Source organism: Leptospira stimsonii, from assembly GCF_003545885.1.
Classification (GTDB): Bacteria; Spirochaetota; Leptospiria; order Leptospirales; family Leptospiraceae; genus Leptospira; species Leptospira stimsonii.
Genome location: NZ_QHCT01000001.1, coordinates 1515515 through 1618927, shown reverse-complemented (window position 1 = coordinate 1618927; position 103413 = coordinate 1515515). Strand labels below are relative to the sequence as shown.

Below are 103413 nucleotides of genomic sequence, written 5' to 3'. Positions count from 1 at the left end.
TTTCCTCCTTTGCCAGCATTTTGAGTGTTACCTATGTTCCCGGTCTATTTTGTTACCCATGTCTCCGGTTTGTACCTTTGGGTGGAGGGGAGCGGTGGCGGGAAAAATCGGCAGACTTTCCTCTATCACAAAATTCTAATTTTGCAAGCGCAAATCCCCGTGTAGGAACTCCTAAAAACCTTTCTTTGCTGGACGATTCTCATTCAAATTCTTTTCCACCCTCGAGCAAAGGTTACGCGAAAGAATCGAATTCGGCAATCTTTCAAAAATAGACGGAAATATTTGGATTTGCACTTCGAATTTTGTGTTGACAAAAAATGAATTTATTTCGACATCGAAATAGATGAAACAAGAATTCGCAATCCATCTCTTATCCAGAACGAGAGACCGAATCCAGAAATTCTTAGCCAAAGAATTCGAAAAGGAAGGAATTAAGGATCTTGTCCCCGCCCACGGAGGAGTTCTCTACGCACTCGGAACTTCCGGGGAAATGACGATGAGTGAACTCGCAAAGGTGTTGGATCGAACCAACTCGACGATCACGGCACTTTTGGATAAAATGGAAGAATTGAAATATATAAAAAGAATTCAATCCAGCGACGACGAACGTGTGTTTACCGCAGTATTGACCGCTAAGGGAAAAACCGCGAGAGAAGCCGTGATCCGCGCTTCCCAGACGACGACACAAAGATTATACAAGGGATTCGGTCCTGATGAAAAAGAAACCTTTGTCCGTCTACTGGATAGGATGTATTCTAATTTTGAAAAATAAGAGAGATTCATTTTTTAAGTACCATTTATTTCGACATCGAAATAAATAAACGGAGGAGTTTATGTTTTCAGGAAAAACAATCGTAGTCACGGGTTCTGCAAGAGGGATCGGAAAAGTAACGGCAAGAAATTTTTTAACGAAAAACGGCAACGTCGTCGTATCCGATGTGGATCCGATTCTTCTGGAAAAAACGATCGAAGAATTCAAATCCTTAAAAACGGGGAAGGTCCTCGGAAAACTCTGCGACGTAAAAGAGAAAAACCAGATCAAAGAACTTGCGGATTTTGCGTTCAAAGAAACCGGAAGTCTGGATATTTGGATCAACAACGCGGGAATCATCAAGGACGATCTTCTTTTGAGAATGAGCGAAGAAAAATGGGACCAGGTTTTTGACGTAAATCTGAAGGGGGCGTTTTTAGGCACACAAGCCGCCGCGAAATATATGATCAAAAAGGAATGGGGACGAATCATCAATATCGGTTCTGTTTCCGGTTTTTATGGAAACGGAGGGCAAGCCAATTACTCTTCCGCAAAGGCCGGTCTTATGGCGCTTACAAAATCTTCCGCGAGAGAACTCGCTTCCAGAAACGTAACCGTGAACTGCGTGGCCTCGGGTTTTATCGCAAACGACTTCGCACCGAATCTTCCCGAAGAAGTAAAAGAAGGCATCTTAAAAACGATTCCTCTCAAAATCGAAAGAAATCCGGAAGAATCCATCTCTTCGGCGATTCATTTTTTCGCTTCGAACGAAGCGGATTGGATCACGGGAGCGACCCTTCGAGTCGACGGCGGAATGATGATCGGATTCTAAACCCTAAAATCGGAAAAGAATATTAGAGAGTTTTAATTCCGATTTCGGAGAATCGGTTTCGATCGCATACGAACTGAGCGATATCGATCTGTTTATGATGATCAAAGAGAAAAGTAGTCATCCTTCCGACGAATCTTCCTTTGTATTCTTCTTCCAGAAATCGAATCCAAGCTAAGATATCGATCAATTCGTGTGCGAGAAATTCATAATTCTTCCCTTCGTGAGCGAACTTCTCTCTCGGGTTGAAAATTTTCTCTTCGTTTAACAAAATCACGTTTTCCAAAGTAAATGGATAATCCTTCAACCCACCCGCGAGGCCGATCTGATAGAATTTTTCAGCCTCTTCTCCGGGACGAAACGCGGTCGTTCTTGCCGAGGCGATAAAAGAGAAGATCTCAGGAGTCATTTCGGTTCTGATTCTGGAATTTCCGACCGTCGAACCGGGATAACTCACCTGATGATCCAGGATCAACTTTCGATCTCCTTCGTCTGGTTCTAAAATACAATATCCTTTTTCCCAGCTCATCGCGAATGATCTTGCGACGGTAATCAAAGGAACTTCCCCGATTTTTTGGAGATTGTTCTCCAATCCGTCCAAATAAACCTGATCGCAAAAATCAAACGTGGGGAAACTCGACTTCTCCAATTCAAAATCCAGATAAAGACCGAAAGCCGATTGCAACGCGATCGGATGTTCTATGATCTTTACTTCACCCAGTTGTATATTATGATTTCCTTTTATACAATATTCAGGCCTGAGTTCGAGAGTCTTTTGAGAATAAGAGAATTTGGAAAACGATCCGGAGGAAGGTTTTACTCGAATCTTCGAGGATTGATTCTCCAAAGTGGAAACTCCTTTTACGGAGAATTCTTTTTGGATGGTATAAGAATTTTGGACGTCGATAGGAAATCGATCGTCGACAAAGTGTTTTGGGAATTGATCAATTTCCGGGAATCGTTTATTTTTGAGTTCGGAGATCGTTTGGAGCGCTGTGTGGATTTGCATTCTAAAACGACTATAGACGTCGTTTTTTCAAAAGAAGGCAATTCTTAATTCGCAGAGAAAGTCCGGGTGAAACGTCGTCACCCGGAAAATGGAATTACGCTCCGTAAAAAAGAAAAGAAGCTACGATGGTCCAGATTCCCACTGCAATTCCAAAAATTCCCAACTTACCTTGGATGGGAGCCAATTTCGCAAGAAGTTCTGCTCCTTTCTTTTTGGCTTCTTCGTTTTTAGAGAGAACATAGGTAGAGATGGTTCCGAATCCGAGAATGAATCCGAGAACAGCCTGCACGATGTTTCCTGCAAGAGCGGTTACCCAATAGATTGGCCAATTTGGTAGCCAGCCGAGTCCGAGAAGGCCTTGGAAAACGATTCCATAAATTCCCCAGAAGCAAAAAACGAGTCCGATCCATCCTTGATACGGTGCAATCTTAGCGAGCAATTCCTTTGCATCCGGTTTTTTTGCCAAAAGCAAAGAAGGCACAGCAAGGATGCTGAGCACGATGAGTGTTATTCCTGATACCATTTAGTATCTCCTGTTTGTTTAAGATGGACTCAACATTCTTTCTCTTCTTTGAGAAGTAAAAAGAATGTAAAATCTCTGATGCATTAACTATTTGAGTAATGCTTTTTTGCATTCTTTTTCGTTTTTGATTCTCCATTTATAAGAAAATACGAATAACACTTGTTCGTAGATTTTTGAATATTCTTTCAGAGCTTTTCTCTTTTCTTCTTGAGAATGGATAAAACAAAACGTCTTTTGGCTTCCGTCCGTTCCCGCAAGATACGTTAATTTATAATTTAACAAATATTATATAATTCGAAAATTGTAATATTGTCCGTTGACTTTACAAGAAATAAGACGTATTTACGATGGACAATATCTCCTAAGAATCAAAGCCGCTTTGATAAGAGAAAAGATTCGCCGTTAGATTCTTCTTTTTTTAAAAATTTGGTTCTATAAAATGAGATACAATTTGATACAAACTTGGGATCGAATTTTTCGTTCAGGAATACATCCAAGAAGATCTTCCAATGTTTCCCCATAAGAAGCTTGAAGAATCGATTGAGGCAAGGAGTTGTGAATGGAAGAAGTTCGTGTTTCGACTTTTCAATGTTTGAGAGCGAGTTGATTGTTCGAAGATTCCTTAGAAAAGACCCGGAAACGTTCCAAGAATCCTTTCGGTCCATCTTCTGAAAAAGAGGAGTTCCTACTTTTATTTCCATAAATCGGCATGTGCTTTTGCGAGATCGGATTCTCCCCGATCCAAGGAAAACCGATCCGGAGTTCCGTCCACGATCCGAATGGATTCTTCTTTGTCATAATTTAGCAGAGAAAAATGGAGAGGCCCCTTCGACTTTTTCGTCTTTTTTTTTCAAAACACCGTTTTCCGGAATCTGCTCGCCGAACTCGATTCCCCAGAAAGGTCATTTGGAAATCCACCTACTTCACGGGTAGAATAAGGAACTTACCAGGTCAGACATTCTTTGGAAAATGTGTGAGTTCCTACTTTTTTAGAAAATTCGGTACGATTTCCGGTTCGAAGCCGAAATTCTCCCCAAGGGACAAATTCGATCTTCGAAGAACGGTCCATTTTTGACCGAGGTCGGAACTCACCCCGGGCGTACAAGCGTTTTTCCTTTTTCCCCTTGACCGGAGGGGAACGTCGACCAGATTGGTTGAAAACGACTTAAAACAGGCCGGATCGATATGTACGCTATTATTTCAGTTGGAAACAGACAATTCAAAGTAACCCAAGATCAGGAATTCCTGACCGAAAAAACCGGTAAAAACGCGGGCGAATCCTTTGACGCGAAGGTTCTTCTCTTCGCAGAATCCAGCAATAAAGTTCATATCGGACAACCCGAGCTCAAAACGGCTCGTGTTTCCCTGAAAGTTTTGGAAGACGTAAAAGGTGATAAGATTCACGCTTACGTTTACAAAAGACGTAAGAACTATCAAAAAGCTTGGGGTCACAGACAACAGCTTCAGAAAGTTAAGGTCGTTTCTCTTTCTGCGGTTTGATCCGGATACGGATAACTCGCAAAGAAGAGTTGTATTCTTCCTTAGAAAGTGAGGGACATTCCCCGACTTCCTTGGGAAAAAAGGGTGAGAATCTTCTCTGCTCTGCCGTTTCGGTCCTGGTTCAGACACTTTATCTGCACCTCCTCCAAACCGGTAACGCAAACCCCGCTGAGATCCGTGATGGATATCTTCGGTTCGAAGTTCTCCCCAAAGACAATGTTTTAATTCATAATAGTTTTGAATTGGTTCTCTCCGGACTTAAAAATCTGAAGAATCAATACCCGAAAGAAATGGAACTGATAGGAGTACCAGAAGATGGCACATAAGAAAGGTGGTGGATCCTCAAAGAACGGCCGGGATTCGAATTCCCAGAGACTCGGAGTAAAACGTTTTGGCGGAGAATCCGTTCTCGCCGGAAACATTCTCGTTCGCCAAAGAGGAACAAAGTTCCGCCCTGGCAATAACGTAGGACTTGGTAAAGATCATACCCTCTTTGCTCTCGTTCACGGAAAAGTAAAGTTCGAGATGGTTTCCAAGTTGAAAATGCAGGTTTCCGTTTACCCGGAATAACCCCTCATATTCAAACTCAAACCGGATGAACCGCAGTCTCCTGCCCGTTTCTGGGTCCGGACTCTGCGGTTTTTTGTTTTTTAGACTCATTTAAGAATTTTAGAATATTCAAATAACATGGAATCCTTTGTAGACGAAGTCGCAATAGAAGTTTACGCCGGACACGGCGGCCCCGGTTCTGTACATTTTCGAAGGGAAAAGTACGTCGAGTTCGGAGGGCCGGACGGAGGCGACGGTGGAATCGGCGGAAACGTCATCATTCGTCCGAATCTTTCCATGTACACCCTAGACAAATATCTTTCCAAAAGAAAGTTCAAAGCCGAGGCGGGATTTCCCGGAGTCGGGGACAATTGCTCCGGTAAAAAGGGAGAAGACTTAGTTCTTTTCGTTCCTCTCGGAACTCAGATCTACGACGAAGAAACCGGAGACCTTCTCTTCGACTTCGTCACCGATACGCAAGAATACGTCGTGGTTCGCGGCGGGCGCGGCGGTAAAGGGAATACTCATTTTAAATCTTCCACCAATCAAACTCCACGTTTCGCACAACCCGGAGAAGACGGAGAATATAAGTTCCTTCGACTTTCTCTCAAACTTTTAGCGGATGTGGGAATCGTCGGTCTTCCAAACGCAGGTAAGTCCACGTTGATCTCAAAGATCACCGACGCGCATCCAAAGATCGCGGGTTATGCGTTCACCACTCTTTCTCCGAACCTCGGCGTTGTTAAGCGAAGAGGAGATATCTTTCGTTTTACGATCGCGGATATCCCCGGAATCATAGAAGGCGCGAGTATGGGAATCGGACTCGGTCTTTCTTTTCTTCGTCACATCGAACGTGTAAAAGGGATTCTTTATCTCTTCGATTCTTCTTCCTTGGATATCGAAGAGGATTTGAAGATGCTTCGAAACGAACTTTCGACTTACAATCCGGAACTTCTCAAACGTCCTTATCTGATCGTCCTCAATAAAATCGATATTTGGGATGATCCAGAATTCACAAAGGATCTGATCTCCAAGGTTTCTCATTTAGGAAAGGTCGTCGCGATCTCCGCGGACCAAGAAACCAACCTGGAAGAACTCCTTGAAACGATGGATGAAACTTTTTTTAAGGATGAGATCGAAAAGGTCTTAAATCCGAAAGAATCAAAAACGAATTCTTCTCTTGAAAACGACTCTTCGCTTCCTAAGGAAAGCGTCTTGGATGAAACAGAATAGGATCTTCGAACATGGAACGTTCTTCTCTCTCTGAAAAAATCCGCTCTTCGGAAATGATCGTAATCAAAGTCGGCTCCGCGAGACTTTCCGGTCCCGAGTCGGAAGTGAACGACTTCCTCTTTCAGTTGGTAAGCGATATCCGCCATCTCAGAGATCTTGGTAAAAAAGTGATTCTCGTTTCCTCCGGTGCGATCGCAAGAGGAAGACTTTTGTTAAGCGAACTCCCCTCGTCGATCTCTTCGGGAGATTCCCTTTCCGAAAAACAGGCGTTAGCCGCAATGGGTCAGAATCGGCTCGTCAACCTCTACGACAGTTTTTTTTCGAAGGTAAACCTTAGTATCGCTCAGATTCTTTTTGGGGTTTTGGATCTCGAGTCTAAAGAAGGATACAAGAATCTTAAGAACACATTCACCCAACTACTGGAATGGGGGATTCTTCCCGTCGTAAACGAAAACGATTCCGTCGCGACGGAAGAGGTGAAATTCGGGGACAACGACATGCTTTCCGCGCTTGTAAGCCTGATCGTCGGCGCGGATCTCTTGATCATTCTTACGGGTGTGGACGGTTTTTTAAAAGAAGAGAAAGTCGTTCCTTTTTTAGAAAAAATCGGGAAAGAAAATCTGGACTTAGCGGGAGGGCCGAGCGGTCCCGGAACCGGAGGAATGTTTACAAAACTCAAATCCGCCGGTTTACTTTCGGAAGCAGGAGTTCCCACGGCGATTTTAAACGGCAAAAGAATGCACGTCATTCGGGAATTCTTAGATCAAAATTCGATTGGAACGTTAGTCGCTCCTTCCGGGAATCGTGTTTTTTCCGAAGAAGACGTAAAGGAAATCATTCGAAAAAATCGGAACGGAAATGGAAACGGAGGAAATCATCTATGAAAGAATTGGAATATGTGGAAGATCTCTGCGCTCGCGCTAAAAAATCTTCTCGAACTCTTAAATCGCTTCCGTCCTCACTTAAGAATAAAGTCCTTCTTGATCTCGCAGATATATTAGAAAAACGGAAAGAAGAAATTCTAACCGCAAACGAGTTGGATCTAAAAGACGGAAAAGAAAAAAATCTTTCTTCCGCTCTTATGGATCGACTTCTTCTCAACGAGAAACGAATCGCCGGAATGGCGTCCGCACTTCGAGAAATCGTCGCACTTCCCGATCCAGTCGGCGAAGTCACGAGAGGTTTGACTCTTCCCAACGGACTCGAACTCGTCACGAGAAGAGTTCCCCTGGGTGTTGTCATGGTGATCTACGAATCGCGACCGAACGTTACGATCGATGTCGGCGCGCTTTCTTTTAAATCCGGAAACGCTTGTATCCTTCGCGGAGGAAGCGAAGCGTTTCACTCGAACGCGGCTTTGGTGAAACTTTTTCACGAGGTTTTGCAAAAAGAAGGAATCGACGTCGGTGCGGTTACTTTTGTAGACAAGACCGATCGCGCCTATATGCTTCCTTTCTTTCAACAAACTTCGAAGATCGATATCGTAGTTCCGAGAGGCGGAGAAGGACTGATTCAGTTTGTCTCGGAACATTCTAAAATTCCGGTCGTAAAACACGACAAAGGCGTTTGTAATCTTTTTATCGATGAGGACGCGGATCCTGAAAAAGTGATTCCCATCGTAATCAACTCAAAGGTGCAAAGACCCGGAGTTTGTAACGCGACGGAGAATTTAATTCTTCATACGGGATATCCGTTTCGAAAAGAACTCTTAGAAGCGCTCGCAAAAGAAGGCGTTGAACTTTTACTCGATCCTCCATCACTCTCTCTTTACCCAAAAGGAAAACCGGTAAAGGAAGAAGACTATCTGGAAGAATTTTTGGATCTCAGACTTTCCGTCAAAACGGTATCCTCTTTGGAGGAAGCGTTAGCTTTCATTGAAAGAACCTCTTCCGGTCACACGGAAGCGATCGTGACGGAAGATTTGAGCACCGCGAAACGGTTTACGAATTCTTTGGATTCCGCCGCACTTTTTATCAACTGCTCCACTCGTTTTCACGATGGAGGAGAATTCGGCTTGGGCGCCGAAGTCGGGATTTCCACCGGAAAACTTCATGTAAGAGGACCGATGGGATTGGTTCATCTAACAACGACCACAACATACGTTACCGGCAACGGACAAATCCGAGGATAAATATGTCCGAGGAAAAAAAAATCCTCACTGGTATTTTTGGAGGGAGTTTCGATCCTCCACACGAAGGACATTCCGGGATTCTTAAGTCTTTCTTTGCAGGATTTCCGGATTGCGAAGAAGTGTTTCTTATCCCGAATCGCCAAAACCCGCTCAAGGGAATCAAAGAAACTTCACCGAAAGATATATTAGAAATGTTGAATCTATTTATTCAAGAATTCAAATACCCGATCCGAATACTTGACATAGAACTCAAAAAAAAAGGGCCCAGTTATACGGTTGATACACTTCGAGAATTAAAAACTTCTTATCCAGATCGGGAATTTTTACTTTTGATCGGAGAGGACAACTACGACCACTTTCACCATTGGAAAGACTGGAGAGTTATATTAGAAAACGTTAAATCGGTCTGCGTATTCCGAAGAGTCTCCGAAATAATTCCTATCAATCCAAACCTGCAGGAAGTCTCGGAAAAATTCTTTTTTTTAAAAAATCCACTCATCCCTGTTAGTTCCACGGAATTAAGGCGAGAATTCCGATCCTCCTGGGAAACTTCGAAAATTCCAGCGAACCTGAGGGATTACATAGAAAAAAAAGAGCTCTATTAGTATTAAAGCAAATCCAAAATTAGAATCAACAATCTCTTTTTAACGGTTTGTTTTCTTCGTTTGTTTTCTCTGGTTCTTTACATTTTTCTTATATAACGATTTTTCCAGAGGCTTAGACATGTGGACGTTTCTCGGAAACGTTCCATTTTTTTCGAGCACTTTGTTGATTCTTCCGGCTAATCTTCTTGGATTTACACAATGATCCACGATCAAAAAGGACTGACGTCCGCCATCTACGGCCGGTATATCGAGATAGAAGCCGATTCCTTTTAAAAAGCTGTCTTTCATCGCTCGAAAGCGAAAATCCGAAGAGAGAGGAATTCGGAGCCAACCCCCAGTGTAAAGCCTTTTTCCGGAGGAAAGAAATTGGTTTGCGATGAAGTAAATAAATTCTTGATCCACAAGAATCCGCTCTATTCTTATCAAACGTCTGAACCCTATAGTTAGCGAAATCCAAGAAACCCAAAGGAAAAAGAGCTCAAGAAAGCCGTTAGGAAAAAAGTCAGGATAAGGTTCGAAACAAGATTGCGTAGAATTTTCAACCTCTCTTTTTACGGGGGAAATGACCATATAAAAGAACAAACTTCCGAATGAGATCGAAAGCGAATGCCAAAAAAAAGAACGAGGCGACGGTCGGTTGTATAGGAGTATCTGATCCATGAATTTCCTTGACGTTTGCCTTTTCTAACAATTCCGGTTCTACTGATTTTCACCCAAGTGGGGCTTTTCAGTAACAGCGAAATCAAATCGGTCTTCCCAAGATTTAGTAAGAATCCCTGCAGAGATGGCGAGTGGAGGAGAGTTTGATCAACGCGTTTACGCAAACTTCGAATAGCACCGAAGCGGGAGTCTATTTGTTGAAGATATCTGTAAGAGTTCTGACAACTGCCAATCTTTGATCGAGTGGAGAGAATAGAGAATAAAGATCCCTTTGCGATTATACGAACTTCGTAGAAACAAAATACTACTCTCAACACAAATCCCTCGGTGCGTTTATATGAACTTCGTAGAAACGTGATATTCTATATCTTGAAAGTTTCCGTCGGAGTTCCGACAAAGCGGGTAAAACAAAGTCGAGTGAAAGCGCGCTTTGGTCACCGCGCGTTTAGGCGAACTTCGTAGAAATGTGATATTCTATGTCATTGAGATTTCTGTCGGAGTTCCGACAGAGTAGGTAAAAACAAGTCGAGTGAAAGTATGTTAGGCCCATTGTGCAATTAGGCGAACTTCGTAGAAACAAAATACTACTCTCAACGCAAATCCCTCGGTGCGTTTATACGAACTTCGTATAAGGGTGAAACGGGTCTTTTTTTTTGAAGATATTTATAAGAGTTCTGACTACTGCTGGCGAAGCAAAGTTGGTTGAAAGCGCACGAGAACCACCGTGCGATTAGGCGAACGGCATATAAACGCAACAATGGAATTTTTTTTTTAAAGTTCCGTAGGACTTCCGAGAACGACCCCATGGCTTCGGTTATGTGAATTGTTATGAAGTTCGGATCGCCTTGCGTTTATGCGAATTACTTAGAAATTCAGAGATGATATTCTAAATCTTCAAGTTTCTGTCGGAGTTCCGACAGAACAGATAATTTAATTTCAACGAAAGTATGTCATGGTCGCCCCGCGTTTATGCGAACTTCGCAAAAACGCAGAATCAGAGGCAGTACGTTCGTCTGTAAACTCCCACCAATTTCTAAATTGGATTTGTATATTGGTAAAAGTGAAAGGCAATCCTAAGCGATATTATTGCGAAGAGGCGAAAAGTTATCGATCGTTGTTCCCACAAAATAAAGCGCTTTCATCAAAGAACGAAGCGAGCAAATAGGAACAGATAGAGCGGGATGGTGATTCAAAGGAATTTGCAACGCCTTTGAATTCTTCCTGTAACCGAATTTCGTAAAAGTCGAAAATCTACTTTTGACTTAAGAACTCGTCCGTTTATGCAAACTTCGTAGATTCGAAAAATATCCAAACTTACCAACTTATTTGCGTTTAGGCGAACTTCGTAGAAACGAGAAATTCTATATCTTGAAAGTTTCCGTCGGAGTTCCGACAACGACCAAGTCTCGTCGTTTGGAGTTATTTTAAGTAGAGCCCTGGGCGTTTAGGCGAACTTCGTAGAAACTAAAAATCTACATTTTGCCGCAAAAATTTTTACCAATTCAACGAGCTTATAAAATTTGCTCAGAATCACAGCATTCTGGCAGAAAATACAAAACTTTTTAGAGAAGGGAATTTCCCGATAAACCTTCCCATTCCGAATAGGATGCACAGCGATGGAACTATTTATGCTCTCAATTTCTCCTCTCCAAGATGAGAATTCACAATCTTGAGAAGAAAGACGTCGGAGTTACGACAAGGAACAAATTCTTAAAAAAGAATTGAATCTTCGGAGAGTTTTCTTCCTCGAGATTCCTCGAAGGTTTGAAAACCAGATATCCAAAAAGGAGCCACTTGCAATATGGAATACAGTTTCCGTTAACGAATCCAAGCCTAAATCTCGCTCATTTGTAAAATCAAAGTTCACTTTGAAAAAAAATAGAATTTTCAATTCATTCTCTCCCTACAGCCTGGACTCATGAAGGCAGACTTCTTTTACGATCCGGAAACGATCCGCCGAGTCTTAGAAACACCCCAAAAAACTTGGTTCAAAGAAGGTTCCCGAATCACCAACATTACGACCTCTTCCAGTGAAGCGGAAATCGGCTCCCTTTTTGTTCCTCTTAGAGGAAATCGTGACGGACACGAATTCATCAGAGACGCAATTTCTCGAGGTGCATCCTATTTTTTAATCGAAGCGGATCATCCTCTTCGCAAAAGTTTATCTTCGGAGGAAGAGAAAAAAGCGATTCCGGTCAATGACACGTTATCCGCTCTTGGAAAGCTCGCGGCCTTTCATCGTTCTCGATTCCGTCCGATTCTCATCGCGGTAACGGGTTCGAGCGGGAAAACGACGACAAAAGAACTTCTCGGAAATTGTCTCCGACCAATCGGAGAATCTGCGTTAGTCGTCACTGAAAAAAATTATAATAACGAAATCGGACTTCCCTTCACTCTTTTTAGAATCACAGATATGACAAGAATCGTGGTTTGCGAAATGGGAATGAATCATAGAGGAGAAATTTCGAGACTTTCCACGATCGCAAAACCGGATCTTGCAATCATAACCACTATCGGAACAGCACACATAGAATTTTTAGGAAGCCAAAAGAATATCGCGAAAGCGAAAGCGGAAGTGGTCGAAGGATTCCAAAACGGAGGAAAACTTTTTTTCCCAAGCACCGGAGAACATTTAAAAATTCTTAAAAAGAAACTAAAAAAATACGGGGGAAAACTGATTCTCAGCGAACCGGAAAAGACATTCACTATTATTGAAAGAAAGCCCTTGGGCTTCACTCTTGAATATAAAGGAAATAGAATAAACTGGAATCTTCCCGGAGAAAAACTCCTCGAAAATCTCGCCCTTTCCGTCGCGCTCTTAGAAACGATCGAAACACCAAAGGAATGGATCTTAGAAGGAATTTCGAGTTTTCGATCCGGCAATAAACGCCTCGATTTACAAACCGGAAAATACTCCATTATCAACGATACATACAACGCAAATTACGAATCCATGATATCCTCTCTCGAAGTGGCAAATCAGTTAGCCGATGGGAAAGATTTTTACGCGGTCTTAGGCGATATGAAAGAATTGGGAAAACATTCTTCTACCTTTCACAAAAAGTTGGGCACTCAGTGCGCTGAATTTAAAAACTTGAAAGGACTCTTTACATTCGGTAAAGATGCAGAATGGATCCAAAAAGAATTTAATAAGCGCGCGAGTTCACCCAGATTTTCTTTTCATTTTGACGGAACCACGGAAGGTCTCAACGAACTCTTAAAAACTTTTGTCGAAAAAGTGCCGGAATCTTCGGTCGTCTTAGCAAAAGCGTCCAGAGGAATTCAACTGGAGCGCTTCGTCGAAGGTCTTCCGGTTTAGTACTTGCAAACCGAAGATTGAAAAGAATTATCTAACGCAGGAGAAAGAACTTGGGCGCAAAAGTTGCAATCATTATGGGAAGTCATTCCGATTGGGAAACGATGAAAGAAGCCGAGCTCATTCTAAACGAGTTCGGCGTTTCCGTTCATAAGGAAATCGTTTCCGCACACAGATCTCCCGAACTTATGTTAGAATTTTCTAAATCCGCAAGAGACGCAGGTTTTTCCGTCATCATCGCCGGTGCCGGCGGTGCGGCCCATCTTCCGGGAATGGTAGCCTCTCTGACGACGCTTCCCGTTCTCGGAGTTCCGATCCAAAGTAAAGCACTGAACGGACTGGACAGCCTTCTTTCCATCGTTCAAATGCCGGGCGGAGTTCCGGTTGGAACTCTGGCGATCGGGGTCGCCGGTGCAAAAAACGCAGGTCTACTTGCGATTCGAATTCTTTCTCTCCAAGATTCTAAACTCTCTGAGAAACTTTCCAAATATAGGGATCAAATCCGCGAAGACGCACTTTCTAAGAATAAGGATCTTCTGTGACACAAAATAAAATTCTTCTTCCGGGAGCAAAGCTCGGAGTCATGGGCTCCGGTCAGTTAGCAAGAATGTTTGCACTGGAAGCGATACCGAACGGCTATGAAGTTTTCGTTTATTCTCCGGAACAGAATTCTCCTGCGGGAGGTGTGGGCGCAAAAGAATTCGTCTTTGATTACGAAGACAAAGATGCGATCCTCTCTTTTTTAAAATCGATCGACGCACTCACATTCGAATTTGAGAATATTCCAGATTTGGCACTTTCCATAATTGAGGATTTTGAAAGGAATTCGGACCTGATCGTCCGTCCGTCGGCAAGCTGTATTCGAATTGCACAGAACCGCTGGAAAGAAAAGTCCGCGTTTCGGGAAGCAGGAATCCCAACCGTGAACTTTTTTCCGGTCTTTACCGAACAGGATAAAAACGAGGTCCCTAAAAAAGTCGGATATCCCTGTATTCTAAAAACCAATACGATGGGTTATGACGGGAAAGGGCAAGTAAAGTGTAAGTCAGAGGACGAACTGATCACCGCACTCTCCTCTCTCAGAGAACTCAATCATATCGTGGAGGAATTTTTTCCATTCACATCCGAAGCCTCCGTCATTTTTGCAAGATTTCAAGACGGAACGATTTCGCACTATCGTCCTTCATTAAACATCCATAAGAATCATATCCTGGATCTAACCTTTCATCCCGGTGACTTCCCTTCGATGATAGAAACCAAGCTCGTCGATTATGCGAAGAAACTTGCCGAGAAAATTGACTACATCGGAGTTTTTGGAATCGAGTTTTTTATCAAAGAAGATCGAATCCTCTGCAATGAATTCGCACCAAGACCGCACAACTCGGGACATTTTAGTCAGGACGGCGGTTCTCTCTCCCAATTCTCCCTTCAGCTGAGAACGCTCTGTAATCTTCCGGCTCCAACGGAAATTCCAGTGAGGCCCGTGACGATGAAGAATATTCTTGGCGAAGACTACAAACCGGAATCGAAGCTCTGGATGGAAACATTAAAGAATCCTCATTTTCATCTCCATCTCTATGGAAAAACGGAAGCCCGAAAGGGAAGAAAAATGGGTCATTGGAATTACTCGGGACCGAAGCCCGAGTCAGCTTTCGAACATTGGGAATAATTTAAGAAAGTGATTTTTCACGGGCGGGATTCTTTCGATTCTAATCGATTTGCTGAAAGATTAAACGAAGTCTGAAATTCTTATCGAAAGGAAACGCGCGTTCGATGTGATTTTCGTTTTGATGCTATTATTTTTTTATAAAACCCTTTTTTTTCTTTCCTCAACCTCCGAAATAGAGGCCAGTTGTTTCTTAGGAAGAAGAAAAGTGAAACGATATAACTTATTTCGGTTTAGGATTTTTTCCTCTCTACTTCCTTTTTTAGTTTCAATTCTGATAAGCTCTTCTCTCCTCTATTGTTGGTCCAATCCCTTTTACAAACCGCCGATCGAATGTGTAAGCAATATTAACAATTCGCTTTGTCCGAAGGAAAATTCGTTCGGATTGATCTTAACCGGAATCCTTGCCGGTTTCCTTTATGCCGAAAACGCAGTCACAGTATCGAATGTAGCAAATTATTCTATTCTTCAGTCTGGTTTTTTAACAGGTAAAGCGCAGACCCCGGCGGTGTATGTTTCTCTGGACGGTCAACCCGGAAGTATCGTTCCAGTGGATAGTCTTTCCTCATGGAGATATCAACTTCCCGCGCCTTCCGTTACGGGAACCTTTTGGAAATTAGGAACGAGACACAAGATTTCCATCAGTGCAGTCGATTCGTTTGGGAATATCTTCGGAAGTAAGTCAATCAATGTGATCAAGGGACCGAATCGTGATACCAACGGAGACGGGTTTGCAGATGCCCTTCTTTCTGTTTCTCCGAGTAACGCGGTTGTAGGGTACGGGCTTGTTTTTTTAGGACACGGAGATACGGGAAATCCATCTCCAACTCCGGACTCTATTCTCACGGACGGTCAAGCGGGAGGAACCTATTTCGGAGATCGGATCGGTTCCGGTGATTTCAACGGAGACGGTTATGCGGATATGGTCATCGGCGCTCAGGCCTCACCCGCATTCGGTACGATCGGAGCCGCTTTTATCTTTCACAGTTCCGGCCCGAACGGAATTCAAAGTCAAAATTTACTTTCCGGTGGTTCGTACAATACTTTGATCCAAGGTCAGAACAGCGGGGAAAGACTCGGCTCAATGGTGTTAGGCGGAGACGTAAATAACGACGGCTATGATGATGCGATTCTAACCTCTCCATGGCTTAACGGCGTAAGTTATATTTTTTATAGCCAGGGATCGTCCGGAGTTCCGTCCAAAAATTTAGGAGCGGGCGGATTGGCCGACATTAAGTATTTAGGGGCCGCGGATAACTTCGGTTCGAGTTCCAGCGTCGGGGATATCAATGCAGACGGATACATGGATTTAGTCGTAGGCGCTCCCACGTTCAATACAAACCAGGGAAGAGTTTATATCTTTATATCAAATGCGGGAGTTCTTCCTCTAACGCCGCAATATCTGATTTCGCCTAACGCGCAATGCCCTCCGGGGGGAGGATGCAATTACGCTTCGTCTATGGTTCAACTCGCCGATTTCAACGGAGATTCTTGCGCCGATCTCGCGGTAACGGCACAGGGATACAACACGAACAGAGGACTCGTCTTCGTCTATCATTCTAACTGCGGCGCGACAAATCCTTTTTCGAATACGCCGAATACGACTTTGTTCGGTCCGTCTCTTTCCACTTGCAACGGAGGAACCAACTGCTCCTTCGGCGTGTCTATGTCCTCCGGTGATATAAATGGGGACGGTTTTGCCGACCTCCTCGTCGGCGCCAATCAGACTTCGAATAATTTCGGGAACGCTTACATATTTCAAAGTGCGGGTTCGACCGGCATCCCGAACGTAGATTTGAGCTCCGGAGGCTCCGCAGTAGCTGTGTTAGGCGGGGAATCCGCAGGTTTACATTTCGGAATTTTTACCGTTCTCCAGGATATGAACGGAGACGGATTGTCTGATGTCCTCGTTTCCGCACCGGATCCGATCGCAACAGGAGCTTCCCAAGTTGGGAAAGGTAAGGTTCATTTTTTTAAGACCGACCCTTCCACTGGGATGGGGAATCAGAATCTGAACGCAGGCGGAAAGGCAACGGCCACTCTCACATATTCAAACGGACTTTCTTTTGGAAATTCAGTTGCCTCTGATCAAATCGATTTATTGGAATCGAAGATTTCCTTTCTTTTCCGTTAAACGTTCCACAAAAAAAGGTCGGAGGAACGTTCCGCTGTTTTTGAAGATCCATCCGATTCTTTTGAAAAAACTCCCGAGAATGGCTTGGAATCACAAACCGATTTTTCGATATTAGGGGAAAAACGCTAAGAACGGATTCCAAAATCAAAAAGGAAATTTGGAGGAAGGACTGAAAAAAGTTTTCACCCTCTTTTCATTTTCGCGAGATGGGCTCTACACGATTCAAAACGGAGGAGTTCCCGCATTTTTTTTTAGATCTCGAGGCAAACTGATAAAACAGAGATCGATCACTCACAGAACACTCGGCTTTCCCATCTTCTTGTTTTCACATACCGTCGCCAAAGGAAAAGAAATCTGTAACTGGATCAAAGTTCGAATCCGATCGTATGGGGGAAAATCCATACATTAGAATATTCTAATTTTTGTATTCATTTTCTCCACGAAAATGAATACAAAATCAATTTCAAAAAAAGGAAACCGCATCGAAGGATAAAATTCCAAAATCTTCCCTTTCGAAAGCTGAATCTTACCCACTAGTTCTACGGATCTTCAGAAAATCCGTCGGAACTACGACAATTCTTCCGTAAAAGTCGCGCGCCCCACCCTGATCTTGGGTGGAGGGGCGTGGAGGCGGAAAAATCCTCGGAAACATTCCTCTATCATAAAATCAAACTTCTCGCAAGAAAATATTCTCTTGTAGGAATTCCTACAAAACCCTTGTCTCGGGACGATTCTTGTCGTATCTCCTCTCAACTTGCGGACAAGGCTAAGCAATTTCGGGTGGCGGGAAAATTCCGGTCAAATCCCTCTTATCAGAAAAACATACTTTTTGCAAGTACAATCTTCCCTGTAGGAACTACTAAAATAGCCTTTTCTTGAAGTAAGATTCTCTTCACGGGTTCCTCACACATGCGGGAAAGGTCATACTGAAATCGGAAAATCAGACGTTCGGCTTACCGATCGAAAAGTATTGAAAGCCCTCTTTTTTCATCAGCTCGGGAGAATACTGATTTCTACCGTCGAAAATCACATTCGATTTCAATAATGTTTTAATTTTTCCGAAGTCGGGTTCCCTAAATTCTCTCCATTCCGTAAGGAGAAGAAGCGCGTCAGCTCCCTTAAGAGCCGAATACGCGTCCGCAGAATATTCTACTTTTCCTTGAAAATAAACCGCCGAGGTTTCCTTAGAAACTGGATCGTAGACTTGCAACTTTACGTTTTTCTCATGAAGTTGCAAAAGAAGAGGAATGGAAGGAGCCTCTCTCATGTCGTCGGTTCCGGGTTTGAAGGAAAGACCCCAGACCGCGAGGGTTTTTCCGGAAAGATTCGATTCTCCATAAAACTTTACGATTTTCTCATAGAGTCTGAGTTTCTGGGCTTCGTTGACTTCTTCCACTTTGCGAATGATCTGCAGAGGAGCGCCTTCATCTTCGGAAGTTTTGATCAGAGCGCGAACGTCCTTTGGAAAACAAGAACCACCGTAACCGATTCCCGCGTAGAGGAATTGTCTTCCGATCCGAGAGTCGGTTCCCATTCCTTTGCGAACGTCTTCGTAGTTCGCTCCTACGACTTCACAGAGATTCGCGATCTCGTTCGAAAAAGAGATCTTTGTCGCGAGAAATGCGTTACACGCGTATTTCGTAAGTTCCGCGGAGACGACGCCCATTCTTAAAATCGGATTTCCGTTTAATACAAAGGGAGCGTAGAGTTGTGCGACCAAGTCCCCTGCTCTCTGCGTGTCGGAACCGATCACAACTCTTTCCGGGCGCATAAAGTCGTCGATCGCCGCCCCTTCTTTTAAGAATTCAGGATTGGAAACGACGTCGAATTCTTCTTTTGTCTCGTTTGCGATTATCGCTTTGACCTGGGCCGCAGTTCCGACCGGAACCGTGGATTTGTCCACGATGACCTTGTAGCCGTTGATCGATTTTCCGATCTCTCTCGCGACCGCAAAGACGGCGGAAAGGTCGGAGGAACCGTCGGGAAGTGTGGGAGTCCCCACAGCGATAAAAATGAGGTCGGTCTTTTCCACTCCTTCTTTCAGAGAAGTGGTAAACTCCAGTCTCTTTTCTTTGGCGTTGTTCAAAACGAGTTCGGAAAGACCGGGTTCATAGATAGGAATGATTCCTTTTTTGAGATTTGAGATCTTCGTTTCGTCCTTATCGACGCAGATCACTTGATTTCCGTATTCTGCAAAACAAGCGCCCGCAACGAGGCCGACATAACCGCTTCCAATCACGCAAACTTTCATATTGAGAACCAGGATTCCGGACTTTCCGGACTTAGAAAGAAAAATAAATCGGGATCAAACGTCTTTTTTGAGACTGCTTTTTACCGGCAACCACGCGGCGCCTTCGAATTTCGGAAGATCCAGACGTTCCAATTCAAAGGAAAGAATTCCGTCCTTCCAGAGATAACTTTGTCCTACGTGATTGTCCCCTTCGTGCAAAGCGAGACCGAGAGAATATTTCCCGGCCGAAAAGTTGAGTGGAAGTCGGAAGTTCGCCGTAATCGATTCTCCCGCGAGAATGTTTTTCAAAGAATTGCCGAGGTGAAACGTATTTGTTCCGAACGCACGGATTCCTCTCGCGTCGTCGATATGAAAACCCACGGTCAAATCCGGAATATCTTTCTGAAACTTCGCTCCGACCTCGATCTCGATCTCCGCTCCGACGGGAAGAATCTTAGGATTGATCTGACCCTTGTATTTCAAACTCAGAGAAAGGTTTTCCAAGGGAGAATCCTTTTGTAAGGGAAGAATCGATTCTTCTCCCGATCCGGAGTCCGCGATGATCTGCATGTATTCCCGAAATCCTTCCACAGGATCTCCGTCGAACACGAGTTTGCCTTTTTCTAAAATCAAAACCCTCGAACAGACGGATTTGAGAAGTTCCAGATCGTGGCTCACGATCAAGGTCATGGTTCCTTTTTCTTGGAAGGAACGAAAACGGTGCAGACATTTTTGTTGAAAGCTCGCATCCCCCACCGCGAGGGCCTCGTCCACGATGAGAATATCCGGCCTTGAAAACGTCGCCAATGCAAAACCGAGACGCATCACCATCCCGGAAGAATATTGCTTAATTGGAATATTCTTAAATTCTTTTAAACCCGAGAATTCGAAAATTTCGTCCATCGAAGAAGATATTTCCTTCGGACTGAGTCCCCAGACAAGACCGTTGTAGTAGAGATTTTCCTCCCCCGAAAGTTCGGGATTGAACCCGACCCCCAATTCCAATATGGAACGAAGCGTTCCGTTCTTTGTGATCTTTCCGGACGCGTAAGACGAAACCCCGGTCAAAACTTTCAAGAGCGTCGACTTACCCGCGCCGTTTCTTCCGATCAAACCTACGATTTCTCCCGGCTCGACCTGAAAGCTGATATCTTTGAGAGCGTCATAACGTACGTCGTTCCCAAAAAACCCGAGAGTAAGAACGTTGAGAATTCTTTTGGAAGGTCCGCTAAATCCGTTGTAGACCTTATGAAGATTTTCTACTTTCAGGCTCAAAGATGGTCCAGGATCACCGAATGAAATTTAGAACGGGAGAAAATTCCGATCGAAGGAAATAGAATCAGATAAGGAAGGAATTCCTTCCAATGAAAAACCGGAACGAAGTCGTTTAACAAAACGGAACGAAAAACTTCCAGGGGAAAGTTGAGAGGATTCCAGACGTTGACCGAATGTAAAAAACCGGAAGACAAATAAAGGATCGGCAAAGACCAAAAGAAGAATTGGGAAATCAGTCGAATCAAAGGAGTAATGTCCCGAAGAATCACGTTCGCTCGCGCCAAATAACCCTGCACAAAAGACAAAAGAATTCCGACCGTGGAAATCACAAGAATCGAAAGAGGAAACAAAAATACATTCAATTTTCCGAATATACCGAGAACGACCAGAACCGGAATCGCCGTCACCAAAAAATGAATGAGCATCTGAACAAAGGGAATCCAGAGAAATATCTCCGGACCCAAAGGGGATCTTTTGATCAACTGCCGATTTTCGGTAAGAATGGAGGTTCCTCGGATCATATATTCCTGAAGAGGAACCCAAAAAAGAAGTCCGCTAAACGCGTAGCCGATAAAATCAACCGCGGATTCCGGATTCCCCTTGAGATGTAAGAATAAGAATACGATCGTATAAATGAGAATGATGCTGAGATTCTGGACGAGCATCCAGGAAATTCCGAGAGCGCTTCCGGCAAATTGTAAGGCGTAATCTCTCCTCACTAATATCCAAAGAATCGGTAAATTTTTCAACACTTCGTTTCAGCCTGAAGAACCTTACCTTCCTTACAGGAATAGATCCCGTCAATTCCAAAAATCCATTGGTCAATGAGTTCCAATCCGAGCGATTCCAAAAGTTTTTTGAAATTCTTATAGATCCAAAGATCGTCCTTACTCGGTTTCGAACTCGACTCGGGATGATTGTGTGCGATGATCACGGAAGAAGCCGCGTCGTTTAAGATGATCTTCAGAAGATCCCGGCTCTGCACTCCCACTTCTTCCAAACTTCCCACCGCAACGATCTCGGCTCGTAAAACAGCACCTTCGGGAGAAAGTGTAATCAGAACAAAACATTCTCTGTTTTTGGGAATGAGACTGGTGGAAAGATAATTGATGAGATGCTCCGGTGAATAACGTTTCCCCTTGAGAGCCTCCCATTTGAGACGCCTTGCGAATTCTACGGCCGCAAGCAAGGTTGTTGCCTTTGCCGGACCGACGCCTGGGATTTGTATTAGATCCGAAACCTTCTTCTGAAGAAGGCCACCCAAGCCCCGGCTATGATGGAGAATACTCCGACTCAGTTCGTCGATCGGTTGAGCCCGATTTCCCCTTCCCAGAAGTACCGCCAAAAGTTCCCAATCTTGCAAGGACTCGGCTTCATACGCTATGCGCGCTCTGGGATCCGGGAAAGGGCTCAACCTTTCCGAGAGTTTTCCGCCAGACTTCAAATCCGCTTCAGGTTGTTTTTACTGAGCTCAGACAGAGAATCTGCAAACCAGGTCCCCTGTTGAACTACTTCCCCTTCGAACGCTTCTTCCAGATAATCCGCGAAGGATTTCAGATTGGATTCTCCCGCACGAGTTCTTTCCCTCCAATTAGGGCCAGCACCTGCGAGACCACCACGTTTTCTCTGGTAATTTGCTGATTCTTGCAGAGATCGAATGATCATAGTCTTCTCTCCATTCTTATTAAATTAGACGACATAAAACGATAAAACCACAAATAATTCCACTTAACGGATATGTATATACTACTCAAAACATTAGTAAATGTCAACTAAAAACGCTCAAAATTTTAAAATCCTTCGATTTTCGAGTCCAGAGCGATCTTGGGTAATAAAACCTGTGGTTTTCCTCCGTTTCTGTTCTTTATCTTACCTTTCCCCCCGGACAAAACGGTTTCCTTTCGATTTTTTTTTCGTACGTTTTGCGTTTTTTTTAGAATTTCCACCCTTCGAAAGCGGATCGAAGAACCGTTTTCGATGTGGGGAAAACGCTAAGCATACCTCTTGGAAAGGAGAAGAATCGACTTCGGTTCCTCCTTTCCTTTCTTTTTCTTCTCCTTTCTCACTCGAGTCGGGCTGAAACGCATTCGAAGGAAGGTTCACCAAGGGATCTGAATCCGTTTCTCTTTTCCGCGAGATCGAATTCTTCTTTTGCTCTGGGGTTTTGGACGGAGGCGAAAAAGGAAACGCTTCCTTCCTACGGATTCAAACTTTCTCTTCCCATTCTTCCGGAAAATCCAAGACATCTCTGGAAGTGGAATCTTCTTTCGGAGAAGGAAAGAAATCCGGAACAAGAGAATCGTTGGTTTTACCGGACTTTCTCCGGACTGGAATATTCTTATCTTCCGCCGGAGAATCGATTTCGTCTTTCTTTCTTTGCCGGTTGGGAAAGAGCTGAAATCGATCTGTTCGTTTTCGGAACACGTCTGGAATTTTTCGAAAAACAAGGGATTCAAGTTTTCGGAAAACGAGGCGGGAATTTCGAAAGTGTTTCTATCTTACTCCATTCTCCGAGGGAAAAGGAGTTCACTCTTTTTTTAGGAGCCTCTCGGAGCTGGAACGGAGCACAGACGGAGGATCGTTTTTCTCTCGGTGTCGATTTTTCCTGGGAGAATTTGCAGCTTTCCGCTTTTGGAAACGAAACGAAAGACAAACAACATTCTATTTCTAGTATATTCGAATTTCGGAATATTTTTGCTCAGCGGAAAGTTCTCCCCAAAAAAGAGACGGGTTTCAAAAACGTCCAAAATCGGAATCAATATCATTCCTTATCCAAGATTTCCCTCGGGGTACAGGAACTCTTATCCGCAGGTTTTTCTCTCGATTCTTCCCTGAGAATCTCCAGAGAAAGCTATCTTTCCAGAGAAGCATTTTTCGAATTCGTGGAATCTCTTCCCGAAAAGGAAAAAAACCGCGTCCTTGCGATTTTGAGGAAGAGAAATCCCAGTGAAAAGAAGGAGAAACGTTGATGTTTTCCTTTTTTTCTTCCTCTAAAATCCGAGGTGGCTTCGATTTCCATTCTTCGTATCTTTATTTCCTCGTTTCCGACGTATCCTTCTTTTTGTCTTGGAATCGATGTTTCCGTTCGATTTCGGATCTTGCAAATCGAGTTGTTCTTTTTCGAACTGTTTCGCCGGTACGAACACGTTCCTTCGTAGAAATATTTTTGACTCGCGAAAAAATCGAAAGCGGTTTCATAAATAAGTTTCGTTTTTTTGAATATTCTAGATTCTTACTTTGTTTTAAAATTTTTTCCGCTTCGTTTGTGTTGTTTTTTCCGTTTGTCCCCCGTCTTTTTTCCGAAAATTCCAGGGTCGGTGCGACCTTCGAAACGTATAACTCTCGTTATACCCGAGAAGAAAAGGAAAACTGGTTTTTGAAAACGTCCAATTGTCCGTTGAAACTTAAAAACCCAAGCAAAGAATTCCCTTCGTGTTGGACCGGATTTTTGGAAACGAGACGTGCGAAACCGCTTTTTTCCGGCAAATGGGAAAACGAATTTGTAAGAGTCAGCGTTGGTCATCGGTTTCGACCTCTGGAGAATTTTTATTTTTTACGGGACGACAATTTTTATACGGCTCTTCCCGAGATAGAACAGCCAATCCATCGATCCGCATTCGTGAATGGGAAGTGGGCGGACTGGAATTTCGGTTCCTATTTTTCCGAAGTCGAAGCGCGGAAACGCGGCGGTTATTTTTTGGTTTCTCCCAAAAGAATATTCGAATTTGCTTATGCACCGGAGTCAAAAACGCACTACGCCTCCGTAGATTTTCGATCCAAAAATTTTCGGCTTCCCGGTCCGAAAGTCCTTTCTCGAATCCAGACGTTTGGAATCAAAAAAGAATGGGACGGAACCTTCTACACTTCGATCTTTGTGGAACCTTTGGATACGGAATTTCGGGTCACCGGGTATCGTGGAAAAAGTCGGGAACTCTTCGCGATCGATCCGAATCGAACGGAACTCGACGGAAAAGCCTCTCTGGCTCGTTTGGGAATCGTTTCCCATTCTTATTTTTCTTTGGAATGGGTTCGCGCTTGGAAGCGGCCCCTTCCTTTGGAAAACGAGGGTTCTGCGTTTTTGGAAAATTCTGTGGAACCTTCCGTTACGACGGATTCTCAACGTTGGCAAATCGTAGGTGGAAAAGCGCCCTTGTATTTTGGAGAGGCGGGAGGAATTCTCCTTTCTCTTCGTAATTATTCGCAGGATCATTCTTCGGAAACTTTAGGAAGAGGTCTTTCTTATTCCTTTCAGAAGAAGAATGTTTCGATCGAGGCCGGTCAGGAATGGAGGACCAACGGGGATTTGATCACGGAAGGCAAATGGTCCTTCCGTCTGGACGATTCTTGGAACTTGGAAGGCGCTTTTTTATTTCAAAAAGAAGGAAACCGAACGGATTCCCTTTTCGAAGCGAGGACCGCGAGAGACGAGACGAGCTTTGTATTTACGGATCGGAATTCTTCATTTCGTCTCAGACTTCTTTCGCCTTACGTCGCTTTTACGGTGAGCCATTCTCGAAAGAAGGAAAACAAAAGCGACGGAATCTGGATCAACCTTCAGGTGCAATTCCCGTTTTAGTCCTTATCTTAAAACGAGAGAGTGAACGGGAGCGAGAGTCCAGGTTTTTTTGCAGAAGTAGGAACTCCTATGTGAGTTTCAGAAAATATTCTTTTTAAAATTCGGGGAGGATTCTGCGGGAACTCCTCTGTTTTCGGTTTCTTAAACTTTGATTTACGTCGGCGCTTTGAATCAAAGAAAATACGTTAGAAAATTCCTTCGGAACAAACAATACCTTTCTTAAAAAAGTCGCGTCCCCTACTTCCGTAGAATCGATCCGCACGTTGCATTTTTGGATTTAGCGAAAAGTTTCGTGGGAAACACGCCGTGTCTTTGATCTTTCAGAAAGCTCGATCCGTTTCAGATTCCATTCTCTCTCCGTATTTTAGTGAAAAGTTCGAATACAAATTCCCCGTTGGGTTCGTGTCAAACCTCGACGGCTTTCGAACTTGCGGGCTCTGGTGAGGTTCAAAGCGAACGGACCTTGATCGATCTATTTTTACGGCCTTTGGATCTGTGTAAGTTTCTTTTTGCGGAAACCCCTTTTAGAAAGACGGAAGTTTCCGCGTCAGAATACGCTAAAGAATGAAGAAATTCTAATATTCTAAATAATCGGATAGAATTTTCGTTTTCTTAATCGAGCTTCACTCTGAATTCTTGAATCAGATGGATGAGAAAGGTCATAATCCCGGAAAAGATATAAAAGAAAATCAATCCGTAGATAAGCCATGGCCAGCGATTTACTCCGATCGATACAAGAAGAAGGGTCACTCCCCCGATAAGAAGGAAGATCCTCGTGGGATTGAGTTTGGATTTGATGGCCGCTTGCGGTTTCGAATAACGTATGTTGGAGACCATGAGAATCGCGATCAAAACAAATCCGATGATCGTGAGCCAATGAGGCGCCGAGTTTGCGTTTAAAAAAATCGGAAAAAATCCGACGGTCACTCCTGCGACAGGCGAAGGAAGTCCGGTAAAGGATTTCGGATCGTGAGCCACATTGAATCTCGCGAGTCGATACGCCGCGCAGATCGGAAAGATCGCCGCGACGAGCATCCCGATCGGGAAAAGATCCTCTTTTCCGAAGACATCGATCTTATATTCGGAAAGGACCATCTGATACATTAAATATCCGGGAGCGATTCCGAATGCAGTGAGATCGGCAAGACTATCCAAATCCGCCCCTAATTCCGAGGTCGCATTTAGGGCACGAGCGACCATTCCGTCCAGTCCGTCAAAAAGAGCCGCGAGCAATATAAAGAATCCTGCAAGTGTATAAGCCTGCAATTCGCTTCCACCTCTGGATCCGGCTTCGGAAGCGACGAGCATCGCACTAAATCCCATCGTGAGATTTCCAAGAGTGATTGTATTAGGAACCCAGCTGAGTTTGAGTTTCATGAAAAGATCTCCTGTCTAGAAGGACTTACGGTAAAATCGATATCTCTTTTGTAACCTTTCCGGAACAAATAGTACCCCAACGTAGCTACCATTGCCCCGTTGTCCGTACAATAAATTTTTTTCTTCGGGCTAAAAAGTTCCACAGAATTCTTTTCGGCCCAGGTCTGCAATCGTTTCTGAAGAGTGGAATTGGCGAGAACTCCTCCGCCTGCAAAAACCCTCCGAATCCCGGTTTTCTGAACTGCGCGTTTGAGATTTCTTTCCACGAGATCAAAAGCGGAATTCTGGAAATTCCAGCAGATTTGTTCTTGGGAAATATCTTTTTGCTTCTCGAGGAGAACCATCACGGCGGTTTTGAGCCCGCTGAAAGAAAAGGAAACTTGGTCTTGGGGAAGATTTCGTAAGAGAGGAGGAAGAATCGGTCTTTCGTCGGGGGTGGGTTTGTATTCCCGAGCCTTGGCTTCGATAAAAGGACCTCCGGGATAAGGAAGATTCAAGAGTCCCGCCACCTTATCGAAGGCTTCTCCCAAGGCGTCGTCCATCGTGTCTCCGACAAGTTCCATTCTCCCGAATTCTTTCAGATTGTAAATTGCGGAATTACCCCCGGACAAAAGAAGGCCGAGGACCGGGAATTCTATGGGAACTCCCTCCAGGTGAAGGACTGCAAAGTGAGACTGAAGATGACAGACCGGTAAGATCGGAGTTCCATAGACCATGTGGATACAACGGGCCATCTGAGCTCCGACCATCAAGGATCCGGTCAATCCGGGGGAAGAAGTCACCGCAACGTAGGAAAGTTCTTCGAAGGAGACCTTGGCTTCTTCCATCGCTTCTTCCAAGAGGAGATTGATCTTTTCCAAGTGAGCGCGCGAAGCGATCTCAGGCACGATTCCCCCATAGGGTTTGTGAAGGTCGATTTGACTAAAAATCCGGAGACTGAGGAGTTCCTTCCCATCGCGGACGATTCCGATCGAGGTCTCGTCACAACTGGTTTCGATTCCCATCCCGATCATGAGAGAACCCGATCCACAAAGAAATTGAATCTCTTGAAAGACCGTCGTAACAACGACAAACCTCCGTGAAAGCCGCGCGCCCCCACCCTCATTGGGTGGAGGAGGCGGGCCCGTGGGAAAAAATCGGAAGACTTTTCTCTATCAGAAAAACCGAATCTTTGCAAGAATAAAGTATCCTCTCTCTTCCGTCGGAACTCCGACAAGAGTTCAAATTGAAATCTCCTTGATTCCAAATGATTTCCTAATTTGCGGGAAAAGACTTTAGACTTCGAGAACTCGGACTCACGCGCTTTCTCTTTTTTGTAGCGGGGAAAACTCAGGTGATTTTGCTCTTTCATAAAATCATTTTTTGCAGGCGCAGAGCCGATCCTTGTCGGAATTCTCCGACAAAAATTCCTCTTGAAGCGTTCGCCTCTCGATCCTTTCGGACTTCCCGAGAATTCCGACCGAGATCAGGAAATCGGCGTTTTCTTTTCTCCCTATTTCGGAGAGGTAAGAATCTCTACGGCCTTTCTCATCTGCGGATCCAATTCTAAATCCAAGATTCCATTCTGCCCGTCTTGGGTGCTCCTGGTTTTGTATAAGAATTTGGCGACGTCCGTTGAAAGTTTGATTCCCTTTTCCGCCAGGTATTTTTCAAAAAGAAGAAAGTTGGCTTCGGAATAATTCGGATTCTTTGCAAGAAAGGTTTCGAGCATTTTTTTCTCGGCCATCTTGCGGATGTAGAATCGATCGTCTTCGGTAGGTTCCACCGATTTTACGACTACGTCCGGTTGAATTCCCTTTCCATGAATCGACTTCCCACTCGGAGTATAATACTTTTGAATCGTAAGCGCCACACCGGTGTTATGCGAAAGCGGATAGATATTCTGCACGGATCCTTTCCCGAAGGAAACGGTCCCGAGAATTTTTCCTCTCCCATGATCCTGCATCGCTCCCGCAAAAATTTCGGAAGCGCTCGCAGACCCTTCGTTGATTAGAACGACGAGCGGTAGATTTGTAAATTTGTCGTTTGCAGTCGTGGATCGAAAAACTCGCACGAGTTCTCCTCCCCTTCCTCTTACCGACACGATATCCATTTCCGGTTTTAAGAAAAGATCGGAAAGAGAAATGGCGAGATCCAGAAGTCCGCCCGGATTCATTCGTAAATCCACGATCAGTCCTTCGGCCCCTTTTTCTTTGAGGGAGTTCAGTTCTTTTTTAAATTCGGAAAGTGTACTGTCCTTTCCCATGAACTGATTGAGCTTGATATATCCGAGTTTTTCCTTTTCCAAATACGAAGATCTGACATATCGAATTTTGATCATCTCCCGAGTTAAGGTGAGATTGATCGGTTCTTTCTGATTCTTTCTTTCGATCTTGATATTTACGGAAGTCCCTACTTTTCCTCTCATCAGTTTGATGGAATCGGAAAGGGAAAGGTCGTTTGTTTTTTTACCGTCAATCTCTACGATTCGATCTTGAGGAAGAACTCCCGCTTTCATCGCCGGGGTGTCTTCAATCGGAGATATGACCACGATCGCCCCGTCGGCAAAGGAAACTTCCATTCCGAGGCCGCCAAAACTTCCTCTCGTTTCTTCTTGGAGTTGGGAAAAATCGTCCTTATCCATAAAGCGAGAATGGGGATCTCCCAAAGAAGAGATGAGTCCTCGAATAGCTCCCACGTAGAGTTTTTCTTCGTCAACGGATTCTACATAGTCGGTTTGTATGTAAGATAATACTTCGTGGAAAATCTGGAGATAGGATTCTCCATTTTTAGAAATCCCTTTTACGGTTCCCGTGGGGAGAATGAGTGCGAAGCTGAGAAAGGAGACAAGTCCGATCCAGATCATTCTTTCTTTATTTTTCATATTCTTTGTTTAAAGCCTCAAACAAGGCGGGACTTTTTTCTTTTAGGCGTTCGAGTACCTTATCGGGATCCAATCGATAGACTGAACAGGCCTCGAGAAAAAAGGTCAGATCGTTCGGTGCCGATTTGCCCGCCGTCGCTTTGAGGTTCGCGTTGATTCTCGCGATACTAACTCTTTCCAAAACCCGTTTTACGTCACCGTCGGTGATTGTTGTCTTCTGGGAACTGCATTGGAATATGAGGAAAAGGAGAATGGAGAGGAAGAATTTTCTTTGAAACACTCTGTCCGAAGTTTCAGTCGAGTTTCTTCCTCTGTCAATCAGTAAATTCTATAGAGTCCGACGAGCTTTCCCATCACAACCGCCTTCTTGGTTCGAATCGGTTTGTATTTTGGATTTCTCGCTTCGAGACGGATCTGATCCTGTTCTTTGTAATACACTTTTAGAGTGGCTTCGTCTTCGATCAGGGCGACGACAATTTCTCCGTTTCGAGCAATGTCCCTTTTTTCGATGATCGCGATGTCTCCGTCATTGATCCCCGCGTCGACCATGGAATCTCCCTGAACCCGAAGTGCGTATGTCGGAACATTCGAACCCACCATTTCGTCCGGAACGGGAATGTAGGATTCGATATTTTCCTCCGCAAAAATCGGAAGGCCGGCCGCAACTCGACCGATCACAGGAATACTCGTAGCCTGAACGGGAAGAGATTCCAGAGGACTCTGACGAATGAGTTCAATCGCCCTGGATTGATTCTTCGCGGTTTTGAGATACCCTTTCTTTTCGATCGCCTTGAGATGATCGTAGGCGCCTTTTGCGGTAATTCCGAATTCGTCTCCGATTTCTCGAATCGTAGGCGGAAAACCGCGCTCTTTGATGATGGCAGTAATGAATGTAAGAACAGCCTGTTGCTTGTCCGTCAGGTCTTTCATACTAAACAACTTAGTAGTGAATAAATGCTAAGTCAACACAAAAATAGTAAAAACGGAGGGGTAGAATTTTCACTTCCGTTCGAAAGGTCTGGCTGCGTCCTGATTGATTTCAACGTTCAATTTTTCAAAGTCATCGATGAGTTCCGTAATCGAAGCTCGAAAGGATTCCGGGACCCTTGTCAACGGAATCGCAGGCACAAAACTTTCGTTAAACGGTTCCAATTCCCGATCGGGGGCCGGGGAAAGAGATTCCAATTCGACAGCTTCGTACAATTCGATCAATTCCAATCCGCAAAGAGAATTGACAACTATATACGGACCAAAACGGGGAAGCGAAATAGATCGAGAATAGCTTGAGCTGGTTGAAATATAAGGAGCGCTATAGTATTTAACTTTGGCATGAATGAGTATCGCTTTTTTGAATCTGCGTAACTCATAGTTCCGCTCCGGACCGAAATAAGTCAAAAGATTCAACGACCATTTTGATGTAGGATCCTCATAAGCGTGGCAGTACCACACGGGCAAAATCACAAATGTAGGTTCCTCGACTTTCGTGCCCATCTTGATTGCACACCGAATCGCCGCGTTCAAAAAAGGTCGAAAAATCAAATTGAACCAGGACGTTTTTTTTCCGAAGGCTCTTTGATAGCAGGCCTCATCGAACCAACGGTTTTCCTTAAACTCCCTAAGTTCGTTCGGATCACAGTAAAAACCTTTCGAAAGAATCTTACTCACCTGTTTTTCGGTCAGCTGTTTTGCGTTCATAAAAGGCTCCGTGTTCCGCTCCGAAAAATCGGAGTTTGGCGCTTATAAGATTCTAATTTATCTTTTCATAAATTAGAATCTTATAACTTCAAATATTCACTTTTTAGAATAAAGGATCCTCTGGAAACGACCTGGGCTCCTTCTCTGAGTCCGGACTTGATGATCACTTCGTCTCCTACGGTTTCTCCCGTGAGAACTTCCGTGGCCTCAAAACTTCCGTCGTCGTTCTGAATAAAGACGACTGATTTTCCTTCGATCTCGTGCACGGCTTCGAGGGGAAGAGTCTTTCTCGCTTCGGAACCTGTATTCGCTACGATTCCTTTTACTTTTGCCGTCACCGACTGGCCGGGTTTGAGTTTTCCGTTCCGGTTGGAAACCATGATTCGAAGTTTTGCGGTCCTCTTGACGTTATCCAAAACCGTTCCTACATACGCGACTTCCCCTTTGATTCCGGGAGATTTTTCGTCGCCTAAAGGATAGATCATCGCATCGGCCCCTTCGGAAATGGAGCCGATATCCTTTTCGTAAACTTCCAATAAGACCATCAAATTGGTAAGATTCGCGATCGTAAAAAGATCTTCGTTGCGAGTGACTTGTTGTCCTTGGATCGCCTTTCTTTCGGTCACTTCCCCGTTGATCGGACTCCGAAGAACCAGATTGGAGGAAACATAAACCCCTCTTTCGATTCCTGCGATTTCTCCGGGAGTGAGCCCGTAGTTTTCGAGTTTGATCCGGGTCGTTTCGACTTCGGTCTTCGCGGTTTTGTATTGCATGTTTGCGAACTCATAGTCTTTCGCGGAGGTCACTTTCATATCGAAGAGTTCTTTCGCACGATCGGCTTGCAATTTAAGAGCTTCTAAACTCGCCCTTGCTTTCACATAGGAAGCTTCCACTTCTCCGAGCATCACGGAGGAGAGAATCGCAAGAGGAGAACCTTGACTCACGTGATCCCCTTCTCTCACGAGAACCTTTTTGATTCTTGCTTCGACTGTGGATCCCGCTCTCGCCATACTTTCCGGATCGTAGGAAATTCTTCCGGGGAGCGCGACCTCGTCCACGGAAGCGACTTCTCTCAGAGAAACCACGCTCAGCGGATGTCGTTTTAGAATTTCTTCGGAAACCGTGAATCTACTCTTACTCACGGCGACCGGCTTTTTCTCGTCCGCTTTCTTCGAGACGAATTTTTTGTAACCGAAATAACCCGCTCCTAAAACTGCGAGCAGGACGATCGTAGTTTTATAGCGACTCAAGAAATTGATCATACAAATCTCCGGGATGGATTTCTTAATCCCTCTCTGTTTTTTTACCGACCGCGGCCTTATAGAGTTCTACGGCGTTGTAATAGAGATACAACACTTCGTAGTAATCCCTCAGAACCGTAAGATAATTCTTTTCGGCCTGAAGAAAGGTCACTTGATCGGACGCACCACGGACATAAGCTATCCTGGATTTTTGTTCTAACTGCTTGTTTTTTTGTAAAAGATTGATTCTTTCGTATTTTGCGAGAAGGTCTTCCCTCGCAAGGAGCTCTTTCTTAGAGGCTTCGATCTCTTCGTTGACTTCTCTTTTTTTGGCTTCCAAGGCGAGTTCGAACTTCTTGTGTTCTTCTCTCGCGGATAAAACCTTTCCCTGACCGCGGTCGTTGATCGGAAGTGGAATCGTAGCGAAAACACCGGCGTAGTGTTCGTTTCCCTTGATTCTCCATTCTCCCCCGACTTGGAGATAACCGAGACTTTCCCTTCTCTGAAGATCGATATTGAGTTTTTTCTCTTTGACCCTTTCTTCGAGGGCCGCGATGTCCGGACGATGAATGGCCGCGACCGTGGAATCTTTCAGACGCAATCCAAGATCTTCCAAGGATTTGAATTTCATCTCCGACTTAAATGCGAAGACGCCTTCCGATTCTCGAATCCCGGAAAGAATTCGGAGTTCCTTCTCCACGATCTGTCTTCGAACCAGAGCGTCCCTATAAAACTTTTCCACCTGGATTCTTTCGAGTTCGAGTCTTTCAAATTCAAGAGGAGAGATGTCCCCTTTTTCCACCCGAAACTTCGTGAGTTCAAGAAGATCGCTGTAGTTTTCGTAAAATTCTTTATTATAATCTACTAAATTAGTTAGGAAGAGATACGCCCAGTAGTTCTGTCTGAGACGGAGACGAAAGAGACGGTCGAAGTTTTCGAATTCTCCCAAGACGGCTTCGAAGGATTTTTTCGCAACCTTGGAACGTAAGGAGATCACTCCGTAGACGTCCAAGTCCTGATACATCGCGGGAGCGATTTCCGTACTTCCGCCTTGCGATCCGTTTTGTCCGAGAATGTTCGGCCCCGAAGTTCCGCCCGGCATTCCGATGAACTGTTGTTGGAATTGAATGATCGGGTTTCTGGAAAGAGAAGCAGTGATCACCTTTCCTCTTTCGATCCCCATGTTTTGTCTTTCGGATAAATAGAGCGGGTTGTTTGAAACCGCGTATTCGGTCAACCTCTCCACGTCCCAGTCGATGATCTTTCCCGAGAACGTTACCGGAATCGAAGAAGTCGGTGCGGTTGGTTTTTCCGCAGTCGCATCGAGAGGAGATGAAAGCGATTTTACGTTTTCCGAAGTTCCGGATTTCTTTTTTTCCTCTTCCGTTGTCGAAGTCGATTCCAAAGGAATAACCTCCGCTTGCACCGGAGAAAAGATCAGAGAAAAAAAACTCAAAAAACCTAAGACCAAAAAGGTTTTGAGAAATTGAAACGGACGAAAGCTCGAAGAAAAAGAATTCTCTCTTTCCTTGTCTTTGGAAAAAACTTTGCCCGCGACAAAGAATTCTCCCATGTGATTGGTTAAAACATTCTGTGAAGATACCATTTTCCCTGCACTTTCTTAAAGTATGGATTGAGAAGTTCCTTCTCCAGTTCTATGTTATCTTTAAATCTAAGTTTCAATTCGCATTCCGTCAAACTTTCGTAATAAAATTCGGCTTCGATTCCGCCCGAAAGTAAAAACAAATCCCGAACGGTTCGAACATTCTCCGAGTTCTTTTGTTTTTTGAGAAGTTCCCGATCGAAAAAGTACGTCTGAAAATAATTCTCTTTTTTGAGAAGTTCCTTTGTGATCTGTTCCCGGGTCCAAGTTCCCTTTAGATCCAAGAGCAATCCGTCCTTCGGAGCCACTCGTTCCGGCAATTTGGAAAAATCCTTACTTATAGTATCGTCGATTAAAGATTTCATTAAAAGAAGAATTTCAGGAGTGTCCTTGCTGTGATCTCCGGTATGACCCGCGAGAAAAATCTTTCCCGCACGGATCTCCGGAGCCTTGAGATCTCCTCGGGAAAGAAACATTTCCTGTTCGGAAGTAGTATGACAAGAAAAAGCCAAGAGAAGCCCGAACCAGAGAAGAAATCCTCGGGCGATTTTTCGAATCGAATGTGAGCAAAAGGGCGTCATAACGGAATTAAACTCGAACGAAATAGGGAACGAGTCCAGTCTTTGAAATTCGTCCTGAAAGTCGAACGAAAGTTTTCTTTTTTATCGACTGAAAGGACTCTTCGATAAGTTGAAATCCTCTCCAAAAGGAAACTCCTGTTTTCTAAGAATCTGAAAATAAGAAATGGATAAACAAAAAAAGGAAACCGGTCTCGAACAATCCGGGTCTCCAAGACGCACTTATTCTGCGTTTATGAGAACCCGTTCTCGTGAACGATCAATCCTTCGTTTGTCAGTTCCAGCCATTCGTTCGTGGAGAATTCCTTCAGCATCGCAGGTAAGAATTGTTCGAAGAGGAAAAACAAAAAAACAATTTCACGAGCGTGAAAGGAAGCTTAAGCGTCGATCAAGAACTTCATGCAGAAGCTTTGTAGATGGATTTAACCTTAACGAGATGAGATGCGTATTCCAAGGAAGCCAAGATATCTTCTTTTTCCAAGGAAGGAAAATCGGCTAAGATCTCATCCTCGTTCATCCCTGAAGATAAAAGATCCAAAATTAATTCTACAGTATAACGTTGATTTCGAATGGTGGGTTTTCCATGACAAACGTCCGGATTCAACGTAATACGATGTAATAAATGGGAACTCACAGTATCGATTGGAACGTAGATTCGGAAGTATGTCAATCAAGATATCTTCTTACGCTCCCTTGGCTTCGAGACGAAGGGCCTTCTTTAAAAGTTCTTCCAGATCTTTTCCATAGATGACCGTGAGAAGACTCGGATTGTCCGTGAGAAAACGTTTGGCTCCTTCCGTAAATTCCGCGTCTCCAAGAATAAATGCTTTGTCCACGCCCAACTCCTTCAACTGAGCGATCGTATCCCGTAAAAAAATGTCGGAGATCTTTGCATCCTTCCACTTTCTAAATTTAAAAAGCGCCCTGGTCTCTTTATCGGTTTTGTTTAAGCCCGTAAGATTGAGACCGTCTCCTTCTTTGTTGGGAACTTCTCGGCTTACGGTATAATTCAAGGCCATCACGATTCGAACGCAGAGATTCTTAAATTCTACCCCTTTGAGTTGTCGATAGTGATCCAGAACTCCGACTCCGATTTTAGAAACGTCCGCGAGGAGTTTGTTTCCTTGATCGTCTATGATTCCTTTGATATGAAACGACTTGGAAGACTTGAGTCCCGAGAGTTCGTAGAATCGTTCCATCGGAAAGAGTTCTCCGAAAATTCTTCCGATCTCTTCGTCCAAAGAGAATCCGCTCTGAGCCGCTTTGTTCGCGTCGGCGCGTTTTGTTTCCATTTGGAATTTATAATTGGCGAGATCGATGATTCGTTTGTCGTCGATCCTTTCGGATTCCGCTTCGATGAGATACTCGCTCGCTTCTTCGAGCTTTCCAAGTTTTACAGCAAGAAGAGAAAAGTGAACGTCGGAATCGATCATCTCCTGTTTCCAACCGCTGTTTCTCGCCATCTCCATACAAAGCCTCGCGTGTTTCAAGGCCTCGCCCAAATTCTTCTGAAGAATATAATTGCACATTAGGAATTGAAAGATCGTATAACGTACGTAATCGTCTTCGATCAGATCCGCGACGGAGTTGGCTACCTTTGTCGCCTCTTCGTATTTCCCGTCCCGGGTGAGACTCAGCGCGTAAAGAAATCCCCCCACCGGAGAAGCGGGATCGAGCTCATAGGCTTTCGCAAAGAATTCCACGGGATTTCCTTTTCGAAGCGCCGCGGAGACAACACCTTTCCCGATAAAGATCGAAGCCACCTTGATCTTTTCATTCGGAATCTTACTCAGGAATCGATCGGCGATTCCGAATTCTTTCTGACCTAATGCCATAAAGGCGATCCGAACATTGGCCTCCGCATTTTCCGTATCGATCTGAACCGTATCCAAATAATGAAATAGGGCTTCTTCGAAGAGATCTTGTTGATAGTAGATATCCGCGATCCGATTGGAAACCGCTACTTCGTTGATCCCTTTCTCATACGTTCCGATTTTTTTGATTTTTTCAAGATGACGGGCTTCGTTGGTCGTATCCCCTTCCATCGCGTAGATTTTTGCGATTACGTAGTGCGCCCGGACGTTTGAGGGAGAATTGTCTAGGATATCGCGAATGATAACTCGGGCATCGACATAATTGCCCATAGCGGCCAGTGCGAGGGCTTTTTCAAAAGCGTCTTTCTTGGTCTGGATCAGAAAAGATCCAAACGCAACGATCAGAATGATTCCAATGGCGACAAGAATGACGAAGATCATTTTTTTTGTTTTTCTTTCAGGTTCCGGTTAGTAAATGGATAAAATCCCGGGAGCCGAACCGGGTATTGCCCAATCTTGGGATAAAATCAAATCATTTGTAGAAACTAAAACCAGATGGGAAAACTTACCTACCTCAGATTTGCGTATTCTATCGTGAAACGCGATATTACAATCAGTATTCTTCATATAGGATTTTCCGTACTCTTTTGTTTTTTCCTGATTTTCGGGATCTTTCTACTGAGAATGGACAAAGTCCCCTCTAACCCTTCTAGTATCGAACTCTTCCGGAATTATCCACAGTTGGTTTTATTGCTCAGTAGCGCCGGATTGGTTTTTATGGCGCTTTCTCGAACCCTCCTTCGAACCGCGGACGCCGGAATTATGATGGCCGTCGGAGGCAATCGAATCGGAACGATTCGCCTTTTGGTTGCGGAACTCTGGATTTTACACGGGACCGGATTCTTCCTGAGCGTTTTCGCCACGATTGTCTTTCCACCCTGGTTTGGCGAAAGTTCCAGCCTTTTAGATTACGGAAAGGCATTTCTTATCTGTATTTCTTTGATTTCGGGAACCGGGGGAATCGTTTCCGTGATTCTTACATTCTTAGATCCGTATCGGTCGATCCGGAGGGGCAAATGATTCTTCGCATCAACGATCTTTCCAGAGAATACGGAAAGTCCAAGGCCGTGAACGGCGTATCTTTCGACATGAACCAATCCGATTACGTGGCGATCGTAGGACCTTCCGGTTCTGGAAAGACCACACTTCTTTCGATGATCACAGGAATGCTTTCCAGTTCTTCGGGAGAAGTTTACTTCGATACGACCAAGGTGAGCGACATGGGTCACGGAACCTTGGCGAACTTTCGCGCGAGAAACATCGGACTGATCTTTCAGTTTTCAGAACTCCTTCCTCATCTCGACGTGGAGGAGAATATTCTACTTCCGGCTCTTCTTGTGGGAAAGTTTAGTCAAAAAGAATATTTGGAAAAATGCGAATACCTCATTCAGAGCCTTCACCTCGAATCGATTCGTAAGAGTTATCCGAGTAAACTTTCTGGCGGACAGATTCAGATGACCGCGATCGCAAGATCCTTGATCAACGAACCCGAACTCCTTCTCGCGGACGAACCCTCCGGAGATTTGGATCCGGAGAACAGCGAACTCGTGAGAAATCTTTTATACGATTTTAACACGAGAGGACTTACGATTCTACTCGTGACTCATGATATGAACCTGGCATTCGACGCGAAGACGATCTATGAAATGAGAGAGGGAGCGTTTACCCGGGTGGTAAAATGAAATCCTATCTCGGAATCGATATCGGAGCCGGGAGCATCAAAGCGAGTCTGGTCGATACGAACGGAACCATTCTCAAACAAACTTCGAGAAACACGGGAATCGAAACGACCGAAAAAGAATTTTTGGATTCTCTCGTAAATATCGTGAACGAACTCGAAGATTCTTCGCTCGTCGCGGTCGGGATCGGAAGCCCGGGTCCGATCGACACGGAAAACGGAATTCTCATCGAATCCGCGAACCTTCCCCTCTTAAAAGAGGTTGCGTTAGTCGCTCATCTCAAGAAGAATTTTAAACTTCCCGTATATTACAATAACGACGCAAACCTGGCGGCTCTCGGAGAATATCGTTTCGGTCTCGGAAAAGGATCTTCCAATCTGATGATCCTAACGTTAGGAACGGGGCTCGGCGGAGGTTGGGTGTATCAGGGAAAACTGTTCAACGGATATCGGGGAAGCGGGATGGAAGCAGGACACGTAACCTATCTTCCCGGAGGCGCGCTCTGCGGTTGTGGACAAAGAGGATGTACGGAAGCCTATTTTAGCGCAAGCGGATTTTTACACCGTTATCATGAAGCCTGCGGAGTTCCTCTTTCCAGTGCGGAAGAATTTTTCGAAAACGTAAGAAAGGGAGACAAGCTCGCAGTAACTCTGTTAAACGAAGGAATCGACGCGCTTTCTCAGCTCTGTAGAACCTTGATCCACACGGTCAATCCGGAGAAGATCGTTTTTACGGGAGGTCTCGTCAAATCCTGGGATCTCTACGGAAACGTCTTGAAAGAAAAAATTCACGGCCTGATCTTCCCTATTTTTAGAACTTATACTCAAATTCTACCCGGTGGAAACGTAGCGGGAGCGCTCGGCGCGGCCGCGCTTTGTATGGAGAATCACGAATGAAAGATCCGAATTGTATCTTCTGCAAGATCATCGCAAAAGAAATTCCCTCCAAGATCGCCTTTGAAAACGAAGAAATATTAGCATTTCATGATATTTCTCCGCAGGCTCCGGTTCATATCGTATTCATCCCCAAAAAACACATCGTTTCCCTCGCGGACGTAAAAAACGAGGATTCCGTTCTTCTCGGGAACATACTCGTTCAAATCCGCGACGTCGCAAAGAATTTAGGAATTGCAGAAAACGGATATCGAGTCGTAAACAATACCGGCAAAAACGGCGGACAAACCGTTTTTCACATTCATTTTCATCTATTAGCCGAACGCCAATTGCAATGGCCTCCGGGATAACTCAAGGAACTAACATTGAAACGAATTCTATTTGGAACCGTAATCAGCGTCGTCGCGCTCGGATTTTTATTCTCGAAACTGGATCTTAGCGAATTCTCGAGAATCCAAGAACGATGGGAACCGATCTATCTGATTCCGTTTTGTATTTCTTCCGCTTGGGGACTTCTTTTATTTTCCTGGAGATGGCACCTTCTGATGGGAAAACAAATCTCCTTCCGTTATGCGCTCTTTTCCTCATTTATCGGAGTCGGTGCCAATATGTTTCTCCCCGCGAGAGGAGGAGACATTTTCCGTTTGTATTTTTGTAAAAAAGAATCCGATCTCCAATATCCGACCTTGGTGACCGCGCTTTTTATCGAAAAAGTATTAGATTTTTCTTTTATATTCTCCGCGGGAATCTGCGCGCTCATGTTTTTGGGAATCAAAGACGAAAGTAGCGACTCTTTCTTTATCATCTCTTCGCTTGTGATCGTCGGAATTTTTCTCGGATTGATCGCGGTTCGTTTCTTGAACGAAACGATCGTTTCCGTTCTTGCTTGGGCGGCCGGACTCTTAGGAAAGAAAGAATGGTTCTTACAAAAACTCGCCCACTACGTTCGAGACCTCGGAAAGTTTTTGGTATTAAAAAGATTTCTGCTTCCGGCGATATTGACCGCGTTCACTTGGCTGATCGGATACGCGCTGAGTTACGGAATCTTACTCAAGTTAGTCGGAATCGAAATGAGCTACGCAGGAATCGTCTTGATCATGTTCGCAGGAGCGGTCGGAGTGATGGTCCCCTCCGCACCTTCAGGTGCCGGAGTGTTTCACGCGTCCGTCACCTCCGCGTTTGTTCTTATGGGAAGAAAGGCATCCGAAGGTTTGTTTTACGCGACCACGGTTCACCTCGCGCAATTCATTCTACAGAGCATTTTTGCAATCCTCTTCTACTTATATTGGATCGTAGACAGAAGAAAACGCGGTTTAGGAAAGGCGGAATTTTCCCTCAAGGAATCGGAAGTCATCGAAGAGAATTCCTTATAGACGTTCTGACTTTTGTTAAGCGAAGCGTAAAAGAAGGACCGATTTGATCGGGAATACTTTGCGAAAAAAATCCATTCTGAAACGAGTAAATTCAAAATAGTAGAATCGTCCGATTTTAACTGAAGCGAAGGTTGGCGTCCGCTTCAGATTTGTTTCGATCGAATTTTGAACCCGACTTTGATTCAATCCATCATTTGTTTTTCGATTCTTTGGAAAGGAATTCCAGAATCGCCTTCGCGGTTTTTTCCGGGATTTCCTCCTGAGGAATGTGTCCACAGTTTTCAAAAACGATCATTTGAGAATTGGAAATGTCTTTGTGAAATTGTTCACCGATCGTAAGAGGAATCCATCCGTCGTCCTTTCCCCAGAGAATCAGAGTCGGCTGTTTGATGGTCGGGACGAGCCCGAGATATCCTTTTGCAAAGCCGTCCTCTAAAGTTCTCGAAAATGAAACCGTAGATTCAATTCCGCCTAACGTTCTAAGACGATCGAAATACGCGCCGATTCGTTCTTCCGTAATCACCTTCGGATCGAAGACGACTTCTTTGAGGTTCCAGTGAAAAAGCCATTTTCCGTAAAAGGTTTTCATCATTTCTGCGGCAAAGGGGAGATTGGACATCCGAATGATCAGAGGTTTTTTCATCGGATACGGACCGACTGCGTCTATCAAAATCAACTTCCCGACGAGGTCCGGATCTTTTGCCGAAGTCAAAGCGGCGATCGCCCCACCCAAAGAATTTCCGATGAAAACTACATTCCGTAACTTTAATGCTTTTAAGAAACTCGCGACTTCGATTTGTAACCTTTCCACGCGGTAATCTCCTTCCAGAGGTTTATCCGACCAACCGAAACCTTTCATGTCCAAAGATACGATTCTATAACCGGATTTTCTCAAATAAGGAATCGTTTCCGTCCAAGTATAAGTCGAAGATCCAAAACCGTGCAAAAGAAAGATATCTCCTTTCGTTCCGGGGAAATCCTGGTAGTGATAATTGACATCACCTAACTTTAAAAAACGATCGAATTCACCCTCGTCCAAAATTTTCCCCGGCGGGATCGTTTCGACAAACAATCCACAGTGAAGGATAAAAATGGAAAAAAGAATCAGACAGATTTTTTTTAAACTATCGAATGGGAACATAGATGTTGACCTCTTGATCAGTTTTGCAAAGGCGAACTCAATTCTTTTCATAAAACTTCTCGGATAATCAAGAAAATAGCTTCCAACAAAGAAAGTGTTCCTTTGTCCTCCATCGTTTTTTTTTGAATCCTTTCGCCCTTTCAAGATCAAAGGAAAGACGTGTTGCTATCCGTTTTTGTGACAAGGTGGAATCCACTCTCGGCGCAAACGAAAAAAAGTTAGATTTATGTTCGTAAAATGAAACCGGTGAACGCGAAACATAGACCGCTTCGAAAGCGCAAGATTTCTTGTGGAAGAATTCGGAGAATTCTTAGATTACGCTTGATTTGAGATGAAAAAAACTTGGTCGAGATCACTCGCAAACAACAATTTCGTTTTTCATTCTTGCTTCTTTTTTATATTATTAGAATAGCATAAATTACTAATTTATTCGAAGGGAACAAGCCTACTTTAGTCATTTTTTGTTAGAATCTAAAAGGAGAAATTTACAGGGATTTTTTGATTCGGATTCTATTTCCGATTCAGAGAAACTTTGAGGCGGGTTGTATCGAGAAATTCCGCCGGAAAGTAAATGAAATCCAATTCCGACGGAGGTTCTAAAGAGAATTTTTATTTTTTAGATAAAAACTGACAGGCTTCCGATTTTTGGATCGGACTGTTAGGCGACATCATTTCGGAACAACTTGTTTTCTCGATCAAGGCCATACATTCTTTGGCCGCTTGTACTTTCTCGGGAGTTGCGTCCTTCCATTCGTCGGCTTCGGTTTTACCGGTTTTCGCTCTCTGAGCCGCGGCATTTTGTTCGATCGATTCCAAACAAGCTTCCTTGGATTGAAGCATCGGAGGAAGAAATTTTCTCTGAGCTTCCGGCAATTTGCTGAATTGTTCCTTCGCACATTCTACGGTCTTGGAACAAGTGATATCCTTGGACTTCTTCGCAAGCTCTTGCATTTCTGCGGCCGGATTTCCAGCACCTTTACAATTGAAGATAAAAAGCGCCAAAGAGACGAAAACTAACAAACTCGTTTTTTTGTAATTCATAACCCTTTCCTATTAAAAAACAAAAGGATCGTTTTTTGTATCTTTTTGAAAATAAATTTTTTCTAATTCGTCTTCGGATTTCCCCGAAGACGAATCCGGTTCTCAAACGCCGACCAATTCACTCCGTTCTTCGAATCTGTAGAGTTTGTGAACCGTTGCCTTCTGACCGACTCCCTTCAAGGAAGCTTCGTGTTTTTCGGAATCGTATCCCCTAAGGCTCAATTCTTCCTGAATTCCGGGACTGGAAAGAATCGGCTCGGTCACCCAGATTTCTCCGGCGGAAGCGAGCGATTGGACCCGAGCGGCGATGTTCACACTTTGCCCGAAATAATCGAGTCTTTCGTCGTTGATTACGGCTAACGCAGGTCCTTCGTTGAGTCCGACTTTCAAACCGATCTCATGACCATGCTCCTTAAATTCTTCATTCATCTCGTCGATTCGAGTCATCATCTCGAGAGCGGCAAACATTCCGTCCAGAGGACTTGAAAAGGTAGCCATGATCGCATCCCCCATCGTTTTGACGATCGCTCCGTGGAACTTCTTCACGGTTTCGGTAAGAAGACGAAAGTGTTCCTGAACCAATCGATAGGCGAGAATATCCCCTGCCTTATCATACATTTCCGTGGACCCTCTTAGGTCCGTAAAAAGAATCGTAAGACTTTTTACGTTCAGATTTAATTTACTGCTCAGTTGTTGGATCCGAAAGAGTTCTCGGAATGTCTGATTGTTCAAAAGCATCTTCGCGGTCAGGAACGGCTCAATCACAGTGGGATGTTCTTTCACGATTTCTAATATTCTCGGAAGATCCGGTTTTATGATGATAAAGCCGGCCTTTGCGATCGTCCGATTGGAAACTTTGAGTTCGTATTTTCCCGGAGACAAATGAAGTTCGTTCGGAGTAAAACCGCTCGTGAGTAAACTTAAGTCGATGACCCGATCATCCGGCGTTTCTTCCCCGTCAAAATACAGATAGACCGCCGAATTGTTCTCGACCGAACTGAGCTGATAAGCGGGAACATTGATGGCGTCTAACGTGATATTGCGGGTGATTCCCGGTTCCAATACGATCAAGCCGTTTATATTCTTACCAAGAAAGTCCAAAAGTTCTTTGGACTTGTGAAAGTTCGCCGAGATATGATATCTGAGATAGGTTTCCGCATCGACCAAAGGATCCAGATTCTGTTTTTTGATCGACGGGTTGATCGAAAAACTCACTTCCACTTGATCGTCCAGAGTCGCGGGAACATCCAGATTACAAATATAACAATGAAAACTTTTTTCTTCGATCTGATCCAAGGAAGTATGAGAAGACGCGACGCCGCCACAGGCCGGACAAATCATATTGTATGCAAAATCGATCAATCCGATCTTTCCGGAATGTAGAAAGAGATCGATCGCCTCCCCCGTTTCAAAATCGTTTTCCCTTGCAAACCGAATCGGGTTGATCCTATGCAATTTCCAATCGTCTTGAGACCGCAAATTCTCGATAAAACGAGAGATCGATTTCTTAGATAAAACTCCAAATCCTTCCAAGGCTTTTTTCTTTTGCACCAAAAGAGTTTCATTCCACATAACATTCCTCCTAGGAATCATAACCAGAACGACTCCATCTTTTCCGTCTCATTTTTTATGGCAAGCATTTTGTAACTATTTTTGTTACATTCATCATAGCCTTCTCCGTTCACTTCGTTTTCCGAACCAAAAGCCATTCCGCGAAAAAATCAGCGAACCCCGCCAAACGTCGGTCTTACGACCGATTCCCAAACAATTCTTAAAAAGGATCCCCCGAACTTCCTTTGACGCGGACTTAAAGTCCGTTGCAAGCCGATTTTTCGATTGAAAATTTGTCGGATCAAAGCTTACGCAGACCGGAAGGAACGAGGCGTTTCCAAAAGAAAGAATTCGTTCCGGTTCTTCACTCAAATCTATATTTTAGTTTTTTTGAATTGATTTTTAGCGTCCAATGACATATTTAAAATCCCTTTTCTAAAAATTCGGAAGAATCGGGTTTTTCAAAGGAAATATATTTCCAAAAAGATCGAAGAGGAAGAGCGTTATCTGCGTTTGAACGACAAACCGCATACGATCGAACCAATATGGATAAAACGAAAATAAGCAAAAACTCCAGGGTCGTAATCACGGGAATCGGAGTTATACTTCCGAATACATTCTCAGTGGAGACATTCTGGAAAAACCTTTCTGAAGGAAATTCTCAGATCGATACCATCACACGATTCAAAACCCACGATATGCCCGTTAAGGTCGCGGCGGAGATGAACGATTTCGATTGGAAAAAGTATCTTCCGGACTTAAACGAAAAACACGCGAAGAATTACAACCGGGAGACTTTCGCTCTCATGTCCGCAATGGAAGAAGCAAGAAGGGATGCGAAATTGGATAAGGATTCGGTGGATCCTTCCAAAGTAGGCTTTATCGATTCTTCCTCTCGCGCGTCCTTGGCTTGGTGGGAACACGCTTGGAAACTCTATCACGAAGAAAAAAACCAAAGTGTTTTCGATCGTTATTCGGTTCTTACTTCGATGGCTTCCAATCCCACGAACCTAACCGCAATCTATGCGAATATTCAGGGATTCGTTACTACGATCACGGCCGCCTGTGTCGGCGGACATCACGCGATCAGTCTTTGTTATCAAGCCATTCGAAAAGGAAGAGCCGAAGTGATGTACGCAGGAGGACACGAGTTTCCCTTGATCAAACCTCTTATGATGATGTATTCGGATCCTGCGAGTTCGGTGATGTCATCCGAAGAAAAACATCCTAAGTCCGCAATCAAACCCTACGATAGAAACAGGGACGGTTTTATTCTTGGAGAAGGCGCCGCGGTTCTTTGTATGGAAAGAATGGATCGAGCCATCGCTCGAGGAGCCCGCATCTACGCCGAAGTGTTGGGAACCTTCAGTTATAACGAAGCGGACCACGCAATGAGAATGGATCTAACGGGAAAAAAAGCCGCGACCGGATTGAGTCGTCTTTTGAAGATCAGTGGAATGCATCTCGGCGATATCGATTATTTCTGCGGACACGGGACCGCAACGGTTAACAATGATATGGCGGAAAGCAGGGCCCTCAAAGTTCTATACAACGGCCTTGCAAAAAATAAGTGGGCGCCCCTCGGTTCGATCAAACCGATCTTCGGACATACGTTCGGAGCCGCTGGAATCATCAACGTAGCCGCAACCGCATTGATGTTGGAAAAACAGATCATCTGTCCGACGATCAATCTCAAAGACGTCGATCCGGAATGTGATCACGATCACGTGGCAGAGGGAGCCAGAAAGGTTCGTCTCAGAAACGCGATCTCCATGGCTTTTGCAATCGGCAGTCAGTCTTCTTTCGTAAGCCTGACCGCACCGGATCTTTAAGATGATAAGAATGAAAACAGGCGGACTCCACAAACAATACGATCATTCTAAAAAGATGAAATCGGTCCTTTACTATCAAGGCGCCGTGACCCACGATATTTTGGGAAGCCTAACCGAAATTCTAAAGGATCGAATCTCGAATGAAAAAAGGAAAAACAAAATTCTCAACGTATTTGTAGAGATGGCTCAGAACGTAAGTCATTATTCTTCCGAGAGAGAAAAGGATTACGGAGTCGGTTTGATCTTGGTAAAGGAGAAGGGTCATATTCTCAAACTCTCTACCGCGAACTTTTTAACCTCGGAAACGGCCACGCCGCTCCAAGAAAAACTCGAACACTTTCTCTCGCTTACGGGAGAAGAAGTGAAAGAACTCTATCAGGAGAAAATCAAGGGGGAAAGGCCGGAAGACAGCAAAGGAGCCGGTTTGGGATTTTTGGAAATATTAAAAAAATCCGATTTTCCGTTCCGTTCCTCTTTTGAAAAAACGCAAGAGGGAGAAGTGTTTTTTACCCTTACCGTTTTCTTTCGCTTGGGGTAAGTTTCCACGGTTCGGCGTGGGAGAGAGCCATCTCCTTGACTTCGATCACGATGACGGATGTGTTATCCCTTGTCATTCTCAGATTCGCTTCTTCCGCAAGATGAGAACAAGCTTCTTTTACGTTAGTCGCGTTCTTAAGAATCTCCTCCAAATCGTCGATTTTGATTACGTCCGTAAGTCCGTCGGTACAAAGAAGAATCCGGTCTCCTTCACTTAAGGAATTCGTAATATCAAAAAGATCCATCTGAAGATCGGTCGTTCCTCCGCCGATACAACTCGTGATATAACTCCTGGAGCTATGACTTCCTCCGCGGACAGAATCCGAAAAGGAATGATCCACTGTAATCTTATGAATCCCTCGGGAGGAAAAATGATAGGCTCTGCTGTCCCCCATATTGAACACAAGAACCTTCCTTCTTCCGAAAAGAGCTCCGACTAGGGTCGTCCCCATTCCGAGTTTACCGGTCTGTAACGCGTGTTCGTTGATTTCGTTGTTGATCTTCCGGAAAAGATTCTGCCAACCGGCTCGGGGAAGTTCTTCCAGAGGTTGGATCGCTCTTTCCATCCAGGCGAGTTTTTCCAACGTTAGACGGCTTGCAATTTCGCCGGAGGTATGACCTCCCATTCCGTCCGCGAGCGCGAGAATCAAAGGAGAATGGGAAGAATCGCGGATGCCCGTGGAACCGAAAGAACCGGAAACCGTCCCGGCGACGATCTCGCCGGAAACATACATGGAATCCTCGTTATGCGAACGAAAGTTTCCTTTTTCCGTAATTCCAAAATAATGAATAATCATGAAGAAGAAAGTGCGGAATTTCGAAGGAATTTCCGTAAAACTATTATAAAAATGTGTCAGCGAAGGTATTCAAGAACAAATCTTCGCCAGGTCAGTTTTTTCAAAACGATCCAAAGAAGAATTCCTGATTTCGAATTCCTTTCTCTTTGTTTCGTTTAGAAAAGAAAATTATTTGGCGGAATAACCGCCGTCGACCGGAAGCGCCGTGCCCGTGATAAAGGAAGCGTCGGAGCTACAGAGCCAGACGGCGACTTTGGCGACTTCTTCGGGAGTCGCGATGCGATGAAGAGGATGAAGTTTGACGAGTTGTTTTTCGGCCTCCAGCGGATCCTTTGCAAGATGAAAGAGCTCGTCCAAAATTTCAGTCTTTACCGCGCCGGGACAAATTGCGTTGATACGTATGTTCTTCTTTGCGTATTCCAATGCGGCACTTTTGGTCAACCCGATGATTCCGTGTTTCGCCGCGGAATACGGATTGATTCCCACAACTCCGTTGATTCCCGAAATCGAAGATACGTTTACTACGGCCCCTCCTCCGACTTTAAGAATTTCCGGAATTTGATATTTCATCGAGAGCCAAGCTCCTTTGAGATTCACGTTCACGACTTTATCCCAAACGTCTTCCGGATATTCGTGCAAAAGATGGTTTTCTCCCATGATCCCCGCGTTGTTGATTCCAAAATCCAATCGACCGTATTTTTCGATCGTGAAATGAACCGCGTTCTTTACTTGTTCTCCGGAAGTTACGTCGCAGGCGACAAAGAGGACGTCTCCGCCTTTCGATCGGATTTCGGATTCTACTTTTTTTCCCTCTTCGGATCTTCTGCCGCAAAAAACGACCTTCGCTCCCCGGGTTACGAATTCTTGAACGACGGCCTTCCCGATTCCTGTGCTTCCTCCGGTCACAATCGCGACTTTGTCTTTCATAGAATTCTCCAAAGATCGAATATTAGAATATTAAGATATTTTTCTCGTCTTTCCGTTTCTGACTCGAACGAGATATTTTTTCAGGTGACCGTTGATCACTTCCAAATCCGCAAGTTCTCTTGCGACGGAAGCGACTTTCAGATCCTCCATCAGAATAAAAAGATACCGAAGTTCCTCAAGATGAACCTTCGCTTTCAGAATATTTTTGATCTTCTGAGAAAGAATCCGACTTCCCCACGCGCCCGCGATGGAAACCGGCAAGAGGGTTGCAACCGATCGTAAATGTTCCAGAAGTTGCACGTGATCCTTGACTCGGGATCCTTCCAATTGATTTCCGAGTTTATAAACTTTTAAGATTAGATTGTGGGCGAGTTTCCAAACTTCCAACTTATCAAAGGTTCGCACTTGAGTGGTGGACGGGGTGACTCCCCCGTTCTCCGTCTCACCGACCGGAGGAGAAGGATAGGAAGGAATTTTTCCGTCCGAAAACTTTTTTCTAAATCCTTCCGGAACGGGCACAACCTTTCGAATCGAATAATCGAAAAAAAGAACCCGAATTTTTATAAGAGAAACTTTCTCTCTTCGCTGATCCTTTGATATGCGGAAGTAGAGATCGAACGACTTCTCTCCCAAATTTTCTAAAACGACATCGATCTTTACCTGATCGTTGTAGAGCAATTCTCCCTGATATAAGATACCCGCGTTCGCGAAGATGATGCTCTTTCCGTAAATGTTCGTAACGGAAAAACCGAGATATTGGAAAAACTGCAAATGCGCTTCCATGACCAGATCCAAAATCGAAGCGAAGGAAACGTGAATATCCAAAGCAAGATCCGTTTTGCGGATCGACAACTCGGTCGAGAAGTGGTACGTTTTCGGAAATTCGATTTGGATATCAGTCATAAAGGGTTTTTTAATATTATAAAGCGAATCGGGACATAATGACTCGGGTGAAATCCGTTTCTCATCCCTTCCGATGCTCGGAACCGGATTTCCTCGCACTTTCTAAAAAGGATTTTCCTCTTTAGAGTTTCGGTTTTTAAAAGCCCGGTCTTGAATCGAAAGGGAAGCCGACTTCGAGTTGGTCTTCCGATCTCTTTCTCAATCGAGGATGAAGGAACGATCCCTACTTGCTTTACTCTGTTTATAAAATTAATTGCCCGCTGAAGAAGCTTTTTAAAAAGAAAGTTTTCATCGAGTGATTCTTTATAACCGAGGATGGTTTTTGAATTCTCCTTCAAAAAGTTCTTGCTAGAGTGCCTTCTCCAAGGAAGATCTTTCCACCATTGAGACACACCAAAATCTACTCGGTGTTTGTTGAAAAAGAATCGAAAGAAAAAACTTAGGATTTTGAAAAACTCCACATTGTCTGTAATGAATTTTCTCTTTTTCTCGTAGTACTCCGAGAAAGAAAACTCTCTGCGGATAGGAAACAAAATCAGAATATTCATACTGATCCGGGAAACATAGAATCATTGGAAGCAAACAAGAAGATCTTTACAAACCCGGATGAGATGATCCGAGAAATCGTGAAGCCCGGAATGTCGCTTCATCTTTCCGCGACGATGTCCAGACCCAACGCGCTCATCTATTCTCTTGCGCGTTGCTTTCAATACACGAGTCCGGAATTTACGATCAGCATGGCGGGGATTCATTCGAGCGCGCACGCGCTCACGATTTCCAAGATCGTAAAAAAAATGATCACAGGTTTTGCGGGCGACAACTATCCGAAACCTTCTCCGAATTCTCTCTACTCCAACCTCTTGGACGGAACTCCGTTCGAACTCGAACTCTGGTCTCTCTTGAGTCTAGTACAAAGACTGATGGCCGGAGCGATGCGTCTTCCCGGATTTATTACAAATTCTCTTTTGGGAAGCGATATGATCTTGGATAAGTTAGGCAAAACTGCTTTTCTGTTTCCGGATCCACAAAACGTTTCGCAAAATGAAAATCTTCCTTATACTCAGGATTATAAAGGTAAAAAAGGAACGGATCTAGCCTACATTCTTCCTTTAAACCCCGACTACACTTTGTTACACGCGGTCATCGGGGACGAAGACGGAAATCTTGTTCTCTGTCCTCCGAGCGGAGAAGGTTATTGGGGAGCGCTCGCGGCAAAACAAGGAGTCATCGCAACCGTGGAACGAATCGTTCCGAAAGGTTCGATTCCTCCGGAACTAGTTACCATTCCGGGAAACCGAATCGTAGGTCTTTCCGTTGCTGAGTTCGGCGCGCATCCACAATCTCTTCGCGTATTAAATCTTCCGGGAATTTCCGTGTTCGAAGGACTTTCCACCTATCTCGACGATTACGAATTTCAAATCGAAGCCAATGAAGCGGCGAACGTACCTTCCAAGGCGGAAAAATGGTATTCGGATTTCGTAAATCTTCCCGGAGGACACGCGGAATATTTGGATCGTTTGGGAAAAACTCGTCTCAGAAGATTGAAGCAGATTCCAGAGGAAAACAAGGCGCTCAAACTGGAAGACCCGAAGACGGTAAACGATTCCGAACAGATGATCATCCTTGCCGCAAGGGCGATTCAAGAATACGTAAAGACAAAAGGATACAAGACGATTCTTGCGGGAATCGGAGCCGCGCATATTTCTGCTTGGACGGCCGCTCATTTTTTGGAAAAGGAGGGAATCCAAGTGCAGGTCATCACGGAACTGGGATTCTATTCCATGAAACCTCATACCGGAGACGTATTTTTATTCAGCCAATTGCATACGAAAGATTGTACGATGTTATCGGACATCACGAGTATTTTAGGAACGGTGGTTCCGGATCATTGTCTTGGAGTTTTGGGCGCGGCGGAAGTGGATTGGTTCGGGAACATCAATTCAACCAGAACAACCAAAGGAAAATTTCTCGTCGGTTCCGGAGGCGCAAACGACATCGCGGCGAGTGCGGATTGTATCGTGGTAGCGAAAGCAAATCGAGGAAGATTCGTAAAAAAAGTAAATTACATTACTTCAGTGGGTGATCGAGTCATGGAAGCGATTTGCCAATTCGGTAGGTTTCAGAGACAACCGAACTCGGACCACGTTTTCGAATTCACACATTGGATCGCCCCTCCTTCGGACGAGGAAATGGAACCGGATGAGGCCGTTCTTCGTTATACTTCTTGGCTTCCCCCAGATGAGGACCTTACTCTTCAAGAAGAAAAACCGGTGACCGCGGAGGAACTGACCGTTTTAAGAGAATTGGACCCGGAAAAGATTTACATAGAACAATTTATGGTATATACAAGACTTCCATAATAAAATAAAATTCGAATTTACTTAGGGGAAATAAATGAGCGGAAAAAATCTAACAAGCAACGGAGTGAGAATCACCGGTTTTGGTCATTATTTTCCAGAAACGATCGTGACGAATGAAGAAATCCGTTCGCGGTTGAAATTTCCCGAAATGCACCCCGCGGAAAAAGCAGTCATCGGAAATATCGGAGTCAACGAAAGAAGAAGAGCCAATGAGAAAGAAACGCCTATGTATATGGCGGCGAAAGTGGCCGAGATGGCTCTGAAAGACGCAGGGAAAAAGCCGGAGGACGTGGATCTCTACATTCTTGCAAACTGGACCGATCGTTACTTTCTTCCCGATCTCGCCCCGCAAGCATCCAAATTATCGGGAACAAAAAATGCGCTCGCCTTCGACGTAAGTACTGCCTGCACCGGATTCGTCCACGGAGTTCAAACGGCTTCCGCGTTTTTAAGTTCCGGCAAATTTAAGAATGCGTTGGTCATCGGAAGCGAACGATTTTCCGTACGAACACGCATGGGAGGTTACGGAGAATTCACCGCGGGAGACGCGGCGGCCGGTGCCTTCTTAGAATTTACAGGGGATAAGAATTTTGGAATCATCGATTCATTCTTACAAGACGACGGAGACCTTTCCGGAATCATCGTCACAGGACCACCTCCTCAGAGTTATGTGAAGAGTTATCCGGAACTTGTCACAAATGCGGCGGATCTCACACTCAAATCCATGGATCAACTCCTGGAAAAAAACGGACTGACGATAGACGACATCGATTGGGTGGTCCCACACCCCGGAACGGACGTTGTGGTTCAAGACGTTCTCAAAAGGACGAAGTTCCCAAGAGAAAAAATTCTCATGAACTTTGAACGTGTAGGAAACACATCCGCGGCTTCCATTCCGATTGTTCTATCAGAATTTTATTATAAAGGAAAATTCAAAAAAGGAGACGTATTCCTCACTCCGGCCGTCGGCGGAGGATTTTATTGGGGAGGACTCCTATTTCGTCTCTGAAGAAAGAGAGAAAAAAACGGGAAATAAAACAGATATGAAAATTGAAGGCTATGATCTAAAAGAAAGAATGAATTCGGATTCGTCGACGGAAGTTTACAAAGCCGTTCGAACGAAGGACGGGGCGCAGGTAGTCGTCAAATACATTCCCATCCTGGACGAACTGCATCCGGCTGTCGTAAATTTGAGAAACGAATTCGAAATCTTGAATTATCTCGCTTCGGAAAAAATGATCCACGCATTTGCGATGGAAAAAATTCCGGAAGGCTTTATCCTCGTATTGGAGTTTGTTCCGGGAGGAACCCTAAAACATTTTTCCGGTAAAAAACCGGTCAACCTCAAGGACTTTTTCAAAATTGCGATCGATCTAACGGAAAGACTCGGCGAAATACATAATAAAAAGGTAATACACAAGGATTTAAAACCGGACAATATCATCTTCAATCCGGAGGGAAGCGTTTTAAGAATCGTGGACTTCGGGATTTCCACCCGTCTTTCCAAAGAAGAAACTTCCTGGTCCAATCCGAATCGACTCGAAGGGAGCATCCACTACGTGTCCCCCGAACAAACGGGAAGAATGAATCGTTCCGTCGATTACAGAAGCGATTTTTATTCCTTGGGAATCACGTTCTACGAACTCATCACCGGGAAACTTCCGTTCGAAAGCGAAGATCTTTTGGAACTCGTCCACTTTCATCTCGCGAAATCCCCCGTCGATCCTCGCAAACTCAGAATTGAAATCCCGGAAGCCCTTTCTCAAATCGTTCTAAAATTGCTTTCGAAAACCGCTGAGGATCGCTACCAGACTTCGGAAGGTTTGAAGGCGGATTTAGAAACCGTTCAGCAAAAATGGCTCGAAGTAGGAGACGTTCCCGCTTTCGCGTTAGGCTCCAAGGATTATTCGCAAGAATTTAAGATTCCGCAAAAGTTATACGGAAGAGAAGAATACATACAGTCGTTGTTAGGCGAATTCAAGAGAGTAACCGATACGGGAAGAACGAGCGTAGTATTGATCGCAGGTTATTCCGGAGTCGGAAAATCTTCTCTCGTCAAGGAAATCAACAAACCGCTCACCGAATCGAAGGGATATTTTGTTTCCGGTAAATTCGATCAATACAATCGGAACGTTCCTTTCAGCGCGATCATTCAGGTTTTTTCCAATCTGATCGAACAAATCCTAACAGAATCCCCCGAACGAATCGAAGACTGGAAAAATAAAATCAAAGATACGTTAGGAAGCAACGGAAAAGTAATCACAGACGTATTACCCGAACTTGAATTTATCATCGGCCCTCAAACCGCAGTTACCGAACTCGGTGCGCAGGAAAACGCCAACCGTTTTTATTTGGTATTTCAGAACTTCATCAAAATATTCGCAAACCAGGAACATCCTTTAGCGATCTTTCTCGACGACTTACAATGGGCGGACGCATCTTCACTGGAGTTGGTAAAAAATTTAATAGAAGACGTTTCCGTAAATTATCTTTTCTTAATGTTGGCGTATAGGGACAACGAAGTGGATTCCACACATCCGTTCTCCACTCTCGTCTCGGGTTTGGAAAAAGAAGGTTTCCGATTAGACAAAATTCTTCTCAAACCCTTGAGTCTACAGAACGTAAACGAACTTTTGGCGGACAGCCTTCGAAGTTCCGCGGAAGAGACGATGAATTTCGCCGAAATCGTTTATTCGAAGACGAGAGGAAATCCCTTCTTCATCAACGAACTTCTAAAACAATTATCCAAAGAAGAAATCATCTCCTACAAAAAAGGAGATTCAACTTTTTCAGGGAAGTGGATTTGGAATCTCGAAAAAATAAAAAACACAGACATTTCGGATAACGTTGTAGAACTTTTAGTTAGAAGAATTAAAAAACTTTCCCCTCGCACCCAAGAAACTTTAAAATTAGCGTCTTGTATCGGTAGCAACTTCGATTTAGGAGTCCAGTCCAAAATTCTGGGCGCCACTTTAAAAGAGACCGCGGCGGCCATCATGGAAACGATGGAAGAAGAACTAATCGTTCCTTACGGAGACAATTATCGATTAGTGGATTCCATGGAGGAAGTCGAAGAAAACAAAGAGAAGAACTTTCAGATCGCGAAGACGATTCTATTTCGATTTCAACACGACAGAGTGCAACAGGCAAGTTACGAATTATTAAGCGAAGATCAAAAACAATCCACTCGACTCAAGATAGGAAGAATTCTTTTAGAAAACTTGAATGAGAAAGCGTTAGAGGATTCGATTTTCGACGTTGTGAATCATTTAAACACCGGCTCTTCTTTGATTACGGAAAACGAAGAAAAAAGAAGATTACTGAAATTGAATATTCAAGCCGCGCAGAAAGCGAAATTATCCGCCGCCTATAAACCCGCAAAACTGTATTCCGAAAAAGCGAGAGAGCTTCTTTTCTCGCTTCCGGAAGCGGAAAAAGGAGACAAGGAACTTTGGTCCAAGGAATACGAGATCGCCTACTCCGTTCACAAAGAACTGGCTGAAGTCTTGTATCTGAACGGAAATTTCGAAGAATCGCAGGAGATGATTCAAACCATCTTAAAACAGGCGAAAACTCCCGTGGAACAGGCCGAAGCCTATAACTTATTGATGATAGAATATTCCGCCCAAGGAAAATTCGATCTCGCGATGCCGACGGTGATCAAAGCTCTGAAACCGCTGGGAATTGAAATCCCAACTTCGAACTTCGACAAGGTCGTGGACAAGGAAATCGAGGAAGTCAGAAAAAATTTAAAGAACCGAAGCGTTACATCACTGTTAGACGAACCGTTGATGACCGATGCGAACCATATTTGGGCGGTGAATCTTTTGATCAGCGCGATCCCGATGGCTTATAATAAAGAACCTGCCCTATTCCCTGTCATCTGCTTAAAAATGGCGAACCTTCTTTTGAAGTATGGAAACCTTTCCGATTCTTACGGTTATTCCTGTTATGGAATGGTCCTCGTAGGAAAATTATCCGATTACAAAGCCGCATATGACTTCTGTGAATTGGCCGTAAAACTCAGCGAAAAATATATGAACTCCGGCGGCTATACGAAGGCCGCTAATATTCTTGCAAACTATTCTTCTTCCTTTGTGAAACATCTTAAATTCTCCGAGGAAGTGAATATAAAATGTGTTCAGGCCGCATTAGACTCGGGGGAGTTCCTTCACGGAAGTTACGCCGCGATGAACGATGCGTCTAATGTTCTTTTTCAAGGAAAGAATTTAGAAATTCTAAAACCGAAAATCAACCAGCTCCTGAAATTCGTAAGAAAAGTAAAAAACAACCTCGCTATCGATACGATCCTGGGAACAACTTTGATTCTTTACAATTTAAGAGGGGAAACGGGCGGGCACCTCGACTTCTCATCGAACGAATATCAGGAAAAGGAATATATCGATCTTTGCAACGATCACCAGAGTTTGGCCCCTATCTGTACGTTCAAAGTGATGAAGATACGATCGTTGCTCATGTATGGAGAATACCAGCTGGCTCTTCAAGAAGCGGAGGAAGCCAACGGAATGATCTTATACCTTGGTGGGCAATATGGACCTTGGGAGCATAATTTTTTGTATTCCCTCGCACTTGCCGCGAATTATAAAAAAGTCACACCCGATAAGAAAAAAGAATATCTCAAAAAAATTCGCGAGAACCAAAAACAACTCTTGGCATTGGCGGATAGTTGTCCTGAGAACTTCTACCACAAACACTTGTTAGTCGAAGCAGAACTCGCAAGACTGGAATACAAAAACTGGAAAGCCGCAAGAACATACGAAGCGGCGATTCGAGAAGCGAGAAAAAACGAATTTCCAAACGACGAAGCGCTCGCGTGCGAAATGGCGGCGACCTTCTGGCTTTCGAAAGGAAGTATCAAGATCGCAGGGGAATTTATCAACGAAGCGTTTCATCGTTACGGACTCTGGGGCGCGAATCTAAAACAGAGTATGCTCAAGTCCAAGTATCCCGAATTCATTCGCGAACGAGGAACGGGAACGATTCGAACCCACAGAACGATTTCAACCACGACTGCTGCGGCGACCGAAGTTTATTCCGGTCAAACCTTGGATCTTCAATCCGTATTAAAAAGTTCTACTGCGATTTCCGGGGAGATCAAACTGGAAAATCTCCTCGATAAACTGATGAAGATCGTTATCGAAAACGCGGGAGCTCAGAGAGGAGTTCTCATTCTTAAAAAAGAAGGAAGGCTTTACGTCGAAGCGGAGGGATCGATTACAAAAGACGATGTAGACGTTCTCACCGGAATTCCTCTCGGCAACAGCAAGAATCTTCCGATCTCTTTGATCTACTACGTGGAACGTACGAAGGAAAACTTGGTTCTCAGAAACGCAAACCAAGACGAGAAGTTCAACAAAGACGAGTATATTAAGAATTCTAAAACTAAGTCGGTTCTTTGTACTCCGGTGATAAAACAAGGCGAGATTTCGGGAATTCTCTATCTCGAAAACAATCTTTCGGAAGGAGCGTTCACATCGGACCGACTTCAGATCATGAACATTCTTTCCTCTCAAGCGGCGATTTCCATCGATAACGCTTTACTCTATTCTAATATGGAAGAGAAAGTAAGGGAAAGAACGAGAGAGTTGGCTCAAGCAAACGCGGACCTCGGATTAAAGAATCAACACATCACTGACAGTATCACATATTCATTGAATATTCAACAGGCGATTCTTCCTTCCGAAACTCTTCTTGCAAAAAATCTAAAGGAACAATTCGTCCTCTTCAGACCGAAGGATATCGTCTCGGGAGACTTCTACTGGTTCAGTAAAAAAGAAGGATCTATTTTCCTAGCCGCAGTCGATTGTACTGGACACGGGGTCCCAGGTGCTTTAATGTCAATGATCGGAAATACATTGCTCAATCAAATCGTAAACGAAGCAGGTATCAAAGATCCGGGGAAGGTTTTGGAACATTTAAATAAGAATGTGAGACAAGCCTTAAAACAAGATTCTTTAGATACGAACTCGGTGGATGGAATGGACATCTGCTTCTGTAGAATCGAAACGGATAAAGTTTATTTTGCAGGCGCCAAAAGACCTCTCTACTTTTCCAGAGACGGTAAGATAGAAGAGATCAAAGGAGACAGACATTCGATCGGTGGAAGACAAAAAGAAGATTCAAGAACCTATACGACCCACGAAGTAAAACTGGATAAAGGAAAACCAACCATGTTTTATCTTACCACGGACGGATACATGGATCAACCGAATCCTCAAAGACAAAGAATCGCCAGCAAAGGATTGATCGCCCAATTACATGGCGTTTCTCCCCTGCCGGCCAACGAACAAAAAGAAAGACTCGCGGCCTTTTTAGACGGACATCAAGCGGGAGAATCCCAAAGAGATGACATAACTTTGATCGGATTTCGGATCTGAGCTGTACACGAAACTATAGGGAGTATGTTAAAAAGAAATGATGGAAAACAAGTCCGTAGACCTGTTTAAGCACTATAAAGAGGCCTGCGATTATCAATTAATTGTTTCCTTTAAGGGCCGACTTTCGCAGGAAGTCCTTACGGAATTCGGGTCAATGATCCGAACTTCCTTGAGCACGGAATCGAAAATCAAAAAAATCTTCGCCGTTTTTATCGAATTGGCACAGAATATGTTACACTATTCGGCGGAAAGAAGAGCTCAGGAAGACGGAAGAGAAGGTGGAGTCGGTATCATTATGGTCGATGAAAAATCGATTGGCTATAATGTTTCTTCCGGGAACCTTGTACTAAACGAGAAAATCGATTCGCTAAAATCAAAATGCGAGAAGATAAATTCTATGTCGAGAGACGAGCTGAAAACTTACTATCAACAGCAGTTGCGCTCGGACAGGCCGGACGATAGCAAAGGCGCCGGAGTCGGACTGATTGATATCGCAAGGAAGTCGGACGGACCGCTGACTTACGTTATCTCACCCGTAGACGATAAGCATTCGTTTTTTACACTTTCTGCATACTTCACAAAGGAAAATTGAGAATGGAATCTTTACATATCCAACAGACCAAAACTTCTCCAGAGGTTATTTTGGACACTGAGAAAGGAGTGGTGGAAATCATCGGAGAATCTTATCCGGAAAACGCGATCGCTTTCTACAAGCCGGTATTCGACTGGCTCAACTCCACGATGGGAAATAAGACCGCAATCCAAGTAAAATTTCAGTTGGACTATTTTAATACGAGCTCTTCGAAAGTGATCATGGACATTTTGGACTCCCTTCAGAAATATCACGATCAAAGCGGAAAGGTTAAAGTCCTCTGGTTGTATAAAGAAGACGACGACGATATGCAGGAAACCGGTGAAGAATTTTCGTCCGATCTTTCTCTGCCGTTCGAACTCAAATCCTACAAATAAGACCGCTCTTCGGCCGAGGACCAATTCATGGAACCAGCGTCTCCAGCGCAGAAGGATTTTAATTCTTTTTTTGAAAACGAGTTTCAGTTATTAAACGAAGTCAACGAAACCCTTGATAAAAAAGATTCTCTTCAGAAAGACGATCTGATCCAGGAATTAAAAAAAATCGGAGACGCTTACGAATCCCTTTTAAAACAATCTTCGAAACTGATGAAAATCGGCGATTCGACTCAGAATCGTCTGATCAAAACTCAAACCGAACTTCAAGATTCCAACCAAAGATTGGTTTCCTCTTATCAAAACCTAAAACAGCTGAGCGAGATCGGCCAGATGATCACCGCAAGTTTGGAACCGAAGATCATTCTCACTTCCGTTTATGAAAACACGAAGTCGATGATCTCGATGAACATCCTTGCGTTTGGGATTTTGGAGGAAGGTAAGAATGAGATTAAATATAAGTTCAGCCTGATCGAAGGTCGTTATACTCCCGCTCCTTCTGTGGATTCTTTGTCCGAAGAAAATCCTTCTTCCTTTTGTTATAATCAAAACCAGGAACTGATCACGAACGATCTCGAAAAAGATTTTCCACAGTATGTTTCCCCGATCCAGAAACATTTCGGGGAAAAGACCAGTTCCGTAGTATATCTTCCACTTAAAGTGGAAGAAAGATTTATCGGAATTCTTACGATCCAGAGTTACGAGAAAAATGCGTTTAACGAAAACCAACTCAGCATTTTAAGAACGCTTGCAAACTACGTCGCGATCGGAGTGGATAACGCGGACGCCTACAAAACTCTTTCCAAAAGAAACCGAGAACTCAAGGATTCTCTGGAAAAGATCAACGTGTTAAACGAAGGTCTGGAAAAAGAAAGACAGAAGTCGGAAAGCCTTCTTCTCAACATTCTTCCCAAAGCGATCGCGGAAAGATTGAAGAGCGGTGAAGGGGTGATCGCGGATTATATTCCGAACTCCACCGTTCTTTTCGCGGACATCGTGGGTTTTTCCAAACTCTCCACTCAGATCCCGACTCCGAATCAATTGGTCGAGATCCTCAATCAGATCTTCACATGTTTCGACGATATCGCGAGCAAATATCAACTCGAGAAGATCAAGACGATCGGAGATTGTTATATGATGGCGGGAGGAATTCCGAACCCGACGACGGATCACGCCGAAAAGATCGCGTTAGCCGGAATCGAAATGATTTCCGGTCTGAAAGATCTTCAGAAGTCCTGGAAATACGAATTCAATATCCGAATCGGAATTCACACGGGCGACGTAGTCGCCGGCGTAATCGGAAAAAACAAGTTCGTCTACGACCTCTGGGGAGATTCGGTGAATACCGCTTCCAGAATGGAATCCCACGGTCAACCTGGAAAGATCAATTGTTCCGAAGCTACGTATGAGGCTCTCAAAGATCTTTTCGAATTCGAAGACAGAGGAATCATCGAGATCAAAGGAAAGGGTCCGATGAGAACCTTTTTCCTTCTGGGTAAAAAATAACCTTTTCGAAAGGTATTTTCAATTTTTTGAATATTCTTGTGCTCGATCCATGATCGTCGCGTCTCCCGCACATCTTTCAGCGTGTTCGGCCTCGGAAAATTCAGGGATAAGGTTTCACGTTCGTTTCTATGATTTCGAAATAACGAAGTTTGACGAATCCGTGATTTCCCCGTTTCGTGGAGACACGAGCCCAGTCCGCCGGATCGTATCCTTTGGTTCCGAGTTGGATCAGGACAATCGCGTTTCCATATAGAATTTCGTTCTGCCGGACGGAATCCGCGATCTTCGAATCCAAAGACTCGCGTTCGCGGACATTGAGAGTATCGCCATCTTTCATCCGAACCACTTTTGTCGGAAACCAGACTTGATCCAAGGAAACCCAACCTTTGATTTTGTTTTCGGTTTCGATCTCATACGCGACCGAATCGCCTTCGAATCCGAAATTTGCAGACCTAAGAAGTTTCCCGAATGTAAGATTCGGAAGTCTGGCGACTTCCTCTGGATAATCCGCGTCGAAGGCCCCCTCTTTTGGGACGACGGTTTTATAAACAGAAATGAATTTTCTATCGAGGCTCGATAAGAGCGCCTCCGGATTAGACTCGGACGCAAAACTGCCGTTTGCAATCGTTAGGATCAGAATCGTCAATAGGACGAGAATCGTTTTTGAGTTCTTCATTTTGGAGTTTCTTCGATCGTTTCGGCTGAACTTCGATATAGACCGCGTGAGCGATCGATGCGGATTCAACAAATTGGCGTCTTAAAAAAAGAACATTCAAAAAATAGAAAATTCAATTTGTTGAATGGAGCGGAGAGCGCGGCCGCGATTTCAATCGAACTTTGATGTTCAAAAAAAAATCAGCGGCACGCCCGAAAAATCTAACGAAGAGCGGCGATTACGTCTGCCGGCGCTTGGACCAATTCCACGAGAACACCTTCGGAACAATAAGGAAACTCCTCGTTTCCTTTGGGATGAATAAAACATACGTCGTAACCGGCCGCGCCTTTCCGTACGCCTCCCGGTGTAAAACGAACTCCTTTTGCCGTTAACCATTCGACCGCTTTGTGAATATCATCCACCCAGAGTCCGATATGATTGAGTTTCGGTTCGTGCACTTTCGGGCTTTTGTTTGCGTCGATCGGTTGCATGATATCGACTTCGACCGCGAATGGTCCCTTTCCGATTCTTAGAATATCTTCGTCTACGTTTTCTTTCTCGCTTCGAAAGGTTCCCGTTTTTTCCAATCCGAGAATGTCGACCCAAAACGTTTCGAGTTTTTTCTTGTCTTCTCCGCCGACTGCGATCTGCTGAATTCCTAATATCTTAAATGGTCTCATAATCTTATTTCCAAAAATAATTCTTTCGATTCCGACCTTCTCGTCTCGAATTCTTTTTCGTATCAAAGAAGAATTTGATTCTTTCTTTTCGAAAGCAAGGTCTGAAATCCAGAAAATCCTCTCGCTTTCTCTTTGGCAACTTCATTCCCTCGAGTTGGTTTTGGCCAGTTCTTGAGTTCGAGATTCGGTCGTATTCTTCCATCCAAGACGGAACTACACGAGCCAGTTTTGGAGAAGTTTCTCCGAGCGTGCACCGGACGAACTTCAAGTCCCTTTGCAAGTTTTTTTTTCGAGTGAATCTTTTGTCGGACCAATCGAATCAGGGGAGAATTTTTCGGCTTGAGTTCCGACTTTTCTTTTTTAGAAAAAAGTAGGAACTCACACTTTTTGTAGTTTTTACAACTCCGGCCGACTTCGCCTGAGGAAAGGAATCATTCTACTTCAAAACATACGTTCCGATCTGCGGAAAGTGATCGCTGATATCCCAGACCGTTTCTCCTTGGTCCACCCGATACGCGCTCTGTCTCAGATTAGAAGAATAAAAGATATAATCGATCGTTCGATCCGGTTTTCCGATCGCCGGATCGTTCGAAAAATGAGTAAAGTATTTCGCTTTCTCAGGTCCATTCAAAATATCTAATGGAACAGCCGAACTCCAATGATCAAACAACGGCTTGATTTCTTGTTCGTCCGAATAAAAGAAAGCTCCGTTCGGATGCATCGTCTTTCGATCAAAGCCGGGAGGAAGCAGGTTGAAGTCTCCGCCTAACACCCAAGCATGACCCGCGAGATCCAATTCCTTGAGAAGCCCGGTGATCGTATCCACTTGTTTGTGCATCGTATCCGTCCCTTGGGAAAAGGCGTCCAAATGTGTGTTCAATACGGTGAACTTCTCCCCTCCTTCGATCGGAAAATCATTTTGAAGAATCGCACGTTTCAAATTGAACTGAGTCGAAATCGGATCGGCCGGCATCAACGGAAGAGAATGCCTGATTCCGTCCGAAATCTTAAACTTGCTGATCGTTGCGAGTTTCATTCCCACACTTCCGAGAATTTTCGGATGAGGTACAAATGCCGATTTCCAGTAAAAAGCCTCGCTACTGCAGGCGTAGGAGGGATCCAGTCCGGCAAGAATTCTTTCCAACTGATTTTCTTTGAAAGTATTCTTCGCTCCGTCATGCACCTCTTGCAAGAGAATCACATCCGGATTTTCAGATCGTATATAATCGGTGATTTTTTTGAGAGTGATTTCGATTTCTTCTCGAGAAGGTCCGATATCGGGACCGTCTGCGTTCGGAACGTCATACCAGAAGACTCTCTTTTTGCCAGCGAGGTATTGTATGTTCCAGACAAGAACCTTAATCTTAGAATCGGCTTTTAAAATTGGAGCGTCTTCGGCGCATTTTACTTCGGCGGGTTGCGCCTGATCTGGATGGAACGTGATAGAGTAAATAAGAATCAAAAAGGAACCGAAAAGAATTCCCAATACCGCCAATATTTTTCGAAACCAAGACATCTCCACACTCCATAAAAACGGTCTAAACGAACGTCACAATCGTTCAAAGAGAATACAAGCTACGAGAACAAAAGCGAGTGTAAAGGATTTTCTTTTTAAGAGGGTGGAATAAAACTGACTTTAAGAGCCTGAGATGAAAACAATCCTAACGATCTTATCCATCCTTTTCTTTGTACAAGTTTCCATTCATTCGGAAGAAATCGAACTCAAGATCCGCATCAAAAACGGAACGACCGGCAAAGAAGGAAACATCGAATCCCTTCGAATCATCGCGCTCCAACAAGGAATGATTCCGATCAAGGACTTAGGACCCGCAAAAGGGGACTTTGTCGTTTCCAAACTTTCCGTTCCCGACCAATCACCGATCCTTCTCCAAGCGAAGTATGCGGGGGTCAATTATAATAAGATGGTGCCTCCTGTCCCGGTGATGCGTTCCGCAGTCCAAGAGATCGTAGTCTATGAAAAGACAAAGGACAAATCTTTAGTGCGAACCAGATCGGCGATGCAGATCACAAGAGGAAAAGATTTCCTCCGCGTATTCAAAATTTTTCTCATCTCGAACAATACGATTCCACCTAAGAGTTATCAAGACGAACAAAATCCGTTCGAGATTTTTGTCCCTTCCGAGGCGACCGAAGTAATCGGACAACTCACGCAAGGAGAAGCGAGGATGGCGATTCCTCTTCAGCTCCAAGACGGACCGAACGGAAAATTTTTGGATCGTGCGATACTTCCCGGAAGTTCTGAATTACAAATTTCTTATACGATTCCCGCGAGCAATCTCTCCACCGTAACGTTTAAAGATAGAATGTTGGCGGAAAAGAGCGAAGGATTTCGCGCCGTATTTTCCAAACCGGGCGATATGAACGTTTCCTTCATCGGCGCTTCCAAGCAGGAAAAAATCGAAGAAGACGTTCCTTCCGATATGAAGGCCTTTAAGATCGGTTATCCGGCTCCTCAGTACGAGGTTTCGATTTCCGTTTCCGGAGGAGCACCCGTCATGGATATGGAAACCGAACGCGTAAATCGTAAGATCGAAAACGGAACTTGGTTCCCGACGACGGAACGATCGATTTTAGGATTAGTGGCTATTTTAGGATTTCTTTTTACTCTTTCGTTCGTATTCGTTTATAGAAAGAGTTGATGTGATTTTAGAATTCTAAACGGCGCTCTTTTTCTTTCCAACGTTCACCGTTTTTTTCTTCAGCTTCGGAGAAGAATCTTTTGAATCGGAAAGGATTCTTTCTCGTACCAAAGTTTCCAAAAACGCCTGAATATCCTGAAAGACCGGCTCTCTGTGTTCCGGAAATTCGTTCATCAATTCGTGATAAAGACCCGGATAGATTTTGATTCTTTTGTTTCTATAAATTAGATTTTTATAAAGTTCCGTTGAACCGTTCACATCCACGATTCCGTCTTCCTGACCGTGAAGAATCAGAACCGGACAACGAAGTATTCCCGCTTTCTTAATCAGCTTAGGACCGATTTCTAAAAGTTCGGAACCCATTCTGAAAGAAACCTTACCATGAACCAGAGGATCCTGTCGATAGGCCTCGATCACGTCGGGATCGTGAGAAAGGAACTGAAGATCTAGCTCCGCGTCGACTGTCGTGGCAGGCGAAATTTTGCTCAGAAAACCGGCGGCGATTTTTTTGAGCTGTTTTTTAAAATCCATTCTTACAAGGAGCGCGGGCGACGAAAGAATCAAACCCAAGATATTATCCTGATTGATTCCTTCCTGAGAATAACGAAGTGCAACCGCACCTCCCAGGGAATGACCTAAAAGAAAAAAACGATCCTTCTGTTCCCTTTTTAGAACCTCGGAGGTAAAATGGGAAAGATCACGAACATATTGATCGAAAGAATCCGCGTGCCCCCTTCTCCCTTCCGATCTTCCGTGACCTCTCATATCGAAAGAATAGAAATTGATGTCGCTCTTCGCAAAAAAACGGAGCAGGTTCGTATAACGGCTGCTATGTTCTCCAAATCCGTGATGAAAGATCAGCAAACGATTCGCGTTAGGCTTTGTCCAAGATTGACAGTATAACTTTGATTTATCGGAGCCGGATAGAATGTAGAATTCTTTGTGGTGAAAGGTCATAGCAAAAACCGAATTATCTGGAAGAAAGGAATCATCAAAACTACGGGGGTCAATCAATTATTCTTCCTTGAATCAAGAAAGATCTATTTTTCAATTCAAAGGTTGAGAAAGGAAACCGTTCGAAAGTCTATGTCTCGTTACTTACGCTCCAACAAAGGATTTTAAAATCGAAATCTCCCGATAAAGTTTCCTTGAGTTTTCCTCCGCTCTCTTCATTGTTTGGAATTCGCCGAACAAACAAAGAGACTCTGGAGAGAACATGGAAAAAAAACCCTCGGAACAAAGCCTACTTCGCTTTTTTGGGTTGGGAGAACTGGCAAATCACGGTTGGAACGCGATCCTCGCGTTTTGGATGATCATGGGAATGGCGTTCTTCCTCTTTGCGGATCAGAACCTAATCGCGCCTAACTTAAGAAACATTGGTGCTTCTTTTGGACTGAATAGTCAAGAAGACGTAGACTGGTATATAGGAGGGGTCATTCCGATTCTCTTTTTTATCCTGGGCGGAGCGGTTTCCGTGAGCATGGGATATTTATCACAAAAGTATTCCCGAAAGACTCTCATTATCTTTTCCGTCTTTTTAGGAGAGATTCCTTGTTTCCTTTCCGGGTTTGCGACGAGTTATCCCGAATTCGTAATCTATAGAACTTTGACCGGTTTTGGACTGGGCGGAATTTTCCCGCTCCTTTTCACGGTCCTCGGCGACTACTTTTCGGATAAGTCCAGATCCACCGCGGCGGCATACGTTTCTCTTTCGATGGGAATCGGACTCGGCGTAGGACAATTGTTAGGCGGTATTTTAGGAAACTCGGATCCGATCAACGGTTGGAGAATGAGTTTTATCTATCTTTCGGTTCCTTCTTTCTTTTTCGCACTCATCTATTGGATTTTTTGTAAAGAACCGATTCGAGGCGGTGGGGAAACGGAGTGGCAGGGAATTGCGGATAAATTTCCGGAAGAAAGTTTTCATCTACGTTGGAGCGATATTCGACTTCTTTTTCAAAACAAGACAAACATTGGAATCTTTCTGCAAGGAATTCCGGGTTGTGTTCCTTGGGGAGTTTTTTTCGTTTTCCTAGTGGACTATTACGAAACTTCGTATCATCTCGATAAGGCGACCGCGACGATGCTTCTCACCTACGCCGCGATCGGAGTTTTTGCCGGAACATTCTTCGGGGGAATTATCGGACAACGGATTTATAACTACAACAAGAGACTTCTTCCGATCTTTTGTATGACGAGCATCTTTCTCGGAATTCTACCTTGTCTCTATCTTTTAAAGGCGGAAACCATCGCGACCTCCGGAACGTTCATCGTCGTGAACCTGATCGCGGGATTTCTCATATCACTTACAGGACCGAACGTAAGAGCCACATTAATCAATGTGAATATTCCAAAAAACAGAAGTAGTATGTTCGCGCTGTATAATCTGACAGACGACTTGGGAAAAGGTTTGGGGCCTGCGATGAGCGCGGTTATCCTAGGTTTGACTCCCGGAGATCGTTCCCTCGGACTTTCGATTTCGGTACTATTTTGGATTCCCTGTGCATTGTTTTGGATCATGGTCTTGAATAATTTTGAAAAAGACGAAAAAGACGTACATGATTATTTGGTTCAAGAAGCAGAAAAGATAAGGGGAACCGCTTAATTGGATCTGGGACCTATTCAATTATTTTTATTCGACATAGAAGGAACGACCACGCCGATCGAGTTCGTCCATAAAGTTCTCTTTCCGTATTCCGTTCAGAAGATGGATTCTTTTTTTCAGACATCTGGATTGGAAGAAGAATGGAAAGGGAAACTTTTAGAGGAAGCGAAGAACGATACGACCTACGACGGAAAGATCGGAGAATCGGCGGAGGAACTCAGCGCCTATTGTAAATATCTCGTATCCGTGGATCGGAAGAGCGGACCGTTAAAGGAAATTCAAGGAAGAATTTGGAAGATCGGATATGAGACCGGAGAACTGAAAAGTCTCATGTTTCCCGATGTTCCCGAATTTTTAAAAAGAATTCAATCCGCACAAAAGAAGGCGGCTGTCTATTCTTCCGGAAGTGTTCAAGCGCAAAAGCTAATATTCGAATATTCCGAATCGGGAGATCTTACGAAATATTTTTCCGGTTATTTCGACACCGCAGTCGGCGGTAAAAGGGAATCCTCCAGTTATTCTAAGATCGCAAAAGAACTCGGGGTGGAACCGAGAAAAATTCTATTCTTTACGGATATAAAAGAAGAAGCGGACGCCGCGATCGGAGCCGATCTCAGAGCGGCAATTTTAGAAAGACCCGGAAATTCAAAACAAGCCGAACATTCGTATTTAAGGCTTTCCACGTTCGAAACCTTGAACCCGGCTCGCTCCTAAAATCTTTTTGAAAACATTCCGAAATCGAAGGCAGAAACAATAAGAACCCGAGAAAATAAGAGCGTATCCGAAAATCGGAACTTCTTTTTTTCAAGGAACGGAACATCTTTCGAAAAACAAAGAGAACGAAATACAAACCGCTTTAGGAACGATTCCGAATTTTCCACTGAGACTTCGGAACGAATCGGACCATACGATTCTAAGGTTCAGAAATTCGAAAGGAAACGTTTTTTTCAGAGTAGGTTTGCACAAACGGCCGATCTTTGGAAGGTGAGAACCTTTCTGATTTCCATTCTTATAATTCTGATTTCCACACTGACGGGAGTTATCGAGGCTCGCGAACTCGTTTACGCGTTTCGAGAACCAGGGAAACCCGAAAAGGAAAAGATGATTCTCGTAGGAGAGACGGTTCTCTACGATAAAGTAAAACCGATCGAAGAAGAAGGAAAAAATAAGAATCTGGACATCGGCGTGGATACAAGAGCCGATCTTGTGACGATCAAGATCAATTACGATCCCGGTTTAAGAGTAGGACAAATTCTCTACCTAATAGAAAAAGATTTCGATCATAAGAATTACAAGAACGGAAACATCGTCGCGCAGATCGAAATCAAATCCATCTTTCAGACTTCATTTATCGGGAAAAGGGCAAGAGGAATCGGAAATCTAGGATTAGTAAAAGATAGGAATCTCATGGTGGCGGCTCCTCTCGTTTCTGAAAAAATCGAATCCGCAATCGTGGAAAGAAAAAAGGGAGACTACCACCTTTCTCGAAACGAAATCGCAGAATCCATACGTTCTTATAAACATACGATCAGTCTCGATCCTTCTTCTCCGATGGGTCATTTCCGTTTAGGATTGCTCTATAAAAAAACGGGGGAAGCTTATATCTCCGCGGGCTCCGAATTCTCCATGGCCTGGAAAAATCGAAAACGTTTCGGTAACGCTCAAGAAGAATTGGAATTCTATGTGGAATACATCGACTACTTAAATCATAAATATGAAACGGAAGGATTTAAGAATTCGACCATTCTTTCCAAGACGATGGATGTGATCCAAGAGGCGTTTAAATTAACCAAAGTAGACTCGGAACTTTTAATCAATTCCGCAACAACTTATTACTATCTTTATCGAGAAGAATCCAAACCGGGAAAATCTCCGAGTGAAGCGTCAGCAAAGAGAAAAAAATCCGACACTTATTTTGAGATTTCGGAAAGACTTACGAGAAACGCAGATCTTCTCAATCCGTCCGATTATCGCGTTCACCTTCTTGCGAGCAAACTTTACATAGACAAGATCACTGAACTCACTTCCGAATCCGGACAGAGTAGTCTTGGAGAATTGGAACAAGTAGCCAACTTTAAAAGATTGTTAAGCGAATCTTTCGAAAAGTATAAAACCTTTAAACCGGCTTCACAGCCCGGAGATTCGTATTTGTTGAGAGCGCCTGCATTAATCGGATCATTCTGAAAGAATCTTCCGAGTTCTAGTAAAGATATATTTTTGAAGGACTAACATATCGTCCGGATTGGAATCAAAAAAATTCACACCAAGATTGAATTTACCGTCGCCCGCAACGATATAGCGTACAACCTCTCCCCTCAGAATTAGAGTCCTTTCCGTAAGAGGAATGAATATTTTTATAATATTATGCTTTTTTAAATAATGAAAGATTCTTTCTTCGTCGATTTCAAAGAGGAGCCCGTTGATACTGATATCTACGACTCGCGTGGCCGCCTTTGTCTGACGATAGTTGTCCGCCCGGATGAAAATTTTCGTCATAGAGTAGCTGAAAATTTCAGAAAGTTCGATCAAATAGCCCGCCTGGGAAGGAGTAATCGAATATCGATCCATAGCGGAGGCATAAACCCGAATATATCCTACGACGTCGTTAAAGAGCCTGATAGGTAGAATCATGTAAGAGATAAGGAAATCCCGAATTTCGTTTTTCTGGAGTTCCCTAAAAAATTTATCCGCATAATCCTGCCCGTTTTCCAAAACCATACGAATGTATTCTTCGCGGTAGTTACCCACTTCCGAAGGATCAGTCTCACGAATGTAATTGATTATCAAAGAAGTATCGGAGATAAAAATCGGTTTATCGTGTCTTCGAATAAAAGATTCCAGAAAAACTTCGTCCTTCTTCTCTGCGGAAAAAAAAACGATGTCGTATTCCTTCGAAACCGTGGAAATATATTCGGAAATCATAATATTTATGAGTCGAAGATCCGGATTGTCCTTTTTAATTTCCCTCATCAGGTTATTAAATCTTTGTTCGACTTGAATATTCCTTCCGATTTCTCTTCCTCCGCCCGAGAGAGAGCGAAAAAGAATTACGTAGTTCATAAAGAGGTCGTCGACCGCGACTCGGATATTCTTACGAAAGGATGCGGCTTGGAGTTCTGATGGAATTCTAATTTTAATTCCTTCTTCTAAGAATTCTAATATGACAACCTCGAACTGATAGAGAATGTTCATGATCTCGAAACTGATCTTTGCACGAAGTGTAAGCCCCTGCGTCGCACCAGGGATTCGGAGATTTACGGTCGTCTCTTCAATATCCTCCACAATCGCGAAATATTTTTGTCCGTCGTAGTCGAAAGGGAATTCTACATCGTCCGCTTTGAGATAATAGAAGAGATGTTTTACGAGATTGATATCGGTCCCAATGATTGTCTCCCCGAACATCGTTTCGAGAATCGTTATGAGTTCCTGTAAACTATCTGATCTTCCGACTGCCATGGTTTTTTTTGTTGAATGCGAGATTCTATCTTAGTATCGGCTTTTAGGAAGTCGGAATTCAGTCGGGCTATATGAAAGGGACATAAGCATTTGGAAAAGAGAACTCGAGAGAAAAAAAATCCAGAGGAAGGTTTCGGAAAAACCCGAAAAAGAAGGTATGGATACAAGAAAGTCGGAACTCAACCCGGAATTATTCGATATGATGAAACAGGGAAAGCTAACAGCCGGGAAAATCCTGGATTTGATCGCTTTAAAAGAACTCGTAGACCGATTTGCGATGACTCCTTTTATCGAGGACGAGAAGGTCGCAGAAATTCGAGAACGAACCGGAGTGGAACCTGATATTTTGACCTGGGGCGACTATTTTCAAACAGAGATTGCTTCGAGATACTTCGAAAAGTCGGAACCCCAGTTTAAGAAAATCATCGAAACAATTCGTTTCGACCTTATCTCGGCTCATTTGATTTTTTCGGGAAAACCGGAGTATTTTCAGGATTCAATAAGAGGACAAGCACTGATCTCGAAATCAATCGATTCTACTTTTTGGACGTTAGAGGATGAGGAAGCGATTCATCTCGATACTCTCCTTGAATACTTTGTCCAGATGGGAATTGGCGAAAAACCGTTGACCGTATCCGATCGAATTTGGTATGAAAGCTTTGAGTTGGAGAGAAAAGCAGTTTAATGGGATTAATCGATCAAGACACTATCGATCTGGGTTCAGGAAACAAGATCCTGACTTTAAGCTTAAATAATCCGGAAAGTCGGAATTCCATGACCCGAGAAATGGGCCTTGAATTTAAGAAAACCATCGAGACTTTATTGGATTCTCCTGAAAAATCGAAACCAAGGGCCGTCATTCTCACCGGGAAGAATGGAATTTTCTCCGCTGGGGGAAATTTTGAACTCCTGAAATCATTTTCTACGAAAGATTTCGAGACGAACAAAAAAACAATGTTTGAATTCTACAATCTCTTTCTTTCGGTAAGAAGATTGGATATCCCCGTTATTTGCGCCGCGAATGGTCATGCGATAGGGGCTGGACTTTCTCTCGCTTTTGCCTGCGACATTCGAGTATTCGCGAACGAAGGAAAATATCAGTTTAACTTTGTAAAGTTAGGAATTCATCCTGGAATGGGTTCAAGTTATATTGTGAAAGAGCTTTTTGGAACTCATGTGGCCAATCGTCTTCTATTTCTTGCTGAAACTTTAAATGGAGATGATGCGTTCCGGACAGGCCTCTGCAATGACTCAGTTCCTCAGAAAGAAGTCTTAGGAAGAGCCACAGAAATTGCAATCGCCCTCTCAGAAAGTGCCCCCCTCGCCCTGAGCGAACTGAAGAAAAATACTTACGACCGTGAGAAATTGGAAGCCGCTCTCAAAAAGGAAGCGGAATCTCAGGCGAGAAACTTTATTTCCGCTGATTTCAAAGAAACGATCAAAGCGATTGAACAAAAAAGAAAACCAGAGTTTAAAGGACTCTAATTCTCTCCCTTTTTAACCTCTCGATCATAGTCCTTTAGGGCCTGGAATGTAGCATCGTATTCGTTCCAGGCATTCCATACCACAAAACCATGAGCACCACTATCGTACGTAGCTTTAACTTGAGCTTTTATATAATCGGACAAAGAAAGTCCGGACTTGGCAACGGACATGTTGAATCCTTGGATATAAGGAATGACTCTCGTTGTTTTCAAGGATCTTTTTAAGGTAAGATGAGTTCCGTCATACACTGTTTGATAAGGATCTTTAATCCGAGCAGGCATTCCATAAAAGTGAGAAGGATATAACATTGGATAGAGAACATCCACTACTTGGGCAAATACTTCCACTTTCTGACCGATTGAATCGTTCTGATTAAAAGGGATCCGACCAAAAATATCTGCTCCGATATAAGGAAGATTTTCACATTTCAGGGTTTCATTTCGAATATTCTTAATAATTCCTGAAATATTTTTGTAACGAGCTTCATACGATAACTTGAGTTGCAAATTGTCGGCATAGCGAATGTAATCTAATTGAATTTCAGGAAACCCCGATTGGCAAGCGGCTCTAATCGACCGATGGATCGATTTTATCTTTTGGTCCGACGGGTTTTCGGTCGGAAGGCCGCCGTCAAAATTGACAACGCGTGCAACTGGGTAAAAACCTTCTGCGAATAATGAATCCAAAGTTTCCTTAGAAGGTGCTGTAGGTTGGACATCAATCACAAGGAAATTGATTCCATGCATTTTGCTTCTCCGACGAAGCTCTTCAAATGCTTTCACTTTTTTTAAAGTTCTCTGAGAAATATAGATCCCTCTAGAGAATTCCGGCACCTTCTGATCTGCAAAGTTTGATATCCCATTTCCTTCCTGTTTAGGAGCATCACCTTTGTTTTGCGTAGTTACAACCTTGGACTTAATTTCAAGTATAGGTTCAATGGGGGAAATTTGTTTTCTCGTAGTTTCTTTTTTTGGAAAAATTTCCTCGTCTGACTGTTTGGATTCTTGTCCTTTCCTTACCGAAGACCTTTGAGTTCCGACTTCAGGTTCAGATAACTCCTTCGCCAATCGAACCGGTTTCCTCTTTGTGCTCCCGTTCGGAAAAGGAAGATCAAAGTCAGAAAAAAGAGAGGATACGCTAAAAAGGAAAATAATTAAGAATGATACGATTTGTTGATTCATGGTTACAAGATCAGGCGGAAACAATTGATTTCTCTCTTAAATGTCGGAATTCTCCAACTATAACTAAAAGAAAGACGTGAGAAATTCTGAAAAAGGGTCGATTCGTTTTCCAGAATAAAGAAAATAATAGATTCAATAAAGTTTCTCTTTGGAGTTAAAAGATGGCAACGGGTCTTATTTTTTCAGAGGCATTTCTTTATCATAACTCGAACTCTACGAGTCCCCATTTCGAAAACTCGGACAGATTAATCGCCTGTATAGAACTTCTTCAAAAGAAGACCTATTTTTCTTCCCTCTATCAACCGGAGATTCAGGATATCACAATTGATTTTCTGAACCAAACGCACAGCAGAAATCATATTCAAAAAATAGAGAATTCCAAAGGCAAAAGAGGTTATTTTGATTCTGACACACCTTTTACGGAAAAATCATGGTTTTCGGCTTTCAAAGCGGCAAGTTCCGGAACTACCATGGCAGATACTTTGCTTGAAGGGAAAATCAAGAATGGATTCTCACTCCTCCGACCGCCGGGACATCATGCTGAGCAAAATAGAATTATGGGTTTTTGTATGTTAAATAATATAGCGATCGCAGCTAAATACCTTCAACTTCGTGGCCTTAAGAAAATTTTTATCTTAGATTGGGATGTTCACCATGGAAATGGAACGCAAGAATTTTTCTATGGAGATCCAAGCGTTTTCTTCCTTTCTATCCATCAATTCCCTTTTTATCCGATGACTGGACTTCCGACCGAAACGGGAGAAGCAATGGGGATCGGGACGACGAAAAATATTCCTCTCAAAGCAGGAACAGAAGACAATACTTACATAAATTTATTTAAGGAAACAATTGTTCCTACGATTGAAAGATTTAATCCGGAAATCATCTTGATATCTGCAGGTTTTGATGCCCACAAGAACGATCCGCTTGGAGGGATGCAAATTTCCACTAGTGGTTTCGAAAAATTAACAAGAATCGTTCTTGAATGCGCGAAGAACGTTTGCCAAGGAAGGGTTCTTTCTTTTTTAGAAGGAGGTTACGACTTAACTTCTTTGGCAGAATCCGTAGAAGCACACATTGCCGTTCTTCAATCTTTTTCTTAAAAAAATTCAACATCTTCGTCTTTTAAGATCACCTCTTGGAACTGTATTCTTTAGAGGAGAAAAGAAGAATGAATCAAATTCAAGAGTTCACCGAGTTTCATGGCAAATCCAAGAGATCCATTGGTCCTTCGGACTTGCTCATTCCAAAACATTTGGAAGGATTTCTGAGGAATAGAATTAGGAGACACGGCAATCTTAAAAACTACTTTCACTATCTAATTATAAAATTTCAGAACAGGAATCTCTTCTCCAAATTTCCCGACACAGCTTTTCGAAAAACGCTATACCAATCGAAAAGACAAAATCTAATTCGACTTTCGTTTCGACCGGATCATCAAGATTGGTATGAGGCTAAACTTGTGGGCTTTTATTTCGGAATTTCCATTTGTAAATTTTTTTCAGGACTCGTAGATAGTGATAGAGACGAAGATATCTCTCTTCAAGATGAGAAAACTGAGATCCTAAGGTTAGAAAGGAGAACGGTAAATCCAATCTATTTTTATTATACGATTTTTTCGAATAAGAGAATGATCCTAAAGCGACTTTCGAGAAGAAGAAATTTTGAGTTGAATACTGCATAATTTTTTCCATTTTTCTCGAGAGATTCCGATATTCAATGTAGTATGGAAGTCTCCTTGGAAGAATTAAATCAGATAGAAAAAAGATTTCGGAACTACATCTTTATTCTAGATTTTCTTCTCCGGGAAACGCGGAGCGAACTCCTTGAAAATCGTGCGAAACGAGAAATCTGGCTTGAGCGTCATGAGAGCTGGAAAAAGAGTCGCTCTCCGATCAACTCAGAAGGCTTCCCTCGAATCCAAAATGCTATTTCTAAAGACGTTTTCCATCGAGAATTCCGACCTCTCCAACCTTTACGAAATTCGAAACTTAAAAGTGTATTCCCGAGAACGGGCAGACAAATAGAATTTCGACCTCTAAGTGGTTAGGAGAGTTTTAACCTTTTTCTCAAAAAACGAGAAGTGTTTCACATTTTTATAAGGTTTATTCCTTCCGCGTTCGTAAAAAATTCTTGAAATTATGTCTCTTTTCAATGTTAATAGAGATTGGAGCAAATGTAAGAATTCAATTATGCACTCTAATCGATTTCTTATCCTCCTCGTAGTATTCTTAACATCTTTTTCTTTGAATTCCGACGGGCTTCCAAATTTTTCTATCCAGGAAAAAGAGGCAAGGACGCATTTTTCTAGGGGTTTCTCCTACTTTAATAACTCTCAGTATTCATCTTCTCGGGAAAGCTTTCTTAAGGCGCTTTCAATCAAGAGCGACTTTACTTTAGCGAGGCTTCTCCTCTCTAATTCTTATTATCTTTCTGGCGATTGGCCAGAAAGCATGTCGGAGTTAGAACAAATTGAAGGTAATACAGGGCTTAACCAGATTCAAAAAGCAAGATTAGATGCACTCCGAATCAATCTCGCTGGTGGGAGTCAGGATGCTGGGATAAAGTATTATTCTGCGCTTTTAGGTGACGAGCTCAGACGGTTTCGATTCAGAAACCCTTCCGATGTTGCGATCGATGATGATGGATTTCTCTACGTACTTTCGTTTGATACGGCAAATATCGTAAAATTTGACCCAAACGGAAATCCAGTAGATAATTTTAAGGGCTCCTTAGGTCGGAATTTATCCGGTCCCCTCTTCTTTTCTCTCCGTGGAACCTCAATTTTTGTCTCCGATTTCAAAGCGGATAAGATTTATGAGTTCAATACGAGAGGTGAATATCGAAATCGTTTTGGAAAAACAGGAAAAGCCGCAGGGGAATTCCATGGTCCTACTGGAATTTTTTTCACGAAGGACGGATATCTCTTTGTTTCCGATTCCGGAAATAACCGGGTTCAAAAACTTAAAACCGACGGAACCTTCCTCCAAGAGATCGGAGTCGGAACTCTTCGAAATCCTTCCGGAATCAAGATCAATGCGAAAGGAGAAATCTACGTCGCCGATCGAGGGAACTCTCGCATTGCGGTTTTCGACTCAGAGGGAAATTTCCTAAGAGAGATCACAAATCCAAATATTCTATCTTCTCCTCGTAATCTTACGATTCGGAAAAATGAAATACACGTTGCAGATGAAAAATCCGGTCTTGTAGTTTATAACACGCTGGAAAATACTTGGAGAGCTCTGGATTCTTTTCGAGATTCCAAAAATGTAATCCGGAAACTGAATCAACCTTTTTCTTCGGCCTTTGATTATACGGGAACTCAGTACATCGCAGATTTCAATCGGCATCGCGTAGAAATTTTCAGCCCCGCGAATCAACTCTCTTCCAATCTGGATCTCGTAGTAGAAAAGGTCCTAAATAGAGAATATCCCGATATATCCGTTTTCTTAAGAGTCAGAGACCGATCGGGACGCGATATAAAAGCGATTCCAAGAAATTCATTTAAAGTTTACGAATACGGAAATCTTTCTCCGCTTATCGGACTCGCGGATATGCAACAATATAATAATAGAATTTCTCTATCCCTTATCTATGAGAACACCCCCGAAGTCAAAACCGCTTATTCCGTTTTTGAAAAATCACTTCGTCCACTTCTCACTTCCCTACGACAATACGACGGAGTGGAAGTTCTCCGTTCCGGCACTGAACTCATAAAAGCATCCGATTTCAATTATTCAATGCATGAGATTTTTAGAATATTACGAACTTCTCCTAGTGATTCTTCATCAAAAACGGGAAAGTCAATTTATCGCGGAATCACCGATCTTTTAGATCGTCTCGGGCCGAGAGCGGTCCTCGTGTTAGTATCCGGTAATTCCAATCCGGATTCTTTTACTCAAATTTCTCCGGAAAAAATCATCCGTTATTCGAAAGCACATTCGATCCCGATCTATTTTTTATCTCTCTCGGATGTCGGGCCTTCGGTTGAAATCTATAAGACGATAGCCAATTCTACCGGTGGAAAATTCATACTGATCCCGGGAGAAGGTCAGGAAAAAACTCTCTACGAATCCATTGTTTCTCATAAAGACAGACGTTATATCGTTTCATTCAAGAGTAGAGTGGACGCCGATAAAAAGGACTTCTACATACCTCTCGTCTTAGAAGCGAATTTTCGAAACGCCTCCGGTAAAGCCGAAGCAGGATTTTTTACAAAATGATCCTCCGTCTTCTTCTACAAAAACGTTTTCTGATTTTTTCTTTGGTCCTTCTTTTTGGATCATCTGCAAGCTCTCAGGAAACCGTTCGTAAAATACAAGAAGGGGAACTCCTTCTCAAGGAAAGAAATTATACCGGAGCTTATCAGTCTTTCACCGATGCAGTCAAAGCAAATCCGATGTCGATCCGTTCTCTTTTAGGTTTGGCTGAATCGGCAAAACATCTTCATAAATACAACGAGTCCTTTGAAGCCTTCAACAAGGCGTTAGCCTTAGAGCCCGAAAACAAAAATGCGTTGAAGGGTGGGGCGTTGGCATTCGCGAGAAAAAAAGATTATCAGAACGCTCTCAATCTCTTACGGACCTCATTGGATACGGATCCGTTCGACCCGATCCTTGCACCGGTACAAATTCAAATCCTTTTAGAAATGGGAAGTTTCGAATCTGCCCTAAAACGACTGGAAGCTTCCCGATCTAAATTACAAAATTCTAAAGAAGTTCAAATTTTAGAAGCGAAAGTAAACGGAAAGACTGGAAACTTCTCCAAAGCTTATCACCTCTGGAACGGAGTCCTTTCGAATTCTTCCGATGATCCAGATCTCTTTTTTCATCTCGCGCAACTCTTAATCGATTGGGCGGAAAAGAGTCCGGTCTCGGAAAGAAAACAAAAGCTCGAAGCCGCTTCGGAAAAATTAGAACGTGCGATTTCTCTTTATCCGGATTTTGAAGAGGCAATTGACGCGCTTACAAGAATACGCATCTGGCAAAACGACTTTGCCTCTGCCGTCGCTCTTTCTCGAAAACTGGTTTCGCTCTATCCGCAAAATTCGTCCTTTCTTTATCTTAAGACGTTTGCTGTGGAAAAAGAGGCGAATAAGGATTCTTCTTCCGCGAGTAAGGAATCCCTCAAAAACGATTTAACAGAAATAGTACGATTGGATGATTTGGATTCCATCGCGAGACAAAAAGCGGAATCGGTAGCACTCGTTCATTTCCCTGAGAACCATTCCTTCCGAAGAAAATTGGGTGAATATAGAATGCAACGTTTTCGTTCTTCCAAAAATTCCCTCCTCTACGAGATGTCTTCTCACCATCTCGCATCCGCAAGAGAATTGATTCCCGGTCAACCAGAGGTCCAGTTCCAAACTCTTTCCGAATACAAGAGAACCGGATTTTTCCCGCGTTATTTGAATCTTCTTTTATTCTTAAGAAAGAAATATCCGGAAAACGAAAAGTATCAGTATGAGATAGAAAATCTCCTGAACTCTATGAAACAATCGATCGGCTATAAGGAAGGAATGATCGAAATCACAGGGGACAATCTCCTCGAAAATTACGGAAGAACTCCGCCCGTTCTTCTCGTTTTCGATCTTGTCGACAAATCCTTCTTAGGCGACTATCCCGATCTATCTCTCCTGGTCTCCTCTTCGGTTCGCAAAATTCTTTCTCTAAACCCTACGATCTCTCTTTCCGGATCATTGGAATCTGCGAGAAGTAATCCTTCTTCTCTCAATCTAACCTCGGATAACTATACGGGAATTCTACCCTACTCCGAGTCCTTATTTTTTAAAGTCAAAGAATCGGTTAAGAACGGGCCGAAGCCGAGATTCGTAGTTTATGGATCTCTAAAATACGAAAATCATTCTCTGAACGTCGATTGGACGATAAAAGACACGAAACACGAGAAGATTCTTACTACCTTTCGGGTCTTCGCGAAGGGGCGGGATTTTCTTCCGGAGGTCGCTACCAGATCCGCTTCTAAAATTCTCGCTTCGATTCCGCCCTCCGCATCGATTGTCAAAGTAAAGGATGAAGATATCATCATCAATGCCGGAACGCTGGACGGTTTAAAGAAAGGCTCCAAAGTTCAAATCTACAACACTTCCGGAAAATCGGGAGAAGCAACGGTGGAGGAAACGGATTATTTCCTTTCGAGAGCGGTTCCGGATAACGGTATCAACGGATTGAAAACGATTTCCGAAGGGGATCGGATTCTCTGGAAACGTTAAATTCTTCTTTTCGGAAACTCGCTGAAATAGTCCAAGATCCAATCAGCGATCTTTTTTTCGATCTCGAGAATCTTTTCCGAATTCGGCCTCGTTTCTAAAAATAAGTTCCAAATTCTTCCTTGGATTTCTATTTTAGAAATTTCGAATATACTCCATTCTTCCGGCACCCATTCCGGAAATTTTTCCGATCTAAAAACTTCCTTTTTTGTTTCGTCCTCAAATACATAACGATTGGTCTCGATCCGAAAACGATTTTTAAACAGCCCGTATTCGATTTCCAAATCGACGTCCGGATAGATTCGAAAATCTCGATTTTCCTCGTCCCAATCCAAACGAGAACCTTCCAGACAAATTTCGTCTTCTCTGGATATTTCCAAACGAATCGGGTAAGAATGGAGCGTCTTTTGATTCTTCTTTTGATCGTAACCGACTTGAACATCGACTCGATGTTTTTTTCTTTCGATTCGAATCTGAAACGCGGAATCCAATCTAGTTTCCAAATGCTTTTGAATCACTGCGATCGCCGTGTTCGAAAATTGAAGCGGAGATAGAATCATCTCCGAAGTAGAGGATAAATTCTTAAAAAATTTTAGAATCATGGAATTTTACTTTGAATCCGTCGAAATTCTATCATCGCCTAGGTCAAAGTCTTTGTGGAATCAGAATTTATTTGCAAATCCATTTTTGATTGCGACGTGGAAAAGCTCTTTGCATTTCACGAATCTCCGAACGGTTTTGAAAGTTTAGTCGGCGCCGACTCAAACGTGGAAGTGATTCAAAAACCGGAGAACATTCGTCCGGGCGCCATCGCGATTCTGAAAGTCAGGCCGTTTCCGTTCTTCTCTTGGACTTGGATCGCGGAACACTTGGAATATTCGAAAAACGAGCGATTTGTCGACATTCAAAAAAAAGGCCCGTTCCCATTCTTCCTTCACGAACACCTATTTAGCTCCGCCGAAGGGAACCGATCTCAACTGGAAGATAGAATTTTTTTCGAAGCCCCGATTCATTTTTTGTCCTCTACTGTTGTTCTTTCTATGTTGAAGAAACAATTTCTAAAACGACATGAGATCACTGCGAAACAACTTTCGGTTTCTTGGAAGAATGTAACCTGCGGTCCTAAGGATTCTTTTTGATTCTCGTGTCATAGTCGATCAGAACTTTCTTATACGAGTTGATAAATTGAGGAGAACTGATCATATAATCTGCGGTCGAACGATTGCAAGCCATCGGTATATTATAAAGTACTGCAATTCGAAGTAACGCCTTTACGTCCGGATCATGGGGTTGCGCGGTCAACGGATCCCAGAAAAAAATCACGATGTCCAGATCTCCTTCCGCAATTTTTGCGCCGATCTGTTGATCCCCTCCCAGTGGTCCGGATAAGAATCTATAAACGGGAAGTTCCGCTTCTTCGTTTATCAACTTTCCGGTCGTCCCGGTTCCGAAGAGATGGTGCCTGGACAATATCTCCCTATGGGTTTTAGCCCATTCTACCAAATCATTCTTCCTATTATCGTGTGCTACTAAAGCGATCCTTTTTGTGGCCGGAACCTGAACTTCTTTCATTCTTCGTTACTCTTTTAATGTTTGTTTTCAATCTAATTTTTTGATGACGCCCGTTTGCGACCAATCCTAAATTGACCTGAGATATTTTTTTTCCATTCACATTCCATTTTGAAACCTTGTTCACGATCTTCAAAAGACAACGACTTCTATGAAACCAACTTCATCCTCTTCCATTCTTATCTGTTTTGTTTGGACTTTTTTGTTCCTTTCCTCTTCGGTCTTTTCGGACAAAAGCCCGTCAGAAAAAAAAATTGAAATTCTGATTCCGGATGGAAGTAATCCGGATTCTACTTGGGGAAAGGATCTTCTTCCTTTCGAAGACATCGATATTTTAGGAGATGCAAGCGAGGAGAATTCCAAAAATCATTTTGAAAAATCCAAAGACGATTTTCGAAGCGCGCTCGATCGTTTTCGAAAAGCGAACGAACTTGCGGAAAACAAACGAAAGGACTTCGAACAGCTTACATTCGAGGCGGATCGATACGAATGGCAAAAGAAGAATCGAAAGGAAAACTTTGAAAGAGCCGTATCAAGAGATCTGAACAAAGCGAGATCGGATTCCATACATCTTTTGGTTTCTTCTATGAATTCTTTGGAAAGAATTCAAAGTCCGAAAGTAAGAGATACGGACGGATTTAGAGAATTACAAGCCGGCATCTACAGAGAATACATCAAACACCAACTCGTCCTTAAAAATTTTCTCCAAGCGATGGACCTCCTCGAACGATATATCGGAATCGGTGCGAAGTACTACGAGGATTCCGAAGCGCAGGGTTTTTTGGCGAATTGTTATGAGAGAGCCTATCGTGTCGCAAAGAAAAATCGGGATGATTCCGCTCGCGAAAAATACGATATTCTTCGAAAAAAACACGGACTTTTGTATGCAGAATATAAATTCGGAAAGGATTCTCCTGACTTCAAAGAATTTTCGCGGGAACTCTTTCGGGACTAAAGCGAACAAAAACTTTCGGTAAGGCAAAAGTCGGAACTCAGAAATCCAGTGAGTCGTTCTCTTGTTTCGACAATCGATGTTTTGTAGAGAAAGATTGAGAGTCGGAACTCCGGAATGAGAACGGTCATCATCAAAGAAGATCTCAAGTCGGATTCTTAGAACTCGTCCCAGAACCGATCCGAAACGTTGTGATCGTTCCTACGGAAGCACTTCCATTTCCCTCAAGTGTGCCTTTCGAGGGATGATGGGATTTGGTTGCGTTGATCGAATACGGAGGAGTTTCCGCATTTCGGGTTTTCGGATAAGCCCTTTCCGTTTTAGATGAGAGTATCGTAGAAATCTGATCCTTACAAAACGTAAGAATCAAAATCCCTTCGATTGGGAACGATTTTTACTGGATTCCGAGTCTCTTTTTCAAACTTCGATTTTCTTCGATAAGATCTTTGATTTCTTTTTCGGTGTAGGCGAAAAGTCGATCCTGTGCTTCGAGAATCTTATCCAATTGAATCTCTTCTATATGAGAATAATCTAATGCTTGTTCCGTCGCTTTTTTGAAATCCAGGGCGTCTTTCAATTCCTGCGTCTTCATCGAATCCAGGATTTCCGATACTTTCAGTCGTTCGTGTAGAGCCAGAAGTTCCTTGTTTTTGAGTTCGTTGACCCTTTCAAGAGCCTTATTGATCTCTTCGTTGTTTTTCTTGACTTTGGATTCGAATTCTAAGATCGCTTGGAGGGCTTCGTTTGCTTTGGCCGCATCCTTATACTCTTTCTGAGCGAGTTCGAAAACTCCTTCAAAAAATCCGATATTGGTGAGGCAACTGTTCCCGATTTCGTTTGCCGCGAGTTTGTAAAATTCGGATTGAATCGTTCTATCCAAGATCAATCGAAGATTTCTCGGATGAACCGGATGTTCCAATACTTCGATCTTACCGGTTTCGGGAACGACCGAGTTGATCTTTTCGGATTCTTCGGAGTAGACCATGATCAAACTGACATAGGGATGTAGCTCGAACTTACGTATGAATTCTCGAATATGATTCCATTCTTGAAAATTTACGGAAAGAAAAAAGATATGGATATCCGCCTTCATTAAATCGATGGCGCTCAGTCCATCGAGGGAAACCTTGCTCAATTCGATATTGACACGAGGGTGCTTCCAGATCTGGATCGGGAATTCTTTTCCTGAAGTGAGATGCCAAATGATCGCGTTTTTTTGACTCATCGTATTAATTCCAAAACTAACCAACGGATTGTCCCGGGTCAGGAACCTCTTTTCGTGATCTTTTTTAATTTTCCCCATATACTTAATCTTTCTAATCTCTCTGTCAATTTTGATTTTTGATCAGAAATCTTATCCAGAACCTTTTGAATCGGTTTTGGCAGATCCATATCCGTTCTTTTGATCATGATATTGATGCTCAATATCGCGATCAAAATGTTCGCGCTCCAAGGTCCAATCCAATCCGGAACCTTATCATTGTAAGAGATCGTACTTCCCAGGGTAAAAAACGTAAAGTAGATCATTAGGAAAACAACTGCAAGCGTAAAACTCATTCCTTTTCCGGATCGTTTTACCACGAGCCCCAAAGGGAAAGAAATGAAGAAAAAAATCAAACAGGAGATCGGCATCGCGATTCTCCTATGAATTTCGACGTTAAAATCAGTAAGAACCTTCTTTCCTTGTTGCATTAAGGCCATCAGCTGTGTGAGAACCGAATACCTTTGGGTCATTTCATCCGGAGTTAGAGTTCCGTTTGCGGCTCCCATCGCAAGGTCGATCTTCATCTGATCCACCATTTGCTTTAGTCCGATTAAACCTTTAATCTCGATTCCCATCTCTTTCAAGGTCTCGAGTCCGGGAATTTTTTCCAGCCCCTCTGACTCCATATTATTGCGAATTTGGAAGAGGACAGGCATAGAGAAGGTTTCCGGTTTTACGTTCAATTCCAAGGTTTTCTTTTCTTTTCCCTTGGGAATGTTGTAGTCCATTTCTCCGTTTCGAAAATCCGTCACGGAAAAACTCTTACGATCATCGCTCCATTCTAAGATCCAACCGTCTTTGAGACGAATGGATTTCTCGTATTCCCCATCCGGTCCGAGTTTTTCTACGAGATTTCCTCGACCGGCGTTGATAATTTGAATGATTCTAGAACCGCCCATCGGAATCATTTTTCCGCCGATGTGAAAGTATTCGTTTCCTTCGAGAAAAATTTCCCATTCCCGAATTTGAACTCCCTTGAGTTCTCCCGTGTCGGAATTCATCCCTTCGGTATACATGGTTCTCGCACGTTTTTCAAAAAGGTCCTGGGTTTTGTCCCCGCTGAACTGACCCGGCGTAATCGCGAGCAGAGGATTGTAGGCGAGGACCCATTTGTTAAACTCGTTCATCTTTCTCGTATTCTCCGGAGAAAGATAGAAGTTGAGATAACCTACGATCATTGCCATCGCAAAACCGAATGCAAGAAAGTTAATATAGATTCTAGGAAAGCTGACACCTGCGGAACGGATCGCGGTGATTTCGGAATCTCCGGAAAGTCTTCCTGCGGCCATGATCCCGCTCATAAGACACGCCATCGGAATCGTCATCGGCAACGTATTCGCAAGAAGATAACCGAAGTAATCCAAAAGACGAAGCGGATCCACACCCTTCCCCACAAAAAGACCGATCATCTTTTGAAGAGCGAGGACCATATAGACCATCGTAAAAAATGCAAGAGCGACAAGAAACGGAGAAAGAATTTCTTTTAGAATATACCGATCCAAGATCGGAATGACCATGTAGAATTTTCTTTTGTCCGTATGAACTTTGAAATCCGGAGGAAGGTCTTCTACGCTACTGAGACGAACGGTTCTTAAATCCGCACCTCCGCTCGCAGAGCTTTTTTTCGGAGAAGAATCGTTCGAAGAACCGAGAATGGAGTCTTTTTGTTTTGCGATTTTTTTGGAAAGAGAAGAATCCGAATTCTTCTTGGAAGGAGCTACCTTCTTTGTTTTGAGATCGGTTTCGGAAGGTTTTGTTTTATTTGCCGACGAGCGCGCAACCGACTTTTTGCCGGAGGCTTTTTTCCGATTGTCCGGGTCCTTCAAGCAAGGATCCTTCCTTTCAACGTAGCGCTCGTCGCACTTTCAATTTGAACGTTTACGGAAGTTCCGATCATTTCAGAAGCATTCTTTCCTTCGGGAAGAGGAAACACAGTCATTCTTCCACAAGGAGTTCTTCCGCAGAGCTGATTCTCCGACTTACGGGAAGTGTTCTCAATCAAAACGGAATATACGTTTCCGATCCGAGATCGATTTTGATCGTGGGAGATGGAAGTCTGAAGATCCACGAGTTTGGTGAGTCTCGCCGATTTCACTTCTTCGGGAACGTTATCCGGAAGTTTTCTCTGGGCCATCGTTCCTTCCCTTTCGGAATACTTGAACATAAAAGCCATATCGAACTTCACTTCACGAACGACCGCAAGAGTGTCTTCGAATTCTTCTTCGGTCTCGTTGGGAAAACCTACGATGATGTCGGTGGTCAGTCCCACGTCGGGAACGATGTTTCGGATCTGCGCGACAACTTCTAAAAATTCTTCTTTGGAATAAGAACGTTTCATCTCTTCCAAAACTCTCGTGTTACCGGCTTGAAGAGGAAGATGAATGTTCGGACAAAAACGGGGATTCTCCGCCATGAGTTGAAGAAGATGAACCGGAAAGTCTTTCGGATGCGGAGAAGTAAAACGGATTCTTTCGATCGTAGTTTCATCCAAGAGCATCCGAATCAGACCGGCAAAGTCCTGTCCTTCTTCTCTGTAAGAATTTACGTTTTGTCCGAGAAGCGTCACCTGACGAATTCCCTGATCGGCGAGATCCTGAACTTCGCGGACGATGCTCTTCGGATCCCGGCTTCTTTCTCTTCCTCTCGTATAAGGAACCACGCAGAAAGTACAGAAATTATTGCATCCTCTCATGATCGTAACGAAGGCTTGGATCCCGTTTACGACCCGAGGTTCGATCTCGTCGTAGGTTTCGATTTTGGAAAGACGTGTGAGAGCAAGAGAATTTTCTCCCGAGCGAATTCTTTGGATGAGTTCGGGAAGACTTCTGTAGTTGTCCGGTCCTACGACCAGATCCAGGGGAAGTTCTTGGTGAAAAAGATCGTCTCCCAGGTTTTGGGCCATACATCCCAAAACACCAATGACAAGTTTCGGATTTCTCTTTTTGAGATATCCGAGGGATTGGAGACGGTTGTAGATCTTTGCGTGGGCGTTTTCACGGATCGCGCAGGTGTTTAAAAAGATAATATCCGAGTTTTCTGGGTCCGGAGAAGAAGAATATTCTGCGTCCTTCATGAGGCTGGCGACGATCCCGGAATCGTATTCATTCATCTGGCAACCGTAGGTCTCGATATAGACCTTTCCTGCCTTTTTTTCTACTTCCAGAACACTCATAGGACTGAATTTCTGCTTGCCGGACCGGCTGTAAAGGGGTTTTCCATGGATAGGGAAAGGCGTTTTAGAACGTCTAAAAATCCATTCCCGCAAGCAAAAAAAACATGGCTGTGAATACCAAACTCGACTACTACCGGATTTTGAATCTTTCCCGGAATTCCGACCTAGAGAGAATCGAATCCGCCTATCGGGAATTCTTGGAAATCTTGGAGGCGGACCCTTGGAATCCATCCTTGGAATTGGATCGAGAAGAGGGAACCCGAGCCTACGTCGTCCTGAGTTCTCCCAAGGCAAGAGAAGAATACGATAAGACCTTGGATTATGAATTCCTCCTTTTGGACACAACCCAGGTTCCGGAAGAATTCGAGTCCTTTTATAAAGTGCAAAAGCTTTCCGAAGGAGAAGAAACCAGGGAATTCTACTCTCGTTTTTTGGAATTCAAAAAGGATTTGGAAAACACACTTCGAAATCTAAGAATCACGGTTTTGTTTTTTTTGAGCGCCTTTTCTCTCCTTACGATTTTTGCGCTTTCCATGGCTCTTGCACAGAAAAATGGTTTTCTCTCGCCCGGCGCGGAGCTGTTCTACAGAAAGTGGGGAATTCTATGTTCCGCAGTATTTATCTTTTCAGGGTACGCGATCTTTCGAAAGATTGTAGCTTCTAAAAAGAAAGGATTCGAGAACAACCGGGGAAACCAATCACTTGAAGACAGCAAAAAAAAACGATCCTAAACATCTCGCGGAAGATGAAATCTCCTACTACTATTCCCTCCTCCAAGAAGAACTAACGTCCTTCGATTGTGGAGAATTGTGTAAACCCGACAACGACGGGATTCCTTTCTGCTGTATCGCGGATAACGCAGTTCCAACTTTGTATCGTTCCGAATTCTCCATGTTAAAAAAAAGAACGGATCTATGGAAGGTTTGGAAACCGGAGACAAAGGAAGACAAAAAGATGCTCGCGGAATACGATTCCAAAGAAACTCTCTTTTGTGAATGCAAAGGGATTCAATTTTGCGAAAGGGAGAATCGTTCGATCAGTTGTAGGACCTTTCCACTCGAACCGTATTTGGATACGAGAGGAGTGATGGTCGGACTTGTTTTTATGAAAGAATTCACCGGGAAATGTCCGCTTACTCTGAGGGCGAAAGATATCCGTCAAGAATTCGTAGATACACATTTTATCTTCTGGGAAAAACTTCTCTTTCGTTTGGACAGCGAATACGAAACGTTTTGGAATTCCTCAAAATCCTATCGAAGATCCAGGGCGAAAACCGGAAAAGAATTTCCGATATTTTTCCCGAGCCACCTTCAAGGAAAAGAATATCTGAAAGAATACGTCTGATTTAAAACCGCTCGCTTCCTAACTTCGAAGATTTTAAAAGGACAAAACCGTTTTCAGTTGCCGCGTCTCGATTTAATTTAGGTAGATTTTACGACCGACAAAACCCTACTCTCAAATTGAAAAAAGAATAATCAACTCGGAGCTTATAAAAACGCATCCCTACAAATGTCATTGAAGGCGCCTAACGCGAATTTTACGTCACGCAAAAAGGACCGGAACTTTCTCCGCTTTGTTTTTTCTCAGAACGTCTTGCCTCTACAAAACTAACGTTTGAGAATCAAATACCGGTGCTGAACACAAGAAATTATTTCCGCGCAAAATATCGTCGAAACAAAACAAATTCCAGCGACCCGGACGGTTTTCATCTGTACAAGAATTCTTAGAACCAAAGTTGGAAAATAGTTTCCCATTCTTCCAATAAAAAAGAATCTGCATTCGGCTTTGATTTTTGTCCTTAGGGTTTCCAAAGGCCCGGCGGTTCCTTCGTGCTCTGCGCGGTTGGTTTCACGTTTAAAGATTGGAATCCGAGTCACCATCACCTGGTCGAAGGTTCGAATCCTTCCTTATTCAAACGAGTAAGTAGCTCAGCTGGTCAGAGCAGGCGCCTGTTAAGCGAGAAGTTGGTCTCTTCGCAAAAAGACCGAAACAAAAAAAGGATAAAAGGCGTCCGGCTTTTGGATTCATTCGAAAGCAATCCAATGTTTGCCTTGCGGAACGATGGATACCGAATCGAGAATTCGTTTCAAGCCGGCTTCTTTTTTTTCGAGAGAAAAGAAGGAAGTTAAATTCGATTCGATGCGACGATTCTAAAATGGTTCCCCGCCGACGTGGGATGGATTCCTTTTATTCTTTTTCGGATGTCTAAGGTTGATTTCAAAATTCACGTTAGTCGTCATTATAGAATTCAATCGAGGTTCGTATGAAAATAAGAAATGATCAAAGAGGCCTTTTGTTCAAAGAGGGAGAATATGTAAAATTTCTCCCGCCCGGAAATTATTTTTGGCTTTTAGGCGGAAACATCGAGATTCATCAGGTCCTAAATCCTTTCGTTTCCAGAATCGATTTTTCCTTTTTACGAAACGATCCGATTCTTATGAAAGAATTGGAAATCATCGATCTCAAGGATAACGAGATTGCGATTCATTTCGAGGAAGATAAATTCAAATCCGTTCTAAAGACCGGAATTCACGCGTTTTGGAAAGGAATCAAGGCCAGATCTTTTATCAAGATCAATCTCGACGACCCGTTCGTATCGGAAGAAATCGAACGTTCTATTCTAATGAAACCGGAAGTCAAAGATCTCGTCTCTTCCTACGGCGTGGAATCGTATGAAAAAGGTCTTCTGTTTATCGAAAACGCTTTTGTTAAGCTCTTAGAGCCGGGAAATTATTTTTATTGGAAAGGGACCAAATCGATTTCGGTGATCAAAGCGGATCTTAGACAACTTCAAACGGAGATCACCGGCCAGGAAATCATGTCGAAGGATAAGATTCCTCTTCGACTCAACTTCGTTTGTCAGTATAAGATCACCGATCCGATTCAATGCCTCGTGGAGATAAAGGACTACGAATCGCAACTCTATATCCATTTACAATTGGTTCTAAGGGAATACGTTGGATCCCTAACGTTAGACGAAATTCTTTCTAAAAAAGAGGAAATTGGTTCTTACGTAACGGAGAAGATCAAAACTTCGATGCCTTCAATGGGATTAGAGATTCTCTTTGGTGGAGTCAAGGACGTAATTCTTCCGGGAGAAATCAAAGAAATCCTCAATCAGGTTTTGATCGCCGAGAAAAAAGCGCAAGCAAACGTGATCATGAGAAGGGAAGAAACCGCGTCCACAAGAAGTTTGTTAAACACCGCAAAGTTAATGGAAGAAAACATGACGCTTTATAAACTCAAAGAGTTGGAATATGTGGAAAGGATCAGCGAGAAAATCAGCCAGATTACCTTGACCGGCGGGATTCAACTCATCGATCAACTCAAAGGAATTCTTTTGCCTCCCAAAGACGATACGCAGAAAAAATCCTAAGTGTAATTTGAATTCCCGGCGAACTTTATCTTCCAAAAAACAAAAGTCTTCGGGAATTCAAAAAATACTTTGTAAGAACGTTTTCCCAAGAAACCGAAGAAGAATCTCATAAACTTCGTTAAAAAGCGAATAAAGATAGGATGAGACATAATAAAAATCAATCACGCGAACGTAAAAAAGATTTTTGTTAAGAGCAAAAGTCAGCACTCCAAAAACAATTCCAATAAGAAAATGGCATCCGTTGAACTTATTAATTCCTAAAGAATGAGTTCCAAGTAGCATTGTCGATTTCAGAGTTTCATCATTCACTGCCGAGTTTACCACAAAACTCTCCAGATGAAATCAAGGGCACGCCCCCATCAAAAACAAACCTTCAAACGATTTGTTTTAATTAGAATATTATAACATTCATTGAATAAATCCAGTAAAATAGGAAAGCTATCCAAAATATAAAATAAATTTTATATAATATTTCATTTTTTGAATGTATCTATAAAATGGGGTCTATTGCATTTTTTACTTAAGAATATAAAAACCTCCCCGCCCTATCTCACAGCTAATTAGAAAAAACTGCCACTTAAAGAACACTGCGAAAAATATTTTCTATGAAACTTTTCTGGCTTAATTTATAATTCAAAAAACTTTTTCCAATCCAACCGAGAGAAACTCAAAGCAAATCAGACTGCGCTAACCAGAAAGTTCATCATCGATTGACCTAACTCTAAACCTATATTGTAAACCTCTAACTCGAAAGAGAAAACACATACTCGCTCTTTTCAAATCATTTGACAGATATTTAAGACTTCTTCGCTTAACAAAAGAGTCTCATGTTGAATAAAATTTATTTTCGAGCCAGATTTGCGGTTGGCACGAATACTTCCATTTTTTTCATAGTCAAACTGAAACTTTAATAATTTAAGAACTTTGTGTCTGCTTTGAGTAATTACTAAGGTAGAAAGATTAAATTCGTGTACGAAAACGAATAACGCAGAACGTTCTTAAACAAAGAAGAATGAATTTAAAGTTAAAACACGGAGCTTAGGAGAGAAACTCATGTTGAAAGGTGACTCTATTTTTTCAAGGATCAGACTATTTCTGATTCCATCCTTATTCATCCCATTCTTAATCACCTGCGGTTGGTTTGGAAAAGATCGAGGCACCATGGAGAACGTGGATCTTGCGGCGGCCACTTGGTTAGTTGCTGAATCTGTCAAGACCCAAGTCAACAATGAAGGGGTTCCGATCAAACCGGGACAACCAACAACTCCGATCACACCGGTGAACGGTCTCTTCAATCTTCCTCCGGGGAAACCGGTAGCGGCGGCGGCCTTGATGGGTACCATCGATCCTACGGGAACAACAATCGTAAACGACTTCGACGGAGATGGTATTTTAAATCAGAACGAAACGTTAAGCAATGTTTGGGTCGCAGATTATCCGCAGATAGAAACCACAATCGCTCCGCCCGTAACTCTGAAGATTCAAATTCTAAAAAATTCCAATAACCAGAGCGATGAGATCGTGAGCGAGATTAACTCCAATGATTTTGAAGCGTCCAAGAATGAAGGTTCTGATAAAATACATCAATCGGAATTAAACGAAAGAACGGTTCAATTTCAGGATTCTTTTAGTAACGAAATTGAATTGGGCAGTTCTCATGAAACAACGTCATCCGCAGGTTTCGAAGGTAGCTATGGAATGGGCCTGGTTTCTACTGGTATGAATTACAGCAATAGTGCCAAGGATAGTTGGACCGCAAAAAATGCGGTTTCTGCTACCACTACAAAATGGGCGGATCGTCCTTTTAAAAATAATTTAGACCGAGACGCTTGGAATTTAAAATCGGATTCTTCCACGAACAAAGCGAGAAAATATCGCTCCGATAAATCTTCCAAGATCAACGAAACTTCTACCGTTGAACCGAACGCGGGCGTGGTAAGGGCGGCTCTTTATATCAAAAATCTTTCCGTAAACATGCCGGTTAAAATTTCAAACATCCTTTGTTCTTTGATGTTCGAAACACCTGCGGGAGAACTCGTACCTATGTCCTCCTTTCGATTGAGAAACGACGATTACAGTCTTTTTGAAGTCGAAGTCTATGGAGGCACTGATTTCGGTCCTTACGTTGTTGAATTAACAAATTTGAATACTTCTGAAGTAGAAAAGGCGATTGCCGCCGGATATACTCCGAAGATCATCATCGTGGATTACGCGATGACTCACGTCGCGGATTCTAACTATAAATCCAACCTACTCAACTTCTCTGGAAATAATCTTAAGATAGTAGAAGAAAACGCAAAAGGAAGAACCGCTTTAGTAAAAGCTTATGGTCCGGGGCTTCGCGACATGTACCGCGTAACTGCATTCGATACACCGAATGTTTCCAACCCCTGTAATACGACGAGCACGGACGTTTTTTCACCGGGGATTAGTTTAAAAAAGGCGTTGGAAAGAATTTCTTGTTCCGGCAACACGATCACGTTCAAAGATTACGTGATCGACCTTTCCGAATCTGCTCCTAAACTCGGAGAATCCAGAATCTATTTGAAAGGAATCCAATCCTTCGGCGGAATCAGCACGAACATCCCGTGTACCGACGAAACGAGCACTGGAACGGATGGAGTTAGCAGAACTGCGTGCGTTCAAAAACCATATAGCCAATGGACCGATACCGAGAAACAATCCTCTGGGGTTTGGGCAATCTATTCCCGCGGTAAATTTTATTCTCCGACCGAATATTGGACGGACTCGGGTAGCGTTCGTAAGTTCGATCCATGGAGAGGCGCTGTTGCGGCCCCTATCCTTAAAGGTGTGGATTCCATTATTTGGGCCGGCGACAATTACGATTTAGTTTATATCTCTTTTAAGGACTTTATAAAATCCGATCAAAAATTCGGGAATAATCCGTTGGAGAATGGAAACGCTTATCCTCTCAATACGAAATGGGATAACAAATCGTTGGGAAGTCATCCATATTATCCAGATACGAATTCTCTTTATTTAGGAGAAGTTGGGTTCGGCGAAAAAATCGAACTAAAATTCCAGTTAGAAAAGACAAAATATTTAGCCCCAAATTTCGGTTCCGCAACGGATGCAGGCGCTTATCAATATTTTTCTAATTTTAATTATAATTTACAAACATCGTCCGATCGTTACAATATCAATCAGGCCGCAGACTTTGAAATCAGTATGGGATTCGGAGGCGCTCGTACGGATTGGTTCCACATTATTAAGGATTTAAGTACAAGCGATCCGTATAAATTGAAGAATTGCGGAACGACTCTCGATTTCATCAACCAAATCTATAATCTATGCGTTCAATTGCCGACATTGAGTACCACAGTAGACCCGGCAATTAGTTTAGTAAAACTGTATATTCGACCTTCCTTAAATAACGCGTATCGTCGGACAGTTTGGCCGTTGCATTATTCTCAAGTTCGGAAAATGAGAGGAGAAGCTGGTTTGCCTATTTCGGCAGGCTCGACAACCGTGCGAATCGCAAATGCCTATGGATCTGCAAACGTAGGTGACCGGCTGTACATTCAAGGTGACTCTACATCTTACCGAATCTTACAAGTACTGCCGCCTCAAAACGATGGGTCCTTCGAAGTTCAGTTAGAAAGCGCCGTACTAATCAACGCTCAAAAAACAACACCGCTCTACATTCCCGGAGCGCTTACTTCACCCGACGTAAGGTTAGTTGTCGATACCGGATTTGTTACGGATTGGAATAACTTTGTCGCCTCGTCTTTTAACTCCACCGCTTTTGATAACGTCCAGTATCGTCCGTTTCTTCTCAACGGATCCGTAAGTTGCTCAACGAGTCCGTTCCACCCGGCTTCTTGCCTAGGATTTGCACCGGACATGAATGCAATTAACTGGACGGGGATTTACAATGAAGGTGTGGCTCTCTGGAACTCTTGGTCAGACGGCGGAGACTTTAAGAATTTCTTATATAGTGGATTGGTTCGCCTAACCGCCGCGACGGGAAAATCTTACCGTTTGGAAAGTTCGAATACGGACTTTACGGTCAGTGCCGACGTGAATGCACCGAGCTTAGGCAATGTCAAAACCGTCAGCCACGGAGATGTAGCTCTTTCGATCTGGAGACAAGGGCAGACTCTTATAGGTCGTTATAATTCAGTGAATACAGGTCAAGGCATCGGAAATCCGTTTACAATTAATCCTACATATTCAGTAACTGAGACAGGCAACTATACTCTAAAACAAAAAAATGGGAAAGTCGTGATTGCATGGGCACATTCAGAACATATCGCGGTCTCAATTCGAGATTTGACAAATTTTTCTACGATTGTTTCCGAATCGTTAATCGCGACCCGATATCTCCCTTACCCAAAAAGTTATTTCGACGGATACATTGATGTCGCGGTCGGCAATAACCGTGCAATTTTAATTTGGGCAGATCTCGAAACATCCACTGCTTTGAATTCTAATTATGCGTGTAACGCGACGATTTGCGCTTGGAACGATATTCGTAACTACCGTGTTGAAGGCAAAGTCATTCGATTGGATAACGGAACTGCGGTCGGTTCTAGTTTTAATATTGTGAACCATTCGACAACGGATATCGTTTGGGATTATCCTTCGCATCAACACGATCAACTCGCTTACTTTACGTTAACGCCCGCCGTAGCCGTAAACGATAACAACCAAGCTATTATCGGTTGGAAATATCAAAATCGAGCTTCAGGAGCGCATTCGGTGTGGAGCTCTGTCTACGATTTGAACAGCGCGATTATCATCGGGTCCAATAAACAAATTTTAAACGAGGCAACTCGTTCGGGCGACAGCTTAGACGTAGGAATCACAAACGGCAAAGGAATAGTCGTCTGGCGCAGAAATGACGGTGCGGCTTTTGGAAGAGGAATTGATACTTCAAATTCCAATCTCATTGGAAGCGATAACATTGTGTTGGAACCAAGTGGGATCGAATATATGAGATTTTCCTATTTTGCTGATACCGGGTTCTTAACCTATCGTGCGGATTCAAAAAATATCCGGTTAAAAGTAATTAACTTGCAGACAAGTCAGCTCTTGTATCCCGGCTCTCTCACACTTGGAATCGCAGATGCTGATCTTCGATCTCCCGGTCAGAGCATTCTTTCAGGAAACAAAGTTCTTACAACCTGGGAACAAACAAACGGAACCAAAAAAACCATTTGGGGTAGAATCAGCGACCTTAGCACTTTTACGTTAGATGGTCAAAAAGAATTCCAATTAAGTACAACGAATGAAGGAATTCAGTTTAACCCTACTGCGACTATCAATTCTGCATCGAACCTAGGCCTTGTAACGTGGGTTTCCCAAGATAAAACCCAGCAAAGAATCCGTGGGGCCAAAATCGATCTCAACAATCCAGGCGCTCTACAGTATGGTCTCAACAACTTCTTCGTGGCTCCTTTGATCGAAAGAGATTATACCGTTCGCGCCAAAATCAAATATTGATCTCGATATAAAATAGAGATTCATAGATGAAAGGTCGAACAATCGCGGTCATGCTGATGACCGCATTCTTTCTTACAACCTCCTGTACGTTTTTAGGAGGCAAAGGGCATCATAACAATTGGTGGTGGGCTTTATTAGGAATTCCGAATGGAGCCGGCTTTCCGTCTTCTGGCTCTGGGCCGGGACCAGGCTCTGCGCCCGCTCCCGAAGGAAGCGATCTTTTTTCTATTTCTACAAACTACAGCAGTGCGATCGACGATCCGGACACCAAAGCCGATCCGCTCGCCGGCACTGCGTTCATTGCTCCTCCCGAACCAAATCACTATGGCGGAGTTTCTCTCTCCTATCCGATTCACACTCCTCCGGGGAGAGCAGGAGTGGAACCAAAGTTAACTCTTTCTTATTCTTCCACCGGCGGAGATGGATGGGTGGGTGTGGGTTGGAATCTCGGGTTGGGATCGATCACTCGAACTCCCGAGTATGGCGCTTTGTATTACGATTCTCGAGATTCCTTCACTTGGAATGGAACGAGGCTTGTAAAAGTTGCAGGTGGAACTACCAACGAGAACGGAACGTATCGACCGGAAATTACGGGAGAGGACCTAGTCGTATTACGTTTGAGTAATATTGAAAGCGGTGGGGTCTGGGAAGTTCTGGATTCTTCCGGAACAAAGACGATTTTCGGGGAAGCTACTTCGAGTAGAATCTACAATCCTTCTACTCCAAATCAGACGTATAGTTGGTATCTTTCCAAAACCGAAGATAGAAACGGAAACTATCTCCAAGTGACTTACGATACATCCGAATATTATGATAAACGAAATCTCTATCTCAAAGAAATCCGTTATACTGGTAACTCGAAAAGCGGCTCCGCGGCGCGACAGTATGTGAAATTTATTACCAGACAAAGGGATGACTTCTACGTTTCCAACGCGCCCGGATTCTTAATGAAGATGGATAAGGTTCTGGAAAGAATCGAAGTGGGTTGGGACGGAGGCGGGAAACTCTGGGATTATACTCCCGTCTATGAAACCTCCGATGATTCCGGAAGACCGAGACTCAAGACGGTTCAATCCAGTCGTCATACGACTCAACCCGAATTTCAATATCAATCTTCCAGTCGCCTTCTTACTTGGCAGAATATCGTGAACCAAGCTTCTTCGGAAGCTGAAGATTCTCCCGAATCCACTCAATACTTTGAGGGAGATTTTAACGGGGATGGAATCTCCGATATGCTCTTTTTTAATCCGAAGTCCGGAAATTGGAAAGCCGCAGAAGGAAGAAAGGAAGGCGGTTATAATTTTAAGATCTACGCGAATCGTTATCAAGGTTATAATAGCGATGAAAAGATTCGATTCTTCAAAGGGAACGTTAGCGGCGATTACAACGGAGACGGACGTTCCGATATCGCATTCTATCTTCCTGAAACCAGAGACTTTATCGTAGCTGAACACGACGGACGTGTCTTTCAGTTCAAATCCTATGGACGCTTGATGGCCGGCGTTCCTGATATCTTTCGGATGGAATGGTTTCCCGGCGACTACGACGGCAACGGTCTTTCCGATTCCGTACTCTTTGACGAGCCTACTGGTCAATGGACTTTGATGCTCAACAAAGGTGGCAGTTTTGAATTCCTTCGTTTTGCAAGAAAATTTCAGAACGTCTTTCGAGGAGATTATTCTCCGGATGGAAACTTAGACAGCGCTTCCACAAACGATTCTTCCAAATCGGGAAAAGATCGCGACAAAGTTAACTTCCTTGTCGGCGATTACAACGGCGACGGAAGAACGGATATCTCTCTCTACGATGCGAGATCCGGAAGATGGCTCGTAGGCGAGAACTATCGCAACGACAACAAAACCGATCCCATCTATTTTAAGATGCAGTGGAAGTTGTATAAGGTTTTTACGGCTCCGGAACAGGCAATCTTTACTCACGATCGATTCTCCGGAGATTTTAACGGCGACGGCTTTTCGGATTTTTTACTTTTCGATCGTAGCTCCGGACAATGGACGTTAGGCGAAACGGGAAACGGAACGATCCATTTTAGAATCTGGTCGTCAACTCCTCAGTTTAAACCGATCACGCGTTGGCTCCAAGGAGATTTTAACGGCGACGGTAGAACCGATATCGGATTTTTCTCCGCAAACGACGGAAAGTTTTGGATCGGAGAATCCACATTAAACGGATTTCGTTATAAAATCTACAGCGACATGAGCTACGGTCCGGATCAGGACCGTGTTATGAAAACACCTCTTCCTAAGGACGAGGTCAAACTGGAACAAGCGACCGCGAATTTTACGGCTTCTTCCGGTTCGAAGGCAATCTTACTTAAATATAAATATGATGGAAATCTAAACTCTTCTAGAGGAGAACTCGTGTTCCCGGGTTGTTTTACCGTGGACGATTGTTCTTCTTCTCCCGAACTTTTGATTTTTGATCGTAAGGCGAATGTCTTTGATCTCAAACAAGGAAACTCTTTTACCGAAAGAGTAAATACGTCTCTCAATCCTGAAACTTCGGGTGTTACGATTCTTTTTGGCGGAAAACCGGATCGTTATACGAATACGACTAAGGATGAAGTTCTTCTCCATAAAAAACAGGGAAACACAAATCAGCTTTTTGTTTTAAAGAATACGAGCGGAACCGCGTTCGATGTTTCTAATTTAGCTTCTTTCTCCGATACGGACGTCGCGAAATTCGACCCGTTAAACAGCGGTTATGTGGTCGATCATTTCGAGACGAACTCCTCTCAATCCGCTCTGATTTTGGATGATCAGACTTCTTCCGGAAGCGCGAGGTTTGTTCTCACCGGACTTGGTGGAACGAAAATTCTTACTCCAAGCGGCGATCTTTCTTCGACCGATCTGAACGATCTTTTTCAAGCTGGTACGAGCGAAAATCGTCAACGTAGAAAAGAATTTAGTTTATTCTCAGGGAAATTTACTACGACTCAGGCACAACTCGCGCTTGTGGACAGAAGAACCACGCTTCACAAATGGTATCTTGGAACGATCAGCGGAACTCAGATTCAGTTCAAACGTTTGAGCGGCGACATCCCTATTCCGATCACAACTTCGGATTACAATTCGACGAGTACTGCGGGGATTCAGTACGCGCTGACTTCGGACGCATCGATCGTTTTCGGAAAGACCCTCGATAACGGCACTTCATTTTACAAAATTAAAATCAATGCGACTTCGGTTTCTCGTATCCTTTACAACGCGGGAACAATCGGATTTAGCGATCGATTCGATAACAACGGAAACCCGATCATCATCGGAAGCGGCGAAGATAAGATTTACGATCTTGCTCAGAGTAAAATTTCCTCTCTTCCGTCTAACGTGCTCGTCAAAACCTTGGAAAGACCGGACCTCATCGCGCAAGTCTATGTCTTTCAGTGGATCCAAGGCGATTACAACGGAGACGGACTAACCGATATCGGAATCTTTCATCTCAAGGAACCGACTTGGTATTTCGCGCTCTCAACGGGTGTTGTTCCCGATGTGATCGAAAGGGTAAAGAATGGAATCGGAGGCTTTTACGAATTTACATACGAGCATTCCACAAAGTTCGACAATACCGGAGACGACGATATCCCGGATCTTCCCACGAGTTATAGAGTTTGCACATCGATTACTTTAGACGATGGATTCTCCAATCGTGTGACCAAAGATTACGAATACAAAAACGGTTTTGCTTTCTCTTCGTTTATCAACGGAAAAAAGGAGACCGACTTTTTCGGCTTTTCCGAATTCATCGTAAAGGAAGCTTACGGCGCAAGAACGATTCATACGTATTATACAAACCCGTACTCCGATTTTATGCAGAACCGCGCGCTTGGCGGAGCTGAAAAAGAAACAAAGATCATCGGAAATGATAATAGAGAATACGGTAACATTCTAAACACATACGAGATCAAGCAGATCAGCACGACTCCGGGTGCGATCAGCTACATGGCCCAAACGACAAAGATCGAAAAGTTTATGAATGGCTCTCGCACGAGCACACAAAGTTTTGATACGATTTTGGACGGTTATAAGATCGGCAGAAAGACCGACAGCACAACCGATCATTTCAGCGACGGAGCACATTCTTCCGTTACGATTTCGAATATTACGGATTTTGAAACAGATGACACGAGCAACCAAAGAAGAGCAACTCGTCAGGCTTCTTTCTCGGGAAGTGCTCACGAAACGATTTCCATTCTTTCCTATGATATCCGTGGGAACCTAAACAAGAACGTTGCAACTTATACCGGAGGCGGACTTCCTGCAGTAAGCGCCAAAACATTAGAATATGATTATGATATGTACGGAAATCCGACTCTTGAAAAAGATTCGAGCGGAAGTCCAAGCAGAGGAACTTCGTATTCTTATGACAACGAACTCAATCAATTTGTAACGCAGAAAGTTTCGTTCGGCGGTTCTCTTCAGTTCGCAACTCAACACAAGATCGACTACGGATCAGCATTCGGTTCCGACTCGGAAGAGACCGATGCAAACGGAAACAAAAGTTATTTTGAATATGATTCTTATGGAAGATTGATTCGTTCGAGCGCGGATACGGACGACGGTACAAGAACGATCACAAATCATTCTTATGATGTTTCCTTCCCTCTGAGCGCAAAGACGGTTCTTCCATCGGGAACGAGCGATCCGGACTTCGCTTCGAGAACGTATGCGGACGGAATGGGAAGAGCGATCTACTCAGTCAAGACCGCGTCTAACGGAAATTATACGATCACGGGAAGACTTGTCTACGATGGAAACGGAAAATTAATCCGAAAAGGTCAGTCCAACTGGGCCTCTTCCGGCGAGATCGACAAGTTTGTCCTTCATCTGGAAGAACGCAATGCTACTAGTTTTGAATACGATCCGATCGGAAGAATCAAGAAGACAACCCTGCCGACTGCGGAAGGGGAAACGTCTCCGACGACGATCGTAACGAATTACAACGATCCGTTTGAAAGCACGGAAAACCACAGTAGCGGTCAGAGCAAACGAATCGTTAAGGACGGAAGAGGACAGATTCTTTATGTCGAAGACTTTGCCTCCGATGGGACGCAGGCGAAAATCGGTTTCTGTTATGATCTCGCGGGTCATAGAACAAAGAAGTCCGATTTAAACGACGGTTCTCCTCTTTCTTGTTCGAACACCGCGAGCGGAGCTTCCGTAAAAGACACTTCGGGTAAAAATCAAGCCTTCTGGTTGTATGACGCTTTTGGAAGACTGCGTCAGGACAGCGATCCCGATCTTGGTGTGGGAAGCTTTTCGTATAACAATTTCGGGGACCTTACTTCAAGCACGAACGCGAGAGGAATCACCACAAGTCTTCAGTATGACGCGATCGGAAGAATCAACGTAAAACAGATTCCCGAAGGAGACATTCATTATACATACGATTCTTATGCGGGAAGCGAGAACGCACAAGGAAAGATCGTTCGGATCGAAGACGGGGTTCAGAACAAAACCTTTAGCTATGACAAGTTAGGAAGGGTTAAAAAAGAAACTCGGATGATTTTGAGTTCTCCGATTCCCGAAACACAGGGTCCGTATATTACGGAAACGAAATATGATCTTTTGGGTCGAGTTTCCAAGATCGATTATCCGGAACATCCGATCTCTCACGGAAGAATGCGCGCTTGTTACGAGTACGGAACGGCCGGTTATATCGCCGGAATTTCCATCCAAGTCAATACGAACGGAATTCTTCCCGGATTTTGCAACAAGGATCTCGTAGAGAATATCACTTACAACGAATTCGGTCAAACGGCTGGATTTACTCTCGGGAACGGAATCGAGACGACCTACGGATACGATATCAAAGGGAGAATGGTGCGTCTTCATTCTTCCGGAGACGTGGACGGAAGCGCAAAAGTTTTGCAAGATGCGGTTTATGCGTTTAACAGCAAAAACAATATTACGAATATCACAAATGCTTCCACGGACTACAACGCTCAGTACAATTACGACTACGACGGACTTGGTCGCTTAACAAACGCGATCGGAAGTTACGTCGAGACTTCGGATAATCTTACCAAACAATTCAGACAGAGCTATTCTTACGCGAAGAATGGAAACCTAACCGCAAAACGCATTCATGATCCGAGCAACGGAAGTATAACGGACGAATGGAGTTATCAATACGAGAACCACCAGGCTCTTAAGATCGATTCGAGCAAAACCGGAAACGATACTCTTACGATGCAATACGACGCGAGTGGAAACCTTACTCGCCAGAGAGACAACGCAAAAGACTTAACGAAAAAAATCAACGTCGATTCCCAGGACAGAATCACTCAGATCCAAGACGCAAACAATGCGGTCCAAGGAAAATACTGGTATGACGAGGGGGGATTTCGCGTTCGTAAAAGCTCCCTTCAACAAAAGAACAATCAATTTACAAACGTAGAGATTCTTTATCCGAGCAAGTTCTACGGACTCGAATACATCGAGAGCGAGAATATCGTCACTTCGGTTAACAACGTATATCTCAACGGAATTAGAATCGCCGCCGTCGCTGAAAACGGGGCCCTCGCCTATTACTTGACCGACCAAGTGGATTCCGTCTCACACGTATTAGACGATGACGCAAAAACCCTCTCCAAGATGCAATACCAACCCTATGGAGAAACCTTTTTCCACAAGGGTGATACGGACTTTGCACCCAAATACAACTCCCAGGAGTTAGACAGAGAATCCGACTTTTACTTTTACAACGCTCGTTATTATGATCCGGGGATCGCAAGGTTTACCAGTGCGGACACCGTCATCGATGGAGAGTGGGACACACAAGGTTGGAATCGGTTCTCGTATGTGAAGGGAAATCCGATTGGGGCGAAGGATCCGACGGGGCACAATGTCGCTCCTAAGAATACGGGTCAAAAATCGGCTAATTCACCACTTACTACAAATAGTAACGGTGTAGAATCTTGCAGTATTCCTGCCGCTTATTTATCAAAAAATGGCGTTAACCATAAAAATTATTCATTGAAAACTCCAAATAAAATTGCTGAGTTCCAGAATGCACCGAAAAAAGGCGATAACACTAGAACGAAGCTTCGAATTGCATCGGTCAGCGCTGAAGGAACATTCGGACCAGGAATTGTAATCGAGGGCGGAGTTTGGACAGAAAATACAATGAACAATGACGGCTCATTGAAAAGAAAACGCGGTGGTTTTTTCTATTCAATTGCGCCTTCTAAAGGGGTGGCTGCAGGAGTTAGCAGAAATATGTATCAAGTCAATGATTCAAAAGAAAACTTTTTAGATGGTGACAAGCCTTACAGAACTTACGTCAGATCCGCAGGCCCTGGCTCTTTAATAACCGTCGAAGATATGAGCGATCCGAAAAATCCAAAAGTAAATGGTGGAGGAGTTGGGATTGGATTAAACGTTCCACTAACTCTTAAACATGATTTCGGAACACCTTACGGATTAGGGGTATCATATTCAGTTAATAACTCAAAGGCCATGGCAAAGAATGGACCGAGCTGGTCCAACATTGGAAAAGTAATAAAAACTTATGACGAAAGACAATAAAAAGAAAAATCACTTGACTTTGGTATTTGTTTATCTTTCCCTAATCGTCTTTACTTGTAAATTTGATAGGTGGGTGGCAAATGATAAAACCATTCTTTTTCTGCCAGGTCTTTACTGTTTTTATAACTTTGACAAGTTCACAATTAAAGAAAGTTCAACTTCCGCATTATGCCCTGACATTAAAGATTTTGCCTACGAGCCAGAATATCATATGTTTTATTTTGAACCTGCTGAAAGCGCTTGGATATTTTTTCCAAAAATTCACGCTTTAGACAAAAAAAAAATAATCGCATACGGCTTATCCCCTGTATTCGCAGTTATTTTTTTTCTCTTAGCCTATTTCAGTTGGGCTAAGTTTATTGACAGGAAATAGTTTTAAAAAACAAGAGGATTCAGAAAATCCACTTTGCTTTAAGTGAAAAGGACTTAATTACAACAGAATGATTTGGAATTCACGAAACAGTAAATTTTTATTCGCAAAGTTCATTACCATTTTCTGAAAATGCTTTTTACTAAAAACGAGGTAAGATAAAAGAAAATTGCTGATCAAGCAAAACTTCACTCTTCCGCGAAATCCTCAATTTCTTAACCACAACAGCTTAACCCATAGGGAAAATCGTTCCGTCATCGACAAACTCGATCGAGGCTCCTCCACTCCAACCTTTCTTAACCAACCTCCCCCAATTCCTTGACACCCCGACGAATCTCTTCTATACATTCCCTATCGTGAAAATAGTCATCCCGAGTTCGCTCCTGCTATTCGTCTTCTACTTTGTTTTGAGAGTAGGCGCGTCTTATTTGTATCAGTCCAAGGAGGAAGCGAGGGTTTACAACACGGGGTTTTACTGGCTTTCGAAATCCGATCTTTCACCTAAGTATCAGTCCGATCCGTTTCTCTTTTCGGTTCTCTTATACAAACTCAATGCAGATTTGACGCCGACACAGTTTGCCAGGCTTTGCAACGATATACAGATCGGGGCGACACTTCTCTTGGTTTTTT

84 protein-coding genes are annotated in these 103413 nt (G+C 43.5%); 46 read left to right on the top strand and 38 right to left on the bottom strand.

The features are described 5' to 3' along the window. The first annotated feature begins 343 nt into the window (after positions 1-343). Positions 344-772: a MarR family winged helix-turn-helix transcriptional regulator gene (locus tag DLM75_RS08090; protein ID WP_118967887.1), complete on the top strand. Its 429-nt coding sequence runs from the start codon at positions 344-346 to the stop codon at positions 770-772. A 61-nt stretch (positions 773-833) separates the two neighbouring features. After that, positions 834-1583 (top strand): 3-oxoacyl-ACP reductase FabG, encoded by a 750-nt coding sequence (gene fabG / locus DLM75_RS08085; protein WP_118967886.1) that lies wholly within the window; start codon positions 834-836, stop codon positions 1581-1583. Between the two features lie 22 nt (positions 1584-1605). Here the strand turns inward: fabG and DLM75_RS08080 are convergent, their stop codons facing one another. The 3 genes from DLM75_RS08080 to DLM75_RS08070 form a co-directional block, all read right to left on the bottom strand. After that, positions 1606-2589, bottom strand: a complete 984-nt coding sequence (locus DLM75_RS08080) for a UDP-3-O-acyl-N-acetylglucosamine deacetylase (RefSeq protein WP_118967885.1) — start codon at positions 2587-2589, stop codon at positions 1606-1608. A gap of 94 nt (positions 2590-2683) precedes the next feature. Continuing rightward, complete coding sequence (locus tag DLM75_RS08075) at positions 2684-3112, bottom strand: hypothetical protein (RefSeq protein ID WP_118967884.1); 429 nt, start codon at positions 3110-3112, stop codon at positions 2684-2686. Positions 3113-3199: 87 nt separating this feature from the next. Next, on the bottom strand, positions 3200-3394 hold the full coding sequence (locus DLM75_RS08070) for a hypothetical protein (RefSeq protein WP_118967883.1): 195 nt from the start codon (positions 3392-3394) through the stop codon (positions 3200-3202). A 903-nt stretch (positions 3395-4297) separates the two neighbouring features. On the opposite strand from DLM75_RS08070, the gene rplU reads away from it, so the two are divergent. From rplU to nadD, 7 genes are all read left to right on the top strand, one after another. Continuing rightward, entirely contained in the window at positions 4298-4612 is a 315-nt protein-coding gene (gene rplU / locus DLM75_RS08055; RefSeq protein ID WP_100761350.1) for a 50S ribosomal protein L21, read from the top strand. Then, a complete protein-coding gene (locus DLM75_RS08050) occupies positions 4609-4938 on the top strand; it encodes a ribosomal-processing cysteine protease Prp (protein ID WP_118967880.1) in 330 nt (109 codons plus the stop codon). Before rplU ends, DLM75_RS08050 begins: the two co-directional genes overlap by 4 nt. Then, the gene (rpmA, locus tag DLM75_RS08045; RefSeq protein WP_002629808.1) at positions 4928-5182 is read left to right on the top strand and encodes a 50S ribosomal protein L27; all 255 of its coding nucleotides are present in this window, start codon (positions 4928-4930) and stop codon (positions 5180-5182) included. The genes DLM75_RS08050 and rpmA overlap by 11 nt, the downstream gene beginning before the upstream one ends. A 117-nt stretch (positions 5183-5299) precedes the next feature. Next, positions 5300-6394, top strand: a complete 1095-nt coding sequence (obgE, locus tag DLM75_RS08040; RefSeq protein WP_118967879.1) for a GTPase ObgE — start codon at positions 5300-5302, stop codon at positions 6392-6394. Between the two features lie 11 nt (positions 6395-6405). After that, positions 6406-7278, top strand: a complete 873-nt coding sequence (gene proB, locus DLM75_RS08035; RefSeq protein WP_118967878.1) for a glutamate 5-kinase — start codon at positions 6406-6408, stop codon at positions 7276-7278. Further along, complete coding sequence (locus DLM75_RS08030) at positions 7275-8525, top strand: glutamate-5-semialdehyde dehydrogenase (RefSeq protein WP_118967877.1); 1251 nt, start codon at positions 7275-7277, stop codon at positions 8523-8525. The genes proB and DLM75_RS08030 overlap by 4 nt, the downstream gene beginning before the upstream one ends. 2 nt (positions 8526-8527) lie before the next feature. Then, positions 8528-9130: a nicotinate (nicotinamide) nucleotide adenylyltransferase gene (gene nadD, locus DLM75_RS08025; protein WP_118967876.1), complete on the top strand. Its 603-nt coding sequence runs from the start codon at positions 8528-8530 to the stop codon at positions 9128-9130. 39 nt (positions 9131-9169) lie between these two features. On the opposite strand, the gene DLM75_RS24105 is transcribed toward nadD, so the two are convergent. Continuing rightward, complete coding sequence (locus DLM75_RS24105; protein ID WP_147456619.1) at positions 9170-9556, bottom strand: hypothetical protein; 387 nt, start codon at positions 9554-9556, stop codon at positions 9170-9172. A 2152-nt stretch (positions 9557-11708) separates the two neighbouring features. Here DLM75_RS24105 and DLM75_RS08010 point away from each other — a divergent pair. The 4 genes from DLM75_RS08010 to DLM75_RS07995 all read left to right on the top strand — a co-directional run bounded on the left by DLM75_RS08010 (position 11709) and on the right by DLM75_RS07995 (position 16906). Continuing rightward, entirely contained in the window at positions 11709-13109 is a 1401-nt protein-coding gene (locus tag DLM75_RS08010; protein ID WP_118967873.1) for a UDP-N-acetylmuramoyl-tripeptide--D-alanyl-D-alanine ligase, read from the top strand. A 50-nt stretch (positions 13110-13159) separates the two neighbouring features. Next, a complete protein-coding gene (purE, locus tag DLM75_RS08005) occupies positions 13160-13648 on the top strand; it encodes a 5-(carboxyamino)imidazole ribonucleotide mutase (protein ID WP_118967872.1) in 489 nt (162 codons plus the stop codon). Beyond that, positions 13645-14775, top strand: coding sequence for a 5-(carboxyamino)imidazole ribonucleotide synthase (locus DLM75_RS08000; RefSeq protein ID WP_118967871.1), 1131 nt, complete (start codon positions 13645-13647; stop codon positions 14773-14775). Before purE ends, DLM75_RS08000 begins: the two co-directional genes overlap by 4 nt. Before the next feature lie 382 nt (positions 14776-15157). After that, positions 15158-16906 carry an FG-GAP-like repeat-containing protein gene (locus DLM75_RS07995; protein WP_158586457.1) on the top strand — a complete coding sequence of 583 codons (1749 nt, stop codon included), beginning with the start codon at positions 15158-15160 and terminating at the stop codon, positions 16904-16906. Between the two features lie 940 nt (positions 16907-17846). On the opposite strand, the gene DLM75_RS07980 is transcribed toward DLM75_RS07995, so the two are convergent. Genes DLM75_RS07980 through DLM75_RS07960 form a run of 5 tightly spaced genes read right to left on the bottom strand, consistent with a single transcriptional unit; the run spans position 17847 to position 22076 of the window. After that, complete coding sequence (locus DLM75_RS07980; protein ID WP_118967867.1) at positions 17847-19157, bottom strand: UDP-glucose dehydrogenase family protein; 1311 nt, start codon at positions 19155-19157, stop codon at positions 17847-17849. 54 nt (positions 19158-19211) lie between these two features. After that, entirely contained in the window at positions 19212-20411 is a 1200-nt protein-coding gene (locus DLM75_RS07975) for an ABC transporter ATP-binding protein (RefSeq protein WP_118967866.1), read from the bottom strand. Continuing rightward, complete coding sequence (locus DLM75_RS07970; protein WP_118967865.1) at positions 20408-21163, bottom strand: ABC transporter permease; 756 nt, start codon at positions 21161-21163, stop codon at positions 20408-20410. Before DLM75_RS07970 ends, DLM75_RS07975 begins: the two co-directional genes overlap by 4 nt. Continuing rightward, a complete protein-coding gene (locus tag DLM75_RS07965) occupies positions 21157-21855 on the bottom strand; it encodes a JAB domain-containing protein (RefSeq protein WP_118967864.1) in 699 nt (232 codons plus the stop codon). The genes DLM75_RS07970 and DLM75_RS07965 overlap by 7 nt, the downstream gene beginning before the upstream one ends. Further along, complete coding sequence (locus tag DLM75_RS07960; RefSeq protein WP_118967863.1) at positions 21852-22076, bottom strand: LIC12298 family protein; 225 nt, start codon at positions 22074-22076, stop codon at positions 21852-21854. The genes DLM75_RS07965 and DLM75_RS07960 overlap by 4 nt, the downstream gene beginning before the upstream one ends. 314 nt (positions 22077-22390) lie before the next feature. On the opposite strand from DLM75_RS07960, the gene DLM75_RS07955 reads away from it, so the two are divergent. Both DLM75_RS07955 and DLM75_RS07950 read left to right on the top strand, forming a co-directional pair. Further along, complete coding sequence (locus DLM75_RS07955) at positions 22391-23380, top strand: hypothetical protein (protein WP_118967862.1); 990 nt, start codon at positions 22391-22393, stop codon at positions 23378-23380. A gap of 212 nt (positions 23381-23592) precedes the next feature. Further along, the gene (locus DLM75_RS07950) at positions 23593-24987 is read left to right on the top strand and encodes a hypothetical protein (protein ID WP_241547862.1); all 1395 of its coding nucleotides are present in this window, start codon (positions 23593-23595) and stop codon (positions 24985-24987) included. Positions 24988-25599: 612 nt separating this feature from the next. Here DLM75_RS07950 and pssA read toward each other — a convergent pair. The 11 genes from pssA to DLM75_RS07890 form a co-directional block, all read right to left on the bottom strand. Beyond that, a complete protein-coding gene (gene pssA, locus DLM75_RS07945; protein ID WP_118967860.1) occupies positions 25600-26364 on the bottom strand; it encodes a CDP-diacylglycerol--serine O-phosphatidyltransferase in 765 nt (254 codons plus the stop codon). Next, positions 26361-27377, bottom strand: coding sequence for a tRNA (adenosine(37)-N6)-threonylcarbamoyltransferase complex transferase subunit TsaD (gene tsaD / locus DLM75_RS07940; RefSeq protein ID WP_118967859.1), 1017 nt, complete (start codon positions 27375-27377; stop codon positions 26361-26363). The genes pssA and tsaD overlap by 4 nt, the downstream gene beginning before the upstream one ends. Positions 27378-27856: 479 nt before the next feature. Further along, complete coding sequence (locus DLM75_RS07935; RefSeq protein ID WP_118967858.1) at positions 27857-29227, bottom strand: S41 family peptidase; 1371 nt, start codon at positions 29225-29227, stop codon at positions 27857-27859. Next, entirely contained in the window at positions 29217-29507 is a 291-nt protein-coding gene (locus DLM75_RS07930) for an LA_1448 family UV-C exposure upregulated protein (protein WP_118967857.1), read from the bottom strand. Before DLM75_RS07930 ends, DLM75_RS07935 begins: the two co-directional genes overlap by 11 nt. A 38-nt stretch (positions 29508-29545) precedes the next feature. Continuing rightward, positions 29546-30157 (bottom strand): transcriptional repressor LexA, encoded by a 612-nt coding sequence (lexA, locus tag DLM75_RS07925; RefSeq protein WP_118967856.1) that lies wholly within the window; start codon positions 30155-30157, stop codon positions 29546-29548. A 69-nt stretch (positions 30158-30226) separates the two neighbouring features. Further along, a complete protein-coding gene (locus DLM75_RS07920; protein ID WP_118967855.1) occupies positions 30227-30922 on the bottom strand; it encodes a hypothetical protein in 696 nt (231 codons plus the stop codon). A gap of 80 nt (positions 30923-31002) precedes the next feature. Further along, positions 31003-32184, bottom strand: coding sequence for an efflux RND transporter periplasmic adaptor subunit (locus tag DLM75_RS07915; protein WP_118967854.1), 1182 nt, complete (start codon positions 32182-32184; stop codon positions 31003-31005). A 22-nt stretch (positions 32185-32206) separates the two neighbouring features. Beyond that, the gene (locus DLM75_RS07910; protein ID WP_241547841.1) at positions 32207-33769 is read right to left on the bottom strand and encodes a TolC family protein; all 1563 of its coding nucleotides are present in this window, start codon (positions 33767-33769) and stop codon (positions 32207-32209) included. Next, positions 33745-34347: a hypothetical protein gene (locus DLM75_RS07905; protein WP_118967853.1), complete on the bottom strand. Its 603-nt coding sequence runs from the start codon at positions 34345-34347 to the stop codon at positions 33745-33747. Before DLM75_RS07905 ends, DLM75_RS07910 begins: the two co-directional genes overlap by 25 nt. Positions 34348-34741: 394 nt before the next feature. Continuing rightward, positions 34742-34978, bottom strand: a complete 237-nt coding sequence (locus tag DLM75_RS07895) for a DUF433 domain-containing protein (protein WP_118968038.1) — start codon at positions 34976-34978, stop codon at positions 34742-34744. A gap of 49 nt (positions 34979-35027) precedes the next feature. Next, complete coding sequence (locus DLM75_RS07890) at positions 35028-36599, bottom strand: tetratricopeptide repeat protein (RefSeq protein WP_118967851.1); 1572 nt, start codon at positions 36597-36599, stop codon at positions 35028-35030. Positions 36600-36713: 114 nt separating this feature from the next. Here DLM75_RS07890 and DLM75_RS07880 point away from each other — a divergent pair, with 114 nt between their 5' ends. The 5 genes from DLM75_RS07880 to DLM75_RS07860 are packed head-to-tail and all read left to right on the top strand — an operon-like array spanning position 36714 to position 40163. After that, positions 36714-37238, top strand: a complete 525-nt coding sequence (locus DLM75_RS07880) for an ABC transporter permease (RefSeq protein WP_118967850.1) — start codon at positions 36714-36716, stop codon at positions 37236-37238. Then, entirely contained in the window at positions 37235-37900 is a 666-nt protein-coding gene (locus DLM75_RS07875) for an ABC transporter ATP-binding protein (RefSeq protein WP_118967849.1), read from the top strand. The genes DLM75_RS07880 and DLM75_RS07875 overlap by 4 nt, the downstream gene beginning before the upstream one ends. Next, the gene (locus DLM75_RS07870; RefSeq protein WP_118967848.1) at positions 37897-38793 is read left to right on the top strand and encodes an ROK family protein; all 897 of its coding nucleotides are present in this window, start codon (positions 37897-37899) and stop codon (positions 38791-38793) included. Before DLM75_RS07875 ends, DLM75_RS07870 begins: the two co-directional genes overlap by 4 nt. Further along, the gene (locus tag DLM75_RS07865) at positions 38790-39140 is read left to right on the top strand and encodes a histidine triad nucleotide-binding protein (protein ID WP_118967847.1); all 351 of its coding nucleotides are present in this window, start codon (positions 38790-38792) and stop codon (positions 39138-39140) included. Before DLM75_RS07870 ends, DLM75_RS07865 begins: the two co-directional genes overlap by 4 nt. A gap of 15 nt (positions 39141-39155) precedes the next feature. Then, positions 39156-40163 carry a lysylphosphatidylglycerol synthase transmembrane domain-containing protein gene (locus DLM75_RS07860; RefSeq protein ID WP_118967846.1) on the top strand — a complete coding sequence of 336 codons (1008 nt, stop codon included), beginning with the start codon at positions 39156-39158 and terminating at the stop codon, positions 40161-40163. Between the two features lie 190 nt (positions 40164-40353). Here DLM75_RS07860 and DLM75_RS07855 read toward each other — a convergent pair whose 3' ends face one another. From DLM75_RS07855 to DLM75_RS07845, 3 genes are all read right to left on the bottom strand, one after another. Next, positions 40354-41355 carry an alpha/beta fold hydrolase gene (locus DLM75_RS07855; protein WP_147456616.1) on the bottom strand — a complete coding sequence of 334 codons (1002 nt, stop codon included), beginning with the start codon at positions 41353-41355 and terminating at the stop codon, positions 40354-40356. 558 nt (positions 41356-41913) lie between these two features. Further along, on the bottom strand, positions 41914-42345 hold the full coding sequence (locus DLM75_RS07850) for an LA_2478/LA_2722/LA_4182 family protein (RefSeq protein WP_118967844.1): 432 nt from the start codon (positions 42343-42345) through the stop codon (positions 41914-41916). Between the two features lie 102 nt (positions 42346-42447). Next, positions 42448-43917, bottom strand: a complete 1470-nt coding sequence (locus tag DLM75_RS07845; RefSeq protein WP_118967843.1) for an adenylate/guanylate cyclase domain-containing protein — start codon at positions 43915-43917, stop codon at positions 42448-42450. A 524-nt stretch (positions 43918-44441) separates the two neighbouring features. On the opposite strand from DLM75_RS07845, the gene DLM75_RS07835 reads away from it, so the two are divergent. Continuing rightward, entirely contained in the window at positions 44442-45728 is a 1287-nt protein-coding gene (locus tag DLM75_RS07835; RefSeq protein WP_118967841.1) for a beta-ketoacyl-[acyl-carrier-protein] synthase family protein, read from the top strand. 10 nt (positions 45729-45738) lie between these two features. Beyond that, complete coding sequence (locus DLM75_RS07830) at positions 45739-46266, top strand: SiaB family protein kinase (protein ID WP_118968037.1); 528 nt, start codon at positions 45739-45741, stop codon at positions 46264-46266. Here DLM75_RS07830 and DLM75_RS07825 read toward each other — a convergent pair. From DLM75_RS07825 to DLM75_RS07815, 3 genes are all read right to left on the bottom strand, one after another. Then, positions 46241-47062, bottom strand: coding sequence for a PP2C family protein-serine/threonine phosphatase (locus DLM75_RS07825; RefSeq protein ID WP_118967840.1), 822 nt, complete (start codon positions 47060-47062; stop codon positions 46241-46243). The genes DLM75_RS07830 and DLM75_RS07825 overlap by 26 nt on opposite strands. A gap of 168 nt (positions 47063-47230) precedes the next feature. Beyond that, on the bottom strand, positions 47231-47989 hold the full coding sequence (locus tag DLM75_RS07820; RefSeq protein WP_118967839.1) for a glucose 1-dehydrogenase: 759 nt from the start codon (positions 47987-47989) through the stop codon (positions 47231-47233). Positions 47990-48019: 30 nt separating this feature from the next. Further along, a complete protein-coding gene (locus tag DLM75_RS07815; protein WP_118967838.1) occupies positions 48020-48892 on the bottom strand; it encodes an acyl-CoA thioesterase in 873 nt (290 codons plus the stop codon). 572 nt (positions 48893-49464) lie between these two features. On the opposite strand from DLM75_RS07815, the gene DLM75_RS07800 reads away from it, so the two are divergent. Genes DLM75_RS07800 through DLM75_RS07775 form a run of 6 tightly spaced genes read left to right on the top strand, consistent with a single transcriptional unit; the run spans position 49465 to position 60122 of the window. Continuing rightward, positions 49465-51252 carry a CoA-transferase gene (locus DLM75_RS07800; protein WP_118967835.1) on the top strand — a complete coding sequence of 596 codons (1788 nt, stop codon included), beginning with the start codon at positions 49465-49467 and terminating at the stop codon, positions 51250-51252. Positions 51253-51286: 34 nt separating this feature from the next. Beyond that, positions 51287-52261, top strand: coding sequence for a ketoacyl-ACP synthase III (locus DLM75_RS07795; RefSeq protein ID WP_118967834.1), 975 nt, complete (start codon positions 51287-51289; stop codon positions 52259-52261). Between the two features lie 34 nt (positions 52262-52295). After that, a complete protein-coding gene (locus DLM75_RS07790; RefSeq protein WP_118967833.1) occupies positions 52296-57650 on the top strand; it encodes an AAA family ATPase in 5355 nt (1784 codons plus the stop codon). Positions 57651-57687: 37 nt separating this feature from the next. Beyond that, positions 57688-58242, top strand: coding sequence for a SiaB family protein kinase (locus DLM75_RS07785; protein ID WP_118967832.1), 555 nt, complete (start codon positions 57688-57690; stop codon positions 58240-58242). A gap of 2 nt (positions 58243-58244) precedes the next feature. After that, positions 58245-58619 carry a DUF1987 domain-containing protein gene (locus tag DLM75_RS07780; RefSeq protein WP_118967831.1) on the top strand — a complete coding sequence of 125 codons (375 nt, stop codon included), beginning with the start codon at positions 58245-58247 and terminating at the stop codon, positions 58617-58619. Positions 58620-58646: 27 nt separating this feature from the next. Then, on the top strand, positions 58647-60122 hold the full coding sequence (locus DLM75_RS07775) for an adenylate/guanylate cyclase domain-containing protein (protein ID WP_118967830.1): 1476 nt from the start codon (positions 58647-58649) through the stop codon (positions 60120-60122). 100 nt (positions 60123-60222) lie between these two features. On the opposite strand, the gene DLM75_RS07770 is transcribed toward DLM75_RS07775, so the two are convergent. The 3 genes from DLM75_RS07770 to DLM75_RS07755 form a co-directional block, all read right to left on the bottom strand. Then, complete coding sequence (locus DLM75_RS07770; RefSeq protein WP_118967829.1) at positions 60223-60798, bottom strand: SH3 domain-containing protein; 576 nt, start codon at positions 60796-60798, stop codon at positions 60223-60225. 200 nt (positions 60799-60998) lie between these two features. Then, positions 60999-61457, bottom strand: a complete 459-nt coding sequence (locus DLM75_RS07765) for a VOC family protein (protein WP_118968036.1) — start codon at positions 61455-61457, stop codon at positions 60999-61001. 436 nt (positions 61458-61893) lie between these two features. Further along, positions 61894-62973 carry an endonuclease/exonuclease/phosphatase family protein gene (locus tag DLM75_RS07755; protein WP_118967827.1) on the bottom strand — a complete coding sequence of 360 codons (1080 nt, stop codon included), beginning with the start codon at positions 62971-62973 and terminating at the stop codon, positions 61894-61896. Positions 62974-63106: 133 nt separating this feature from the next. On the opposite strand from DLM75_RS07755, the gene DLM75_RS07750 reads away from it, so the two are divergent. Further along, a complete protein-coding gene (locus DLM75_RS07750) occupies positions 63107-64117 on the top strand; it encodes a hypothetical protein (RefSeq protein WP_118967826.1) in 1011 nt (336 codons plus the stop codon). Between the two features lie 15 nt (positions 64118-64132). On the opposite strand, the gene DLM75_RS07745 is transcribed toward DLM75_RS07750, so the two are convergent. Then, complete coding sequence (locus DLM75_RS07745) at positions 64133-65074, bottom strand: alpha/beta hydrolase (protein WP_118968035.1); 942 nt, start codon at positions 65072-65074, stop codon at positions 64133-64135. Between the two features lie 259 nt (positions 65075-65333). Between DLM75_RS07745 and DLM75_RS07740 the strand changes: the two genes are divergently transcribed. The 3 genes from DLM75_RS07740 (at position 65334) to DLM75_RS07730 (ending at position 68906) form a co-directional block, all read left to right on the top strand. Continuing rightward, complete coding sequence (locus DLM75_RS07740; RefSeq protein ID WP_118967825.1) at positions 65334-66722, top strand: MFS transporter; 1389 nt, start codon at positions 65334-65336, stop codon at positions 66720-66722. Next, positions 66723-67436: an acireductone synthase gene (gene mtnC, locus DLM75_RS07735; protein ID WP_118967824.1), complete on the top strand. Its 714-nt coding sequence runs from the start codon at positions 66723-66725 to the stop codon at positions 67434-67436. Between the two features lie 270 nt (positions 67437-67706). Further along, entirely contained in the window at positions 67707-68906 is a 1200-nt protein-coding gene (locus DLM75_RS07730) for a tetratricopeptide repeat protein (RefSeq protein ID WP_118967823.1), read from the top strand. Here the strand turns inward: DLM75_RS07730 and DLM75_RS07725 are convergent. Then, positions 68898-70178: a PilZ domain-containing protein gene (locus tag DLM75_RS07725; RefSeq protein WP_118967822.1), complete on the bottom strand. Its 1281-nt coding sequence runs from the start codon at positions 70176-70178 to the stop codon at positions 68898-68900. The two genes, DLM75_RS07730 and DLM75_RS07725, sit on opposite strands and share 9 nt — an antisense overlap. 157 nt (positions 70179-70335) lie before the next feature. Here DLM75_RS07725 and DLM75_RS07720 point away from each other — a divergent pair, with 157 nt between their 5' ends. After that, positions 70336-70863, top strand: a complete 528-nt coding sequence (locus DLM75_RS07720) for a hypothetical protein (protein ID WP_118967821.1) — start codon at positions 70336-70338, stop codon at positions 70861-70863. Continuing rightward, on the top strand, positions 70863-71663 hold the full coding sequence (locus DLM75_RS07715) for an enoyl-CoA hydratase/isomerase family protein (RefSeq protein ID WP_118967820.1): 801 nt from the start codon (positions 70863-70865) through the stop codon (positions 71661-71663). The genes DLM75_RS07720 and DLM75_RS07715 overlap by 1 nt, the downstream gene beginning before the upstream one ends. Here the strand turns inward: DLM75_RS07715 and DLM75_RS07710 are convergent. After that, positions 71660-72844 (bottom strand): putative glycoside hydrolase, encoded by a 1185-nt coding sequence (locus tag DLM75_RS07710; protein WP_118967819.1) that lies wholly within the window; start codon positions 72842-72844, stop codon positions 71660-71662. The two genes, DLM75_RS07715 and DLM75_RS07710, sit on opposite strands and share 4 nt — an antisense overlap. A gap of 161 nt (positions 72845-73005) precedes the next feature. Between DLM75_RS07710 and DLM75_RS07705 the strand changes: the two genes are divergently transcribed. The 4 genes from DLM75_RS07705 (at position 73006) to DLM75_RS07685 (ending at position 79073) form a co-directional block, all read left to right on the top strand. Beyond that, positions 73006-73947, top strand: a complete 942-nt coding sequence (locus tag DLM75_RS07705) for a histone deacetylase family protein (protein ID WP_118967818.1) — start codon at positions 73006-73008, stop codon at positions 73945-73947. A gap of 68 nt (positions 73948-74015) precedes the next feature. After that, positions 74016-74528 carry a DUF1564 family protein gene (locus DLM75_RS07700; protein ID WP_118967817.1) on the top strand — a complete coding sequence of 171 codons (513 nt, stop codon included), beginning with the start codon at positions 74016-74018 and terminating at the stop codon, positions 74526-74528. Between the two features lie 508 nt (positions 74529-75036). Next, the gene (locus DLM75_RS07690; protein ID WP_118967815.1) at positions 75037-77067 is read left to right on the top strand and encodes an NHL repeat-containing protein; all 2031 of its coding nucleotides are present in this window, start codon (positions 75037-75039) and stop codon (positions 77065-77067) included. After that, the gene (locus DLM75_RS07685; RefSeq protein WP_118967814.1) at positions 77064-79073 is read left to right on the top strand and encodes a tetratricopeptide repeat protein; all 2010 of its coding nucleotides are present in this window, start codon (positions 77064-77066) and stop codon (positions 79071-79073) included. Before DLM75_RS07690 ends, DLM75_RS07685 begins: the two co-directional genes overlap by 4 nt. Here DLM75_RS07685 and DLM75_RS07680 read toward each other — a convergent pair. Further along, a complete protein-coding gene (locus DLM75_RS07680) occupies positions 79070-79672 on the bottom strand; it encodes a hypothetical protein (protein ID WP_174715072.1) in 603 nt (200 codons plus the stop codon). The two genes, DLM75_RS07685 and DLM75_RS07680, sit on opposite strands and share 4 nt — an antisense overlap. Before the next feature lie 54 nt (positions 79673-79726). Between DLM75_RS07680 and DLM75_RS07675 the strand changes: the two genes are divergently transcribed. Next, positions 79727-80209 (top strand): SRPBCC family protein, encoded by a 483-nt coding sequence (locus DLM75_RS07675; RefSeq protein ID WP_118967813.1) that lies wholly within the window; start codon positions 79727-79729, stop codon positions 80207-80209. Here the strand turns inward: DLM75_RS07675 and DLM75_RS07670 are convergent. Beyond that, positions 80193-80642 (bottom strand): methylglyoxal synthase, encoded by a 450-nt coding sequence (locus tag DLM75_RS07670; protein WP_100785671.1) that lies wholly within the window; start codon positions 80640-80642, stop codon positions 80193-80195. The genes DLM75_RS07675 and DLM75_RS07670 overlap by 17 nt on opposite strands. Before the next feature lie 148 nt (positions 80643-80790). Between DLM75_RS07670 and DLM75_RS07665 the strand changes: the two genes are divergently transcribed. Beyond that, positions 80791-81594, top strand: coding sequence for an FcpA-related putative periplasmic flagellar protein (locus tag DLM75_RS07665; RefSeq protein ID WP_241547839.1), 804 nt, complete (start codon positions 80791-80793; stop codon positions 81592-81594). 142 nt (positions 81595-81736) lie between these two features. On the opposite strand, the gene DLM75_RS07660 is transcribed toward DLM75_RS07665, so the two are convergent. Genes DLM75_RS07660 through miaB form a run of 4 tightly spaced genes read right to left on the bottom strand, consistent with a single transcriptional unit; the run spans position 81737 to position 86027 of the window. Next, positions 81737-81961, bottom strand: coding sequence for a hypothetical protein (locus DLM75_RS07660; protein WP_118967812.1), 225 nt, complete (start codon positions 81959-81961; stop codon positions 81737-81739). A 24-nt stretch (positions 81962-81985) separates the two neighbouring features. Then, complete coding sequence (locus DLM75_RS07655; RefSeq protein ID WP_118968032.1) at positions 81986-82816, bottom strand: hypothetical protein; 831 nt, start codon at positions 82814-82816, stop codon at positions 81986-81988. Positions 82817-82854: 38 nt separating this feature from the next. Then, positions 82855-84681 carry an LptF/LptG family permease gene (locus DLM75_RS07650; protein ID WP_118967811.1) on the bottom strand — a complete coding sequence of 609 codons (1827 nt, stop codon included), beginning with the start codon at positions 84679-84681 and terminating at the stop codon, positions 82855-82857. Beyond that, positions 84678-86027 carry a tRNA (N6-isopentenyl adenosine(37)-C2)-methylthiotransferase MiaB gene (miaB, locus tag DLM75_RS07645; RefSeq protein WP_118967810.1) on the bottom strand — a complete coding sequence of 450 codons (1350 nt, stop codon included), beginning with the start codon at positions 86025-86027 and terminating at the stop codon, positions 84678-84680. Before miaB ends, DLM75_RS07650 begins: the two co-directional genes overlap by 4 nt. Before the next feature lie 104 nt (positions 86028-86131). On the opposite strand from miaB, the gene DLM75_RS07640 reads away from it, so the two are divergent. From DLM75_RS07640 to DLM75_RS07605, 6 genes are all read left to right on the top strand, one after another. Continuing rightward, positions 86132-86758: a J domain-containing protein gene (locus DLM75_RS07640; RefSeq protein ID WP_118967809.1), complete on the top strand. Its 627-nt coding sequence runs from the start codon at positions 86132-86134 to the stop codon at positions 86756-86758. Further along, the gene (locus DLM75_RS07635) at positions 86730-87371 is read left to right on the top strand and encodes a hypothetical protein (protein WP_118967808.1); all 642 of its coding nucleotides are present in this window, start codon (positions 86730-86732) and stop codon (positions 87369-87371) included. The genes DLM75_RS07640 and DLM75_RS07635 overlap by 29 nt, the downstream gene beginning before the upstream one ends. Before the next feature lie 919 nt (positions 87372-88290). After that, complete coding sequence (locus DLM75_RS07625; protein WP_118967806.1) at positions 88291-89403, top strand: slipin family protein; 1113 nt, start codon at positions 88291-88293, stop codon at positions 89401-89403. A gap of 1053 nt (positions 89404-90456) precedes the next feature. After that, positions 90457-94869 (top strand): LIC12048 family lipoprotein, encoded by a 4413-nt coding sequence (locus DLM75_RS07615; protein ID WP_118967804.1) that lies wholly within the window; start codon positions 90457-90459, stop codon positions 94867-94869. Between the two features lie 50 nt (positions 94870-94919). After that, the gene (locus DLM75_RS07610; RefSeq protein WP_429945433.1) at positions 94920-102413 is read left to right on the top strand and encodes a SpvB/TcaC N-terminal domain-containing protein; all 7494 of its coding nucleotides are present in this window, start codon (positions 94920-94922) and stop codon (positions 102411-102413) included. Then, entirely contained in the window at positions 102397-102786 is a 390-nt protein-coding gene (locus DLM75_RS07605) for a hypothetical protein (RefSeq protein WP_118967803.1), read from the top strand. Before DLM75_RS07610 ends, DLM75_RS07605 begins: the two co-directional genes overlap by 17 nt. The last annotated feature ends 627 nt before the right edge of the window (positions 102787-103413 follow it).

What these genes read in the sequence shown, in the direction of transcription:
- DLM75_RS08090 (WP_118967887.1), top strand. Translation starts at nt 344, where the DNA reads ATGAAACAAGAATTCGCAATCCATCTCTTATCCAGAACGAGAGACCGA.
- fabG (WP_118967886.1), top strand. Translation starts at nt 834, where the DNA reads ATGTTTTCAGGAAAAACAATCGTAGTCACGGGTTCTGCAAGAGGGATC.
- DLM75_RS08080 (WP_118967885.1), bottom strand. Translation starts at nt 2,589, where the DNA reads ATGCAAATCCACACAGCGCTCCAAACGATCTCCGAACTCAAAAATAAA.
- DLM75_RS08075 (WP_118967884.1), bottom strand. Translation starts at nt 3,112, where the DNA reads ATGGTATCAGGAATAACACTCATCGTGCTCAGCATCCTTGCTGTGCCT.
- rplU (WP_100761350.1), top strand. Translation starts at nt 4,298, where the DNA reads ATGTACGCTATTATTTCAGTTGGAAACAGACAATTCAAAGTAACCCAA.
- rpmA (WP_002629808.1), top strand. Translation starts at nt 4,928, where the DNA reads ATGGCACATAAGAAAGGTGGTGGATCCTCAAAGAACGGCCGGGATTCG.
- obgE (WP_118967879.1), top strand. Translation starts at nt 5,300, where the DNA reads ATGGAATCCTTTGTAGACGAAGTCGCAATAGAAGTTTACGCCGGACAC.
- proB (WP_118967878.1), top strand. Translation starts at nt 6,406, where the DNA reads ATGGAACGTTCTTCTCTCTCTGAAAAAATCCGCTCTTCGGAAATGATC.
- DLM75_RS08030 (WP_118967877.1), top strand. Translation starts at nt 7,275, where the DNA reads ATGAAAGAATTGGAATATGTGGAAGATCTCTGCGCTCGCGCTAAAAAA.
- nadD (WP_118967876.1), top strand. Translation starts at nt 8,528, where the DNA reads ATGTCCGAGGAAAAAAAAATCCTCACTGGTATTTTTGGAGGGAGTTTC.
- DLM75_RS08010 (WP_118967873.1), top strand. Translation starts at nt 11,709, where the DNA reads ATGAAGGCAGACTTCTTTTACGATCCGGAAACGATCCGCCGAGTCTTA.
- DLM75_RS07980 (WP_118967867.1), bottom strand. Translation starts at nt 19,157, where the DNA reads ATGAAAGTTTGCGTGATTGGAAGCGGTTATGTCGGCCTCGTTGCGGGC.
- DLM75_RS07960 (WP_118967863.1), bottom strand. Translation starts at nt 22,076, where the DNA reads ATGATCATTCGATCTCTGCAAGAATCAGCAAATTACCAGAGAAAACGT.
- pssA (WP_118967860.1), bottom strand. Translation starts at nt 26,364, where the DNA reads ATGAAACTCAAACTCAGCTGGGTTCCTAATACAATCACTCTTGGAAAT.
- tsaD (WP_118967859.1), bottom strand. Translation starts at nt 27,377, where the DNA reads ATGATCGGGATGGGAATCGAAACCAGTTGTGACGAGACCTCGATCGGA.
- DLM75_RS07935 (WP_118967858.1), bottom strand. Translation starts at nt 29,227, where the DNA reads ATGAAAAATAAAGAAAGAATGATCTGGATCGGACTTGTCTCCTTTCTC.
- lexA (WP_118967856.1), bottom strand. Translation starts at nt 30,157, where the DNA reads ATGAAAGACCTGACGGACAAGCAACAGGCTGTTCTTACATTCATTACT.
- DLM75_RS07920 (WP_118967855.1), bottom strand. Translation starts at nt 30,922, where the DNA reads ATGAACGCAAAACAGCTGACCGAAAAACAGGTGAGTAAGATTCTTTCG.
- DLM75_RS07915 (WP_118967854.1), bottom strand. Translation starts at nt 32,184, where the DNA reads ATGATCAATTTCTTGAGTCGCTATAAAACTACGATCGTCCTGCTCGCA.
- DLM75_RS07910 (WP_241547841.1), bottom strand. Translation starts at nt 33,769, where the DNA reads ATGGTATCTTCACAGAATGTTTTAACCAATCACATGGGAGAATTCTTT.
- DLM75_RS07905 (WP_118967853.1), bottom strand. Translation starts at nt 34,347, where the DNA reads ATGACGCCCTTTTGCTCACATTCGATTCGAAAAATCGCCCGAGGATTT.
- DLM75_RS07890 (WP_118967851.1), bottom strand. Translation starts at nt 36,599, where the DNA reads ATGATCTTCGTCATTCTTGTCGCCATTGGAATCATTCTGATCGTTGCG.
- DLM75_RS07880 (WP_118967850.1), top strand. Translation starts at nt 36,714, where the DNA reads ATGGGAAAACTTACCTACCTCAGATTTGCGTATTCTATCGTGAAACGC.
- DLM75_RS07875 (WP_118967849.1), top strand. Translation starts at nt 37,235, where the DNA reads ATGATTCTTCGCATCAACGATCTTTCCAGAGAATACGGAAAGTCCAAG.
- DLM75_RS07870 (WP_118967848.1), top strand. Translation starts at nt 37,897, where the DNA reads ATGAAATCCTATCTCGGAATCGATATCGGAGCCGGGAGCATCAAAGCG.
- DLM75_RS07865 (WP_118967847.1), top strand. Translation starts at nt 38,790, where the DNA reads ATGAAAGATCCGAATTGTATCTTCTGCAAGATCATCGCAAAAGAAATT.
- DLM75_RS07855 (WP_147456616.1), bottom strand. Translation starts at nt 41,355, where the DNA reads ATGAAAAGAATTGAGTTCGCCTTTGCAAAACTGATCAAGAGGTCAACA.
- DLM75_RS07850 (WP_118967844.1), bottom strand. Translation starts at nt 42,345, where the DNA reads ATGAATTACAAAAAAACGAGTTTGTTAGTTTTCGTCTCTTTGGCGCTT.
- DLM75_RS07845 (WP_118967843.1), bottom strand. Translation starts at nt 43,917, where the DNA reads ATGTGGAATGAAACTCTTTTGGTGCAAAAGAAAAAAGCCTTGGAAGGA.
- DLM75_RS07835 (WP_118967841.1), top strand. Translation starts at nt 44,442, where the DNA reads ATGGATAAAACGAAAATAAGCAAAAACTCCAGGGTCGTAATCACGGGA.
- DLM75_RS07830 (WP_118968037.1), top strand. Translation starts at nt 45,739, where the DNA reads ATGAAAACAGGCGGACTCCACAAACAATACGATCATTCTAAAAAGATG.
- DLM75_RS07825 (WP_118967840.1), bottom strand. Translation starts at nt 47,062, where the DNA reads ATGATTATTCATTATTTTGGAATTACGGAAAAAGGAAACTTTCGTTCG.
- DLM75_RS07820 (WP_118967839.1), bottom strand. Translation starts at nt 47,989, where the DNA reads ATGAAAGACAAAGTCGCGATTGTGACCGGAGGAAGCACAGGAATCGGG.
- DLM75_RS07815 (WP_118967838.1), bottom strand. Translation starts at nt 48,892, where the DNA reads ATGACTGATATCCAAATCGAATTTCCGAAAACGTACCACTTCTCGACC.
- DLM75_RS07795 (WP_118967834.1), top strand. Translation starts at nt 51,287, where the DNA reads ATGAGCGGAAAAAATCTAACAAGCAACGGAGTGAGAATCACCGGTTTT.
- DLM75_RS07790 (WP_118967833.1), top strand. Translation starts at nt 52,296, where the DNA reads ATGAAAATTGAAGGCTATGATCTAAAAGAAAGAATGAATTCGGATTCG.
- DLM75_RS07785 (WP_118967832.1), top strand. Translation starts at nt 57,688, where the DNA reads ATGATGGAAAACAAGTCCGTAGACCTGTTTAAGCACTATAAAGAGGCC.
- DLM75_RS07780 (WP_118967831.1), top strand. Translation starts at nt 58,245, where the DNA reads ATGGAATCTTTACATATCCAACAGACCAAAACTTCTCCAGAGGTTATT.
- DLM75_RS07775 (WP_118967830.1), top strand. Translation starts at nt 58,647, where the DNA reads ATGGAACCAGCGTCTCCAGCGCAGAAGGATTTTAATTCTTTTTTTGAA.
- DLM75_RS07770 (WP_118967829.1), bottom strand. Translation starts at nt 60,798, where the DNA reads ATGAAGAACTCAAAAACGATTCTCGTCCTATTGACGATTCTGATCCTA.
- DLM75_RS07765 (WP_118968036.1), bottom strand. Translation starts at nt 61,457, where the DNA reads ATGAGACCATTTAAGATATTAGGAATTCAGCAGATCGCAGTCGGCGGA.
- DLM75_RS07755 (WP_118967827.1), bottom strand. Translation starts at nt 62,973, where the DNA reads ATGTCTTGGTTTCGAAAAATATTGGCGGTATTGGGAATTCTTTTCGGT.
- DLM75_RS07750 (WP_118967826.1), top strand. Translation starts at nt 63,107, where the DNA reads ATGAAAACAATCCTAACGATCTTATCCATCCTTTTCTTTGTACAAGTT.
- DLM75_RS07745 (WP_118968035.1), bottom strand. Translation starts at nt 65,074, where the DNA reads ATGACCTTTCACCACAAAGAATTCTACATTCTATCCGGCTCCGATAAA.
- DLM75_RS07740 (WP_118967825.1), top strand. Translation starts at nt 65,334, where the DNA reads ATGGAAAAAAAACCCTCGGAACAAAGCCTACTTCGCTTTTTTGGGTTG.
- DLM75_RS07725 (WP_118967822.1), bottom strand. Translation starts at nt 70,178, where the DNA reads ATGGCAGTCGGAAGATCAGATAGTTTACAGGAACTCATAACGATTCTC.
- DLM75_RS07720 (WP_118967821.1), top strand. Translation starts at nt 70,336, where the DNA reads ATGGATACAAGAAAGTCGGAACTCAACCCGGAATTATTCGATATGATG.
- DLM75_RS07715 (WP_118967820.1), top strand. Translation starts at nt 70,863, where the DNA reads ATGGGATTAATCGATCAAGACACTATCGATCTGGGTTCAGGAAACAAG.
- DLM75_RS07710 (WP_118967819.1), bottom strand. Translation starts at nt 72,844, where the DNA reads ATGAATCAACAAATCGTATCATTCTTAATTATTTTCCTTTTTAGCGTA.
- DLM75_RS07705 (WP_118967818.1), top strand. Translation starts at nt 73,006, where the DNA reads ATGGCAACGGGTCTTATTTTTTCAGAGGCATTTCTTTATCATAACTCG.
- DLM75_RS07700 (WP_118967817.1), top strand. Translation starts at nt 74,016, where the DNA reads ATGAATCAAATTCAAGAGTTCACCGAGTTTCATGGCAAATCCAAGAGA.
- DLM75_RS07690 (WP_118967815.1), top strand. Translation starts at nt 75,037, where the DNA reads ATGCACTCTAATCGATTTCTTATCCTCCTCGTAGTATTCTTAACATCT.
- DLM75_RS07685 (WP_118967814.1), top strand. Translation starts at nt 77,064, where the DNA reads ATGATCCTCCGTCTTCTTCTACAAAAACGTTTTCTGATTTTTTCTTTG.
- DLM75_RS07680 (WP_174715072.1), bottom strand. Translation starts at nt 79,672, where the DNA reads ATGATTCTAAAATTTTTTAAGAATTTATCCTCTACTTCGGAGATGATT.
- DLM75_RS07670 (WP_100785671.1), bottom strand. Translation starts at nt 80,642, where the DNA reads ATGAAAGAAGTTCAGGTTCCGGCCACAAAAAGGATCGCTTTAGTAGCA.
- DLM75_RS07665 (WP_241547839.1), top strand. Translation starts at nt 80,791, where the DNA reads ATGAAACCAACTTCATCCTCTTCCATTCTTATCTGTTTTGTTTGGACT.
- DLM75_RS07655 (WP_118968032.1), bottom strand. Translation starts at nt 82,816, where the DNA reads ATGAGTCAAAAAAACGCGATCATTTGGCATCTCACTTCAGGAAAAGAA.
- miaB (WP_118967810.1), bottom strand. Translation starts at nt 86,027, where the DNA reads ATGAGTGTTCTGGAAGTAGAAAAAAAGGCAGGAAAGGTCTATATCGAG.
- DLM75_RS07640 (WP_118967809.1), top strand. Translation starts at nt 86,132, where the DNA reads ATGGCTGTGAATACCAAACTCGACTACTACCGGATTTTGAATCTTTCC.
- DLM75_RS07625 (WP_118967806.1), top strand. Translation starts at nt 88,291, where the DNA reads ATGAAAATAAGAAATGATCAAAGAGGCCTTTTGTTCAAAGAGGGAGAA.
- DLM75_RS07615 (WP_118967804.1), top strand. Translation starts at nt 90,457, where the DNA reads ATGTTGAAAGGTGACTCTATTTTTTCAAGGATCAGACTATTTCTGATT.
- DLM75_RS07610 (WP_429945433.1), top strand. Translation starts at nt 94,920, where the DNA reads ATGCTGATGACCGCATTCTTTCTTACAACCTCCTGTACGTTTTTAGGA.
- DLM75_RS07605 (WP_118967803.1), top strand. Translation starts at nt 102,397, where the DNA reads ATGACGAAAGACAATAAAAAGAAAAATCACTTGACTTTGGTATTTGTT.